General features: G+C 42.1%; 102 protein-coding genes and 2 tRNA genes. 65 read left to right on the top strand and 39 right to left on the bottom strand.

What is annotated here, in order from left to right:
- Positions 1–40: 40 nt before the first annotated feature.
- From MHN79_RS00520 to MHN79_RS00510, 3 genes are all read left to right on the top strand, one after another.
- Entirely contained in the window at positions 41–634 is a 594-nt protein-coding gene (locus tag MHN79_RS00520) for a TfoX/Sxy family DNA transformation protein (protein WP_239171232.1), read from the top strand.
- A gap of 123 nt (positions 635–757) precedes the next feature.
- Positions 758–1,447: a TVP38/TMEM64 family protein gene (locus tag MHN79_RS00515; protein WP_239171231.1), complete on the top strand. Its 690-nt coding sequence runs from the start codon at positions 758–760 to the stop codon at positions 1,445–1,447.
- 2 nt (positions 1,448–1,449) lie between these two features.
- Positions 1,450–1,779 (top strand): DUF2007 domain-containing protein, encoded by a 330-nt coding sequence (locus MHN79_RS00510; protein WP_239171230.1) that lies wholly within the window; start codon positions 1,450–1,452, stop codon positions 1,777–1,779.
- A 40-nt stretch (positions 1,780–1,819) separates the two neighbouring features.
- On the opposite strand, the gene MHN79_RS00505 is transcribed toward MHN79_RS00510, so the two are convergent.
- The 7 genes from MHN79_RS00505 to topA all read right to left on the bottom strand — a co-directional run bounded on the left by MHN79_RS00505 (position 1,820) and on the right by topA (position 11,873).
- Positions 1,820–2,893 carry a hypothetical protein gene (locus MHN79_RS00505; protein ID WP_239171229.1) on the bottom strand — a complete coding sequence of 358 codons (1,074 nt, stop codon included), beginning with the start codon at positions 2,891–2,893 and terminating at the stop codon, positions 1,820–1,822.
- Positions 2,894–3,140: 247 nt separating this feature from the next.
- Positions 3,141–3,794, bottom strand: a complete 654-nt coding sequence (locus tag MHN79_RS00500) for a DUF1826 domain-containing protein (protein ID WP_239171228.1) — start codon at positions 3,792–3,794, stop codon at positions 3,141–3,143.
- Positions 3,795–3,987: 193 nt separating this feature from the next.
- Positions 3,988–4,821: a LysR family transcriptional regulator gene (locus MHN79_RS00495; protein WP_160926659.1), complete on the bottom strand. Its 834-nt coding sequence runs from the start codon at positions 4,819–4,821 to the stop codon at positions 3,988–3,990.
- Positions 4,822–5,312: 491 nt separating this feature from the next.
- Positions 5,313–6,113, bottom strand: a complete 801-nt coding sequence (locus tag MHN79_RS00490) for an alpha/beta hydrolase (RefSeq protein WP_160926657.1) — start codon at positions 6,111–6,113, stop codon at positions 5,313–5,315.
- A gap of 96 nt (positions 6,114–6,209) precedes the next feature.
- Positions 6,210–7,697, bottom strand: coding sequence for a glycogen synthase GlgA (glgA, locus tag MHN79_RS00485; protein ID WP_239171227.1), 1,488 nt, complete (start codon positions 7,695–7,697; stop codon positions 6,210–6,212).
- Positions 7,687–8,904, bottom strand: coding sequence for a glucose-1-phosphate adenylyltransferase (gene glgC, locus MHN79_RS00480; protein WP_239171226.1), 1,218 nt, complete (start codon positions 8,902–8,904; stop codon positions 7,687–7,689). Before glgC ends, glgA begins: the two co-directional genes overlap by 11 nt.
- Positions 8,905–9,245: 341 nt before the next feature.
- Positions 9,246–11,873 carry a type I DNA topoisomerase gene (topA, locus tag MHN79_RS00475; protein WP_239171225.1) on the bottom strand — a complete coding sequence of 876 codons (2,628 nt, stop codon included), beginning with the start codon at positions 11,871–11,873 and terminating at the stop codon, positions 9,246–9,248.
- Positions 11,874–12,223: 350 nt separating this feature from the next.
- Between topA and MHN79_RS00470 the strand changes: the two genes are divergently transcribed.
- Complete coding sequence (locus tag MHN79_RS00470; protein WP_152430070.1) at positions 12,224–12,475, top strand: DUF2498 family protein; 252 nt, start codon at positions 12,224–12,226, stop codon at positions 12,473–12,475.
- Positions 12,476–12,538: 63 nt separating this feature from the next.
- On the opposite strand, the gene aroA is transcribed toward MHN79_RS00470, so the two are convergent.
- Positions 12,539–13,819 (bottom strand): 3-phosphoshikimate 1-carboxyvinyltransferase, encoded by a 1,281-nt coding sequence (aroA, locus tag MHN79_RS00465; protein WP_239171224.1) that lies wholly within the window; start codon positions 13,817–13,819, stop codon positions 12,539–12,541.
- A gap of 139 nt (positions 13,820–13,958) precedes the next feature.
- A complete protein-coding gene (locus MHN79_RS00460; protein ID WP_239171503.1) occupies positions 13,959–14,414 on the bottom strand; it encodes a glycine zipper 2TM domain-containing protein in 456 nt (151 codons plus the stop codon).
- A 17-nt stretch (positions 14,415–14,431) separates the two neighbouring features.
- On the opposite strand from MHN79_RS00460, the gene aat reads away from it, so the two are divergent.
- From aat to infA, 3 genes are all read left to right on the top strand, one after another.
- Positions 14,432–15,154: a leucyl/phenylalanyl-tRNA--protein transferase gene (gene aat, locus MHN79_RS00455; protein ID WP_239171223.1), complete on the top strand. Its 723-nt coding sequence runs from the start codon at positions 14,432–14,434 to the stop codon at positions 15,152–15,154.
- The gene (locus tag MHN79_RS00450) at positions 15,151–15,849 is read left to right on the top strand and encodes an arginyltransferase (protein WP_239171222.1); all 699 of its coding nucleotides are present in this window, start codon (positions 15,151–15,153) and stop codon (positions 15,847–15,849) included. The genes aat and MHN79_RS00450 overlap by 4 nt, the downstream gene beginning before the upstream one ends.
- 78 nt (positions 15,850–15,927) lie before the next feature.
- On the top strand, positions 15,928–16,146 hold the full coding sequence (gene infA / locus MHN79_RS00445; protein ID WP_001040192.1) for a translation initiation factor IF-1: 219 nt from the start codon (positions 15,928–15,930) through the stop codon (positions 16,144–16,146).
- 70 nt (positions 16,147–16,216) lie between these two features.
- Here the strand turns inward: infA and MHN79_RS00440 are convergent, their stop codons facing one another.
- Both MHN79_RS00440 and cysS read right to left on the bottom strand, forming a co-directional pair.
- On the bottom strand, positions 16,217–16,795 hold the full coding sequence (locus MHN79_RS00440) for a thymidine kinase (RefSeq protein WP_152430066.1): 579 nt from the start codon (positions 16,793–16,795) through the stop codon (positions 16,217–16,219).
- A 68-nt stretch (positions 16,796–16,863) separates the two neighbouring features.
- Positions 16,864–18,246 (bottom strand): cysteine--tRNA ligase, encoded by a 1,383-nt coding sequence (gene cysS, locus MHN79_RS00435; RefSeq protein ID WP_239171221.1) that lies wholly within the window; start codon positions 18,244–18,246, stop codon positions 16,864–16,866.
- A 200-nt stretch (positions 18,247–18,446) separates the two neighbouring features.
- On the opposite strand from cysS, the gene MHN79_RS00430 reads away from it, so the two are divergent.
- From MHN79_RS00430 to MHN79_RS00420, 3 genes are all read left to right on the top strand, one after another.
- Positions 18,447–18,941: a peptidylprolyl isomerase gene (locus tag MHN79_RS00430; RefSeq protein ID WP_114787112.1), complete on the top strand. Its 495-nt coding sequence runs from the start codon at positions 18,447–18,449 to the stop codon at positions 18,939–18,941.
- A 61-nt stretch (positions 18,942–19,002) separates the two neighbouring features.
- Entirely contained in the window at positions 19,003–19,737 is a 735-nt protein-coding gene (gene lpxH / locus MHN79_RS00425) for a UDP-2,3-diacylglucosamine diphosphatase (RefSeq protein WP_239171220.1), read from the top strand.
- Between the two features lie 56 nt (positions 19,738–19,793).
- A complete protein-coding gene (locus MHN79_RS00420; RefSeq protein WP_160926639.1) occupies positions 19,794–20,276 on the top strand; it encodes a YchJ family protein in 483 nt (160 codons plus the stop codon).
- A gap of 65 nt (positions 20,277–20,341) precedes the next feature.
- Here the strand turns inward: MHN79_RS00420 and MHN79_RS00415 are convergent, their stop codons facing one another.
- Positions 20,342–20,626, bottom strand: a complete 285-nt coding sequence (locus MHN79_RS00415) for a DUF1315 family protein (RefSeq protein ID WP_114787109.1) — start codon at positions 20,624–20,626, stop codon at positions 20,342–20,344.
- Between the two features lie 107 nt (positions 20,627–20,733).
- Between MHN79_RS00415 and MHN79_RS00410 the strand changes: the two genes are divergently transcribed.
- Positions 20,734–21,555, top strand: coding sequence for a DUF2989 domain-containing protein (locus MHN79_RS00410; RefSeq protein WP_239171219.1), 822 nt, complete (start codon positions 20,734–20,736; stop codon positions 21,553–21,555).
- Positions 21,556–21,579: 24 nt separating this feature from the next.
- Here MHN79_RS00410 and msrB read toward each other — a convergent pair whose 3' ends face one another.
- Complete coding sequence (gene msrB, locus MHN79_RS00405; protein ID WP_239171218.1) at positions 21,580–21,999, bottom strand: peptide-methionine (R)-S-oxide reductase MsrB; 420 nt, start codon at positions 21,997–21,999, stop codon at positions 21,580–21,582.
- 337 nt (positions 22,000–22,336) lie between these two features.
- Between msrB and gap the strand changes: the two genes are divergently transcribed.
- The 9 genes from gap (at position 22,337) to MHN79_RS00360 (ending at position 29,838) form a co-directional block, all read left to right on the top strand.
- Positions 22,337–23,332 carry a type I glyceraldehyde-3-phosphate dehydrogenase gene (gene gap, locus MHN79_RS00400; RefSeq protein WP_239171217.1) on the top strand — a complete coding sequence of 332 codons (996 nt, stop codon included), beginning with the start codon at positions 22,337–22,339 and terminating at the stop codon, positions 23,330–23,332.
- 132 nt (positions 23,333–23,464) lie between these two features.
- Positions 23,465–24,349: a D-hexose-6-phosphate mutarotase gene (locus MHN79_RS00395; protein ID WP_239171216.1), complete on the top strand. Its 885-nt coding sequence runs from the start codon at positions 23,465–23,467 to the stop codon at positions 24,347–24,349.
- 102 nt (positions 24,350–24,451) lie between these two features.
- The gene (rlmA, locus tag MHN79_RS00390) at positions 24,452–25,270 is read left to right on the top strand and encodes a 23S rRNA (guanine(745)-N(1))-methyltransferase (protein ID WP_239171215.1); all 819 of its coding nucleotides are present in this window, start codon (positions 24,452–24,454) and stop codon (positions 25,268–25,270) included.
- A gap of 53 nt (positions 25,271–25,323) precedes the next feature.
- Positions 25,324–26,250 (top strand): ChaN family lipoprotein, encoded by a 927-nt coding sequence (locus MHN79_RS00385; protein ID WP_239171214.1) that lies wholly within the window; start codon positions 25,324–25,326, stop codon positions 26,248–26,250.
- Between the two features lie 212 nt (positions 26,251–26,462).
- On the top strand, positions 26,463–26,819 hold the full coding sequence (locus tag MHN79_RS00380) for a hypothetical protein (protein WP_160926625.1): 357 nt from the start codon (positions 26,463–26,465) through the stop codon (positions 26,817–26,819).
- A 256-nt stretch (positions 26,820–27,075) separates the two neighbouring features.
- On the top strand, positions 27,076–28,653 hold the full coding sequence (locus tag MHN79_RS00375) for an alkaline phosphatase (protein WP_239171213.1): 1,578 nt from the start codon (positions 27,076–27,078) through the stop codon (positions 28,651–28,653).
- Between the two features lie 105 nt (positions 28,654–28,758).
- Positions 28,759–29,061, top strand: a complete 303-nt coding sequence (locus MHN79_RS00370) for a ribbon-helix-helix domain-containing protein (protein WP_152430052.1) — start codon at positions 28,759–28,761, stop codon at positions 29,059–29,061.
- An 85-nt stretch (positions 29,062–29,146) separates the two neighbouring features.
- Entirely contained in the window at positions 29,147–29,542 is a 396-nt protein-coding gene (locus MHN79_RS00365) for a VOC family protein (RefSeq protein ID WP_239171212.1), read from the top strand.
- Between the two features lie 11 nt (positions 29,543–29,553).
- Entirely contained in the window at positions 29,554–29,838 is a 285-nt protein-coding gene (locus MHN79_RS00360) for a putative quinol monooxygenase (RefSeq protein ID WP_239171211.1), read from the top strand.
- 75 nt (positions 29,839–29,913) lie between these two features.
- On the opposite strand, the gene MHN79_RS00355 is transcribed toward MHN79_RS00360, so the two are convergent.
- A complete protein-coding gene (locus MHN79_RS00355; protein ID WP_239171210.1) occupies positions 29,914–30,840 on the bottom strand; it encodes a putative adhesin in 927 nt (308 codons plus the stop codon).
- A gap of 457 nt (positions 30,841–31,297) precedes the next feature.
- Between MHN79_RS00355 and MHN79_RS00350 the strand changes: the two genes are divergently transcribed.
- The 4 genes from MHN79_RS00350 to MHN79_RS00335 all read left to right on the top strand — a co-directional run bounded on the left by MHN79_RS00350 (position 31,298) and on the right by MHN79_RS00335 (position 36,003).
- Positions 31,298–32,338 carry a zinc-dependent alcohol dehydrogenase family protein gene (locus MHN79_RS00350; RefSeq protein ID WP_239171209.1) on the top strand — a complete coding sequence of 347 codons (1,041 nt, stop codon included), beginning with the start codon at positions 31,298–31,300 and terminating at the stop codon, positions 32,336–32,338.
- Positions 32,339–32,419: 81 nt separating this feature from the next.
- On the top strand, positions 32,420–34,084 hold the full coding sequence (locus tag MHN79_RS00345; RefSeq protein ID WP_239171208.1) for a sodium:solute symporter family protein: 1,665 nt from the start codon (positions 32,420–32,422) through the stop codon (positions 34,082–34,084).
- A complete protein-coding gene (locus MHN79_RS00340) occupies positions 34,072–34,203 on the top strand; it encodes a putative transporter small subunit (RefSeq protein WP_237475521.1) in 132 nt (43 codons plus the stop codon). The genes MHN79_RS00345 and MHN79_RS00340 overlap by 13 nt, the downstream gene beginning before the upstream one ends.
- Positions 34,204–34,593: 390 nt before the next feature.
- Positions 34,594–36,003, top strand: coding sequence for a serine protease (locus MHN79_RS00335; protein WP_239171207.1), 1,410 nt, complete (start codon positions 34,594–34,596; stop codon positions 36,001–36,003).
- Positions 36,004–36,065: 62 nt separating this feature from the next.
- Here the strand turns inward: MHN79_RS00335 and MHN79_RS00330 are convergent, their stop codons facing one another.
- Positions 36,066–36,803, bottom strand: a complete 738-nt coding sequence (locus tag MHN79_RS00330) for an endonuclease (RefSeq protein ID WP_239171206.1) — start codon at positions 36,801–36,803, stop codon at positions 36,066–36,068.
- A 402-nt stretch (positions 36,804–37,205) separates the two neighbouring features.
- On the opposite strand from MHN79_RS00330, the gene MHN79_RS00325 reads away from it, so the two are divergent.
- A complete protein-coding gene (locus MHN79_RS00325; protein ID WP_239171205.1) occupies positions 37,206–40,073 on the top strand; it encodes a hypothetical protein in 2,868 nt (955 codons plus the stop codon).
- Between the two features lie 184 nt (positions 40,074–40,257).
- Positions 40,258–40,452: a hypothetical protein gene (locus MHN79_RS00320; RefSeq protein ID WP_239171204.1), complete on the top strand. Its 195-nt coding sequence runs from the start codon at positions 40,258–40,260 to the stop codon at positions 40,450–40,452.
- Between the two features lie 122 nt (positions 40,453–40,574).
- Here the strand turns inward: MHN79_RS00320 and MHN79_RS00315 are convergent, their stop codons facing one another.
- The 7 genes from MHN79_RS00315 to MHN79_RS00285 form a co-directional block, all read right to left on the bottom strand.
- On the bottom strand, positions 40,575–41,348 hold the full coding sequence (locus MHN79_RS00315; protein WP_239171203.1) for a hypothetical protein: 774 nt from the start codon (positions 41,346–41,348) through the stop codon (positions 40,575–40,577).
- A gap of 239 nt (positions 41,349–41,587) precedes the next feature.
- Positions 41,588–42,352 (bottom strand): Fe(3+) dicitrate ABC transporter ATP-binding protein FecE, encoded by a 765-nt coding sequence (fecE, locus tag MHN79_RS00310; RefSeq protein WP_239171202.1) that lies wholly within the window; start codon positions 42,350–42,352, stop codon positions 41,588–41,590.
- A gap of 2 nt (positions 42,353–42,354) precedes the next feature.
- Positions 42,355–43,326, bottom strand: a complete 972-nt coding sequence (locus MHN79_RS00305; protein ID WP_239171201.1) for an iron chelate uptake ABC transporter family permease subunit — start codon at positions 43,324–43,326, stop codon at positions 42,355–42,357.
- Positions 43,326–44,246 carry an iron chelate uptake ABC transporter family permease subunit gene (locus MHN79_RS00300; RefSeq protein WP_239171502.1) on the bottom strand — a complete coding sequence of 307 codons (921 nt, stop codon included), beginning with the start codon at positions 44,244–44,246 and terminating at the stop codon, positions 43,326–43,328. The genes MHN79_RS00305 and MHN79_RS00300 overlap by 1 nt, the downstream gene beginning before the upstream one ends.
- A 125-nt stretch (positions 44,247–44,371) precedes the next feature.
- Positions 44,372–45,277 (bottom strand): Fe(3+) dicitrate ABC transporter substrate-binding protein, encoded by a 906-nt coding sequence (locus tag MHN79_RS00295; RefSeq protein ID WP_239171501.1) that lies wholly within the window; start codon positions 45,275–45,277, stop codon positions 44,372–44,374.
- 157 nt (positions 45,278–45,434) lie between these two features.
- Positions 45,435–47,576 (bottom strand): TonB-dependent siderophore receptor, encoded by a 2,142-nt coding sequence (locus MHN79_RS00290; protein ID WP_239171200.1) that lies wholly within the window; start codon positions 47,574–47,576, stop codon positions 45,435–45,437.
- 105 nt (positions 47,577–47,681) lie between these two features.
- Positions 47,682–49,718: a TonB-dependent siderophore receptor gene (locus MHN79_RS00285; protein ID WP_239171199.1), complete on the bottom strand. Its 2,037-nt coding sequence runs from the start codon at positions 49,716–49,718 to the stop codon at positions 47,682–47,684.
- A gap of 226 nt (positions 49,719–49,944) precedes the next feature.
- Between MHN79_RS00285 and MHN79_RS00280 the strand changes: the two genes are divergently transcribed.
- The 5 genes from MHN79_RS00280 to MHN79_RS00260 are packed head-to-tail and all read left to right on the top strand — an operon-like array spanning position 49,945 to position 57,181.
- Positions 49,945–51,156, top strand: coding sequence for an ATP-grasp domain-containing protein (locus MHN79_RS00280; protein ID WP_239171198.1), 1,212 nt, complete (start codon positions 49,945–49,947; stop codon positions 51,154–51,156).
- Positions 51,153–52,964 (top strand): IucA/IucC family protein, encoded by a 1,812-nt coding sequence (locus MHN79_RS00275; RefSeq protein ID WP_239171197.1) that lies wholly within the window; start codon positions 51,153–51,155, stop codon positions 52,962–52,964. Before MHN79_RS00280 ends, MHN79_RS00275 begins: the two co-directional genes overlap by 4 nt.
- A 6-nt stretch (positions 52,965–52,970) precedes the next feature.
- Positions 52,971–54,167 (top strand): MFS transporter, encoded by a 1,197-nt coding sequence (locus MHN79_RS00270; RefSeq protein ID WP_239171196.1) that lies wholly within the window; start codon positions 52,971–52,973, stop codon positions 54,165–54,167.
- Complete coding sequence (locus MHN79_RS00265) at positions 54,139–55,986, top strand: IucA/IucC family protein (RefSeq protein ID WP_239171195.1); 1,848 nt, start codon at positions 54,139–54,141, stop codon at positions 55,984–55,986. Before MHN79_RS00270 ends, MHN79_RS00265 begins: the two co-directional genes overlap by 29 nt.
- On the top strand, positions 55,979–57,181 hold the full coding sequence (locus tag MHN79_RS00260) for a type III PLP-dependent enzyme (RefSeq protein WP_239171194.1): 1,203 nt from the start codon (positions 55,979–55,981) through the stop codon (positions 57,179–57,181). Before MHN79_RS00265 ends, MHN79_RS00260 begins: the two co-directional genes overlap by 8 nt.
- Positions 57,182–57,436: 255 nt before the next feature.
- Here MHN79_RS00260 and MHN79_RS00255 read toward each other — a convergent pair whose 3' ends face one another.
- From MHN79_RS00255 to MHN79_RS00245, 3 genes are all read right to left on the bottom strand, one after another.
- Positions 57,437–58,177 carry a hypothetical protein gene (locus MHN79_RS00255; RefSeq protein WP_239171193.1) on the bottom strand — a complete coding sequence of 247 codons (741 nt, stop codon included), beginning with the start codon at positions 58,175–58,177 and terminating at the stop codon, positions 57,437–57,439.
- A 494-nt stretch (positions 58,178–58,671) separates the two neighbouring features.
- Complete coding sequence (locus tag MHN79_RS00250) at positions 58,672–59,112, bottom strand: YcgN family cysteine cluster protein (RefSeq protein WP_239171192.1); 441 nt, start codon at positions 59,110–59,112, stop codon at positions 58,672–58,674.
- An 89-nt stretch (positions 59,113–59,201) separates the two neighbouring features.
- Positions 59,202–59,600, bottom strand: a complete 399-nt coding sequence (locus MHN79_RS00245; protein ID WP_239171191.1) for a DUF2850 domain-containing protein — start codon at positions 59,598–59,600, stop codon at positions 59,202–59,204.
- A 257-nt stretch (positions 59,601–59,857) separates the two neighbouring features.
- Here MHN79_RS00245 and MHN79_RS00240 point away from each other — a divergent pair, with 257 nt between their 5' ends.
- On the top strand, positions 59,858–60,106 hold the full coding sequence (locus MHN79_RS00240) for a YkgJ family cysteine cluster protein (protein WP_239171190.1): 249 nt from the start codon (positions 59,858–59,860) through the stop codon (positions 60,104–60,106).
- Positions 60,107–60,141: 35 nt separating this feature from the next.
- Here the strand turns inward: MHN79_RS00240 and MHN79_RS00235 are convergent, their stop codons facing one another.
- The 4 genes from MHN79_RS00235 to MHN79_RS00220 all read right to left on the bottom strand — a co-directional run bounded on the left by MHN79_RS00235 (position 60,142) and on the right by MHN79_RS00220 (position 63,863).
- Positions 60,142–61,341 carry a NupC/NupG family nucleoside CNT transporter gene (locus tag MHN79_RS00235; protein ID WP_239171189.1) on the bottom strand — a complete coding sequence of 400 codons (1,200 nt, stop codon included), beginning with the start codon at positions 61,339–61,341 and terminating at the stop codon, positions 60,142–60,144.
- 215 nt (positions 61,342–61,556) lie between these two features.
- A complete protein-coding gene (locus MHN79_RS00230; RefSeq protein WP_239171188.1) occupies positions 61,557–62,498 on the bottom strand; it encodes a LysR family transcriptional regulator in 942 nt (313 codons plus the stop codon).
- 50 nt (positions 62,499–62,548) lie between these two features.
- Positions 62,549–63,520, bottom strand: coding sequence for a lytic murein transglycosylase (locus tag MHN79_RS00225; protein WP_239171187.1), 972 nt, complete (start codon positions 63,518–63,520; stop codon positions 62,549–62,551).
- A gap of 61 nt (positions 63,521–63,581) precedes the next feature.
- The gene (locus MHN79_RS00220; RefSeq protein ID WP_114787084.1) at positions 63,582–63,863 is read right to left on the bottom strand and encodes a YcgL domain-containing protein; all 282 of its coding nucleotides are present in this window, start codon (positions 63,861–63,863) and stop codon (positions 63,582–63,584) included.
- Positions 63,864–64,022: 159 nt separating this feature from the next.
- Between MHN79_RS00220 and minC the strand changes: the two genes are divergently transcribed.
- The 4 genes from minC to metG all read left to right on the top strand — a co-directional run bounded on the left by minC (position 64,023) and on the right by metG (position 67,667).
- Positions 64,023–64,685, top strand: a complete 663-nt coding sequence (minC, locus tag MHN79_RS00215; protein WP_239171186.1) for a septum site-determining protein MinC — start codon at positions 64,023–64,025, stop codon at positions 64,683–64,685.
- A gap of 18 nt (positions 64,686–64,703) precedes the next feature.
- Positions 64,704–65,516 (top strand): septum site-determining protein MinD, encoded by an 813-nt coding sequence (gene minD / locus MHN79_RS00210; protein ID WP_239171185.1) that lies wholly within the window; start codon positions 64,704–64,706, stop codon positions 65,514–65,516.
- A complete protein-coding gene (gene minE / locus MHN79_RS00205) occupies positions 65,517–65,780 on the top strand; it encodes a cell division topological specificity factor MinE (protein ID WP_152430021.1) in 264 nt (87 codons plus the stop codon).
- A gap of 330 nt (positions 65,781–66,110) precedes the next feature.
- Complete coding sequence (gene metG / locus MHN79_RS00200; protein ID WP_239171184.1) at positions 66,111–67,667, top strand: methionine--tRNA ligase; 1,557 nt, start codon at positions 66,111–66,113, stop codon at positions 67,665–67,667.
- A gap of 97 nt (positions 67,668–67,764) precedes the next feature.
- On the opposite strand, the gene adhE is transcribed toward metG, so the two are convergent.
- Positions 67,765–70,458 (bottom strand): bifunctional acetaldehyde-CoA/alcohol dehydrogenase, encoded by a 2,694-nt coding sequence (gene adhE / locus MHN79_RS00195; RefSeq protein WP_239171183.1) that lies wholly within the window; start codon positions 70,456–70,458, stop codon positions 67,765–67,767.
- A gap of 587 nt (positions 70,459–71,045) precedes the next feature.
- On the opposite strand from adhE, the gene MHN79_RS00190 reads away from it, so the two are divergent.
- Together MHN79_RS00190 and MHN79_RS00185 are read left to right on the top strand one after the other, a co-directional pair.
- A complete protein-coding gene (locus tag MHN79_RS00190; protein ID WP_239171182.1) occupies positions 71,046–71,684 on the top strand; it encodes a YchE family NAAT transporter in 639 nt (212 codons plus the stop codon).
- A gap of 51 nt (positions 71,685–71,735) precedes the next feature.
- A complete protein-coding gene (locus tag MHN79_RS00185) occupies positions 71,736–72,599 on the top strand; it encodes an ion transporter (protein ID WP_239171181.1) in 864 nt (287 codons plus the stop codon).
- Positions 72,600–72,614: 15 nt separating this feature from the next.
- Here the strand turns inward: MHN79_RS00185 and asd are convergent, their stop codons facing one another.
- The gene (asd, locus tag MHN79_RS00180; RefSeq protein ID WP_239171180.1) at positions 72,615–73,745 is read right to left on the bottom strand and encodes an aspartate-semialdehyde dehydrogenase; all 1,131 of its coding nucleotides are present in this window, start codon (positions 73,743–73,745) and stop codon (positions 72,615–72,617) included.
- Between the two features lie 435 nt (positions 73,746–74,180).
- Here asd and nhaC point away from each other — a divergent pair, with 435 nt between their 5' ends.
- Both nhaC and MHN79_RS00170 read left to right on the top strand, forming a co-directional pair.
- Complete coding sequence (nhaC, locus tag MHN79_RS00175) at positions 74,181–75,617, top strand: Na+/H+ antiporter NhaC (RefSeq protein WP_239171179.1); 1,437 nt, start codon at positions 74,181–74,183, stop codon at positions 75,615–75,617.
- 189 nt (positions 75,618–75,806) lie between these two features.
- Entirely contained in the window at positions 75,807–76,412 is a 606-nt protein-coding gene (locus tag MHN79_RS00170; protein ID WP_239171178.1) for a class I SAM-dependent methyltransferase, read from the top strand.
- Between the two features lie 11 nt (positions 76,413–76,423).
- Here the strand turns inward: MHN79_RS00170 and MHN79_RS00165 are convergent, their stop codons facing one another.
- Positions 76,424–77,674: an Hpt domain-containing protein gene (locus MHN79_RS00165; RefSeq protein ID WP_239171177.1), complete on the bottom strand. Its 1,251-nt coding sequence runs from the start codon at positions 77,672–77,674 to the stop codon at positions 76,424–76,426.
- 394 nt (positions 77,675–78,068) lie between these two features.
- On the bottom strand, positions 78,069–79,073 hold the full coding sequence (gene yejK / locus MHN79_RS00160) for a nucleoid-associated protein YejK (RefSeq protein WP_239171176.1): 1,005 nt from the start codon (positions 79,071–79,073) through the stop codon (positions 78,069–78,071).
- An 84-nt stretch (positions 79,074–79,157) separates the two neighbouring features.
- Here yejK and MHN79_RS00155 point away from each other — a divergent pair, with 84 nt between their 5' ends.
- The 4 genes from MHN79_RS00155 to MHN79_RS00140 all read left to right on the top strand — a co-directional run bounded on the left by MHN79_RS00155 (position 79,158) and on the right by MHN79_RS00140 (position 85,623).
- Positions 79,158–79,382, top strand: coding sequence for a YejL family protein (locus tag MHN79_RS00155; RefSeq protein WP_239171175.1), 225 nt, complete (start codon positions 79,158–79,160; stop codon positions 79,380–79,382).
- Between the two features lie 27 nt (positions 79,383–79,409).
- Entirely contained in the window at positions 79,410–81,212 is a 1,803-nt protein-coding gene (locus MHN79_RS00150) for a DUF3413 domain-containing protein (RefSeq protein ID WP_239171174.1), read from the top strand.
- 53 nt (positions 81,213–81,265) lie between these two features.
- Positions 81,266–81,342, top strand: a tRNA-Pro gene (locus MHN79_RS00145).
- A 219-nt stretch (positions 81,343–81,561) separates the two neighbouring features.
- Positions 81,562–85,623: a calcium-binding protein gene (locus tag MHN79_RS00140; protein ID WP_239171173.1), complete on the top strand. Its 4,062-nt coding sequence runs from the start codon at positions 81,562–81,564 to the stop codon at positions 85,621–85,623.
- A 114-nt stretch (positions 85,624–85,737) separates the two neighbouring features.
- On the opposite strand, the gene MHN79_RS00135 is transcribed toward MHN79_RS00140, so the two are convergent.
- A complete protein-coding gene (locus MHN79_RS00135) occupies positions 85,738–87,786 on the bottom strand; it encodes an ATP-binding protein (protein WP_239171172.1) in 2,049 nt (682 codons plus the stop codon).
- Positions 87,787–88,050: 264 nt separating this feature from the next.
- Here MHN79_RS00135 and MHN79_RS00130 point away from each other — a divergent pair, with 264 nt between their 5' ends.
- The 12 genes from MHN79_RS00130 (at position 88,051) to MHN79_RS20960 (ending at position 103,777) form a co-directional block, all read left to right on the top strand.
- Positions 88,051–89,403, top strand: coding sequence for a sigma-54 dependent transcriptional regulator (locus MHN79_RS00130; RefSeq protein WP_239171171.1), 1,353 nt, complete (start codon positions 88,051–88,053; stop codon positions 89,401–89,403).
- A gap of 289 nt (positions 89,404–89,692) precedes the next feature.
- Complete coding sequence (locus MHN79_RS00125; RefSeq protein WP_172971811.1) at positions 89,693–90,700, top strand: TAXI family TRAP transporter solute-binding subunit; 1,008 nt, start codon at positions 89,693–89,695, stop codon at positions 90,698–90,700.
- Positions 90,701–90,732: 32 nt separating this feature from the next.
- Positions 90,733–92,865 carry a TRAP transporter permease gene (locus tag MHN79_RS00120; protein ID WP_239171170.1) on the top strand — a complete coding sequence of 711 codons (2,133 nt, stop codon included), beginning with the start codon at positions 90,733–90,735 and terminating at the stop codon, positions 92,863–92,865.
- A gap of 161 nt (positions 92,866–93,026) precedes the next feature.
- Positions 93,027–93,117, top strand: a tRNA-Ser gene (locus tag MHN79_RS00115).
- A gap of 79 nt (positions 93,118–93,196) precedes the next feature.
- Positions 93,197–94,528: a tyrosine-type recombinase/integrase gene (locus tag MHN79_RS00110; RefSeq protein ID WP_239171169.1), complete on the top strand. Its 1,332-nt coding sequence runs from the start codon at positions 93,197–93,199 to the stop codon at positions 94,526–94,528.
- A complete protein-coding gene (locus tag MHN79_RS00105; protein ID WP_239171168.1) occupies positions 94,521–94,904 on the top strand; it encodes a hypothetical protein in 384 nt (127 codons plus the stop codon). Before MHN79_RS00110 ends, MHN79_RS00105 begins: the two co-directional genes overlap by 8 nt.
- 9 nt (positions 94,905–94,913) lie before the next feature.
- The gene (locus MHN79_RS00100) at positions 94,914–95,105 is read left to right on the top strand and encodes a hypothetical protein (RefSeq protein WP_239171167.1); all 192 of its coding nucleotides are present in this window, start codon (positions 94,914–94,916) and stop codon (positions 95,103–95,105) included.
- Positions 95,106–95,341: 236 nt separating this feature from the next.
- Positions 95,342–95,746 (top strand): DUF6088 family protein, encoded by a 405-nt coding sequence (locus MHN79_RS00095; protein ID WP_000127617.1) that lies wholly within the window; start codon positions 95,342–95,344, stop codon positions 95,744–95,746.
- Positions 95,747–95,748: 2 nt separating this feature from the next.
- Entirely contained in the window at positions 95,749–96,690 is a 942-nt protein-coding gene (locus tag MHN79_RS00090) for a nucleotidyl transferase AbiEii/AbiGii toxin family protein (protein ID WP_239171166.1), read from the top strand.
- Between the two features lie 8 nt (positions 96,691–96,698).
- The gene (locus tag MHN79_RS00085) at positions 96,699–99,281 is read left to right on the top strand and encodes a type I restriction-modification system subunit M (RefSeq protein WP_239171165.1); all 2,583 of its coding nucleotides are present in this window, start codon (positions 96,699–96,701) and stop codon (positions 99,279–99,281) included.
- Between the two features lie 103 nt (positions 99,282–99,384).
- Positions 99,385–100,542, top strand: coding sequence for a restriction endonuclease subunit S (locus tag MHN79_RS00080; protein WP_239171164.1), 1,158 nt, complete (start codon positions 99,385–99,387; stop codon positions 100,540–100,542).
- 118 nt (positions 100,543–100,660) lie between these two features.
- Positions 100,661–103,777, top strand: a complete 3,117-nt coding sequence (locus tag MHN79_RS20960; protein ID WP_239171163.1) for an HsdR family type I site-specific deoxyribonuclease — start codon at positions 100,661–100,663, stop codon at positions 103,775–103,777.
- 135 nt (positions 103,778–103,912) lie between these two features.
- Here MHN79_RS20960 and MHN79_RS00070 read toward each other — a convergent pair whose 3' ends face one another.
- The 3 genes from MHN79_RS00070 to MHN79_RS00060 all read right to left on the bottom strand — a co-directional run bounded on the left by MHN79_RS00070 (position 103,913) and on the right by MHN79_RS00060 (position 106,434).
- A complete protein-coding gene (locus MHN79_RS00070) occupies positions 103,913–104,206 on the bottom strand; it encodes a hypothetical protein (RefSeq protein ID WP_239171162.1) in 294 nt (97 codons plus the stop codon).
- Positions 104,207–104,373: 167 nt separating this feature from the next.
- Positions 104,374–104,994, bottom strand: coding sequence for a hypothetical protein (locus MHN79_RS00065; RefSeq protein ID WP_239171161.1), 621 nt, complete (start codon positions 104,992–104,994; stop codon positions 104,374–104,376).
- 90 nt (positions 104,995–105,084) lie between these two features.
- Positions 105,085–106,434 carry a hypothetical protein gene (locus tag MHN79_RS00060; protein ID WP_239171160.1) on the bottom strand — a complete coding sequence of 450 codons (1,350 nt, stop codon included), beginning with the start codon at positions 106,432–106,434 and terminating at the stop codon, positions 105,085–105,087.
- 104 nt (positions 106,435–106,538) lie between these two features.
- Between MHN79_RS00060 and MHN79_RS00055 the strand changes: the two genes are divergently transcribed.
- The 6 genes from MHN79_RS00055 to MHN79_RS00030 all read left to right on the top strand — a co-directional run bounded on the left by MHN79_RS00055 (position 106,539) and on the right by MHN79_RS00030 (position 111,450).
- Entirely contained in the window at positions 106,539–106,778 is a 240-nt protein-coding gene (locus MHN79_RS00055) for a helix-turn-helix transcriptional regulator (RefSeq protein ID WP_239171159.1), read from the top strand.
- A 310-nt stretch (positions 106,779–107,088) separates the two neighbouring features.
- Positions 107,089–108,189: a site-specific integrase gene (locus MHN79_RS00050; RefSeq protein WP_239171158.1), complete on the top strand. Its 1,101-nt coding sequence runs from the start codon at positions 107,089–107,091 to the stop codon at positions 108,187–108,189.
- Between the two features lie 97 nt (positions 108,190–108,286).
- The gene (locus MHN79_RS00045; protein ID WP_239171157.1) at positions 108,287–109,810 is read left to right on the top strand and encodes a hypothetical protein; all 1,524 of its coding nucleotides are present in this window, start codon (positions 108,287–108,289) and stop codon (positions 109,808–109,810) included.
- 40 nt (positions 109,811–109,850) lie between these two features.
- The gene (locus tag MHN79_RS00040) at positions 109,851–110,207 is read left to right on the top strand and encodes a hypothetical protein (protein ID WP_239171156.1); all 357 of its coding nucleotides are present in this window, start codon (positions 109,851–109,853) and stop codon (positions 110,205–110,207) included.
- Complete coding sequence (locus MHN79_RS00035) at positions 110,207–110,878, top strand: hypothetical protein (RefSeq protein WP_239171155.1); 672 nt, start codon at positions 110,207–110,209, stop codon at positions 110,876–110,878. Before MHN79_RS00040 ends, MHN79_RS00035 begins: the two co-directional genes overlap by 1 nt.
- Positions 110,879–110,922: 44 nt before the next feature.
- Positions 110,923–111,450: a hypothetical protein gene (locus tag MHN79_RS00030; protein WP_239171154.1), complete on the top strand. Its 528-nt coding sequence runs from the start codon at positions 110,923–110,925 to the stop codon at positions 111,448–111,450.
- Between the two features lie 10 nt (positions 111,451–111,460).
- Here the strand turns inward: MHN79_RS00030 and MHN79_RS00025 are convergent, their stop codons facing one another.
- Entirely contained in the window at positions 111,461–111,841 is a 381-nt protein-coding gene (locus MHN79_RS00025) for a transcriptional regulator (protein WP_239171153.1), read from the bottom strand.
- Between the two features lie 407 nt (positions 111,842–112,248).
- Here MHN79_RS00025 and MHN79_RS00020 point away from each other — a divergent pair, with 407 nt between their 5' ends.
- From MHN79_RS00020 to MHN79_RS00010, 3 genes are read left to right on the top strand one after another with little or no spacing between them, the layout of a single operon-like run.
- The gene (locus MHN79_RS00020; RefSeq protein ID WP_239171152.1) at positions 112,249–113,373 is read left to right on the top strand and encodes a hypothetical protein; all 1,125 of its coding nucleotides are present in this window, start codon (positions 112,249–112,251) and stop codon (positions 113,371–113,373) included.
- Between the two features lie 50 nt (positions 113,374–113,423).
- Positions 113,424–113,786, top strand: a complete 363-nt coding sequence (locus tag MHN79_RS00015) for a hypothetical protein (protein WP_239171151.1) — start codon at positions 113,424–113,426, stop codon at positions 113,784–113,786.
- Positions 113,783–114,538, top strand: coding sequence for a hypothetical protein (locus tag MHN79_RS00010; RefSeq protein WP_239171150.1), 756 nt, complete (start codon positions 113,783–113,785; stop codon positions 114,536–114,538). The genes MHN79_RS00015 and MHN79_RS00010 overlap by 4 nt, the downstream gene beginning before the upstream one ends.
- A gap of 324 nt (positions 114,539–114,862) precedes the next feature.
- On the opposite strand, the gene MHN79_RS00005 is transcribed toward MHN79_RS00010, so the two are convergent.
- On the bottom strand, positions 114,863–115,343 hold a 481-nt coding region (locus tag MHN79_RS00005; protein WP_239171149.1), incomplete at its 5' end, for a PoNe immunity protein domain-containing protein.

The following is a 115,343-nucleotide window of genomic DNA, read 5'->3' as shown; positions in this document are numbered from 1 at the left end:
TTGGTGGCGTATAATAAAATATACACCGAGATAAAACAGCATGGATAAACCAATACTTAAAGAATCGATGCGACTTTTTGATCAGCTTGGTCAGATAAAATCGCGCTCAATGTTCGGCGGATTCGGCATCTTCGCAGACGACATAATGTTCGCATTAGTCGTTAACGATAAGCTACACATCCGCGCCGATGACAAACTAGCCAATCAATTTAAAACTGAGGGCTTAACACCATACGTATATAAAAAACGTGGGTTCCCCGTTGTTACAAAATACTTTGCGTTAACTGATGACATTGCAACTTGTGAGGAGCGAGCGCTTTCTTTAGCCTATCGCTCTCTAGAAGTGGCCAAGAAAGAAAAGACGACACAAGCTAAAGCTAGGCCGACTCGACTTAAAGACTTACCTAACCTTCGACTGGCAACAGAACGTATGTTAAAGAAAGCCGGAATCGATAGCGTCGAAAATTTAGAACAAATAGGGTCAGTAAAGGCGTTTAAGGCGATTCAAGCAACGCACCCTGCAGAGGTGTCAATTGAGTTGCTCTGGGCTTTAGAAGGCGCTATAAAAGGCAAACATTGGTCAGTTATTCCTACTACTCGCAGAGCGGAGTTAGAAAGTCTTCTTAATAGCTAATCACAACATGCTTTGAAACTAAGTCAGCCAGCTAGGTTGGCTTTTTTATTTTCTGTTTGAAATTTTACTTCTTTTCAACTGTTCTTATTTTCATATCCCTTTACTCATATTTAGGAAGCCTCTATGAATAAAAAACTCGTGTTAGGAGTTCTGCTCGTCGGACTGATTGTGTTTCTTGGCATTAACTTTGGTCAATATCTCACTTTAGAAAATGCTAAAGCTCAACAAGCCTCGCTATCTGAGTTTATAAATAACAACTTTGCACTAGCCGCTATAAGTTATTTTCTTGCCTATGTCGCCATTACTGCTTTCTCCATTCCAGGCGCTGCCGTTGTGACGCTTCTAGGTGCGGCTTTATTCGGCTTTTGGGCCAGTCTTTTACTTGTCTCATTTGCAAGCACCATAGGTGCGACTCTCGCCTTTCTCAGCAGTCGTTTTTTACTTCGAGATTGGGTGCAAACCAAATTTGGCGACAAATTAAAAGCAATCAATGACGGAGTGGCTAGAGATGGGGCATTCTATTTATTTTCGCTTCGCCTAATACCTGTATTTCCTTTCTTCCTAATAAACCTTCTAATGGGGCTAACACCAATATCTACTGCTCGTTTTTACCTGGTAAGCCAATTGGGAATGCTGCCGGGTACCGCGGTTTATCTCAATGCAGGCACACAATTGGCACAAATAGAAAGCCTATCGGGTATCGTATCTGCTCCGGTATTACTATCATTTGCTCTACTTGGGCTATTCCCAGTAGTCACTAAATGGGTGATGGGAAAATTCAAAGGAGCGACACAAACTCAAAATGAGAGTTAGTTTTGAAAATTTTCTCAACCGCTAATGTAATAGAAGTTCATATAGTCTGTGAACTTCTAAAATCACAGCAAATACATTGCCAAGTCAGAGGAGATGGAATCGTAGGGCTACAAGGAGAACTTCCTTTCGATGATAGTACCTCCCCCTGTGTTTGGCTTTTGAATATCAGTCAACATAAGCAAGCGCTGTCAATCATCGAACAGTATCAACAAAAAACACCATCAGATTTAAAATGGCAGTGCACCCAATGTGGAGAGCTCAATGAACAGCAATTTGGGTTGTGTTGGAAATGTAGCGAGATCAATAGAGACGAATCTGACCTCTATGAATAAAGCGCACTGAAGGCGCTTCATTCGTTTTCGCTTCAATCTTTTAGGACGAACGTATCTTCTCTATTGCGAACTTCGCACTAACTGAACGATGATCACTGCCATATGAGGGTCCAACAATCGAGTTACCCTCAGGTACGATTATACTTCTCTTTAGTGTCTCATCTTTTTGCGTAAGAATAACAACGCCATCAAGGTACCCGGTTTGCATTTCTCCGTTTTTCTGTCTTTTGGAGCCTTGCTTGGCCTCAGCATTTAAGCTTGCTTCCCACTTATATGTATTCTCCTGTGGGGATATCATTGGCAAGGTGATTTCATATTGAGGAGGAACTCCCAGCTCAGATCTAAAACTTTCTTTATCTTGTAATGCTCTAACTATTCGCCCATCAACTTTTCTATTTCGAGTATTAAAATCACCAGCAATAATAATATGATCTATATCAGTATGTTTGTTATTAATTTTGCATAACAAATCATTTATTTCTTTTTTTCTTTCATCTTGATCTTTTGAGTCAAGATGAATATTTACCATGGCAACTTTCATGCTACCAATGCTTTGTATAGTGATAGTTCCACCTTTATTTGGATTATTAAGCACGTCCCTATAAGTTAACTTATCAATAATAATAGGTGCTGCTATCCCTTTTTTAACCAGTGTAATCTGAGCGGTTGATGCAGGATTGGTGAACAAGGAAAACAGCTCTTTAGGTTTGGTGACTGTCAGCATTTTTTGGGCACTATTATAGACAATCACATACTTAGAGCCATTAATAGTCTCTCTCATTACTCCTGATAGATTCTTCATTTCTTCTGTAGATATAAAAACAATATCTGATGTACTAGTAAGAATCGATTCACACATATCGCTACTCATTGTTTGGTTTGCATTATTATGAGTAAAAACTTGGATGGTATGAGCGACCTTAGGCTTATCAAGCACACCATATTCTAAGTTGCTTAAGTGTTCTTCATTTGAGTTTAATTCTTGCGCAGGCAAACAGCAGTTAAATACTTTTTTGATATTAAAAGACGGCTGATGAGAACTTTTTTCTGAGCGATTCACTATACTACTAGCAGAGGGTGAAAAACTTGAGTTGACTTCCATTATCATATCCATAAATAAATCCTATCAGAGGATTATATAGACACAATAAAAATAAAACTGTGTTCATGAACCTTTATTAATTTAATTCAGTTTGAAAAAAAATAATTTTTAAACATGAAAGAATTTAATCATTGTATTTCTTTTTTGACATTAGACCTTTCCAGATTTATGTAAGCTCACATCAAAAAAGTTGAAGTCTGTTGATAGTCTATAGTAAGACATTTGTAAGATAATTTGCTAAAAGATAGTCACTATCTGATTAAACCATATCTAGTGTCAGTAGGAGTCTAGGTTCTTGATTAAGGTTCTGAGGTGAACGATGTACCAACCCGCGACTTTCATTCCCCTCCCAGCCACTTCCCTTCAACAAAGCCACATCTCCAGTAGACAATCTGTTTATTGCCGACTGTTCACTATATAAACCAGATAAGTGATCAGGTTTCCCCAAGCTACCAGCACCCAATTTGCTGCGGTCCAAACCATCGTTTCCATGCCATTCTGTGGCAGTACCGGTATAAGTTGAAACTAAACGGCAAGGGACATGATCAACGTGAAATTTTGGACACATAGGTTTATTTATACTGGTGAGTCTTAGCCCTGCTTCACCCAAATCAAACAAACAACAGAACATATCAACGATTAACGCAATGTCTTTAGCAAGTAGCTCTGCACATTCATAGTTTGATAACTTATGCATTATCCAGTCATCTACATTACTAGGCGTAACTGTTTGAACTAACGCCAAATTAGACTCATGAATCAACATATGCTTGATACCATGAATCAGTTTATTAGGAAGGTCTCGTTCCCATACAGCAATGTTATGCTCATCTCGGTATATTTCACTCAATACACTTGGCGATTCAGCTATAGGCATTGTTAATTCCGTTGGTGTTTTCATAACCTGAAGCATGAGGTCTCCCTATTTATAAGCGAACTTCCCAATTAGATGGGGGTACCTAACATCAAAAAATCTAAGGTAACCACCATCAATACCATCGCTAAATATGATATGTTATATCATAACAAAAAATCAACAACCACATTGAACAAAAGTAACTAACACTAAAAATCGACATTTTGACCTTCAGTGCCAATTACTTAGCTTATTTACATAGATGAAGTGCGCGTGTTGGAACATCAGATGAGGCAATTTTAGTTACTCCATTATCACTGCTCCATACGTACATATTGATTAGTTGAGATAGGGGTGTTTTTACATACCCTTCACTCGTCACAGACCAGTCAGGACATACGACCACAGTGCCGGGTAATTCAAGCTCGCTATTTATAAGGGTTGAAGAACTCGTAGCATGCCAATAAGTAATATTATCCAGTGGGATTTTATGATCCATGAGGACATTTCTGACATATGACTTAGTCAAAGTGCTTGAAAAAACGACCCTTGTTGGAGAACTAGAACAAGTTTTAGAACGCACAATACTATGACTAACCGTGTCCAAGTGATGCGATGTCCCTCGACCTTTAGGTAATCTTTCTGTCGTAAATATAAGGTCATATTCTTCCACTGGAGGACAATGTTCAAGACTGAAGCTGGTAAAGGAAAGCTCTCGATAATCCAAGGCTTTAAACTCTTTCAAAATACATTCGATGACTCTGGGGCAAAATACATCTTCCACCGCAATATCAAGTCGGCGACCTAAGTTAACGCTCTTTAACTGCTCAAATAAGCTTTCATTCATGCTTAGCATCTTTTTGGCATGCTCTAAAAGAATTTTTCCATGTTGAGTCAGCTCAAAACCACCCCGTCTGTCAAAGACTTCAACACCTACTGTACTTTCAATTTTTTTTATTTGCTGAGATACCGCAGGCTGAGTCATAAATAGTGACTCAGCAGCAGCTGTTACACTACGATATTTCGCCACTTTTATCAGTGTTAATAGGTACTTTGAATCAATAAAACACTTAGATTGATGCATAAGGTAAGTCCACCCAACTATAAATGAAGATTAAAAACACTCACTCAAAGCCAGAGCAAGTAGCAAGAAAAGCATGATGAATAAGTACAACCGCTACTTTAGTACATCAGGGTAACTAATAACCTCTAATAAACAATAAGTTAGAATGTATAGGTCATTCAGTAAAAATCATATACACATATATTAATTTAATTACATTTCAAGTATAAATACCTGATATAAAAGGATTTAATTTCAGTTTTATAAGGCCAAATGAATAACATTCACACCTATTGATAAAACAAAAATTAGTATAAATGCAAGAAAATAAATATAAAAAGCTGATTATTAAGAAGAAATGGGTACCATATCAAAGAAAATGAACTAGGTGGTGAGCTTTACGAGGGCAGCACTAGATACTGGCAGATTGATTACATCAGAAGATCATGAGCAATCCTATAAAACGGTGATCTTACCTTTAAATCATTCAATCATAACAATGACTAGGCCTATCATTGATGTGAAAGTTTTTGAATAAACTCTATAGAATATTGGTTAAAAACTTCAGGCCGCTCAATATTGCATACATGGCCACAATTTGGGATCTCAAATAAAGTACTTCTGTCATGGACAGCAACCATCTCTTTGACTGGCGGCAGAAACATGTAATCCAATTCTCCCATCAAGTAGAGAGTCGGAATAGGTAACTCTTTATCTTTAAAGTAACGCATAAGAGGATTCACGTCCGTTGTTAAAATAAACCAACGTTTAAACTCCTTCTGGCAAAGCTTTTTTGCCTCTCGAATAAACAAATGACGAGATTCTTTCTGCGCCTTTTGAGGCATGACAATATAAGCGAATAGACTATACAACCATATGTATGGGACTATGTGTTTAAATAAGTTGCCCAATTTTGCCAGTATCTGAGAACGAGTGTTCAGTCTGGTAACAGCACCGCCTAAAACCATAGACTTAACTCTATCTGCTGACATTTCAGCTAAATTTCTTACTATGATGGTCCCGAGTGACATACCGACAAAATGCGCCGATCCTATTTTTAGATGATCTAAAACTTTAAGTATATCTGCAGTCACTGATTTAAACGTATAACGATTTGAGATGAGATCTTTGATAAGCGGACGAGACTGACCATGTCCACGGAGATCGACCAATAGCAAATTAAAGTGTTGACGATAAGCCTTGATTTGCTTGAACCAGATAGAGGAGCTTCCTCCAGCTCCATGAACGAACACAACCCATTCATCACTTGTGGGATGTAGGTAGGTCTTATGAAAAAGTAGCTCTTGAGTCATAGCTCAGATTAAATCCGATTATAAATTCAATTCCGTGCAATATATCACAAATAAAACCATCCATAACTCCTAAAAAATCAATTAATGTGTCAGATATCAGGCTGTGCACATGGCTAAGCCACACGACTCATACACTATACTTTTATATAAGCTCAAATAATGATCAGCGGCAATACTCCAGCTGAAATTTTGCTTCATTGCATTAAGCTGAACACGGCTAAATTCGTCACGCTGCTGCTCATAGAGCAATAGGGATTCTTGCAGTGTTAGCAACAAGTCACGCGATGTAGGCTGATGAAAAATAAAACCAGTTGCAATCTTAGGATCTGACGCATAATCAAGAACTGTATCTTTAAGCCCACCTACTCCTCGAACAATAGGCAAAGTACCATACGACATGCTATAAATTTGATTTAATCCACAAGGCTCAAACTCTGATGGCATCACAAATACATCCGAGCCAGCTTCTATAAGGTGTGCAAGTTCCTCGCTATAAGCCTCGACGAACTTAAATCGATCACTATGCTTGATTTCAATCTCAATAAGCTTACGCGCTAATTCTGGATCACCAGTGCCAACCACAACAAACTGTACTTTATACTTTAGGAACCGCTCGAGTATGGGTAATAAATACTGAATACCCTTCTGGTTGGTTAAACGGCAAACCATTCCGTACACTGCAATATCTGTACACTCTAAGCCCAATTTGGTTTGTAAAGCACGTTTACATGCTTGTTTGCCTTTCGTCATACTCTCATGATTAGCTTGATAGCTGACCGGTAAGTAAGGATCCGTGACGGGGCTCCAAACAGAGTAATCACAACCATTTAAAATGCCGACTAAATCCTCCTCACGCGATTTAAATTCCTTCGACATTCCATGACTACCCAGTTCAGTCTTAAGCTCTTCTGCATAAGTTGGGCTCACTGCAGTGATTTTGTCAGCTGTCATGACCCCAGCCTTGAGCATTGTGACATGGGTCGAACTCACCGCCGCATCAGGAGCATACCTTGTCTGCATCTCCGGTAAGCAAAGAAGATCGTCATAACTAAAAACACCCTTAAATACAGCGTTGTGTACCGTGATGACACTCTTCATCTCAGAGTAAAACCTAGTTTCCCTATAACGGTATTTTAGAAGGTAGGGTACAAAACCCGTGTGCCAGTCATTGGCATGAACGATATCTGGCCGAAAGCCCAGCTTAGGTAACATATCAAGGCAAGCTGCACTAAAAAATGCAAAACGCTCGCCATTATCACTGTATGCTTGATTGCTTACCGCATACATTTCGGGACGATTAAAATACTTCGGGCAATCAATAGCATAGACATCTAGGTTTGATACATTTAATTTCAAAACCCTGTATTCAGTGCGTGGCCAATGCTCGAGTTGAGAGTCTAATATGACTTGTGCTTGGTCAAGCTGAGATATTTGCTGGTAGGCTGGTAAAGTAATTCGAACGTCCAGATCTAGAGCGACTAGAGCCTCAGGTAAAGCCTTTGCCACATCCGCTAAACCACCACTTTTGATTAAACCTTCTACTTCTGATGCAACATACAGAATCGATAAATTCTTAGTACCCAACTCGCGCTCCTTTCGGGATAACAACAATACCATCGTCGGAGACATGAAATCGTTTCTTGTCTTGTTCTTGGTCTACACCTATTCGGGTATCAGGAGCAATATCCACATTTTTATCTATGATGACACGGCGAAGCACACAGCCTTCACCGACCTTAACATCACCCATCAAAATACTTTCGCTAATATCACAAGCAGAAGCTATATTACTCCGAAACCCTAATACAGATTTCTCTATCCGTGAGCACCTTACATAGCTTCCGTTGCACACTAAACTATCGATGATTTGCACTCGCCTATTGTCAGAGTCACTGAAAGTAGCAGGTGGTAAAGCGGGATAAAAAGTATGCAGTGGCCAACTGCGGTTATAGAGAGAAAAAGGTGCATCTTTCTTCAGCAGATCCATATGAGCCTGCCAGTAGGAATCAATCGTCCCAACATCTCGCCAATAAACCGCTTCTTTCTCGCCAGGAATTCGATTCTGGCTAAAGTCATAGACAAAAACATCTCCACGAGGGAACATTTTAGGAATAATATCCTTGCCAAAATCATGAGAAGAGTTTGGGTTATCAGCATCTTCTATCAACTCAGCGAACAGAGGCTGAGCTTCAAATATATAGTTACCCATTGAAACCAGCGCATGCTCTGGGTCGCCAGGTATAGACTTAGGATAAGTGGGCTTTTCTTCGAAACCAATCATCCGATTGTCTTCGTCTATTTCAATCACCCCGAAGCTTGAAGCTTCAGAGAGTGGGACACGAAGTGCGGAGACTGTCAGTGAAGCGTGTTTTTGTTTATGAAAATCGAGAACCTGTTTAATATCCATTTTATAGATGTGATCAGAACCAAAAATACACACTTGCTCAGGTTCTGCTAACTCCATAAAGCGTAAGTTTTGGTATATTGCATCCGCAGTTCCTTCATACCAGCGTTTCCCTGTTCTCATTTGAGCAGGAATAGGATCAATAAATCGATCGGTTATACCACTAATATTCCAACCTTTTTTTAGATGATGAAACAGCGATTGAGATTTGAACTGCGTTAATACATAAATACGCATTAAATCCGCATTAACAAAATTATTCAGGGCAAAATCAATAAGGCGGTAGCTTCCACCAAATGGTACTGCGGGCTTGCTACGAGGTTCAGTCAATGGGCGAAGACGGGAGCCTTCTCCACCTGCGAGGATCATTCCTAACACACCAGCCATTCTATACTCTCCATGCTCGTATACTTTGGACAAGTACCCATTCCAAAGTTTATCGCTATCTTTCAATTGACAAACTTGTCACCGCACAAACATACGAAATAAGTCAGCACCTATGCCCATATATGTCGATTACATCATGTTCAAGCGTCACGAAGTATGCACTTGGTTTACTATAACTTACCCCATTTCCATAAATTTACAATTCAAAACATGTCATACTCCGAGCATTGGCGCGCAGAGTATGATCAACCTCTAGCCTTAAAGTCTTAGATGCTCACTTTGTAACAATAAAAAAGCAGCCACATAATGTGGCTGCTTTCGCGTGTGAATTTTGTTTAGCGTTACTTCGCTGACTTTTTACGCTTATCTGTGATTTCCCACTTACCGTCGACGAACAAAGCCGTGTATCCGGATGGTTTACCGTCTACCTCTGACCGTACGTAATTCTCCTTCGATTTACGGCTGAACCGAACTACCATAGAACGCCCGTCAGGATCCTTCTCTGGAGCAGTAGTTAAGTAGTGAAACTTAGGAGAGATACGATCTTTAAACCTAACCAACTCCTCCACTAGTGGAGCGCGAGTTTCACGAGATTTAGGGAAAGTACTCGCAGCAAGAAACAGCCCTGATGCACCATCTCTTAGAACAAAGTAAGCATCTGAGTTTTCACATGGAAGCTCTGGAAAATGAACTGGATCTTCTTTCGGTGGTGCTACCTCACCATTTTTAAGGATCTTACGAGTGTTTTTACATGACTCACTTGTGCAATCCATGTACTTACCAAAACGCCCGTTTTTCAGCACCATATCGCTACCACACTTATCGCAGTCAACTACAGGCCCATCGTAACCTTTTACCGTAAACTCACCATGTTCTACGACATAACCTTCACAATTAGGGTTATTACCACAAACATGCAGCTTACGCTTGTCGTCGATTAAGTAAGCATCCATCGCTGTTTCACAGATAGGACAGCGTTTTTTAGCACGCAGCGCAGCTGTCTCAACGTCTTCTTCAAGTACGTTGATTATGCCTTCTTCATCACCTAGGTTTATTGTGGTTTTACAGCGTTCTTTAGGTGGTAATGCATAGCCTGAACAGCCTAAGAATACACCTGTAGAAGCGGTGCGAATGCCCATTTCTCGCGAACATGTTGGACACTCGATATCGGTGTAAACAATATGGTTCGGTCTCATACCGCCATCTTGTTCATCCAGCTCTGCTTTTTCCAACTCCCCCGAAAAGTCACCGAAAAAGTTATCTAGCACTTTCTTCCAATTAGCCTCTCCATCAGCGATTTGGTCAAGCTTTTCTTCCATACGAGAGGTAAACTCGTAGTTCATCAACTCATGGAAGCTATCATCTAAACGATCGGTAACAATCTCACCCATTTTTTCAGCATAAAATCTACGCTGATCTACTTTCACATAGCCACGGTCCTGAATGGTAGAAATGATGGATGCGTATGTTGATGGCCTACCTATTCCTCGCTTCTCAAGCTCTTTAACTAAAGCGGCTTCGGTAAACCTTGCAGGTGGCTTGGTAAAATGTTGCTTGGGATCTAAGCGAACCAAGTCAATTTTATCACCAACTTGTACTGGTGGAAGAATTTGGTCTTCATTTTTTCCAAGCGGACGTTGAACACGAGTCCATCCATCAAACTTTAGAATTCGGCCTTTTGCCTTTAGAGTATATTCGGCTGCTTTAACACTTACTGTCGTAGAGTCATATTTCGCTGGTGTCATTTGACAAGCGACAAACTGATTCCATATTAAAGAGTAAAGCTTGTGTGCATCAGCCTCCATACCAGACAGATCATCGGCCTTAACTGACACATCTGAAGGACGTATTGCCTCATGCGCTTCCTGAGCTCCCTGCTTACTTCCGTAAACATTTGGCTTGACAGGCAAGTATGGTTCACCAAACTCATCTGTAATAAACTGGCGCGCAGCTTCGACTGCCTCAGAGCTTAAATTTGTCGAGTCAGTTCGCATATAAGTAATATAACCAGCTTCATACAGGCGCTGGGCCAGCATCATGGTTTTTTTCACACCATAGCCAAGACGTGTACTCGCAGCTTGTTGCATGGTCGATGTGATGAAAGGAGCAGAAGGCTTGCTCGATGTTGGTCTGTCCTCTCGCTTACAAACCTCATAAGCTGCATTTTCCAATACTGATATAGCTGACTGAGCTTGCGCCTCATTTTCTGGCTTAAAGGCTACACCGCCTTTTTGCGCTACTTGAAGACGAAAATCTGATTTATCTGCCGTTTTAGTATCTGCGTGGATATCCCAGAATTCCTCTGGGATAAAAGCATTAATTTCTCTTTCTCGTTCAACAAGCAGCTTAACAGCAACGGATTGTACTCGCCCAGCAGACAAGCCACGTGCCACTTTTTTCCAAAGTAGCGGCGAGACCATAAAACCAACAACACGGTCCATGAAGCGTCGAGCTTGTTGAGCATTCACGCCATCCATATTCAGTTCACCAGGTGTTTCAAAAGCCTGCTGAATCGCGTTTTTGGTGATTTCGTTAAAGACTACTCGTTTGTATCGCTCTTCATCGCCACCGATGATCTCGCGAAGGTGCCAAGCGATAGCCTCTCCCTCACGGTCCAAATCGGTTGCGAGATAAACACTGTCAGCATCCTTCGCTAATTTTTGTAACTCAGCAACAACTTTCTCTTTACCCGGTAAGATCTGATAGTTAGGCTCCCAGCCGTTAAACGGGTCGATACCCATTTTCTTAATCAGCGCCTTACGATCTTTTTCTTTCTTGATTCGAGCTTTTTCTTCCGCACTCAAACCTTTGGTAGAGATTGCCGCTGCTTTTTGACCAGTACTTTGACCAGCCGTAGGTAGGTCTCGCACATGACCCACGCTGGACTTTACAATAAAGTCCTTACCTAAATACTTATTGATGGTTTTAGCCTTAGCTGGCGACTCCACAATAACGAGTGACTTACCCATATTGACTCAAGTGTCCTTTATATGACCCGGCCTCATAACGCACGGCATACTTAAAATGTTAATTCTTTTTTACTATCGAGTGAGAAATCCAGAAGATCAATATCTTTTTTGAAATCCACGACTAAGTGGTCGACAATTCATCGAATTACAACTCACCTCTTCAAAAGGCCCCACATACTAGCCGCGGCTTGGATACTTCTGCTAATACAAGCGAGAAAATTTTGCCGCCGCTCACAAAATAAGAGCCATTGCATTAGTTGCCTTGGTTGATCTACCTCAAAGGCTAAAAATGCAACTTCATTTACACTCTTCTCTATCTACACATAGCAATAGAGCATGAGTAATAATAGATGAACCAGAGAAAAGTCATTTCAAAATTCGAACTTTTATTGATTGCCAATCATCTGATTCAAGAGCATGATGATTACATTGCTGGCATGAGAGCAGATGAGGTTGAGGAAAAAGATGGAGTCCTCGTTTTTAAGGGCCACTGTTTTCTCGACACAAATGGCTTACCCACACCAAACTCACCATCAGCTTTCAATATACTGAAATATCTTACTCTTCACTTATCTAATGAATTTACATTGAGACAAAGCTAGATTCTTACAACATATTAGCTGCAATATTATGCAGCCCCAAATAATCTTCGGGGCTGATGTGTTTTAAACGCTGAGTGAAGAAAGCTTGTCAAAATAATCCGGAAAAGTTTTTGAGGTACATTTCGGATCGTTAATCGTAACAGGCGTATCACTAAGTGCTACAAGAGAAAAACACATTGCCATTCTGTGATCGTCATAAGTATCGATCTTCGCATGGAGGAGCTGATTTGGAGGCGTCACCACAATATAATCTTCGCCTTCTTCAACTTCTGCTCCGACTTTGCGTAATTCTGTCGCCATAGCTGCCAAACGATCGGTTTCTTTGACTCGCCAGTTATAGACGTTGCGAATTGCTGTCGTTCCTTCAGCAAACAAAGCAGCCGTTGCAATAGTCATGGCAGCATCAGGAATGTGGTTAAAGTCCATGTCAATCGCTTTTAGTTTGCCTACTCGAGAGATGACATAATCATCGCCCCACTCAATATCAGCTCCCATCTTCTCTAGCGCATCGGCAAACTGGATATCACCTTGAATACTGTTGCGACCAATACCCGTGACTTTTATTTCCCCCCCTTTGATTGCTGCTGCAGCCAAAAAGTAAGAAGCCGACGAAGCATCACCCTCGACAAGAAACTCACCAGGAGACACATAAGACTGCCCGTGGCGAATGGTAAATTCCTGATAATTATGATTTTCTACCTGAACACCAAACTGTGACATGATGTGTAAGGTAATGTCGATATAGGGTATAGAAACCAAGTCACCAATGATCCTAATGGTAATATCTTCCTTTGCCATGGGTGCAGACATCAAAAATGCGGTTAAAAATTGGCTTGATATCGAACCATCGATTTCAATCACGCCCCCGTTTAGACCTGTCCCTTTAATCTTTAGCGGCGGATAATCCTCATTCTCTAAATACTCTACCTTTGCACCAGCTTGTCGAAGCGCTTGCACTAAGTGACCTATAGGTCTCTCTTTCATGCGTGGCTCGCCTGTTAAAACATAGTCGCCCGTTCCCAAGCAAAGAGCCGCTGCAAGAGGACGCATCGCCGTCCCTGCATTACCAAGAAACAGCTCTAATACGTCTTTGGAGTCGAATGGCTTGCCTCGACCTTCAACTTCGCACACTGTCTTATCTTGCGAAAGCGTGTAATTCACTCCGAGCTTAGTCAGCGCGTTCAACATGTGACGAATATCATCGCTATCGAGAAGGTTAGTCAAACGAGTTGTCCCTTGCGCTAAAGCAGCAAGCAGTAGTGCGCGATTTGAAACACTTTTAGAGCCTGGCAAGTTCACTTCGCCATGAACTTTACTGATGGGTTGTAACGTAAGGCTTTCCATTTAATTCTAAGATTCCTTGATTATGCAAGCACTGAAAATTATTAGTAACGGCAGCGTAACCAAAATTGACATCTAAAACCAGACCAAAGTCACAATTAGTGTCGATATTTTTGGGTTTAACGAGTTAACTGCAAGCAAATCAATACTCTTTGTCTACCCTAACTCCATTGTCAAAATACAGTATGCGTACTTTGTCACCGCGTTCAAACAGCATGCTATTGTCGACATCTTGAATGACATCAATAAGCTTACCCTTGTCTGTTTTAATCAGTAATTCAACCAACTTGTATTCCACTTTGTATTCTTGGTTTGCCATATTATGTGCAACTCCTGCACCGGCAACAGCTCCAACTGCTGTCGCCACCTGCTTACCTGTTCCACCACCAAATTGGTTACCAACAACACCTCCTACAACTGCGCCCAGTAGAGTCTCCCAACCCGACGATTCTGCTCTTACGACATCCTGCTGAGTCAAATATCGCACAGAGTCTATACTTCCAAATACAACCTCATTGACAGGTCTAGCCTTATTTCTCTCATAAGCTGCATTGGCAAAGAGTGGTAAAATGAATAAAATCAAAAGCCATTTTCTCATCATAATTCTCCTATATTATGGCCATTTATCTAACTGAACTCGATAGTGATAACCTATGGTTCCCCTCCCCACATGAAGCACTCCATGATCCTAATGGACTGCTCGCTTATGGAGGAGACTTAACACCTGATCGTTTACTTCTGGCCTACCAACATGGCATTTTTCCATGGTATAGCGAAGATGACCCAATACTTTGGTGGAGTCCATCGCCACGAGCTGTCTTTGATCCTAAGACATTCAAACCTTCTAAAAGTCTTAAAAAATTTCAAAGAAAGCATGAATATCAAGTCAGCATCAATATGGCAACAGAAACTGTCATTGAGCAATGTGCTTCGACGCGTTCTGCCGATGAAACATGGCTGACTAATGACATGCAGATCGCCTATAAAAAGCTTGCGACTATGGGACACTGCCATTCTGTAGAGGTATGGCAGAATAACAAAATAATCGGTGGATTATACGGTATTTCAATCGGGCAGGTATTTTGTGGAGAGTCTATGTTTAGCCTCAAAACTAACGCCTCAAAAATTGCGCTTTGGTATTTCTGTCAACATTTTACGGCGATGCGAGGAAAGCTGATCGATTGTCAGGTAATGAATAAACACCTCAAGTCTCTTGGAGCAATGGAGTTAGAGCGAGAAGAGTTTATACAAAGCCTGCTATCATTAAAACAGGAAAAACTTGTTGCGAGCAGTTATAAGCCGCAGTGGATTAAGTTGTCTTCAGAGGAGAATCCATGAGTTCTGACCTGCAACAAATTCGTATAGGATTAACCGATAGTCATCAGTGCAGCTATCTTGCCGATAAACAAGAACGTGTAGCCGTCGCTCTCGATCCGACCATGCACACGGCTTCGGGTTATGAAGTGTTGTTGGCCAATGGTTTTCGTCGTAGTGGCGATACCATTTACAAGCCACATTGTGACCAGTGCAAAGCGTGTCAACCCATCAGATTATCTGTACCAGATATCGAGCTTTCAAAGAGTCAAAAACGCTTACTTAACAAAGCTAAGCACCTTTCATGGGAACTGAGAGACGAAATGATACCTGGTTGGTTCGAATTATATTCAAGCTATATTGAAGCGCGTCACAAAGGTGGAACCATGTATCCACCAAAACAAAATGAATTTGTTCACTTTTCCCACTGTAAATGGCTGAATACACAATATTTACATATCTATGATCAAGATAAGTTAATTGCAGTAGCCGTAACAGATATCTTGTCCAATTCCATCAGTGCTTTTTACACCTTTTTTGACCCTCACTACCCATTATCCCTAGGAACACTAGCAGTATTGTTCCAAATAAAAGACTGCCAACAACAGGGAAAACAATGGCTCTATCTTGGCTATCAAATCGACGAATGCCCCGCGATGAATTATAAAGTCCGTTTTCAACGCAATCAAAGGCTAGTAAATCAGCGTTGGCAAGGGTAGAATACGTCCCAAATTTATTGATTTCATTTTAGTTGGCATAATGCTGGCGGAAATTATCCATTTCTAAAAGAGGATTAAATGGCTAAAGAAGACGTTATTGAGATGCAAGGCACTGTCCTTGATACTCTTCCAAACACAATGTTCCGTGTTGAGCTAGAAAACGGTCACGTAGTTACAGCTCACATCTCCGGTAAAATGCGTAAAAACTACATCCGTATCCTTACTGGTGATAAAGTTACTGTTGAGATGACTCCTTACGACCTATCAAAAGGCCGTATCGTCTTCCGTGCTCGTTAATCTCAGATTATCGAATACAACAAAAAACGGAGCCTAGTGCTCCGTTTTTTGTTGTATTCGATACTATAGGCTATTTGCCCAGCGCCTCTTTGTAATGCTGTCGGCAAACCGAGACATATCTATCATTGCCGCCGATAGCAACCTGATCCCCCTGTGCTATCGCATTGCCATTTTCATCAGTTCGAATGACCATATTAGCTTTACGCCCACAGTGGCAAATAGTTTTGAGTTCAATCAACTTATCAGCCCATGACAACAAGTACTTGCTGCCTTCAAACAATTCTCCCAAAAAGTCTGTTCTCAAACCATAACAAAGCACTGGTATATTCAGCTTATCAACCACTTCCGTTAGCTGGTAAACCTGCTGCTTTGATAAAAACTGACATTCATCAACGAGGATACAATGACGCTTCTTAACCTCATCCAGAGCCGCGATTTCTTGATAGAGATTCGTATCAGTTCGAAATAGTTGCGCGTCAGACTGCAAGCCTATACGAGAGCTCACTTTACCAACCCCATACCTGTCATCCAAAGCCGCTGTATATATAAGAGGGGTCATCCCTCGCTCTTGGTAGTTAAATGATGATTGAAGAAGTGTGGTGGATTTACCCGCATTCATTGCCGAGTAGTAGAAATACATCTGAGCCACTGGTTGATTACCCTAAACTTGTGGATAGAAAGAAAAAGGGCTGAATCAACAGCCCTAAAAAATATTCGCTATTTACGACGCCAAGTCGTGCCTGAGGCGCCATCTTCAAGCACAATCCCCATAGCAGTCAACTTGTCACGAGCAAGATCGGCATTCGCCCAATCTTTTGCTGCTCGCGAATCATTACGCAATTTAATAAGCGCCTCGATTTCAGCGGCTTCACTATCATTACCTGCTTGCCCTTTTAAAAAGGCTTCCGGCTCTTGATGTAAGATACCGATAATGTCGGCAAGCTCTCGCATCAATGAACCCAAGGCACTCGCCTGCTCGAGATTGTCATTTTTTATTCGGTTGATATCACGTGCCATATCAAACAATACTGAGTATGCTTCTGGCGTATTGAAATCGTCATTCATGGCGTCAGTGTAACGCTTAACATATTCCTCACCACCAGCAGATGGCACAGTCAAGTCCAAACCACGCAAAGAGGTATACAGACGTTCCAAAGAAGCTCTCGCTTGATTTAGGTTTTCTTCACTGTAATTAAGTTGACTGCGATAGTGTCCTGACATCAAAAAGTAACGCACAGTCTCTGCATCATAATGACCCAGCACATCACGAATCGTGAAGAAGTTGCCAAGTGATTTCGACATCTTTTCTTTGTCGACCATCACCATGCCACTGTGCATCCAAGTGTTAACATATTGAGTGTCATGCGCACAGCATGATTGTGCAATCTCATTTTCGTGATGTGGGAACTGGAGATCAGAGCCTCCACCATGAATATCAAAGTGATTACCAAGAATAGAAGAGTTCATGGCAGAACACTCAATATGCCAACCTGGACGACCTGCGCCCCAAGGCGATTCCCAACTTGGCTCACCTGGCTTTGACATTTTCCAAACCACAAAATCAAGTGGACTACGTTTAGCCGTTTCTACGTCTACCCTAGCACCCGCTTGTAGCTGGTCTAAATCTTGTTTTGACAGCTTCCCGTACTCATCAAATTTCGCGACTTCAAACATAACATCGCCGTTGTCAGCCACATAAGCAAACCCGCGCTGAATAAGCTTTTCAACCAATTCAATAATTTCATCTATGTACTCTGTTGCGCGCGGCTCAACGTCTGGGCGTTTCATATTGAGCGCATCAAAGTCGGCATGCATTTCGCCAATTAAGCGCTCGGTCAACGATTCGCAGCTTTCACCATTTTCATTCGCGCGCTTAATGATCTTGTCATCAATGTCCGTAATGTTGCGGACAAACGTCAGATCATAACCAAGAAAACGCAAGTAGCGAGACACAACGTCAAAAGAGACAAAAGTTCGCCCGTGACCAATATGACAGAGATCATAGATGGTGACCCCACAGACATACATCCCAATTTTGTTGGCATTAATTGGTGTAAATTCCTCTTTTTGTCTCGTGAGTGTGTTGTATATCTTTAGCATGATCTCTATCTAATTATTGTGAATATGAAATAGTACCTCAGTATAACAATATGCATGCTTAGAGATCATCCCTCAAATGTTGAAAAAAGTACGATTAAAGCCACTAATCCTCTAATACCTCCATTATTCACATACAAAATTAGTGAAACTTCATATAGAATTCAGACTTTAAGTCAAAAATGAAAACTAAGGACATCATCATGATCACCCTTCACACTAATTTTGGTGACATTAAAGTTGAACTAAACGAAGATAAAGCACCCGAAACCTGTGCTAACTTTTTGCAATACTGCCGTGATGGTTTTTATGACAACACACTCTTTCACCGTGTTATTGATGGTTTCATGATCCAAGGTGGTGGCATGGAATCTGGCCTACGTGAAAAAGAAACGCGTGCTCCGATTAAAAACGAAGCTAATAATGGCTTAAGCAATAAAGTGGGCACCCTAGCGATGGCTCGTACTATGGAGCCGCATTCAGCAAGTTCTCAATTTTTCATCAATGTAAGCAATAATACCTTCTTAGATTTTCGTAGTGAAAGCATGGATGGTTGGGGCTACTGCGTTTTTGCTGAAGTGACTGAAGGTATGGACATCGTTAACAAGATTAAAGAAGTCAGCACAGGTTCTTATGGTATGCACCAAGACGTGCCGCTTGATGATGTACTAATCACTGGCACGACTATCGAAGAGTAAGCACGATAAGGGAGAGTGTATGACTCTCCCTCTCTGTACCTATTCTGGTTAACGAATAACTATGACCACATTATTTATTTCTGATCTTCACCTGTCTCCATCTCTACCTGACATTACCGATTGTTTTGTTCGCTTTATGCGTGAGGAAGCCATTCACGCCGACGCTTTGTACGTTTTAGGTGACTTGTTTGATTTTTGGATAGGTGATGACGACCGCTCAGAGTTTGCCAATCAAATTCGTGAAGAGTTCAAACGCCTTACATCCGCTGGAGTGGATTGCTATTTCACCCAAGGTAATCGAGATTTTCTTATCGGTAAACGCTTTGCGGCTGATACCGGGGTTTCACTTCTGGGAGATGAGACTGTCATTGATCTCTATGGTACGAAAGCCGTTATATTACATGGAGATACATTGTGCACCCAAGATATACAGTATCTCAAATTTCGCAATATAGTGCATAAGCCTTGGCTACAATGGCTATTCAATCGTATTCCGATGTTTATCAAAACAAAGATTGTCAAAAAAGTACAAACAGACATACGTTCAGACAAGCAGCACAAGCCATTAGAAATTATGGATGTAACCCAATCTGAAGTCGAGTCTGTACTGGACAGGTACCAAGTCGAGCTGATGATTCATGGGCATACTCATAGACCCAATATTCATAAATTCGGCACCATAGAAAACCAAAGAACCCGAATCGTACTTGGTGATTGGTACACTCAAGGCTCGGTGCTTGTCTTTAGCAAAGAGGACTATGCTCTTGAACAAAGACCATTTCATCAAAAACCTTAGACATAAGTCCTTATGTTTTCCTCATTTCGATAATACAAGGCACTACTGGAGCTAACATGGATACTTGTCCTTGCGGCGCAAATAAAGACTATGCGAATTGCTGTGAACCTATTCATAACGATCATGCGAAGGCCAAAACGCCAGAACAGCTGATGCGTTCTCGCTACAGTGCTCATGTGAAACATTTGGTCGATTATGTTGTTGCGACCTATCACCCGAGTTGCGAAGCACACATGCAAAGAGAAGCGATTCAACAATCGGTGGAAAGTGAATGGTGTGAACTGGACGTCGTCAAAGTCGAAGATGGAGCACATGCCCAAGAAGGGTTCGTTACCTTTAAAGCCTACTTTAAAGAGCAAGGCATCAAACACTGCCTTGAAGAGCGTTCACGCTTTATAAAAGAAAATGATCTCTGGTATTACATAGATGGTACTTTCCCGAACAGCCCTTCATTAGATAAATCGGCGAATAGAAAAATAGGCCGAAATGACCCTTGTACCTGTGGTAGCGGTAAAAAATACAAAAAGTGCTGCGGTTAATTATCAATAACAAGACATCTCCTCAGATAGAAGGCGAAGAGCCTTCTATCACATCAGAGCGAATGCTAGGCTTGGTTAGGGTTAACCCTCAAAATGTCATCTTGATCATCAGCAAACTGTTTTTTTAGCTCAGACTTTGATTTGAAACTCACCTCACCACCTTTGGCAACTGTCATATGCTGAGCTTCAGAATTGTGCTTTGACTGATATAACATCACAGCTTGCATACATGAGTCTCGTTGCTGCTGAGAAAGTGGTGTACCCTCAGGCCATTTACCTGTTTCAACAGCATACAAAAGACGCTCATATGCTTCAGGTGTAATCGCATTAACTAACTGCTCTGCGTCCATGGTCTATCCTTAAGTTGTAACTAATATGAGAAAAACATAACCAGCAAGCGATCTGAATCAAGATTACATGCTGAGATAAGTGTAACGGATCACAAGCAATTATAAATATGAAGCCATTAAAATTATTCGTAATAGTTGTTCTAGCTGCTGCTGTCACTGGATGTTTCGAAAATAGAAGAAATACCGATCAGCTGTGTAAGGACAACCCAAAACTTCGCTGCGAGAGAATGAATCAAAATGATGGTCAGTGCAAACTGCCACGTACTAAGCTGATCTGGCATAGATATGACTCATTCCGAAATCCATCAGATGTGATGTTAATCAAAGAGTATGCGTTAACCGCAGAATATAAAAAGTGCATAGAGCTCGCTTCACAGATTCAGACCATAGATCAAGCAGATTTGCGAAGAAAGCGTTTCAATGCTCTGGTCAATGCAGGTGAAGACCTCGAGGCTCTTGTGGAAGAAATTAGAAAATCCTCATCTCCAGATGCTCTGTATTTCTTGTGGAGTCAGACCGGCGATGAAAGTGCACGTAGAAGCTTCTTACAGCTTGAAGGAAAACCTGCCTTAGAGACAGCAGAAATGCAGTACGCCCTTGCAACTTTCTACACCAGTCGCGACCTAGAGAAAACCGTCAAACTGCTCAACAAGTCTCTTGAACTGAGCGATGGTGATAACCTTAATACGGACATCTTCAAATCACTTGCCAGTATCAATTACCAGATAAATCAAAAAGAGCAGGCTTACGTTTGGGCCATGGTTGCCAGTGCGTTTGAAGTCCCGGTTATCGCCTCAACACAGGAAATGAAATTACTCTACGGGTTTAGTGAAGATAAATATGAGCAGCTTGATAACATTGCAGATGATATCAAAAGTGCGCTTGATAGCGGCAAATACAAACGCAGTATGATGCCTAAGTTCAACTGAAAGAATCGAACAAGTAGCGGTGATTTATTCACCGCTTTGTTGTGATTTGTTGAAAATTAACGACACTGAGTTCACACAAAATCGATCACCCGTAGTAGCAGGCCCATCAGGGAAAACATGCCCTAAGTGGCTATCACATACTGCACAACGAATTTCTGTCCTTACCATTCCGTGAGTCAGATCTTCTAAATAGCGAATAGCTTGGTCGTTAATCGGCGCATCGAAACTTGGCCAACCGCACCCTGAGTCATACTTATTATCAGACTGAAACAAAGCACTGTTGCAACAGGTACAGTGGTATACCCCGGTGTCTTTATTATGCAGTAACTTGCCGGAGAACGGCGCTTCAGTGCCTTGCATTCTACATACTCGATACTCTTCATCAGATAACTTGTCACGCCAGTATTCATCAGGTTTGTTAATTTTTTCTTTTGCCTGTTCCAATTTTATTTCTCCCTCGAAAAAGGATTCAACTCGTTGACTTTATCGTTGTAAAAACTTGCGCTAGTGAGTGTTTGTAGCACATACTTTAAATCCGTGAAAGGATGGTTAGACACTCACCATCAATGAACGCATCCAAGCTATCTTATGTCAACTGGTTAAGAAAAAAACCCACAATCCGCTCAAAAGATAGTCAAATAATACTTGTTATGAAAAAAAGCGACGCTTTTTTTTGACTTTAAACAAGTTAAGTCCGATTATCTGTTGCAGATTTTGACTGGATTCTGTAATTTTACTACCAGTTATCTTTAATCAGAAATTAAGTTGTGGAGCAACTATAATGACTATCAAAGTAGGTATTAACGGTTTTGGCCGTATCGGTCGTTTCGTATTTCGTGCAGCACAAGAGCGCAACGACATCGAAGTTGTGGGTATCAACGACCTAATCGATGTAGAATACATGGCGTACATGCTTAAGTACGATTCAACTCACGGCCGTTTCAACGGTACTGTTGAAGTTGAGGGTGGTAACCTAATCGTTAACGGTAAGACGGTACGTGTTACTGCTGAGCGTAACCCAACTGACCTTAAGTGGGACGAAATCGGTGTTGACGTTGTCGCTGAAGCAACTGGTATCTTCCTAACTGATGAAACTGCACGTCAGCACATTACTGCTGGTGCAAAAAAGGTAGTTCTAACTGGTCCTTCAAAAGATGCAACTCCAATGTTCGTAATGGGTGTTAACGACAGCACTTACGCTGGTCAAGACATCGTTTCTAACGCTTCTTGCACAACTAACTGTCTAGCTCCTATCGCTAAAGTTCTTAATGACAAGTTCGGTATCGAATCTGGTCTTATGACTACAGTTCACGCTACTACAGCAACTCAAAAAACGGTAGATGGTCCTTCTGCTAAAGACTGGCGCGGCGGTCGTGGTGCTTCTCAGAACATCATCCCATCTTCAACTGGTGCTGCTAAAGCTGTAGGCGTTGTTCTTCCAGAACTAAACGGCAAACTAACAGGTATGGCTTTCCGTGTACCAACTGCTAACGTTTCTGTAGTTGACCTAACTGTAAACCTGAAAGAAGGTGCATCTTACGAAGCTGTATGTGCAGCAATGAAAGAAGCTTCAGAGGGTGAGCTAAAAGGCGTACTAGGTTACACTGAAGACCAAGTTGTTTCTCAAGACTTCATCGGCGAAGTTCAAACTTCAGTATTCGATGCTAAAGCTGGTATCGCTCTAACTGATAATTTCGTTAAAGTTGTATCTTGGTACGACAACGAAATTGGTTACTCAAACAAAGTTCTAGACCTAATCGCACACATTTCTAAGTAACGCGATTAATTTATAGCTTTATGATAAAGGCGGCCACTGAGTCGCCTTTTTTGCATTTAAAGCAAAGTATGCATAAATAACAAAGAAAACAATAATGTACTCACCATCCGCTCTGGCTGAGGAAACCTAGACATGGATTTAAACACGCTTCCACCTATAACCGTATTATCGAACAACATCACTATCGTTGAAGTAGACCAAGTAAAAATCATCCGGGTAATCCATGACAAAGCGACCGCCGGTATCGCGCTGCATGGCGGACATCTTGTCTCGTATAAACCCACGGGGCAAAAAGATCTCATCTGGATGAGTGAAAGAGCAATTTTTGATGGTAAAACAGCACTCCGTGGGGGTATTCCTGTGTGCTGGCCATGGTTTGGTCGAATTGCTTCCCCTTCTCATGGCTTTGCTCGAACAACCGAATGGTCACTACTACAGCATAGGGAAAACGATCATGGAGTAGTTATCGAGCTTGGCTTGAGTCCTTCAGAGAAAAGTCTGGAGATCTGGCCATTTCAATTTGAGGCTCGACTTATCATCGAAGTTGGAGAAGAACTAAGCCTTACTTTGAGTGTCTCCAATACCGACGTAAAGCCATGGAAGTTTTCAGCGGCTCTTCATAGCTACCTTAATGTGAGCGATATTCACGATACCATAATCACAGGAGCGGGTTCAGAGTATATGGATAACTTACAAAATCAAACTCGCTGTGCAGGTCATGATCCACTGCACTTAACCGATACCATTGATAGGGTATATACTCACCCCAACCAACAAATGTGCCTCAAGGATGCGGGTTACAACAGAGAATTAGTTATTGAAAACCAAGGCCATAATTCAGCTGTACTCTGGAACCCTTGGCAACAAGGTTCAGCCGATTTAAACGACATGGCTGACCATGGTTACCTTACCATGATGTGCATCGAGTCGAGCCTTCACGCATCAAGCCTAGAGCAAGGTAAAGAGCTACAGCCTGGAGAAACCCACCAACTATCAACAAAAATATCCATTAATTAATCTCAAGCCACATACCTCTATGTATGTGGCTACACCATTGCCATGGTTTGAATCCTATCTTCCTGTTAAAATCCACCACACTTACTCCAATGCGAAATTGTTATGTCTTATTCTTGCCCTCTTTGCGAACACAGTCTGACTCTTACCGAACGCTCTTATCGTTGTACCAATAATCACTCATTTGATATTGCCAAAGAAGGCTACGTCAACCTAATGCCGGTTCAACATAAACGCTCAAAAGATCCCGGCGACAACAAAGAGATGATACAGGCACGTCGTCATTTTTTAGAAAGAGGCTATTATCAGCCCATGCAGAGTAAGGTTGCGCAAATCTGCGCGCAGTATTTAAAAAACTCTCAGCACAAGCTACTCGATATAGGTTGTGGAGAGGGCTATTACACCAATGAAGTCTCATGCCAGCTACAGGAACAACACCCGAGCGCCATTACTTATGGCCTTGATATCTCGAAAATTGCTATTCGTTACGCTTCGAAACGTTATCCCAGTTGCCAATTCAGCGTGGCATCGAGTGCACGCCTACCTTTTGAAGACAAATGCCTTGATGCAGTTCTCAGAATCTATGCACCGTGTAGCCCCAGCGAACTCGAGCGTGTTATTCGCTCTGGCGGTATTGTAGTTACCGTAACTCCTGGTGCGCGACACTTATACCAACTGAGAGAAAAGCTGTATGAAACCGTTAATCTGCATGATGAGAGTCCCGAGGAGATCGATGGCTTTGAGCTAGAGCAGCAGGTGGCATTAAATTATGTTATGACGCTAGAAAATGGCGACGCAGATACTCTTTTGCAAATGACACCCTTCGCATGGAAAGCTGACTCAATACTCCGCCAGTCATTGGCGTCTGAGGAGTCATTTGAATGCGAGGCCGATTTTATTATCCGAATTTATCGTAAACACTAATAGCTATTGGTAGTATAGATAAACCGTAATTATCACCTTCTTTCGAAAAGCATATGTATAAATTCATTATCTTAGCTTTGGTCTCCTTGAGTCTAACGGCTTGCTCGACTTCATCGCCAAAGCAAACTGAGACTTTCTACGACTACCAACTTTTCTCCCCCAGTGCTAGCCCTATTTCTTTGCACAAGCTTCCTCAAGATATCCTTGAAGCCGATGTGATTCTGGTGGGAGAGCTACATTCGCATAGCGGTATTCATCATTTTCAAACCGATTTGCTCAACACTCTGTCTGCTAAGGGACGAACAATTGCCTTATCCATGGAGCAGTTCTCTCGTGATTCTCAGCCTGTCATTGAACAATACCTAAATGGCGAAATAGGCGAACAGACTCTAATTAAGGAAGCAAATGCTTGGCCCAACTATGAAAGTGATTACCGTCCGATAGTTGAACTCGCCAAAGCTCGGCAACTCGATATTATTGCTGCTAATGCCCCGAAAAATATTGTTCGTTGTATCGGCAAGCAAGGCATATCATACCTAGACAAGCTCAGCTCAGAGCAGCGCGCTACAGTCGCTACTAATGTCAATACACAGCCGAGTCTGTATAAAGATAAATTTATGGCTTCGATGCACCATGGTGTGAGTGAAAAAGCAGAGCGATACTACGCTGCGCAAATCACTTGGGATGAAACCATGGCAGAGAGCATTACAGACTATTTGCAATTAAACCCACAAGCACAAGTTCTTCATATTGCAGGAAAATTTCATATCGAGAAAGGGCTGGGAATAAAAGCTTCTATATTGGCACGTCAACCCAACTTAAAAGTAGTGGTTATCACGCCCAATGACGAGGTTATCTCAAACAGTCAGGATTATCAGCTTGAAGTACTCCCCTTTCCTTATCGATATATAAAAGAGGAAAATTGGTTAAAGGAGTCCAAGCAGTTAAGTAAGAGAAATGATGACTTAACCTGTTTGTAACCCCAAATGTTTCGAGTGTAGAACTGATTCATAAACATGGTAAACAGTCTACACTCCTCCTATCTTAACTTCTGTTGGCTATTATTTATCTCCTATCAATATTATCGGCACACTTTGTGCTTGGATAGATTTCAAGCAAATACGGTATTTTTTACACAAGTTTTCCTTTGAACGGCCGATACAAACCCTGAGGATGATGTAAGGAGATCGCTATGACACCAGTAGGAATGGAGCCAGCCAAGCTGACCCCAACCCAGCAGGTCAAGCCTCAAGCGAATCAAAGCGAGTTGAGCCAAAGCTCGGCACCGCTTAAGGTAGAGCAGAACAAAGTCACACTTTCAGAAGAAGGAAAAGCACTGCTGGCGGCTTTACAAGAGCTAGACAAAGAATCCAAAGCAGCTGAAAAAGAGAACAAAACTGTTGGAGATAAAGTCGAATCGTTTACACACGGCGCTCTAGGTATCGACAAACCTGATGAAATAGAAAAAGAAGAAGATGGTGCCTACTCAGCGGGGCAATATCTTTCCGCAGCGGCAACGGTTGGTGGAATACTTCTAGCGCTCGTATAATAAAACGAGTGCTGTAATAACAGGCAAGCTCTGATGAGATAATCATTAGGTCAGTGCCCTATGTGGTGCGTGTAGATCTTTGCACTCCAAAAATCGACCACCTACCACCAATACAAGATGCACCACACCGTAACTCTTAGTAAATCAAACGCTTCTCAAATCCAACACAATGAACAAACATAAAATTAAGCCTGTTGATTATAGGTTTAATCAATGTAAAGTGGGCCAATAAAATCACAAAATCAATAGGACCACCATGAAACATTTTACCAAACCTATTTTCACAGCAATGGTCACTTCTGCATTTTCTTGTAACCTAGTTTCTGCAGAAATTAAAAACGTCATCTTAATGATTGGCGACGGTATGGGCCCTCAACAAGTGGGTTTACTTGAAACCTACGCAAACAGAGCGCCAAATTCGATATACAAAGGACAACCAACAGCACTATTCCAACTTGCTCAAAAGGGCGTGATTGGCTCCTCATTAACTCACCCAGAAGATGCTATCGTGGTTGATTCTGCATGTTCTGCAACCATGCTCTCTACAGGCGTCCATACTGGCTCTGAAGTCATTGGCGTCGATGCACAGGGCAACCATGTCCAAACTGTATTAGAAAAGGCAAAAAGTTTAGGCAAAGCAACAGGCCTTGTCTCAGACACTCGCCTAACCCATGCAACACCCGCATCTTTCGCTGCTCATCGAGCTCATCGCTCTCTAGAGAATGAAATTGCCACAGATATGCTGAAGACAGGTGCCGATGTAATGCTATCAGGGGGACTTAGGCACTGGATTCCGCAATCAACGAATGACAAAGGCGAAGTGTACAATCAGCTGAAAGAGCTGACTCAAGGTGGCATCTACCTCAAGTCCAAACGCAAAGACGAACGTAACCTTCTAACTGAAGCTCAACAAAATGGCTACCAGTTAGTATTCAATCGAGAAGCGATGCAAACATCATCGAATGAAAAATTGCTCGGGCTATTTTCGTACTCAGGAATGAACGATGGCATTACATACAGCGCCAATAAAGATGATCCCAAACGTACTCAGCCTAGCTTGAAGGAAATGACTAGCAAAGCTTTAGAAGTACTGTCAAAAGATAAAGATGGTTTCTTTCTAATGGTTGAAGGCGGACAAATAGATTGGGCTGCACACAGCAATGATGCGGGCAATATGCTGCATGAAATGCTTAAATTTGATGAAGCTATTAACACGGTTTATCAATGGGCAAAAGGTCGTAACGACACGCTTGTTATCGTAACAGCCGATCATGAAACGGGCTCCTTTGGTTTCAGTTATTCTTCTAAAAACCTCCCTAAACCACAAAAACGCGAGGGCGAGGCATTCTCAAATAAAGATTATGCCCCAAACTTTAACTTCGGATCATTTGAGCTGCTTGATAAACTGTATCAACAAAAGAAGAGCTACTATGGCATGGTCAGTGAGTTTGAACAACTGGATAAAAGCCAGCAAACCGCCGCCAAGTTTGCCGAGATTGTGAATACCAACACAGAGTTTCCTATCTCTTCTGCTCAAGCAGAAAAGGTTTTAGCCAATAAACCTAACCCATATCGCCTAGCTGGCCACTCGTACCTATCTGCTGAAAACATACCAGCAATCAATGATTTTGATGCCTTTTTTCCGTACAACGACCGTGGAAATGTCTTAGCAAGAGAACAAGCCACCAGTCAAAACATTGTGTGGGGAACAGGAACCCATACTCATACACCAGTAAACGTATTTGCTTGGGGACCTGCTGAGGCGATTATACCTATATCAAAAATCATGCATCACTCTGAGCTTGGTGAATACATCAAGACCCAGGTAAAGTAGTTGAATATAATAAACGCCCAACTGGGCGTTTATTTTTCATGCTGTATTGACTGAAACGAAAAGCTAAGTTAGAAAGCTACCTCGTCCAATCTCAGTTAAAAATTTATGTGTGAACTTTTCTCTCACCAACCTCAAGAAAACTACCAAATTATCGCTAAGTCGATTCGTATCGATGGGCATGCAACAAGTATCAAGCTCGAAGCAAGTTTCTGGCACATTCTTGAAGAAATTGCTCAGCTCCAAGGTATGACATTGCCAAAATTCATCAGTACAATTTATTTAGAGGCACTGGTGTATAACGATCAAGTCAAAAACTTTACTTCCTTACTTAGATGCGCCTGCCTCATTTACCTACGCCAACCAGAAAACGTGATGAGCAACATATATCAGCAGCTCCAAATACCCTAACAAAATAGTTAATGTCGTACTGGAGTACTACCAACACTCACGTAAGCCTGTTTATTCTATTACCTCACGTGAAGAGGAGGAAAAAATGGCTAAGCTTATCCACACCATGATAAGAGTAAGTGACCTAAGTACTTCGGTTGATTTTTACCACAAAGCACTTGCTTTACACATCAAAGAACAATTTGTTTTTGACGACTACACACTAACCTATTTGGCAAACCCTGAAACAGGGTTCGAGCTTGAGCTAACACACAATCATGATGTCCAACTCGCCTATACACATGGCTCTGGTTACGGTCATATAGCCGTGTCGGTCGACAATATCCAACAAGCTCATAGTGAGCTAAAACAATTAGATATCCTGCCGTCTGATATTAAAACGATTCATCACCAAGATAGAGTTTTAGCGACACTATTTTTCATTACCGATCCTGATGGATACAAGATCGAGTTTCTGCAACGTAACGGAAGATACCAATAATAGGTGCCAAAATGATCCACTTAACCGCCACTTTTGAAGCAAAACCAGGCCAAGAAGACACTCTGAAGCAACTGTTGCTTGATATGGTTCAGCCCACACAAAATGAAGTGGGCTGTATTCGCTATACTTTGCTACGCGATAAAGGAAACTCATCAATATTTATGTTTCAAGAGCAATTTATCGATCAAGCCGCATTTGATACTCACTGCAGAGAACCACATTTCTTAAACTTGCTAGACAATTTAGATGGCCTGCTAACAAAAGAACCAAGTATTACTTTCTTTGAGCAGCTATGAATGATAACTCTCTACTCAAGTAGTTCGTTCAAAGTCAAAAACTCAAAAAGAGCGCTTTCAGCGCTCTTTCTACGATTAGTGGTCCGGCAAACCACCCACTTTCATTAGATTCTCGATGACTGAATCACGCCTTTGTTGGAGCTCAATACTGTCCACATTGACACCTCCTCCTTTATTAAAGGCAATCATGTCATCCGTCGGGTGCGCGCGACACGCTGCAAAATGCACAACACCCATATTCGGAACAAGAAGCGATGAAAGTGAACGAATACCGGTGAACATAACACCGCCCAAGAAAGCGGGATTATCAATATGTCCTCCAAGACCCTGATGATCAAGCTCTCCAATATAGTGCTCTTTAATAGTCATCCCAGGGCCTGCAACTTCACGTACAGTGGGCACCTTATGCCTCCCCCAAACTTCTGGACATGCAATCGCTCTAACATCTACATCTCGTAGAAACGCCTGATCATAAGTATAAAAATGGACACTCGTACCTTTGGGAATTTGGATATGCGTATTAAGAGTCGTTTCACCATGGCCTAAAAAGACGATTTGTTTATCTCCGCGCCTTGAGGCTTGTTTCATATTAGTCACTGTCATTTTACTAATAGACGTTGTTTTACCTAACAGCAGTGGTTTGGTCGGCGGTAGAGCTTTCTCATAAACTTTAGAGTTACCAAGGTCGCTATTAAAATATACCCCGTATTCATCGACGAGAGATTTAAGCGCTTTTTTAGTATTCGTATCCTTATCGAATAGTCTAAATGTGTATGAAGAATGGCGATTTACCCAATACTTACAGGCAGTGTCGGCTGGTTTAAGATCTGTCGGAGCTTCTTCATTGATCGCTTCGACCAAAACATCTTTAATTTTCTTCAAATCGGTGAGCTTGACAATATCACTTCGAAGTTTGGGTAAACCAAGGGTTTTCTTTCTGGTGCTTTTAGTACTAAGAATACAACTATCAATCGTCCGTAACACCAGTTGCTTAGTAAACATACTCTACCCCTTATCTAATTTTCGTTGACGCGATAAAGTATAGAGTCAATATTTACAGAATGGGAACTGATATATTATTCTAGTTAACATTATTAAACTGCAACATAATATTTGTTACCAAAAAAAGCATGTAAGAAAGTCAATAAAAAAACATATGATTAAAATTGACCAGCTTCAAGACAAAAACATGAATAGCTAATCCAAATAACACTAAGAAAAACATAAAAAACCATTAAATATAATAATAAAAATAACTGGTATGACCAGTTATTTTTATTATGTGGCAAACGTTTACTTTTATTTTTCCTATGCAATAATCCGAAAAAATACAGCTATATTAAGATATTTTACTAACAAGGGAATTTATAGTTATAAATAACTTTATTGCAGATTTAAATATAATTTAAAAGCAATACTAATAGTTTGGCTAGTTTCATTATCGAAAAGGTGAAGTAAAATGAAAGCTTATGTTATGGACGCTCAAGGCAATCACTCTCTTCAAGAAAGACCTAAACCGACTTTAATTGATGATAGTGACGTTATTGTTAAAATTGAAAAGACGACGATTTGCGGTACTGATCTACATATATTAAGAGGTAATGTTTCAACATTTAAAAGTGACACGATTCTTGGTCACGAAGGAGTAGGGGTCGTACAAGAATGTGGTAGTCGAGTCAGTAAATACAAACCTGGAGACCGGGTGATTATATCTTGTATTACCTCCTGTGGTAGTTGCTCAATGTGCCAGAAATCTCAGTTTGGTCAGTGTATAAATGGCGGCTGGATATTAGGAAATGAAATCGATGGGTGCCAAGCTGAATATGTCAGAATACCCTATGGCGATAACAGTTTGTTTCATGCTCCAGAGGATATAGATTCCGAATCTTTAGTCTTTCTCAGCGATATTTTCCCAACTGGATATGAAGTTGGGGTCTTAGATGGAAAGCTCAAACCTGCAGACTCAGTGGCTATCATAGGCTGCGGTCCTGTCGGTTTAGCCGCTTTAATGACTGCCAAATTTTTCTCGCCTAGTCAGATATATGCTATCGATAATAACCCCCATCGATTAGACGCTGCCAAAGAGCTTGGGGCAACCCATACAATCAATAACTCTGAAAATACCGCCGTTGATCAAGTACTAGATATTACCGACAATGTCGGCGTAGATGTTGTGATTGAAGCGATAGGAATTCCTGCTGGTTGGGATATGTCCCAAAAGCTAGTACGCCCTGGTGGGAATATCGCTGTATTAGGTGTTCATGGAAAATCTGCGACTATCAACCTAGAAGACATGTGGAAACGCAATTTCACAATGACAGCTGGCCTTGTACACACCTACACCACGCCTGCTCTTATTAAGCAAATTCGTGCTGGTCACCTGCATCCAGAAAAACTTTGTACTCATCATTTCCCACTGAGTGAAACAGATAAAGCCTACGATACCTTTATTAATGCAGAAAAACATAATGCATTAAAAGTAATGATTACAAACAGCTAGAAGCATGGTGAGTTCTAGACTTCGCTCTAGAACTCACTTTTCTAACCTGACATTTCTCTTTGAGAGAAGTAAGGAGAATAAATGTATCAAATGTCGACCCAGACAGCGTTGCTGCTATTGCTATGCTTCTACGGCCTAACGTTTTTAATATCACTCACCTTAGCCAGAAAAGAAGAAAACGTTGATGGCTATATGGTATCGAATAATTCAATAGGATTCGGTATGGCGGCAGCGAGTATGACTGCCACTTGGATATGGGCCGCTTCCTTTTACGCCGCAGCCACTTCTGGCTATAAATATGGCTTATCGGGTGCTCTTCATTATGGTTTTTGGGGAGCATTGATGATTTTCTTTATTTACCCATTTGGTAAAAGGTTCAGACAGATTGCGCCTAAAGCTCACACTCTTGCCGAAATCATGCATGCTCGACATGGAAGTTCGAGCCAAATGATCATGGCAGGTTCAAATATCGTAGGAAGCCTTATCAGCCTGACGGTCAATTTCACTGCAGCAGGCGCGCTGTTGGAGATATTATCCCCGCTGAGCTTTGTTCATGGCGTTATCATTGCTGGCCTTGGAGTGCTTAGCTATACCATTTGGTCTGGCTTTAGATCGTCAGTGACAACAGATTTTGGTCAAGTTATCGCTATGATTTTTGCCGCTGTGATCATCATACCTATTATCTTTTTCAAACTTGGTGGTAGCACTTTGTTTGAATCAGGCATGTCATTACTCACTGCTGAGCAATCTAGCTTCTATTCGCAAACTGCCATACTAGAACAAGGGGCACCATATTTTGTTGCTGTATTAGCCTATGCTATCGGTAATCAAACCATAGCCCAGCGGCTGTTTGCAGTGAGAGAGGACTTACTTAAACCGACATTTGTTACCGCAACTCTAGGCTACGGTTCAATTGTGATTGGTTTGGGTATGCTGGGATTTCTTGCTCTACTTGCCGGCATTACTCCTCAAGACGGCAATTATAACAACCTGATCCCACAAATGGCAGCAACTTACCTAACTCCTTTTTTGGTTGGCTTATTTTTCATTATGGTGATTGGATCTCTATCCTCAACAGCGGATTCGGATCTTTCCGCTCTCTCGGCACTTGTGATGACAGATATCTATGGAAAGCACCTTTCTCGGGGGAAAGTCAAACCCAAAACCATGCTATTTATCGGCCGTTTAACTATGGTCAGCGCTACCTTTTTGGCCATGTTATTAGCCTGCTTAAAGTTCGACATACTTACCATGCTTGTCTTTGTTGGCGCGCTATGGGGAGCCATCGTTTTCCCCGTCATCGCCAGCCTGTACTGGGATAGAGTAAATAACTTAGCCTTTACCAGCGCAGCCATCGCCGGCTTTGGAATGTTCGTCATCACTCGTTTTGAAATTGTTGGGCTACAAGGTCTAGCAGCATTGTTTTTCGAATGGGTCGCATCGGCAGGAGGAGGCGTCGTCATTGGTTTGATGGTTTTTGGCTTCTTTGGTTTTAAAGCCGCTTGCATACTTGGTGGCATAGCCTTTATTAGCATCACGCCTTTTGCATTGGACGCACTACGCCACTACCCGGTGTTGTTAAGCTCGATGACCGCTTACGGAGCCAGTACGCTAACCTGCGTGATTTTAAGTTTAAGATCAAAAGAGCACTTTGATTTTACGAGTATAGGTAAGGATGTTGTTTCCTTTAACGACTCTAAAAATCAAACCCAAGAAAACGAAGGAGTCCCCCAATGTCAAGCCTAGCATTAACTCTGTATGTTCTAATCTGGCCTCTCATGGCACTGGGCATCATGGTGCTTTTGTGTGTTAGCCTCTACAAAGACATGTGCAAAGCTAAAAAAGAAGGTAAAGAGATGGTCTAGTTTGAGTCGTCGAGGCTCAGTCTAAGGTGAGCCTCGACACATAACTCGACATATCTCTTTTGACCAAAACTGTCCCTAAGTTATCTAGACCGGTATCACCTCGCACCTTCAACTTAACCTGAGAAAGACTGGATCTGTTCCAATACTCAACAGCAAACCTGTTGAATGGATGCGTGAAAAGATCAAAGGTAAATACAATCTAGTTTCTTATTTGAAGTTATTAAAAATCAGGAGGAAATCAGCACTTATATGCACTTTATATAAATTCACGCACTAGCGTTCAGCAAACCTATTACACAAAAAATAACAAGGGTTCAGCAATGAAAATGCGTCCATCGCATATTCATGGATTTGTGCACCCATAACAACGTCAATAATTTAGGCTTATAAATGAAAAAAACTATACCTGTATTTTATATCGCCACGCTCTGTCTTACTTCCCCCTTTGCTTCGGCGGCCCAAAATACTGAACTACCGGAAAGTGGCGAAAATGCTTTCTATCGCTCTGTTGGTAAACTCAGCGGCAATATGACTTGCACCGTTTCTTTTGTTCAATTTGGAGATAATCTAAACGCTCCAGCAACCTTTCTTTCAAATGGACACTGTAGCCAAAATGCATTTAGTTCATCATCAGGTAATGATATAACGGTTGAAAAATCGGTAAATTACACTGCCAAGTTTAATTACTTTCAAGATTCGATTGATGCTGGAGAAACCATTTCTGTGGGTATTAACAAAGTCTTATACTCAACGATGAAAGGCTTAGATATCTCGGTATTATCATCCGACCAAACCGTCGCTCAGCTCATTGCTCAAGGCTTAACTCCCTATCGTATTTCTCAAGAGTCACTGCCTACAGAGGCTGAGATCACCATTGCGGGTGTGCCTATGGATGTCAACGCATTGCAACTGTCATATTGTGAATCTGGGAATACATTTGATGTGGTTGAAGGCTACTGGCATTGGTATGACTTTAACGAAAATAACTGCCAAGGTATCTCTCCAGGAAGCTCAGGTTCGCCAGTGTTCGATAACAATCAAACCATAGTCGGACTGATTAACACCACCACAAATACTGCCGTAGGAAAAACCTGCTATAACGGCAACCCTTGCGCGGTTGATGATGAAGGTGCACACGTTAAAAAGAACAAAAATTACGTCGTTCCTATTAAAGATCTAAACCAGTGCTTCAATTCAAACGGAACCTTCTCATTAGACAGTTCCGCTTGTCCATTGCCCAAGCCCAGCGACATTAGTATCACCAACTACCCTTATATCTTCAGCGGGGAAAACTCTAGATACCAAGATTGGAAGTTCACCGTTAACAGTGACAGTAAGATTCGCTATAAGAACATCTTATTATCTGATAATAATCAAACTTGCCAAGATCTCTCAGGCTACAGCGCTCCAATAGAAGTGAGTCAAGTCAACTTCAGCGAAACCAAAATTGACATCAGTAAAGAAGGTGTTCATCAATACTGCATCATCGGGGAAAATGATGACGCCAGTGCACCAAGCGTAGTTCAAGTTCAGGTTGATAATACTCCTCCAACAACCAAGCCAGTACTGAACGTGACACCGATTGGTTTTGAGCCTATTTTTATGGTCCCCGAATATTCTGACTACTGGTTAGCCTGGGGCAAACCTGACGAGATTAACTGTGATGATGCTCGTTATATTCAATACAGAAGAAACCCTATCCGTATCCAATCTGTACCACTTAAAGTGTGTGTCTACGGGTTTGATGCAGCGGGTAACCAAAGTCCTAACTTTGACTACCTGATTGAAAGTCCTTTCTAACTATCTTGGTAAGAAATTTAATCACCTAAAAACCACCTCTCTATCAGAGGTGGTTATTCCATTTATACTGGGCATCTCTGCTCAAGTATCGGGTTAGATGAGTGCTGAACAGCACTTATTCGTTTGCCTATTTCACATTCGACTTGAGTCACTGGGTATTGCTTATCCCAAGCCTTCATTAAGCTGCGTTGAGAACGGCTCATTTGGTAAATAGGATAAACCGCTTCCATATAAAGATAAGCTCTCGCTATTCTTCCCCTCGCCTTTTCGGGAGGTTGTACTTTTCGGGTTGTGATTCTCATATCACAACTGCCAAAACTTGATGCATCTTCAGGCAGCATTACAAAGTTATAATTTTGTCTTTGCGCATTAACGCTACCAATTGCAGGATATAAGTTGAACAGGTCAGCCTGCATTAAACGATAATCTTTGCTTACCTTCGATGCACAGCTACGACCTTTAAAAGCTTTACCCTTGCTGTTTATGCAATCAGGATGACCATCTCGCCATGCAGAGAAAGCTCGCCCAAAGTTTTCTGCGGGCACAATATGCTCTGCTTCCCATTTGTTTAATCGCCCACGGTATTTATCTGTCTTAAACCCCTCTGGAAGCGATACATATTTGTTCAAATTAAACGGTGCATCACAGTACAGAGTGCGCTGATATGAATCTCCAACAAAAACTTCCTGCTGCATTAAACGTTTGGCCTTGCTAAAAGACTCATTATTGGTATTACCTAAAGCAAAAACCACATGGGGAAGTAGCGCGAACCACAACAAAAAACATCTCGCGTAAAACATCGGCTTGATAGCTCCAACTAATAAAAATCAAACATATCAATTACAAATTTACCATATGGAAGAGTGAAGAGATATGGTGAGTAAATCTGATTCTAACTAATGCATTCCAACACTAATGTATTGATACGGCTCAAAAATATACAAAAGGCTTTACCTCAGAAAGATCATATTCTTGCTTGAAGAATAACGCCTCACTGTACGTATTTTTATAACAATATAATCGACCCTTATACGGAAATAGTTAAAAGCAAAACATAAGTGATACAAATATCAAAATAACAACGTAATCACTCTAAAAATAATGAAAAAACTAGTGATAGTTTTCATAAAAACTCACTATCGCAACCTATAACCACGGCCGCATATTTACCTAATTATCAATAGATAAGAAAAAGGTTAACTATGCCATTAACAAACAATATATCTGCGATTCCCGACGCAATCTCTCATAGAGAAACGGATGGAGCCTGCTCTTTACCTACTCTACCTCAGTCAATTGCAAAAGTAGAACATACTAACTTGGAGGATAAACCTCATCCAGCTAGGCTTCGTCGCTCATCTTACATGGAAGCACTAAACAGTGACCTTATCTCTATCAAACCAGCGACTACTGAGACTAAACCCGTCACGTTTAGCGAATTGTCTGATGACAAGAAAGCGAGCAAATTTAGCTCACTCATGAGTTTTAAAACCAAGAGCACCAAACTGCCAACAAAAACCGTCGCTTATTGTTGGGTAAATACCAAAGCAGAGAAAGGCAGTGACAACCTTATACCGTGCACAGAGCAAGAGCATGGCCTGCTAAACGTGATAAACAACGCCAAAGCAGTTCCTGAGGTTAATCATGTTATTTATCTTGATCGACGCACAGAGGGGAAAACAACACACAACGCAAACATAGATATCCCTAGTAATGTGAAATTTGTTCGCGTTGATGAATTACTGGCCAAGCGAAACATGTCGAATCCAGAAATGGCGAATAAATTAAAAGCTTTATATGATGCCAGTATAAAGCATGGAAGCCCTGCTTTTGCTAAGAATATGGTCTCTTTACTTTCCTTGAATGCGGGTGATTATTTTCTTGATATTGGTGTAAGCATTAAACCAGAAGGAGAGCTCGCAAAACACCTCAAAGGTAACAGCGATTATAAAAGCGGTATTGTGGGTAATGGAAGTTACCTGATGGGTGGGTATGAGAAAAAAGACCTCGAGTTCATAATAGATTTTATCTACGACACATATACGTGCAAGGGAACAGCTCCATTTCATCCCAAAAAAGCGGTCGAAATATTGGAAAAACTCGACAATTCATTAACGCCAAGTGAAGTAATTAAAGCTGTAACACAGGGAGCTAGACACACCGAACCTCTTACACCAGAAGAATTTGTACAAATAACCCACAAGATGGAAAAGCTATTTGCAAGCAAAGGGGTGACGACCTGTATGTCAGAATACGCTCGTCATACTGATTCTGTATTTGGTCATGTTTTAAATCCTGTGGCGGGACGTAGAACCAAATTCTTCGAAAGTGATAAAGATTTTGTCAATACGCACAAAATGAGTCATGTAAACAAAGTGAGCTCTGAGGACTCAATCTCTGAGAGAGAAACCATCGAACCACAGGTAAAAACCGAAACAGCGAGCGTACAAAAATCTATTCAAACATCTGTATCCGAAATACAGCAAGTGAACGACACCGAAGAAGTCGTATCTCAGCCAGAAGCTGAACCACTACAAGAACCGAAACTTGTTGATGAAACCGCACCCATTGACCTATCAGCTTTACACGAAATTGATGCAAGCCAGCATTTAAAGAGTTTTCAAGATAAACTCAGCACCCTAAAAGATAAATATTCTGATTTAAATGACTTAATTGAAATTGGTTGTAAAATCAATAACGCTCAAGATCCTTCACAAACTAAAGCGCTTACAGATAAGCTTATTTCCCCAAGCTTTATTGATAAGATGACTAAGTTAACTTCAACTCAAACCATGATAAGTCAAGACTATCGGGCAGGAAGTATTGCCAAAGGCATTGGTGCAAAAAACTTCTCTGAGACAGAGAAAATCGGCTTAAAAGGTAATGTTGCGTATATCAAAATACTCAAATCTCTTATCGAAGAAAATAAGCTCGATGGCATGAAGGTCTTTGAGGCATTAACCAAAGAAAGGCCTTATTCGAGCAAGCCACACAAGGAAGATAAGGTGACTGGTTATCTGTTTACCTTGGCAGATAGGATGAAAAATAATAGTGAGCTCGCCTATTCAGTTTCAGAACTATTAAACAGCATTGCTCATAATGATCCTGAAAAGCAAACCGCTATTCGTACTAAACTTCTAGCCTCTGATTCTTATTCCTCGAACAAGATATCGGGAATGTTTGGTCATCCATATCATGACTTCTATGGCCGAATTTTAGAAAAAGGCAAAGAGAAAAACTTATCGACTGCAGCAAAAGTAGCAGGGGCAGTCTTAAAGGACAAAAACCTTGCTCCGAACAAAGAAGAGATATCAAAAATATCCAAAAAGAGAGCAGAGAAATACAATACGGGTTTTGAAAATTCCACAAAGTTTATCAACAGCAGCCAAGGAAAAGATATTCTAGCCTCTCTGTCTAACGGCAACAGAATAGGAGCGGAATTACTCAATCAAATCAGAGAATCATTTACTTCACCGAATATCCAAGCAGGAATATTGGAATCGGTCACTGTACTGGACGAAATTGAAAAGTTAGATCGTATCGCTAGTGAGTGGCGTAGTTTAGAATCTGAAGTAAAAGTCATCGTTGACGATAAATGGCATGAAGAAATGACAAAGGTGCGTAAAAAACTACAACCTGGCATACTTGGTCATATACTAGCGCCTGATCAAGCGAGTGCTTATCAGGAAGCTGCAGACAAACTACCAATGACCCCTCCTACTAGCGTTTTAGACAGTGTAATGAGCGAGCTAAAGTCGAAAACGCCAATAAAAGACTATATCAAGGCTAAGGCATTGGCTAACCATCCATCGTATGATGCGGGTTCAGCTAACATAGCAATGGCTGTTAGTCAGCTTAACAGCCGTCTGTCAAATACGGTAGAAACTAAAGTACACAACAAAGTTGAAGTAGTAGCAGAAAAGGCAGCAAAAGAGGCTGCAAGCAAAGCAGCCGATAAAGCTGCAGAGAAAGCCGCTAAAGAAGCTGCTGAAAAAGCGGCCAGAGATACCGCTGATAAAGCAGCGCAAGAGGCTGCGGACAGAGCTGCTGAAAGGGCTGCTGTAAGCTAAAGAGGCCGCCGAAAAAGCAGCTAAAGAGGCCGCCGAAAAAGCAGCTAAAGAGGCCGCCGAAAAAGCAGCTAAAGAGGCCGCCGAAAAAGCAGCCAAAGAGGCCGCCGAAAAAGCAGCTAAAGATGCCGCGGTAAGAGCAACAAGAGACGCAGCCGAAAAAGCCGCTAGAGAGCTTGCACGTAAGTTGGCAAAAGAGGCTGCAGACAGAGCTGTGGATAGAGAAATCGAGACCCGTCTTGCTATGCTAAGAGCCCCAACACCACCGTCAACTGAGCCAGGCCATAGTGAACGTCAAAGCACTCGACAAGGAACTCGCTTAAGGCAGGCAGAATATTTAGATAACAACGGGAAAGCTCGAACTGCTACCCTTGAAGGCTAAGTGATATTAAGCCTTTGATGTAATCTACACATAAATTGGGATGGCCTTTACATGGAAAGATTCTGAGTTAACCATCCCAAGTTTTTGTCGCTATCTATATAGTTGAATATTATCCAAATCGACTAGGGCGCTTCATTAGCCTCCCAGTGAGTGGGTTGCTCTGCTTTTCCGTCATCACGAAAAGCCACTAGGAAGGGTAACTCGTCAGGTGCAACAACCATTTGTAGCCACACTGAACGCTCTTTTATTAAGTCATCAAGCGCTTCACTTCTTGAAGATGGTGCATCATCGAGTATTGCTTGCCAAACACTTAAGTCTGGCGGGTTCATGATGCTCCACTTACACTGCTTGAGTGGCTGTGTAGAATAGATTTTTAAAATCGTTTTTTTTGCTTTATCGCTAAAATCTGGCTCTTGATAATTCCCCGAGACGTAACTCAACATTCTTTGCCAAGTCGTCATCTCTTGCTTTGCTTTCTCTATCTCTTGAGACCGCTCAGGCTCGGTTGCAAGCGAAGCTCCCCAGTCGGGTAACTTCCCTTTCACCTTAGCCACATAAAAACCAGGACCAATTTGTCCAGTTGGTGGTAAACATTCCCTGCGCACTCCAGTGTTGATGATATTCACTGCTGACTTTTCACTGGTACCATGATAACCAATAAAATACAGATCTTTTTTTGCATCATCTTCAGGTCGTGATTGCCTCTCCGGTGGCTTTTGAGGTTCAGATGCTCTCCTTTCACGGAGCACTCTTTCTCGATTTTCCGCCCAACGCTTTTCATCACTTGCGGTATAGGTCAGTTCTGCTCTTCGTTCTAAACGTTGACGCTCTGCACGTTCTCTCGTGGTTTCTTGTCTCTGTTCGCTGGAATCGCCAGGTGAGGATTGATAACGCATATAAGTATACTGCCACTGCAAATAAAAAACACAGTAACAGTGTTTTTGCCCGCTTAATGCTTTCGCCATCACTAAATGACAGATCACCCAATTAAAAGCACACTATCAATAGTAAAAAGCTCACAACGCTTAAGATCTGAACAGAAACTTAGGATTTATGACAAAAAACATAGTAAAAACAAATATTCATTTGATAGATGAATAGAGAAAAACTATAAAAATTTCAATATACAAGCTTGCTAAATCGCTACACACATAGGCGTATTAGACACAGGATCTCGAAACACATTAGCTTTTAAGTCAAAAACATCATTAAGTAATGTCTGCGTCATCACCTCATCAGGCGAGCCTTCCTCTACAATTTCCCCTTGCTTCAACACCACTAGGTGATCGCAATAGCGGCATGCTTGATTGAGATCGTGCAACACCACAACCACAGTTTTCCCCTTAGCATTCATCTGTTGGATCAACTTCATTAACTCAACCTGATGCGACATATCCAAATAGGTCGTGGGCTCATCAAACATCACAACCTCCGTATCTTGCGCTACCACCATGGCAATCCATGCCCTTTGCCTTTGCCCTCCTGACAAAGAGTCTACTGGTTTATCGGCAAACTCCAGCACGCCAGTATCACACATGGCTTGTTCAACAATATCTTTATCGTCTTGTGCCAGTCTTCCCCAGTGAGAAACATAGGGTGAACGCCCATACTCAACCAGTTTTCTAACCGTAATACCTTCAGGGCTCACCAGAATTTGTGGTAACAGGGACAAGGAGCGAGCGAGAGCCTTATCGCCATAACTAGACAATGTTTTTCCTTCCAGAAGCACTTCACCTGACTTGGCTTTATTAATCCTGACAAGGGTTTTCAACAAGGTCGATTTACCGCACCCATTTGGCCCAACTAAAGCGGTGATCTTCCCCTTGGGGATAGACACAGAAAGATTGGCAATAATGGTTTGTTTTCCATACGCGACAGAAAGGTTCTTGGTTTCAAGCATGGTTACCAACCTCGATAACGATAAAGAAGAAAAATAAAATAAGGGGCGCCAATCACAGAGGTAAGAACCCCTGCAGGTAGTTCAATCGGCGGTTGTAAACCTCTAGCGAGACCATCGGCAAATGTGACTAAAATAGCGCCGAGCAGCGCGGAAGCTGGGATCAACATTTTATGATTATGCCCAAACAACAAGCGAGCCAAATGCGGCGCAAGTAACCCGACAAAGCTGATGGTTCCAGCCACAGAAACACTAATGCTAGCAAGTAAAACCGCAGCCAAAAGCGCAAAAGCCTGAACGCTCTTTGGGTTTGTTCCAAGCGTGGTTGCACTTTCTTCGCCAAGGCCCATGACATCTAAACGCCACGCTAACCAAAAAGCAAACGGTAGCAAGATGGCTAAAGCACCCCAAATAAAAGGCACTTGCTGCCAATTTCTGCCCCAAAGACTGCCGGTAAGCCAAACCATCGCTGTATTAATTTCTAGAGGATTGGTGATAAGTAAAAAGTCGATTCCGCTTGCCAGAAACGCACTGACAGCAATACCAATTAGGGCAAGTTTTGCCGGCGTTGGTTGCGACCGCCAAGCCAATAATGCAATCAGCCCCGCAGCCAAAATGCCACCCAGCATGGCAACCAAAGGTAAGATATTCACCGGCGCATTTGGAAAGAGAACTAAGCAAGTGGTGGCGGCAAGACCTGCTCCAGCACTAATACCCATCAGATCAGGAGAAGCCAAGGGATTGCGTATCACTCCTTGCACTAACACGCCTGAAAGCCCAAGACCAGCGCCAACACTAATTGCAAGAAGAGCCCGCGGCAATCGATACTGGTGAATCACAAAGTCATCCCTCGATAATGCAAACAAGTGTTCAATGACTTGTGACACGCTCAGCGAAGCAGCGCCCACAAACAGACCTGTAGCTGCCACTAACATAAGTAAGCCAAATAAGAAAAATAGCTTTGTCCTATGATGCATCAGGCTCTCCTCATCGCAAGCAAAATGAAACATGGCGTGCCAAGTAAAGCAGTGATCACCCCAACAGGCGTTTCGGTCGGAAAAGCAATGGCTCGTGATATCGCATCTGACCATGTTACAAGAGCGGCGCCAGCAAGTGCTGAAATAGGAATCAATAAATGATAGTTGTGACCAACAATCGGCCTGACCAAATGAGGAACTAACAAGCCAACAAAACCAATCGGGCCAGCAATGGCGACGCTTGAACCAGCCAACAATACAATTGCTGCCCCACTTAACACGCGAGTGAACCAGATATTACTGCCTAAGCCAATCGCAACCTCATCCCCCAACGCCAATAGGTTGAGATTACGAGCAAGACCTAACGCTAATATCAATCCAGCTAATGCTGGCGGCCAAAGCTGCTGCCATTGATTATTGTCTACGGTCGATAAAGATCCGGTCAGCCAATGCAATACGCTATAAGCCATATCATCGCCAAGTATCAATGCAGCTCGTGTAATGCCAACAAGAAGCGCGCTAATTGCAATGCCAGCTAACACCAGGCGCAAAGGGTGAGAGCGAGCAGAGAAAAAACCGCCAAGCAGCATCACAGTCATGCCGCTTAGTAAAGCGCCACAAACGGCATTAATAATAGGGTTTAACCCAGAGATAATGGGCAGACCAATAGACGCAAGCGCCATAAAACACGCGGCGCCTGCGTTTATACCAAGAATTGACGGAGACGCTAAAGGGTTTCGAGTTAAACCTTGCATAAGAAGGCCTGACACAGCGAGGCCAGCACCAATTAATAGCCCAGCATAAGCTCGTGGCGCTCTGAGCGTGGCTAATATCTGGTGCGTCATATTAGCTTTATCATACGCAAACCAATAATCAATCAAATCAGAGGCCGTTAGTGTAAAACTCGACCAGCCCAGCATCGAAGCAAGGTAGCCACAAAAAGCCAAACTCGATACCAAGCCAACCAACAAAATAACTCGCCAAGTAAAACTCAGCCAGTGTTTATGCGTTACTTCAGGCTCGCGGTTTAGCAGCACCCCATTACTCATGAGGGGTCCAAAATCTGCTCAAGGTTTGTTGCCATTTGCTCAGCGGCCAACATGCCTCTATTTAGTGACCAAAGCTCAGGTGAAACTTCAACAACGCGTTTATTTTTTGCCGATGACAGTAGATTAAACAGTGGATTTTTCTGCCAATCATTAATCACATTAGGATGGGAATAAGCCCCCAAAAGTAGCCAATCTGGATTGGTTTTTAGCAAAAGTTCAAAACTGGTTGGCAGGTACGCCTTATTAGTTTGCTCTTTGATAGGACTAGAAATCCCTAATGTTGTCAGCACGCCACCGGCATAAGAGGCTGGGCTATGTAGCCACATACCTTTGTCTGACACCACGGCAAATTGAATAGTTTGCTTGAGAGAAAAATGCCCTTTAAATTCCACCATAGTTTGCTGGTGGCGCTCAATTCTTTGCTCCATGGCAGACAGCTGATTCAGCGCTACGCCAATTTTGCGTGCCGACTCCAAATTCTCTTGATAGGTTTCCCCTCGGCTTTTAAGCAGTAACGTAGGCGCGATTCGCTGCAAATCTTTTAAAACCGTGCGGTGGCGCTCAGCATCGGCAATGATCAAATCCGGCTTTAAAACCGCAATCGCTTCTAAACTTGGTTGAGCTCGCATACCCACGGATTTCCATGGATTGATGAGTTTGCGCACCGCAGGAATCACCCGAGAAGCATCGTTATCATCGGCAACACCGACAGGTGACACGCCCACTGCAGCCAATGCATCGACAAAAGAGAACTCCAACACCACAACACGTTGCGGCGTGATATCAATTTCAAACACGCCTTGCTCATCTTGTATCGTTCTGGGGCTAGCTGAAGTTGTAAAAGAAGATAAAGTAACCAGCAACAAAGCCAAAACAGATCCTAATGGCTTATGTGGCAGCATCCCAGCCAAAGACCGAAATGAATTTAGAAACAATCGATGCGGTAACAAACGTCGAGCGTGGTTGTTCATAGCTAACTTTCCTTTAACGCTAAAACCATCAAAGTCGCCAAGAGTATTGGCGACTATATATTTGTCAACAGTTTCAGAGTTTTAAATGTTAAAACTGGTAATTAAGATCCAAAATATAAGTTCGACCTGGCGCTGGGTAACGCCCTATTGGGCTAGTATCAATGCCTCGGAAATAGTAGTCTTCATCAAATAGGTTGTTGACACCCAGATTCATCCGAAGTTTGCTGCTCTCATCCTTATACAAATCAGAACCTATATTCAAGTTCCACACCATATAGGCAGGGATTTTACCCGCTTTGCCAATTGAATCTTCTTCTACCGTGTTTGCATCATCCGAGTACGCATCACTAAAGTAGTAGCCAGACAAGGTGGTTTCTAGCTTACTAAAGGTATAAGTCGCATCCCAGTTAAGCTGATGTTTGGAGGTATAAGCAAGCTGATTACCTTTGTTTGGACCCTCGTCCTCAAGTGTCGCATCTAAGTAGGTATAACCACCGCCTAAGCTTAAAGCAGGCAGAGATTCCGGAACGTAGCGCCCTGAAAGCTCAATCCCTTGATGAAGGGTTTTGCCAATATTTTCAACTAGCCCAGTGCTATCATTCTTCTTAAACTGGTCTTTAAAATCAATCCGATAAAGGGCGATGTTAAAAGTGGTGGAATCTTGGGTATAGCGAGCACCGAGTTCATAGTTCCAAGCAAGCTCGCTACTCTTTTCTCCCTCGCTATTAATCTTAGCGATTTGCGGTACACGCAAAGACTTTTGCGCATTGGTGTAGGCAACCCATTGCTCGGTAAGATTATAGGCAAGCGTTAAGCCAGGTAGCCACTCAGTGACTTTATTGTCTTTGCTTGTATCCTTACCCAAGTCATCGAAGGTCATCTTCACGCTCTCATAGCGTATACCTGGCGTGACTTTGAATCTATCGTTAAATAGGCCAATTTCATTACTGACGTAACCTGCATACGCGTCAGTGTCTGAATGCCAATCACGAGGTACCGTTGTTGAGCCGTCGGCGATTGAAGTATGGGTCAATTTATAATCAATATCTTCGTTTACGTAACGGGCGCCAAGGATCCAATTTTGCGTTACGCTTGGGCCTGCAACGTAAACGGCCAATTTCGGCTCAACACCATAAACTTCAAACTGACGCGGTGAAGTACGGATATGAGTTGAAGGTTGTGATGGGTCAGCCCAGTCGTCAGCAATTTCACTATAACCCCACTGGAAAAAGCGATCCGAATTGTGACCAAAAGTCAGTATCTCTAACTCAGCGCCGTCTGCAATGGCGAGATCATGCAAATACTTCAGGCTCCAACGTGTCGACTCTCCTTGATATTCATCATATGGACGCTTGGATTGGGTGCGATCATCGTCATAATCGGCTGGCGCTAGAGCGCCTGGCATTTGGGTATCAGCATCATAGCGCTGAACAAAGGCTTGCAACTCTTGAGTATCGCTTAGTAGCCACTGCAACTTGGCTTGGAAGTTGGTGACATCGGTATCTGAGTGCTCTCGAAAGCTTTCACCGGTTAAGAAATTACCTTCCACTTGAAGTGCAAGGGTATCACTTAGCCAACCACCGGTTCGCAGATAGACATCATTTAATGGCGTGTCACCATCTTCAAAAACAGTCAAACGGTTACTGATTTCCGTTTGCCATTGATGCGGAATGGGTTTAGTCACCAAGTTGATCACGCCGCCGACATTATTGGGACCGTATTGCACCGCCGCGCCGCCGCGCACAATGTCTATTCTATCGAGCGTTGCCATAGTGGCTGGGAAAATGGATTGCCCTGTATGGCCATAGGGAGCCAAAGTTAGCGGTACGCCATCCATAAGAAATTGAGCATAGCCACTTCGGCTAGCCTTCAAGCCACGGACCGAGATATTAGGTAGTACACCTGTGCCTGTCTCGTCTTGAACTTTAATTCCTGGGACACTTTGCAGCGCCGAGTCAATCGATAATGCGGACGTTTTCTTAATTTGATCTTGAGTCAAAATGTTGCGAGCACCAGGATATTTTTTTACATCCTCTAGCTCAGAGTGGCCGATCATACTGCCCGTTACAACAAGAGTTTCCACCTCGCTAGTTTGAGTGTCATTGGCAGCAATGGCACTCATAGAAGTCACTGAAGCGATGGCGGTTGCCAGCACACTTAGGCGCAGCGTCTGCTGCGCTTGTTTTGGTGCTGATGTCTGAGGTTTACTATCCAAGTTCTGATTAAACATGGAAATCTCCTTTAAAGGCAAAATAGGACCAAGATCCAGACGTTGATCCCATGGGCTAAATAGCCTCAAGTTGAGGCCAAAAATTCGCTAATATGCAAAGAAAAATTAGAATTGATAGCCGTAGCTGAGCATAAATTCTGCTGGGGCTCCGTAACCCACTTGGTTTAAACCACTGGTACCATTTGTTGCGCCAAGAACATACTTCTCATCAAACACGTTATAAGCATTGGCTTGGATTTTATGACGGCCCGTTGTGTACGCTGCCATCAAGTCAACTGTGGTGTAGTCACCTAATGCCACCGCTTCGTTGTCGCCAGCATAACGATCGCCAACGTATTTCACGCCGCCACCCATACGCCAGTTGTCATTAAGCTGATAGCTACTCCAAAGTGAGAACAGGTGATCGGACACATCGTTGGGCTTTTTGCCGGTTGCTTTGTTTTCGGCATCCAGATAGCTATAGCCGACAGAGACATCCCACTGCTTTGTGATCTGTCCGCGTGCTTCAAGCTCAAAACCTTGGTGGCGTTGGTCGATTTTGCTTGTAACGACACCATCAGTCTCGAATTGTGGTTGCCTTTGATCAATTTGGAACACAGCGGCATTTAGCATCAAGGCATTATTGAGCAGATAGGCTTTTGCACCGACTTCTTTAAGATCGGTCTGATCAAATTCAGCGAGCTCTGATTTAATGTAGATCCCAGCATCGGGTAGTTGCCACGAGCGGGCAAAAGTCGTATACACAGACATATCACTGCTAATGCGATATACCAAGCCACCACGATAACTGACTTTGTTGTCATCAAGATTCTTTTGTGCTGAGCCAACTGCTTGCTGCTCAAGCTTCATCGCGTCGTAGCGCATATTACCGATAACTGACAGGTCGCCAAAAGTGTATACATCCTGAAGATAAATACCTGCCGTGGTGGTGGTATTATCACGTGACGGAGTAAAGCCAGGATCCGGCGTTGGCCCAGATACAGGGTTATAAATATCTTTGTTGGGTACACCTTCATCTTTTGCTGAAACGAAATCGATATTGATCTGGTTGTAATCTGCACCTATCATCATTTGGTTTGAGTGCGTTTCCCATACCAGCTCAGATTGCAGTGTTGCTGTGGTTCGAGGATCATAGCCAAAGTTATTGACAGTCTGAGAAACCTCATTCCCTGTGACCTCGTTCTTCGTTTGGCGTGTTCCTTTTTGTTTCAGCTCAATATGGTTATAAGCGGCGCGGTTTGTCCACGTCCACTCGCTGTTTAGCAGCCATTCATAATTCACTCCAAGGCGCAGGCTATCTGATTCTTGATAATCATTGGTTCCGCCGTAAAAAGTACTCTCAGAGACGTCGACAGGTTTACCATCTTTAGATGGAACGCCGCGATAAGGCACCAATTCTTGATGCGCGTATTCAACATCAAAGTCGATAGTGTGGCCTTCGTTGGGCATGACTCGAATGGTCGGGGCAATAAAGAAATCACTTGAATTAACATGATCGACGTAAGAATCGGCTTGTCGATGCTCTAAGTTAATGCGGCCATTAACCTTGTCCGAAAAAGCCATCGAGCTATCCAGTTGGCCTACAAACTGACTATTACTGCCTACACTACCCTTAACGCTTGTGAAGTTATCACCATTTGCTCGTTTAGTGACCAAGTTGATAATGCCACCCGCAGAGCCGCGTCCATACAGCGCGCCTGCTGGACCTTTGACCACTTCAACCCGTTCGATATTTGCAAGACTACGGTAGGACTGTAAAGTGCCATCATCACGCATGCCGTCGCGATACATATCATGAAGGGCATCAAAGCCACGGATCACAAATTGATCTCGACTGCCTTCTCCCAAGGTATTATTGACCCCTGCGACACCATCCAGTGTATCGACTAAACGTACAGCGCCTCTGTCTTCCATCTCGGTTTGCGTTACCACTGAGACAGCTTGCGGAACATCTAGCCAATCCACATCCGTTTTCGTCCCCGATTGAGGCATATTGTCCGCATATCCTTGGTACTGGTGCCCGATGACTTGTAAGGTTTCGTCTGCCATCTCTTGTTCTTGAGACACGGCGGTTGGTGCCACTGTAGCCAAGGTTCCTCCAATGGCGAAAGCCAACGGGGACAAGGTCAGTTTCATGTTCATTTGTTATTCCGTTTTTTATTTATATAACCACTACGCTGCGAATGAAAACAAATCTCATTTATATTTGCAATATTTATTTTTTTATCTATAGTGGAAAACGAAATGATAGATCAGTCATTAAAACAATAAATTAGAAAGTCCCTCTTTCCACAGAACTTGAAAGAGACCATTTGAAAGCCAGTCGTGAGCAGACGACAACAACGTTTTAAAATTTAGGAAAGCTCCCATGAAACCTACGATTATTATCGTAACTCACGTCGTAAATGACGCCGTGACTCATGGCTTTGTACCGACAGCAAAAGCGATGGGTCTTGAGGTCATCCTGATCACAGATCATAAGTTCAACCATTTAAAATTAAGCGAGAATGACAAACGGTTCAGCCCTGATGAAATCCTTGAATGTGACGTATTTAATCCGCTAGAGCTTATCGAAACCATCACGAACCAAGAGCTACAACCAAATGCTATTTTCAGTAACAGCGATCATTTGCAAACCTCTACTGCAATCTGCGCACAATTTTTTTGCGTACCCGCCAAAGACTGGAAGGTGACGCTAAAAGCAAAGAACAAATATCTAACCCGCCAAGTGCTGAATGAAAAGCTGTTACCAAATATTGCCAGTCAATTGTTATATTCAGGTAGCGCACCTAAGTTAGATTTTCCCTTCCCAGTCGTCGCAAAGCCAAAAGAAGGTGTGGCGAGCATAGATGTTCAGCGCTGTAACTCGCAAAGTGAACTTGAAATCTATTGTGAGCATTTCTGGCAAAAACACCCGACAAACCCAATCCTAGTAGAAGCTTTTCTTGAGGGTACGGTGATCTCAGTCGAGACACTGGGCGACGGAGAAAATATCACGGCTCTTGGTGGGTTTGATGTTGAACTCGCCGAACCGCCATTCTTTATTGAGACAGCTGCAACATGGAATGGCCCTCTTAGTGTTGAGTTTAGAGACGAGTGCGTCAGACAACTAAAGGAGTTTGGTGTAGGTCTGGGGGTTTGTCATAGCGAGTTCATCATTACAGAATCAGGCCCTGTATTGGTTGAAATTAATTATCGAAGTGTTGGCGACGGTAAAGAGTTTTTACTTGATAATCTCACCCAAGGGAATTGGTTCAGCACCATATTAAACCTTCATCTAGGAAAAGAGTTAGACAGTGAATTTCAGATGAATGGCAGTGCAAATGTCCACTACGTGGTAGCAGACCAAAGCGGTATAATTGAAGGCAACTCCACATCTTTTCTTGAGCGCGAAGATGATATTGTCATCCAGCAACAAGTGCTAAAAAAAGTGGGTGAAAACTTTACACAAAGCTTCTCTAATAAAGATTATTTGGCAAGAATTTCCGTCGTTTCACCGTCTGGCGAAAACCTAGAACCGACGCTGCAAAAAACCATTTCTCAATTTGATCTAAAAGCAGCGAGCGAGGTAACTGCATGAACAACAATGCTTCTTACCTAACTCAGCGCCTTATTGATACCTGCCTAAGAGAAGACTTATTTGGCATAGTTTCGCAAAGCAAATTTACCACTCAGCTCCCTGAAGCCGTCAATACCGCAACTCACTGTGTAGACCAGATATGGGCAATTTTCGATAGTTCGGATTTTACTCTCTACTTACCCGTCACAGCCAGCTATTACATGCAGAGCTGGGTATATAGCTCTCCTGCTGGGGAAGATGGCAAGGGATGGATTATCGAAAAAAATGGTCAAATAGAGCATCAATACCACTATCAAGATTGGATTAGTTTGCTCAAAGCCTGTGCTCACGAAAGCTCTCATTCATTACTCGATAATTACTTACAGGAGCTTGAATGCGCGCAGCAACACAAGGCACTGTGTGATGATGCTTTCACGCAGCACTCTGAGTCTTTGATGCAACCAATCTCCCAATTAGATAACTGGGGTCAGAAATTACTGCTCGCCGACCAAATTGCCTCTTACCTTGACCATCCCTATTATCCGACCGCTCGGGCTAAATTCGGCCTAAATGATGAGGATCTTGCGCAATACGCACCAGAGTTTGCCCAAACTTTTGCTTTGCGCTGGCTAGCCATTGACAAGTCTCTCGTCAGCTTAACAAGTTCCCAGCCAGTGTGCTGGCCAACCATGCAGCAAGTCGGCCTGCCAAGCGACTTTGCTTTGAGCCATGAACTATTTCCAGCTCATCCATTAACGCTGCAAAGCCTAGAGTCTTTGCCAGAGGGCATCATAGCTGCACCAAACTCATACCTTGAGGTTACCCCAACTCTATCCGTACGCACCGTGGTGGTGAATGAAGCGCCACATATTCACATTAAGGTGCCGCTTATCATGCGCTCATTGGGGACAAAAAACATTCGCCTTATCAAGCCATCAACGATTTATGATGGGCACTGGTTTGAACGTTTACTCACTCATCTAGAGCAAAGCGATAGTGATCTGCAAGGCTCACTTTTTCATTGCAATGAAAAACATGGGGGGCATGTTGGCGAGGAAAAAAGTTTCGCCTACATAGTACGAGAATACCCACTCAATCATTCAACAGACAAAGCTCTTGTCCCTGTTGCCGCGCTCGCAAGTCCAATGCCGGATGGACGCCTATTCTTAGAGCACCTCGCCGACCAATATTACCAGCAAGATACCCTAGCTTGGTTCAAAGATTATGTTGAGCTGTTATCTAAGGTTCATCTTACTTTGTGGATTCGCTATGGCATCGCACTGGAGTCTAACCAACAAAACGCCATCATTGCTTTTAATGACCAAGGTAAGATGACCTTAGCCATGAAAGACAATGATGCAGCGCGCATTTGGCCAGAGCGATTTCAAGCCTATGAGCACGCTTCTCCGGTTAAGTGCGAGCAGCTGTTAGACCAACGTATCAAGGTAGACAATGAACTGGCGCTTGGTCAGATGTTTACCACGATTACATTGCAGCTCGACATTGCCGCTATTATCGAAGCAATGGCCGCTAAAGGCATTACAAGCTCGGCTTCCCTCTACAAAGTAGTCGCTGATAGCCTCTCCCAACAGCTTGAGCAGCTCAGTAGTCAGGGCCACGACATCAAGCTCGCTAAAGAGATGCTATTTAATTCGCCATACTTGTACGCCAAGTACTTATTAAGCTCTGGCAGCTTGTTATCTAAACAAGCATCAGGCGCTAGCGATATTAACAAGTTTTATGGACTATCCGCGCCTAACTTCTTGCTGCTTACGAGTGAAAAAGCACAACAAGCGTACATAGAGACCGTAGAGAAAAGCGTGAGCTAATCCATCATGACCAAACTCATATATTGCGTGCTGCTTTGCCACTTTATTGCGGCATTTTCAGCACTAGGAATGCCTTTGTTCTTGCCAATGGTATTACCCACACTTGGCGCACACATTGACGCAAACTGGGCAGGCGCCCTATTTATTCTGCCTACCTTTTGCACCGCTTTGGCTGCGCGATTTTGGGGCCAGTTTGCTGATAAATATGGCAGACGCCGGTCTCTATTGCGTGCTCAGCTTGGACTCGCAGCTGGGTTTGCTTTATGTGGCTTGGCAGACAATCTAGCAATGTTTGTGTTTGGTCTTATTATTCAGGGAACCTTTGGCGGCACAATGGCGGCTTCTAATAGCTATTTGTGCAGCCAGATTAAAGATGCAAAAACCCTCGGAGCCTCTCTAAATAAGACTCAGCTCTCTGCTCGCTTGGCGCTGATCATCGCGCCAATTGGACTAGGGTGGAGTTTGTCAGAAACCAGCCCGCTCAGCGCATACCTTTGGCTATCTGTTCTGCCTTTGATTGCCATGGCGATCACTTTGACATTGCCAGCAGATACGATCGCTAGGCCTAATACTCAAGATCAAGAAAAAGGTCGGCAACAAGATAACAAAAGCGCTTCGTTACGCTCTCTGTATTGGGTGTTCGTTGCGCAGTTTTGCTTTGCGTTTGCAATGGTTGTTACCTTCCCCTATTTCTCGCCTTTCGTGCAGCAATTTGGGGTGACAAATCAAGCATGGGTCGGCTTTCTGTACGCTCTTCCACATGGCGTCTATTTAGTTTTTACTGGCAAAGCACAGGCCTTCTCGGAGTGGCTCAATCGTCATCACAAGCTCAGTACTTTGCTACTTGGTTTTGGTTTGCTCTCGCTAGGTACTCTGATGCACCTTATGCCTTACCAAGAGGTGTTGATCATCGCTCGTATCCTATTTGGATTGGGCATGGTCTGTTGTTATCAAGGGTTACACCAAGCGTTAGCAGACCAAATCGACAGGCAACAAAGCGGTAAGATATTCTCACGCTTTGATGCAATGTCTAAATGGGGCGGAGTGGCAGCTGGGTTAAGTGCATCTTTTATCTCGAGTTTGGGTTGGCTTGAGGTTCTTTTCTTACTTTCTAGTCTGGTCAGCGCTTGTACTGCAATAGCGCTGCTCATCCATTCAAAATTTGGACATCGACATGTTAAACACTCAATCATCTCCAACTGAGAACTTAACACAGAATATAGGCCTAATGGGCCATAAAAAAACTCAGCTCAATCATGAGAAAGCCCAGCTCAATACCATTATGAGCGTGGTAAATTGTTATCTGCGTGAATACGCCATACCCAATAAGCATGTTATTTGGGGTTTTAGTTCAGCCTCACTGCCACAGACCTTGAAAAGAAACTATGGTCCAAGCCAGCTCGTGGCGATTAACCTCAATGAAGGCGATCTGCTGGTATTGCCTGTGGAATACATAAGCCAATTAGGCAAGATAAAGCTGTCTGACAGACCTTGGTCTAGAAAATCAGGGGCAGGATGGTCTAAATTGGACGCCACTCAAACTATGACTCTGCTTTTAGAGTACCTAAAACACGCATTAGTGATCCCATTTAATCACGAGCTGATCGAGCAAATGGAAAACAGTTTGGTGATTACTGAACAATTTCTCAACTCGGAGCCTACCCACCAGCACCACAATCAATTTATCGCCTCAGAGCAATCATTGATTTGGGGACACTCTTTCCACCCAACGCCAAAGAGCCGCTCCGGCGTCAGTATCGATGACTTGCTCATTTGCTCACCAGAAGTTGGCGCACAAGTCCCTCTGTATTGGTTTAAAGTAGACAGAAAACTGCTTGACGTATTGCAGTCAGATAAGCGCAAAACACCAAAGACGATGCTAGACAAACTCGCTCCTGCAAAATGTCATGTCGAATCGACAGTGCTTTATCCATGCCACCCATGGGAAAGCTATACCATTTTACAAAACCCCGTCGTCAAACGAGCGATTGACCAAGGTAAAATTACTCCTCTGGGCCTGGGCGGTGAAAAACTCCTGCCAACATCTTCAGTGCGTACGCTTTATCATCCTGACATGGACTGGTTTGCTAAATTTTCTATCAATGTGCGTTTAACTAACTGTGTGCGCAAAAATGCGTGGTATGAACTCGACAGTGCGGTTCAATTGACCTCGATTTTGCGCTCGATAAAAGAGAGTGAGCAACTGCGAAACCCTGTGTTCAAGGTCATGACTGAACCTTACGCAACCACACTAAATCTAGAATCCATCGCTGGGCTAGAACATGACGATGTGATAAAAGCTCGCGAATCATTCGGTATTTTATACCGTGAAAACTTTACTCAAAGTGAAACGGACATTTTGCAGCCAACGTTGGCCGGAGCGCTTTTTGCCTACGACAGAGATGGAAATAGTTGCATCGCCAAAGAGCTAACACAAAAAGCAAAAGAAAACCAAAGCCAGTATGAGGATGTCGCAACGCTGTGGTTCGAACGCTACTTGCACTGCTTAATTCCGGGCGTGTTTAATTATTACTTTAAACACGGTGTGGCATTTGAACCCCACTTACAAAATACACTGATTGGCTTTGACAAAGGCATGCCGTGCTGCGTTTGGATTCGCGACTTAGAAGGCACAAAACTGCTTCCAGAGTTTTGGCCAGCTGACTCCTTAAACCAATTATCTGGACGTGCTCTACAATCGGTTTACTATAGCCGCGAGCAAGGCTGGAGTCGCATTGGTTATTGTACTTTTATCAACAACATCAGTGAGGCCGTTTTCTTTATTTCTGAAGGTAACTCAAAACTTGAGCAAGCGTTGTGGAGTATATTGAGGGACGCCATTATTTGCTGGCAGTCGATCAACGGCAAGCAGCCAGAACTAGAATCACTGCTCGATGGCGGATATTTCCCAAGTAAAAATAATTTTACCACTCGATTGATGCAAAACGCTGACAAAGAGTCGAGCTATACCCAAGTGTTAGCACCATGGACGACTCGAAACAAAGGTGAAAGCCATGATTAATTCGTTGCAACTTCCTTCACACATTGAACAAGAAATAGAGCAACTGGCCAAGCAACAGCAACAACCACTGTGTGCTTATCTCTATGACCTTAGCGCACTTGAAAGTCACATCAAAGGGATGCGTCACGTGCTGCCCAAAAACGTTGAGTTGTTTTATGCGGCCAAAGCGAATCCTTCTGAGCCAATATTACGTACTCTGGCACCTTACGTTGACGGTTTTGAAGCGGCGTCCGGCGGTGAGCTAAACCACCTTCATCAGCAGCGACTTAACAAGCCTCTGATCTTTGGTGGCCCTGGCAAAATGCCGAGCGAATTAGAACAAGCGATCGAACTGGATGTGGATGCAATTCATGTGGAAAGTATCACCGAATTGCAACGTATTGGTGCCTTAACTCAGAAACTGGGCCAAAGCGCGTCTATTTTTCTGCGCATGAATATCGACATTGGTGATATCACACTCAGCAAATTGGCCATGGGAGGTAAACCAACACCATTTGGTCTAGATGAGGCCGAACTAGATAACGCCATCATGTTGTTGCGTGATTATCCATTAATCCAATTAAAAGGCTTTCACTTCCACTTAATGTCGCATCAGTTGGATGTGAGTCGTCACTTAGCCTTGATGGAACGGTATTTTCAAGTTGTAAAAGACTGGAAACAGAAATACACACTCGATGAACTCACCATCAACCTCGGTGGCGGTATGGGTATCAATTACCAAGACCCTCAGCAGCACTTTCCATGGGAAGAGTTCTGCGACAAGTTGGAGTTTTTGATTGCAAAAGAGCAGATGCAAAATTGGCTATTGCGTTTCGAGTGCGGACGTTATATCTCAGCGCCTTGCGGCTACTATGTGATGGAAGTACTGGATATTAAGCAAAACCTTGGTGAAAACTTCGTCATAGCACGTGGCGGTACCCACCATTTTCGCACCCCAGCTGCCCAAAACCATGACCATCCTTTTGTGGTTTTGCATAATCAGCAGCGCCCAGAGATTTCAAACCCAATCGGCCACACGACAGCGACTTTGGTCGGTCAGTTGTGTACACCTAAAGATGTCCTCGCGCGCAATCAAGTCATAGAACGCATCGACATCGGGGATTATGTGGTGTTCACTTTGGCGGGCGCTTACGCTTGGAACATCTCACACCAGAACTTTTTAATGCACGAACCTCCCCTGTTCCATTACTTCTAAATTTGAGTGGATACACACAAAACAGATAGGCAAACACAGGACAAAAAGGCGGTGATAAACTCATGTTTATCACCGCCTGAATAAACCTTGCTATGCCTAGTCTCGATTAAGGTGACACAAGATGTGATCTTACGGTTCCTTAAATTTTTTATTTAAAAAAACAATAAGATATAATGTATCAATTTTGTCACAAAAACGTTCACTCCTCTACTTTTCACTTCTGTTTTTCGTTCTGCTATAGTCACCGTTGTAAGATTATATTCCTTCATTAAAGTGCCCTGATGGATTAAAGCAAACGATTTCAGGAATAGCTGACAATGCTGTAGATTTCCCCACTATTTCATTGTCTTCTGTAATTAACTCTATTAGTTTTTTTGCACGAAGGTACCCTAGTAGAACTTGAACACCATCTTTTACAATGTATCCATAGAAGACACTGAGTAAGAGCAGGTATATATTTTTAAGCTCGTTTCCTGCAATCGAAATAGTAGCTAAGTAGATGAAAATAATAAAAATAAACAAAGAAATTACTGTTGTACCAGTAAGCATGACCAAATCGACACTTCTGAGCAGTTTACCCACACGAGCCAGCTGGCCCCTTTCAACCTTTAACCACCTCACCGTGCTGTAAAAATGTTCCCTAGGAAATGATTTTTTTACTTTAGGGAACACAGTTTCAAACTGAACAGACATCATGTATGGACATTTGAATCCCCATCCCCGGGAAAATTTAATCTGTTCTAGTTTAGCCTCCATACCATAAGAAATTGGCTGACCGAGCTCTTTAACAAGTTTATAAAACTTTAGGTAGCTATAGTCTCTTATAGATATAAGGGATTTATATGTGACGTATAAAGATACTAAAATAGACATTACAACTAACACAAAAACCACAAGCGCTGAGGTCTTTTCTGTGAAACCTAAATGAACCATTAATTCAAACCAACCGATAAAAATTTCTGAATCTGGTAGGTTTAATCCAGTTTGCATTGACATAGTTATACCTTAAATCTTGGGCTTCCGGCCTCGTCACCCATCTTGATTATCGACAGAATCGCTTTAATTTTTCATCATCCAGAGATAAGCAAACCCCGGCAGCACGCCTTCAGGTAGCACTCGCTACACTCCCTCCCTTTCATGCCGTGCTGACAGCCCCACAATCAGCAATGACATGCAAAGAAGATTGAATCAGCTGCTTTACGTAGGCATACCAAGTCTCTTAACAAGAACACCGAAACAATACTATATATGCAACTGGTTTTTTTGCCTAATTCATTTATTCATGACATTTATAATTTAAATAGCCAACTAGAAAAATGATAGGTTGAAAAAAAAGGAATTGACTTGATTGAAACAGTTGTGCAGTAGAGTTAATTCTTTGGGGCCTAATATGGACACTAAAACGTCCACATTATGTCCACAAATTTTTAGAATATAGATAAATATTGATGAATTGACCACAAGCAAAGCCTTGATATTCCTTGCTACACCTATTCACGGTTAGGATGATTCAAAATGTGGTCTTCCCAATTCACTACTTCGATTTCATAAACCACCTTGTTGCGCACGCTTTCTCCGGCGGCGTGCATGGCGGATTTTGAGCCAGTAATCAGTGGGTGCCACTCTGGAAGAGGCTGTTTTTCTGCTAGCAGGCGGTAGGCGCAGGTGTGGGGCAACCAAGTAAAATCATCAATATCATCACGAGTTAGCTTGGTGCACTCTTCACCTGATGAGAAACGGTTGGGATAATCTTTACACGAACACGTTTTACTGTTTAACCAACTGCAGGCTACATTGGTGTAGTAGATTTCTTCTGTGTCTTCATCCATGAGTTTATGTAGGCAACACTTACCACAACCGTCACAAAGTGCTTCCCACTCTTGTTCGGTCATTTGCTCGAGAGATTTATTTTCCCAAAATGGCAGGCTCATAAACATTATTTAGATATTGGACAAAGGGAGGGCTTTATACCGTTATGGCTGATAAAGTGCAAGCCTGAAGTTAAAATGGCAGGTAAAATTCAATTGCGCCCTTGGGTATATTGACCATGATACCCTTGCTTTAGATATTGGGCTTTGTACTGACCATTGATGTGAACCAATGTGCCTTTTAAACGATCGAGGTAATACTCTTGTCTTTTATTACCGTGTTTGAATTCGAGCGTTGCCCCATCGAAAGAAAAATGGGTACTGATAAGATCGCCATTCCAATATACGCCTTCGTTGGCTACTTTGAGTCGGTTTGCAGAATAACTCGCGACATTGGCTTCTCGCCAAGTACCCAGTAATTCTTTGCGTGCTTCCTTACTTTGGTGGTCAACAATGGAATGGACCCCTATACCAATCATTACCACACCGCACAGTCCTAGTACCATGACGGCGATGCCCAAAGGTTTGGTCCAAAAGCTACTACTGCTCATCGTACTGCTGTCCCAAGTTATACTGAATTCGAACACGACAGGCGTTCCCCTAACTCTAAAGTCTAGTGGAACAATCAACTAATTAACAATTTTATTAATAATAGAAAGTAAAATGATTATTGAGGTTTCACCCCGGATAAATGATGCGACTTATCGCCTGACAGAGTTAAATTTAAAAGCGTGTTTTAAACATACCAATATGCTTCGAAGGTTAATTTTTGCTAGACTGCGCCTTCACTTTCATCGAGGATCACTGTATGGATTGCCGATTAGGCTGTGGAGCCTGTTGTATCGCGCCGAGTATTTCTTCTCCTATACCGGGAATGCCGAATGGCAAACCTGCGGGAACTCGTTGTATTCAACTCAATAAAGACAATTTATGTAACTTGTTTGGCCGTCCAGAGCGACCTAAAGTTTGCCATGAATTTAAGCCTTGCCCTGTTGTTTGTGGCACAACCAATCAAGAAGCCATCAACAACATTACCGAGCTTGAAGCCCTTACCTAAAAAAGCCGCTTGTTTCCAAGCAGCTTTTTAATGTCTTATAACCCGAGAACCACACCCGCAACGGCTGCGCTCATTAAGTTAGCTAACACACCTGCTGCAATGGCCTTAAAACCGTATTTTGAAATAAAGCTTCGACGCTCAGGTACTAAACTACCCAATCCACCAATAAGCATGGCCATAGTTGAAATGTTCGCAAAGCCACACAAAGCAAAAATAACAATTGCCTGTGAATGTTCACTCAGTTGGTCTTGTACTTCCATTAACTGGATAAATGCTACAAACTCATTTACCACGACTTTAGTACCGATAAGCGATCCCGCGGTGATAACTTCATTCCATGGAATACCCAAGAGCCAAGCAATCGGCGCAAATAAGTAACCAAGTACAAGCTCAAAACTCAGCTCCATTCCTATAAGGCCGCCAAACCAACCCAAGATGCCATTGAGCATCGCGATGACACTGACAAAGGCAAGTAGAGTTGCGCCTACTGCCACAGCAATTTTAAGCCCTGACATAGCTCCATCAGCCATCGCTTCAACCACATTAGTCGCGCGCGGCAAGTCAACATTTTCAAGCTCCATATCTGGGCTAGTTTGCTGAGTTTCGGGCACCAAGATTTTCGCCATTAGCAATCCTGCTGGCGCAGACATAAATGCCGCTGCGATAAGAAAATTAAGATCAACGCCCAAAGATGCGTACCCAACCAAAGTACCACCAGCAACAGAAGCAAGGCCACCTGTCATCACGGCAAAAAACTGCGAGTCTGACATATGACGCAAGTAGGGTTTCACAACCAAAGGCGCTTCAATCATACCAACAAAAATATTGGCTGTTGCAGACAGTGATTCTGCGCGGCCGATAGACAAAAGCCTTTGCAGCCCACCACCAATAATATTGATCACTTTCGGCATTAGACCAATATGATAAAGCCCTGAAATAAGGGCCGAGAAAAAGATAATGATGCACAACACATTAATGGCAAATGTAAAACCACCTGTTGCAAGGCCACCAAACAGAAAGGCAATCCCTTCCTGTCCGTAGTTAATCAAATTGGATACCGCTTGAGTCACACTGTTAAGTGCTTCTTTACCCGCGGGTACATACAGCACTAATAATGCAAAAGTCACCTGAAGAACAAAGGCCAGCGACACTGTTCTAAGGTTTATATTTTTTCTATCAGTAGACAAAAGCCATGCGATTACAAGGATGGCGATAATTCCTAGGATCGAGTTCATTACAATATCCGACGAAAGAGCACAAAGAATGGCGCCGGATGATATTGAGTAAAATGTAAGATGCAAACTCGAAATGTTAACACTCAGATTTTGCAAAATAGACAGGAACTCAGCACCTATTTTAACCATTTGTTTTATATAAAGATAAACGTTTGCCTTTGGGTTTTATTTTCCATTTGGAAAATATATTTACTCATATGGAAATAATAATACCGCTAAGATCTATGGATATAAGGGAGTAATCTTTCATCCCAATAACAGGGAGAACCTATCTTATGTTTGATAAAATCGATCACGGCGGTGATCTTGGGAGACAAATGACGGCGGCTAGGATAAACCGCGTAAAATGGCATGTTTTGATTAGGTGTCCAATCAGGAAGCAGCTGGATAAGCTTGCCCTGTTTAAACTCATCACCAATAAGATAAGTGGCTAGGTATGCCACTCCCCAACCAGCCACGGCGGCATCTCGAACCGCACTGGCCAAATCAACCGAATAGTTTCCTGATACCTTAACGGTAAGCTGTTCACTCTGTCTGGAAAATAACCAAGAGGTATAATCTCTTTCCCAGCTTCGATAGATAATACAGTTATGTTCAACCAAATCATTAGGGTGTATTGGGCTCGTATGGTTAATCAAATATTCAGGCGAAGCGGCCACGACAAACTGACTGTCAGCCAATCGCTGCGCTACATAACCTTCTGGCAAGGTTTCATTGTTTGTGATCCAGAGATCTAACCCATCTTGGAGCATGTCTATTCGATTATCGAACAGGTGTAACTCAACTTGTAAATTAGGGTGCTGAATACGCAGCTCGTCAATAGTGGGGAGTATATGAAGTGTCGCAAAAGATTGAGACAGGCCAATTCTAATCAAACCCGCAACCTCATCCTTTTGCACCTCGACTTCCTGTTGAGCATCAGTGACCGCTTGCAATACTTTCTGACAATGGAGGAAAAACTGCTCGCCTTCGGCTGTTGGGGTGAAAGTTCTCGTCGTACGTTGAACAAGCTTTACGCCTAACGAATCCTCCAACAAAGCAAGCTGCTTACTGACATGAGAAACAGAAACACCAAGGCTTTTCGCTGCTTGAGTAAAGTTTTTATGCGTCAATAGTGTTGCAAACACTATCATCTGCGCGGCACGATCGGCTAACACGAAGTCCCCAAAATTTAAAAAGGAGCCCTAAAGAGCTCCTGCATTAACATCTAAAGCACAATTCTATCAGCGAGATGACTCACCGCCAAAGCAAAATAATACGATCGATTCCACTTCATCAGTACGTTGTAGTTATTGTAAACCAAGTAAACACGCCCATTTGCATCATCTGGTGCGATCAACCATGCCTTGATATCCTCATCTAATTTAGGTAGTGGCCGTCCGTCATAGCGCGTTACCCCAAGTCGGCTCCATTCCTGTAAATACTTCCCTTTCTCTTCACTGCGCCCTTGAATACTGGTGTCAAAACCTTTGGGCAGCTTAACTTGACGCCCCCAAGTGTGCTCATTTGTCCAGCCAAATTGGCTCAAATAATTAGCCGCAGAAGCGAATACATCCGCTTCATTCTCCCAAATATCTTTCTTACCATCTCCACTACCATCTGCAGCATAAGAAAGGAAAGAACTTGGCATAAACTGGCACTGACCCATGGCGCCTGCCCATGAGCCTTTCATATCTTCCGGCTTAATATGCCCTTCATCTAAAATAGTCAGTGCTGCCATGGTTTCTTTGCGGAAAAACGCCTCTCGGCGACCGTCATAAGCCATGGTCGATAAGGCATCAATCACACTGTAGTTACCAGTAAAGGTGCCAAAGTTACTCTCGATACCCCAAAGCGCGACGATAAAACGAGGCTGAACACCATATTGTTCACCTACCTTATACAGCGATTTTTTGTGTTTTTCATACAGCTCTTTCGCTTGTTTGACTTTCCAATCTGGCACCGCTTTGGGAATGTATTCATCCAAGGTTAAGCGCTTTTCTGGTTGGTTACGGTCCGCAGTCACCGCCCGTGGTTTGTATGTCACATTCGCAAAGGCAGCATTAATCGTCTGCTCCGAGATGCCTTTGCTTCGCGCTTCACTTTTTAACCCTTCGACGTATTGTTCAAAACTCTGATCGCTTGCCCAAACTGAACTTGCAATCGTCGCACCTAGTATGACTGACAATAATTTCTTCACATTGCCCTCCTTGAGCAACATTATGATTCGCCGACAACTTCCCTATTATAGATGAGAGAAATTAGTCTGGTTGCCGGCGCGCCTTTTGTTGTTTGTATTCATCTAGTAGATTCTTTGGCGGCGGTGGCACTTGAAGAAAAAAGCCATCATCTTTAAGAGACTGAGTCACTTTATCGATATCGACTTGAGCCAACTCTCGTCCGTCCAAATTCACCATCATTACCATGGTAGGTTTGCCAAACATTTGCATCAATGTGTCAGGGACTTGTGAAAAATCCCCTTTCTTTGGAAGATATAAATACGCGCCTTCTTTTTTAGAACTTTTGTAAATTGCACAAAGCATGAAAAGCCTTTTTCTATTTGAATGTATATAACGTCAATGTTTCGCTAATTTTGAGAGCAAAACAACCAATTGAGCACAAGAGTTCTTGCTGTGCTTTGTGCGGGAATATAACATGATACCCCTAGTCTCAGGCAACGCCCTAAGAGGTCCTCAAATAAGATGTCGAATTCACCCGATCTGAAAGGAAGTAGCTTTACTCTATCAGTTTTACACCTTTCTGATAACCATGTAGAAAATACGATTCGGTTTCTCAGCGAAAAAGTAGAGCAAGCACCCGCTTTTTTTGCGCAGGCACCTGTTGTCATTAATATTTCAAAAGTGGCAGGCGATATTGATTTTCCACGATTAAAAAATGGCATTGCCCAAGCAGGTATGATTCCAGTCGGCGTGACTGGCTGCCGAGACAAACGTACACAAAACTTCGCATCTGACGCTGAGTTTGCGATTATGTCCGCCAGTAAATCGCCTTCTCAAGCGCCCGCGACTATGGCGCCAACCAAAATCGTCCGTACGCCAGTACGCTCAGGCCAACAAATTTACGCCAAAGACAGTGATTTAGTGGTGTTAAGTCATGTCAGCGAAGGAGCGGAAGTTATTGCAGATGGTTCAATCCATATTCATGGCACATTGCGTGGCCGCGCCATTGCAGGCGCTAGCGGTAATACAGGCGCTGTCATCATCTGCGATAAACTCAATGCTGAATTGATGTCAATAGCTGGCCACTATTGGATCACAGAGCAGTTCGCAGACGAATATTGGCAAAAAAAAGTTATGTTCAGTTTAGAAAACGACTCGCTTAAATTCGAGTCGTTAACAGTTTAAGAAAATAAGGAACAAATAATGGCACGCATTATTGTTGTCACATCAGGTAAAGGTGGTGTAGGCAAAACTACATCAAGCGCTGCAATTGCTTCGGGCCTCGCTCTGAAAGGTAAAAAAACCGCGGTTATCGATTTTGATATCGGTCTTAGAAATCTAGATTTAATTATGGGCTGCGAGCGCCGCGTAGTTTACGATTTTGTTAATGTAATTAATGGTGAAGCCACTCTCAATCAAGCGCTCATCAAGGACAAACGCACCGATAATTTGTTTATCCTACCTGCTTCTCAAACTCGTGATAAAGACGCTTTAACCAAAGACGGAGTTCGCCGTGTATTTGATGAACTCGATGAAATGGGCTTTGACTTTATCATTTGTGATTCTCCTGCGGGTATAGAGCAAGGTGCATTGATGGCTCTCTATTTTGCCGACGAAGCCATTGTTACAACCAACCCTGAAGTCTCTTCTGTGCGAGATTCAGACCGGATTCTGGGTATTCTTGACTCTAAATCTCGCCGCGCTGAAGAAGGGCTAGAGCCTGTAAAACAGCACCTTCTATTGACTCGCTACAATCCTACACGAGTGACACAAGGTGATATGTTGAGTGTCGAAGATGTAGAAGATATTCTGCATATTTCCCTACTTGGAGTGATTCCAGAAAGCCAAGCGGTGCTTAACGCATCAAATAAAGGTGTACCTGTCATATTCGACAATGAGACAGACGCAGGAATGGCCTATGATGATACTGTAGAGCGCTTATTAGGCTCTCAAATCGACTTCCGCTTTTTAACTGAGCAGAAGAAAGGTATCTTCAAGCGACTATTTGGAGGCTAAATGTCATTACTTGAATTTTTCCGACCACAGAAGAAAACTTCTGCCAATTTAGCTAAAGAGCGCTTGCAGATTATTGTTGCGGAACGCCGTAGTCAGGGCGATCCTGCGCCATCCTACCTGCCGCAACTCAAAGAAGACATCCTAAAAGTCATTGCAAAGTACGTTGCCGTTGACCCATCCATGGTAGACTTATCTTTTGAGCATAAAGACGATGATATTTCCGTCCTAGAGCTCAACGTCAAGCTTCCAGAAGACGAAAAATAGCCATCGGGAAATAGTTTAATCAACGAACTAGCCCCATACTCGTATACAGTTTGGGGCTAAACAGCCAAACCATCTATTGCCCACAGTGAACAAGTCTGTTAGCTTAAAACAATGAACACAAAAACTACTCCAGCCACCCACACTGCTTTAACCACAAGCATGATGATGAACATGCCTTCACAGCGAATGCTGCGAGGGATGGTCTGCGTGTTCTAAATTTATCAATCACTGCATCACCATTCCCTAATACACGGTTGGGAAGGTGGTAAAACCAAGTGATATCTGGCCTCTCTTTTCGACCTTAGCATTGAAAAACAAGGAGATCGGCCAATGAATACCAACCATAGTTTTAAGCTAAATTTATCTAAACCTTCAAAGACAGAGTTTATTACGACACCGATATTTTACGCCAACGGAGAGCCACACTTAGGGCATGCCTACACTGGTATTATCGCTGATATTTTTTGTCGATATGAGCGCCTTTCACAGACGAATATCGGCTGCCAACTCATCACAGGCACTGACGAACATGGCCAAAAAATTGCCGCGGCGGCTCAATCAAATAATCTCCCAGCACAAGACTTCGTCGATAACCTTTCACAAAGTTTTCAAGTGTTATGGCCAAAGCTTGCTATTAAACCGGATGCTTTTATCCGCACCACAGATACCGAGCACAAATTAAACATCCAGCGTATTTGGCAGCAGCTTGAGCAGCAAGGAGATATCTATCTTGGGCATTATTCTGGACACTACTGCATTGCATGCGAACAGTTTTATCCTGAAAAGGATCTTCTCGATGGCGCATCTTGTCCAGTTCATAAGCGCGAAGTAATTTTCAGTCAGGAGGAAACCTACCTATTTCGCTTAGAGAAATATCGCGAGGCACTAATTGAATACTACCAATCAAACGATAACTGCATTGAACCCGGTCATTATCAACAAAGCTTAATCGAACAACTCAAATCCTCACCACTCGACGACCTATCTGTATCTCGAATTAATAATAAGTGGGGAATCCAAGTACCGAGTAATCAAGACCATACCGTATACGTTTGGATTGATGCGTTATTTAGTTACCTTAGCGCAATACAGAATTGTGATGGCAACGCGCATACTCTTACCAATACACAACATGTAATAGGCAAAGATATCTTCCTGTTTCATGCGGTATACTGGCCTGCATTTTTACTGGCTTTGGATATAAAGCTCCCGCAAAAACTAATAGTCCACGGTTGGTGGACCATTGGCGGCGAAAAAATTTCTAAATCCAATCCTGACACCACGGTGAACCCCAGCCTCTTTTCTGAGAAACTGACTTGCGATGGGCTACGTTACGCACTTGCACGTCACAAGCCGCTGCATAGAGACGGTAATTTAGTCCTTGATGAGTTTGCCCAAACCATTAATGCCGATCTGCTCAATAACCTTGCTAATCTCGTCAAACGTAACCACACACTGATCACTAAAAACTTTGCTGGTGAAATCAAACTCGCTGAAATTTCTCAGCTTGATAAAGAAAGCCTTACTTGTATTAGCAAGGTCATTCCAGTGCTCGAGAGCATTATTAACGCTTATCAAACTCGTGATCTTCACCGCGTGGCTAAAGAGATAAATTGGGTACTGACCGAGTTAAACGGCTTCTTTCACCAAAGAGCACCATGGCTGGTTAACAAAACGCAACCTGAAGTCAAAGCGAAACAAACCTGCCTAGTGGTGAGTAATCTTGTGCGCGAGCTTATTTGGCTGCTCTCGCCCATCACACCAGAGCTTTGTCAGACCATCATCGAAGAGAAAGGTACCCCCTCATCATCTCTCTTTGAGCATCAAGCTTTGATCTTAAAAGATGCAGTGGCCCTTTGTGCTAAAAGTCACTGGCAAAAGATATAGACGATAAAAAGCCCCAGATTTTCATCTGGGGCTTGGTTTTTCCCGATAGTTAGGTTAGTTCGTGCTAGCGAAAACCTACCTCACAACTTATACCTACTTATGCGTTAGTTTTGCTTTTTTTCGCTTTAGGCGCTGCCTTTTGATCGGCCTTTTTCTTAATTACCGTTGTACCTTCGAAGGTTTCACCTTCAACAAAAGCTTTACCATAGTAAGAATCTAGCAATACCGCTTTAAGCTCACTGATCAATGGGTAACGAGGGTTCGCACCAGTACATTGGTCATCAAATGCTTCAACCGCAAGCTCATCAAGTTTAGCCACGAAATCTGCTTCAGCCACACCTGCTGCCTGAATAGACATTGGGATATCTAGATTCACTTTAAGCTCATCCAGCCAAGCCAGTAAACGCTCGATCTTCTGAGCCGTGCGGTCGCCCTCTTGGCTCAAACCTAGGTGATCGGCTACCTCTGCATAACGGCGACGTGCTTGTGGTCGGTCGTATTGAGAGAAAGCGGTCTGCTTGGTTGGGTTATCGTTCGCGTTGTAACGTACCACGTTAGAAATCAGTAGTGCGTTAGCCAAACCATGTGGCAAGTGGAACTCAGCTCCAATTTTGTGTGCCATTGAGTGACAAACCCCTAAGAAAGCATTCGCAAAAGCAATACCTGCGATAGTTGCTGCGTTATGCACTTTCTCACGAGCAATTGGATCATTAGCACCATTTGCATAGCTTGATGGCAGATATTCTTTGAGCATCTTAAGTGCTTGCAGTGCTTGCCCATCGGAATATTCGTTGGCCAGAACAGATACATAAGCTTCTAACGCGTGAGTCACCGCATCATAACCACCAAACGCAGTCAGCGATTTAGGCATGTTCATCACTAAGTTAGCGTCTACGATTGCCATGTTTGGCGTAATTTCATAATCCGCTAGTGGGTACTTAGCGCCTGTTTTATCGTCAGTTACTACCGCAAACGGTGTGACTTCTGAACCTGTACCAGATGTTGTGGTGATACAAACAAGCTCGGCTTTTTGACCCATTTTAGGGAACTTGTAGATACGCTTACGAATGTCCATAAAGCGCATGGCAAGCTCTTCAAAATGCGTATCTGGGTGTTCATACATTACCCACATGATCTTCGCCGCATCCATTGGCGAGCCGCCACCAAGTGCGATAATGGTATCAGGCTGGAAGCTCTTCATGGCTTCAGCGCCTTTCTCAACCACAGACAGTGTTGGGTCCGCTTCTACATCGAAGAAAGTTTGCACTTCCATTCCTTGCGCTTTCAATAAGCTGACAACATCATCTGCGTAGCCATTGTTAAATAGGAAACGGTCTGTGACTAGGAAAGCACGTTTTTTACCTTCTAAATCACCCAATGCAATAGGAAGGCTACCGCGACGGAAGTAGATAGACTTAGGTAGTTTATGCCACAACATGTTTTCAGCTCGCTTAGCTACAGTTTTCTTGTTAATTAGGTGCTTAGGACCGACATTCTCAGAAATAGAGTTACCACCCCAAGAACCACAACCTAGCGTTAAAGAAGGCGCAACATTGAAGTTGTATAAGTCACCAATACCACCGTGAGTCGTCGGGATGTTGATCAGAATACGCGCCGTTTTCAGTTTGTCGCCAAAATAGCGGATACGATCTGCATTAGTATCTTGGTTGGTGTATAGACCAGATGTATGACCAATACCGCCAATCTCAACCATAGTCACAGCCTGAGCAACCGCATCTTCGAAGTTATCTGCATGGAATAGACCTAACGTTGGCGAGAGCTTTTCGTGAGCGAAAGCATCGTCATAAGACACCTTACCTAAGCCTTCGCCGACAAGTACTTTAGTATCTGCTGGAACAGAAACACCAGCCATTTCAGCAATCGCAGGAGCAGGCTGACCAACAATCTTGGCATTCAACGCACCTTCAATCAGAAGAACGCTGCGCACTTTCTCTGCTTCGGCTTTGGTTAATACATACGCTTTGTGAGAGGCAAAGCGCGCTTTCACTTCGTCGTATACTTCATCAACCACAATCGCGGCTTGCTCTGATGCACAAACAACACCGTTATCAAATGTTTTAGACATTAATATAGATGCAACCGCGCGTTTAATATCAGCGGTTTCATCAATAACCACTGGCACATTACCCGCACCCACACCAATCGCAGGCTTACCAGAAGAGTAGGCCGCTTTCACCATACCTGGGCCACCTGTTGCAAGAATGAGCGCAATGTCATCATGCTTCATCAAACCGTTCGACAGTTCCACTGATGGCTGGTCAATCCAACCAATAATGTCTTTTGGAGCACCAGCAGCTACTGCCGCATCTAAAACGAGTTTAGCGGCGTCATTGGTTGAGTTTTTCGCACGTGGGTGAGGAGAAAATATAATGCCGTTGCGAGTTTTAAGGGAAATGAGTGATTTGAATATAGCAGTCGAGGTTGGGTTAGTGGTTGGCACAATACCGCAGATAATACCCACAGGCTCAGCAATAGTCATAGTCCCAAGGTTGTCATCTTGCTCAAGAATGCCACAGGTTTTTTCATCTTTGTATTTGTTGTAGATAAACTCAGAAGCAAAATGGTTTTTGATAACCTTGTCTTCAACGATGCCCATTCCCGACTCTTCCACCGCTTGTTGCGCCAGCGGGATACGTGCTTGGTTTGCTGCTAGAGAAGCTGCACGAAAGATCTTGTCGACTTGTTCCTGAGAGTATGTTGCGAACTCTTGCTGCGCTTTCTTAACGCGTGCAACCATTGCATCGAGTTCGGCCATATTAGTGACAGGCATAGGGAATCTCCTAAAATTAACAAATTATAAAAACTTTTTATTAACAACACTTAACACGCATAACCTGCTTAACATCGCTTTTCTTTGTTAGTAAATAGCTTTCACGAGTGATTATATTATTTCAGATGGTGAAAAAAATTGACCCAGATCAGTTCAGAAATAGTCTTTGATGACTTACTTAGCAACAAGATAAAAAATATCGATTAACCATACACTTGTAGATAATCAGATCATGAGAGAAAGTACATAAATCATTCAGTGCATAATTAATTTATGCTGATTTCTAGCCAAGGGGTTGTAAAAAAATTTCAATTCCAAAAGTACCAGTTACATGTAGCTCACCATTGTCGTGCAACAGACGGAGACTTCAGAGACAAATAAAAATGCGGCAATGATGGAAGCTGTGACAAGAAATGTACAAAATGTTAAAACCTGTATGAAGGCAAATCTGCGCTAAAAATACCAAGAAAGTACCTAGGTCGATATTTTTGCCAATAATTAGCTTTTTTCACTCGTGGACAAATGAAATTTCAACTATATTCCGCATGTTACAGATAGTTAACTTCTCTTATGCTTAGGCGCAGACAATGCAGACATTCGAATTCGCGATTTTTTTACAATTCTTTTTAGGCCTAGTCGCCGCAGTGAACCCTGTTGGCATCATGCCGGTTTTTGTCTCTCTTACGGGTCATATGACGGCAGAGGAAAAAAACAAAACCGCCACCACAGCAAACTTTGCCGTGGCCATCATTTTGATCATATCGTTATTAGCAGGTCAGATACTGCTCGATATGTTCAGCATTTCTCTTGACTCATTTCGCGTTGCTGGGGGCCTCTTGTTACTCAGCATCGCATTTTCAATGATGAGTGGTAAGTTGGGTGAGGATAAACAAAACAAACAAGAAAAGTCGGAGTACGTTAGCCGCGAGCAAATCGGAGTTGTCCCTCTAGCCATGCCTCTTATGGCTGGACCTGGTGCCATAAGCTCCACCATAGTATATGGCGCTCGCTACCCCACTGCGATTGATACGGTAGGTATCAGTATTACCGTCGGTTTATTTTGTTTTTGCTCATGGTTATTGTTTCGCTCTGCGCCACTGATCGTTCGATTTTTAGGACAAACTGGTATCAACGTTATCACCCGTATTATGGGCCTGATCCTTGGTGCTTTAGGTATTGAGTTTATTGCTAACGGACTGCGAAACCTTTTTCCTGGGTTGGCTTGATGAAACTGATAAAGGTATGATTGGTGCTATTGATTAAAAGGTAGCTCTCTCATGCCGCGTCACGCATTAAAACACTATTTATATATCATCATTTTCGGCACTCACACCAAAGCTGGACGTGCCTTTGATATTGCTCTGATTGTCGCCATATTTTCCTCTCTTGCTGTGCTTGTCCTAGAGTCTGTGCCAAGCATTGCCTCACCATGGAAAATGGAGCTGCGATATTTAGAGTACGCATTCACCGCCTTATTTAGTATCGAATATCTCCTCAGGCTATATTGCTCACCCAAGCCTAGTGCTTATGCGAAAAGTTTTTATGGCGTGGCTGATTTACTGGCTATTTTGCCCACTTATCTTGCCTTTTTCTTCCCCGGGGCATCATTTATGGGTGTGATTCGCTTGCTGCGGGTAATGCGAATCTTCAGGGTGTTAAAACTGGTACGCTACCTACAAGATTCGAATATCTTGCTGCGCTCTCTTTTAATGGCGCGCAGAAAAATCCTGATCTTTTTCAGCACAGTCGGAATACTCGTTACCATTTTTGGCTCATTAATATTTGTTATTGAAGGGCCAGCCAATGGGTTCACCAGTATCCCCAAAAGTATTTACTGGGCGATCGTCACTATCACTACGGTTGGCTATGGAGATATCGTCCCTCAAACACATTTGGGTAAAGCGCTGGCCTCGCTCACCATGTTATTGGGCTACTCAATTCTTGCCGTTCCAACCGGTATTATCACAGCAGAATTAAACAAAGAGATGAATGCCCATAAAACTTTGGTTAAGTGCCCTAATTGCAGTCGCGCGGGACACGACTCAGATGCAATCCATTGCAAGCATTGCGGCGGTGAACTTGCCGAGCCAGACAAGCGAATAGTTAACCAATACAAAAGGGCTGATAGATATCAGCCCTGATAAGGTTTTTAGTACTTAGGCTTTCTCTGCCAAAATAATTCTTAGTGTGCGACGCAAAGGCTCTGCTGCACCCCAAAGCAATTGATCGCCCACGGTAAAGGCGTTAAGGAAATCATCTCCCATCGCCATTTTACGTAATCGACCCACAGGGATAGACAAAGTACCCGTCACTTTTGCAGGTGTCAGTTCTTGGGCAGTGATATCACGTTCATTTGGAATCACTTTTACCCAATCGTTATGGGTCGCAATCATTTCCTCGATCTCGTCCATAGGAACATTTTGCTTCAGTTTGATAGTGAGCGCCTGTGAGTGGCAGCGCATCGCCCCAATACGAACACAAGTACCATCAATAGGCACTGGAGAATCTTGGAAGCCGAGAATTTTGTTCGCTTCAACGCCAGCTTTCCACTCTTCTTTGCTTTGACCATTGTCACGCTTAACATCAATCCAAGGGATAAGAGAGCCAGCCAGTGGCGCACCAAATTTATCGATCGGGAAAGACTCACAGCGCATGGTGTCAGCCACGCGTTTATCAATGTCGAGAATGGAGCTTGATGGGTTGGCAAGCTCTGAGCTGACTGAATCATTGATAACACCCATTTGAGAAATAAGCTCACGCATATTCTGAGCACCTGCGCCAGAAGCCGCTTGATAGGTCATCGCGCTGGTCCACTCCACCAAGCCTTTCTCAAACAGACCACCTAAGCCCATTAGCATCAAACTCACAGTACAGTTACCACCAACAAAGGTATTAGTACCTTGATGAATACCTTGTTGAATCTGGGTGTAGTTAACTGGGTCTAATGTGATGATTGAATCTGACGCCATACGCAAGGTTGAAGCGGCATCAATCCAGTACCCTTTCCAACCCGCTTTTCTGAGCTCAGGATACACTTTCTCTGTATAACTCCCACCTTGACACGTCACAACAGCATCAAGCTGCTTTAGGCTGTCAATATCATAGGCATCTTGCAGTAAACCTGAGTCTGAACCGAGCTGACGATCCGAAAACACAGGAGCGGGAATACCAACTTGAGATGTGCTGTAAAATACCGGCTCAATATGGTCAAAATCGTTCTCTTCAACCATGCGTTGCATGAGTACTGAACCAACCATGCCGCGCCAACCGACTAAACCTACTCTCATTTCTCAACTCTCCGTGTGCAATATTAATTTAGGAAACGATTCAATACTTCAACTTTCTAAGCAAAATCTCAAGAGAAATTTGATTTATTTGTGCCTATTTTTCTGACTTTATAAGCTGTGGCGATAATAAAGAACATTCTTCGAACTCAAACCCAAAAGCGAAAGCAATTATAACCCTGCCAAAAAGAAACAAAAATAAAACCAATTTTAAACAAAAAAATCACATTTAATAATAAAAACAATAAGGATTTACAATATATTTAACCAAATTAAAATACCTTGGTAGATTTAAATCACATCGGAGTAGTATTTATTCGAAATATTATTCTAGCTAATGTAAAGTGCTCGCCTACTAAAAATGAGTAAGTACTCTCAATGCGTTCCTAAATAAATTAATAGGAACCTATGAGATATAACACATATAAGAGGATCTGCATGACGCAACTCACTCCACGCTTACCCAGTCTAATGCAAGTGATCATTGCATTAGGTCTATTCTTGCTGATGGCTTTTTCATTCACAGCCCAACTCGATTTGCCAATTCAGCTGGCACTGTACATAGGTTGGTTCGTGATCATGGTGCTTGGCGTAAGGCTCGGTCACCAGTACAAAGATCTTGAAAAAGCAGCACTCAATGGTATTTCCAATGGTCTTGGCGCTGTCTTAATCCTTCTCGCAGTAGGAGCTTTGGTAGGCACTTGGATTTCAGGTGGTATTGTCCCCACCATTATCTACTATGGCCTTAAAGCAATTCACCCTTCCATCTTCCTGCTAGCAACTATGGTTATCTGTTCGCTAACTGCATTAGCGACTGGTACATCTTGGGGCGCAGCAGGAACCGCTGGTATTGCTATGATGGGTATAGGTCAAGGTTTAGGTGTACCTGCGCCTATTACCGCAGGTGCTGTTCTATCAGGCTGCTATTTTGGCGATAAAATGTCACCATTGTCAGATTCGGTTATCCTAGCGTCCTCCATGTCGAACGTTGAAGTGATGGAACATATTAAAGGCATGCTGCCTATCGCGCTTATCAGCTACATCATTACTGGAATCATGTTTACTGTATTTGGCTTCCACTACGCCGGTAATGTAGACATGACGCAAGTTCAGTCTGTTATTGAGGCAATGGACAATCAATTTTACATTACTCCTTATTCGTTCGTCCCTGTTGCCATAGTGCTTGGCTTACTGGCCATGCGTATGCCTTCTTTTCCAGTGATCAGCTTTGGATCTCTACTTGGAATAGTTTGGGCTGTCATGATTCAGGATGTAGACTTCTTGCAAGCCTTTAATACCGCGTGGGCCCCTTTCCACATTGAATCTGGTGTCGGTTTCATTGATTCCATCTTAAACCGAGGCGGCATGTCTTCTATGCTTGGTTCTGTGGCTGTGATTGTCTTTGGTCTCGGCTTTGGTGGCTTACTGGATAAAGTTGGTGTGCTAGAAACCATTGCTAAGCTATTTGAGCGCAGAGTACAAAGCGCAGGTTCACTAGCAACCAGCACCATAGGAACGGCCTTCCTTGGTAACGTATTTGGCTCAGCAATGTATGTTTCTTTGATCCTAACACCGAAAATTTGTGCTAAAAATTATGACCGCCTAGGATTCAAACGTAAGAATCTATCCAGAAACGCCGAATTTGGTGGCACCCTGACCTCTGGTATGGTGCCTTGGAGTGACAACGGTATCTACATGGCGAGTATCCTTGGTGTCGCGACCCTATCTTATGCTCCATTCATGTGGCTAAGCTTTGTGTGTATTTTGGTTACCATAGTGACCTCTTACATGGGCTGGTTTATTGATAAATGTGATCCGACAGCGACGGCTAACCACACCGATGACAGCGGCGAATTAGTTAAACAAAGCGCTTAACACCTCTAAACCAGATAAGTGCTATCAGGCATTTATCTGGTTCTTTAACTCCCCTCCCCCCTTTTTTATCCACTCAGCTTATTAAATAATTTCAACCATCTACCCACATGATATAGGCTTATAGAGTGCGTCTTTCTCGTACTATATTTGTGCATAACGACTATGTTCTGACACTCAAATAAGGCCATCATGCATATTCTCGACCGATTAAACGTGTATTTATTTCATCGTAATAAAAGCCTAAATGGGCGCAGCTTAAATTATAAAATGCAGGGCTGGTCGAGCGAGAAGGAACAGATAATACGATTTAAAACCATCGCCAACAGCGCCGATTTCTCAAATAAGCGAGTGTTGGATTTAGGATGTGGATTAGGTGAGCTGTATGACTACCTCAGCCAAGATAAACACTTAGCTTTTTACCTGGGCATTGACCAACATTGGCCATTTCTAAAACGAGCAAAAAAACGTATTGGATCTGCTCAGTGCCGTTTTAGGCTCGCTGATATTAGCCGCACACCATTGCCCGAGCTTGATATTATTATCGCCAGTGGTTCACTTAACTATCAGTCGCGTCAAACTGATTACTTAGAGCGTATGATTGCCCGTATGTACGCAGCGGCCAAAGAAGTCGTCATCTTCAACTTGCTCAATAAGGATGTTTTTCTCAAACCAACCTTGCTCAAAGCATATGACAAAAACGACGTACTCTCCTTTTGCCACACACTCACGCCCAAGGTAAGGGTGATTGATGACTATTCGACAGGTGATTTCACTATTGTATTGGAGAAAAGCTAGACTCGCTCTCGCTAAGCGCCATTTTGTTGCTGATTGAGAAACTCTTGCGCTTCATCGATGGCTTTATCTAATCGAATTTTAAGCTCACCAAGAAGTTCAGTAACTGAACCGGAGCCGTCTTTGAGAGCTTGCTCGACATTACCTGCTGCCTCTCGTAGCTTCTTGGCACCAAGGTTACCACCCACCCCTTTGAGACTGTGCGCTTTGCGTAATGCCTCTTCTGGTGAGTCATGCAATAGCTCGGCAATTTTTTCTGTATCACCAGTGTGATCATCAACAAATACTTGCAACAACATACACACCGACTCATGATCATCGCCAAGTGATTCCAACATGGCTTTTAAATCAATTTCGGGCTCATTATTTCCCTTTTCATCATTGCCCATAGCCAATGCCTCGTTCTGGTTTATAATTTCCGCTTTTGGGGTTTCGATCCGTTGATCGTCTGTGTGTGCAGGCTCTTGCTTTGCGCCAACGGGGTGATTTGGTATTGACTGAACTGAAGACACACGATAGCTGACACTAAACAAGGCGAGTAAACACAGTCCACTGAACACTAAACCACCGATAACCAACTGATTTTGCTGATCATGAAACTCACGTTCTACCAAGGCGATCTGAGAGTAAATTGAATTATTCATGATTTTTTCAATCACATAATTGCCTTGGGCGTAAGTACCTAGCAATGACGATGTTTTTGAGAGCAGATGCTGTAAATGTTTTTTCTGTAGTGCCGGTAACTTTTCTGATTGCACAAAAAGTTGGTCAAGCTCCCTAAACACCTTCGGGTTTGATTCACTAGAACTAAACAGCGCAGCCAATACATTCGTGCCTACTTTCGCGTAATAATTCGATAGTTTGGAATCTTTTTGGTACTTGGCGCGAAGTGTTTGGATCTGGTCAACCAGTGCAATCAGCTCAAGTTCATTATTCAAAAACGTCTTCATCTGCTCTATAAATTGGTCGGTAGTGTAAAGCAGCAGCCCCATATCAAGGGTTAACCAATTTTGCTCGTAAGTCGCCGCCATCTGCAAGCGCAAAGCGTGAATCAATTGCAGTTTAAGGGCTTGCTCTCCAGTCTGGCTTGCTCGGTAAGAAGGTTCTTGGAACATAGAATACTTGAGATCATCAATACTATTGCTTAGCTCACTGACCTGATTCATTGTTGTCACACTTGAGCGATAAGCGAACATTAACGTTGAAATACCTAAAACCCAGATCGCCACAACCAACCAAGCTAACTTGAGCGCCTTACCTTCCATACCCTGATCTTCTTCGAATAAATTGCATAATTACAAGCATATACGCAATGAGCAAGAATAGTAGGCCAAAGTCGTGATTTCTTCGACCTAGTCCGATTTTCATCATAGAGTTCGAGGTATTTAATCACAAATAAAAAAGGCCACATCTCACTGTGGCCCCGATTAACTCTTGAAGAAAGTTAGGCAACCGCCCTTTGAGGGGCACTCACTAACAAGTTTTCAGCTGTGTTTATATTGCTGAGGGAGGAATTTGCTATCTCATTGTCAGAAGCGTCAAACCCGCTCATGGCCTGCACAAGCAAATTAGGCTCTACCGCTGGCGGCACGGTCCCACCTGACAGCACCACTTCCTCGATATTATAACAGCTATCCGCAGCTGACAAAGGGTAACTGCTTACCCTTGATTTCGAGTCAATTGGTCGCGTAAGTTCGGCGGCGTCCCTTTAATGGTCAAAGTGTCGGTTTCTGGATCGTAAAATATACGTTCACCGAGCAGCATACTGTCAAAGCTCATATTGAGCCCACCGCCTGCCCCAACATATTTTGTTAGCTTTCTAACCGCCGTTCGATCGCCCGGGAAGCTGTCTTCTAACTCATACCCTCTCTCTTGGGTAAAATCTAAAAAGCTGGTGCCTTCATGGGTCGGGGGCAATTCTCCAGACAGTTCTCGAACTTGAACTTCATCACCTGTTTTGATCTGTTCATTGCAATAATCAGCCACTTGTTTTTTGTAACTGATCACTTCTTCTTTTTCTAGCTTTGAGTCAGTGCAAAAGTCATCAACTGCTTGCATCAAAACTTGATTTTGCTGTTTAGTATCTAGCCCGACTTCTGCTTGTAAAAAATCTAAGAAAAAGTCAGCCACTTTACGGCCGACACGCCCCTTTATATAAGCCAAGTAACGGTTAGACTCTTTATCCGTCTCGTAACTGGTCAAATCAATACGTGCCGCTATATCCATTTTGCTAAGATCCAAATAATCTGTCGCGCTAATATCAAGGCCTTCAGTCACTTTTAGGCTCTGGTTAGATGGCACAATAGCAACAAACAAATAATCGGTTGCCAGAGACTGATATTCTGCAATCACTAAGATGCCTTCATCTGCAAAGGGGTACTTACTCAATTCATTTTTGAGACGATTTGCACTAAGTTGCGAAAAATCATAGAAGTTCTTTCCACCTTTGCGAAGTTCATGCAACCAGATTTGAAATTCACTGTCAGATTTAAAACTACCAAAGCCTTTGCCTGCTTTGGAATTGAAAACTCTGTGAAGCTCAGCCACTAAATTTTCAGTGGACGTGTCGTTTTCTAGACATTCCGTTCTAAAGTTAACAATAAGCTCGTCAGAGTCATTTTTTCGTAACTGATGCAAAATTACATTTGAAAGATGAAGGCTCATGATAAATTTTATCGTCGTGTAGGTTTCAGTTGCGGGGCATTGTAGGTTATCATAAGTCGCTTTACTATCACCATTAGAGTCTTTATGCCGATCACATCTAAATACAGCGATGACAAAGTAGAAACTATCTTATCAGAGGTGGCTGCTGTTCTTGACAAACACGGGGCTGGGCCTGAGCTATCTTTAATGATTGCAGGTAATATCGCTACCAATGTCTTAAATCAAAACGTTAATACTTCACAAAGAAAAGCACTTGCTGAAAAATTTGCTCAGGCATTGTTGTCTTCTATTGAAGAAAGCACTCACTAGAATAACAAACGGACAATAGAACATTACATGGTAGATAACGGAAACACATACGGTGAACGCGTTTCGCGTCTGGTTGGTTGGGGGCATTGGTTTGCCTTTTTCAATATCATTGCAGCCATGCTCATTGGCACCCGTTATATCACTGAATCTCCTTGGCCGGAAACCTTGCTCGGTCAATTTTACCTCGCAATATCCTGGGTAGGTCACTTTGGCTTTCTTGTGTTTGCGCTTTATCTGTTGGTTCTATTCCCTCTCACCTTTTTGATCCCCTCTCGAAAATTGTTTCGATTAGTCGCTGTATGTTTTGCCACCTTTGGGCTGACAGTATTGCTTGTGGATACGCAAGCCTACCAAAAGATAAATCTCCACCTAACCCCTGTGGTTTGGGAAGTGTTACTCAACGAAGAAGGCAGTTCGATAAATATTGATTTGCAGCATCTATTCGTGGTGTTGCCACTAATTTTCCTTCTGCAACTGGCGCTATCTGAATGGGTGTGGAGAAAACAGCGCAGACTATCCCACAAGCATATTGGCCGCCCTATCGCGGTGCTGTTTTTCGTTAGCTTTATCACTAGCCACCTCATCTATGTCTGGGCGGACGCGTATTTCTATAATCCGATCACCATCCAGAAAGCAAACTTCCCTCTTTCCTATCCAATGACGGCTAAATCCTTTATGGAACGTCATGGTTTGCTTGACCGCGATGAATATTTACAGCGCTTAAAAGAAAATCAAGCTCATGCTGAGCTAGTACGTTACCCGCTAGAAAAACTTGAGTTTAGCCGCAGAGCAAACTCTCTGAACATTTTGATTGTGAGCGTCAATAATTTACGCAGCGATGTGATGACATCAGAATGGATGCCCAATGCGGCAAATTTTGCCGAGCAAAATCTGTCTTTCACCAATCATTACAGCTCAAGTAATGATACCTTCGGTGTGTTTGGTCTCTTTTATGGACTGCCAAGTAGCTATGTTAGCAGCATCAAAATGCAAGGTTCTCGACCTATTCTTTTAGATACTTTGCTAGATAAAGACTACAGTTTCGGGCTATTTAGCGGAGATAACTTTGATGACGCTCTGTATGGCGAAACTATTTTCCGTGGCCTAAATTTCACAGGCATCGCATTTAATGATGCAAGCTCTCCCGATACGCAGGCCATCAATGCATGGGCAAATTGGGTTGAGCAGCGCAAGAAGGCCCCTTGGTTTAGCTTTATCGAGCTGACTACGGTTGACAACTTCAGCGCTTATGATGATAAAGGTAACCATTCTACGTTCGATAAACTACAAAACGGATATCACGCTTCTGTCACTCACGCTGACGAAGAGCTCGGCGTTTTATTTGATAAAATCGAGCAACTCGGTATCAGCGAATCGACCGTGGTAATTTTAACCTCTAATCACGGTACTGAGTTTAACGAGACAAAAACCAACAGCTGGGGTTCGAATAGTAATTACAGCCGCTACCAACTCCAAGTGCCTATGGTTATTCACTGGCCAGGTAAAGTACCAGCGATTTATGATCACAGAACAAGTCACCTCGATTTGTCTGTGACCCTATTACAGGATTTACTGGGCGTATCCTCCAATCCTTCTGATTTTAGCAGTGGACAAAGTTTATTCGATGAAAGCCCTAGAAAATGGATTCTTGCTGGCGGCACTCGAGAGCTAGCCCTAATAACCAACAAAGATACAACGGTAATCGACAAGTTCGGTAACTACAAGCTGTACGATGGAAACTACCAACGTTTGCAAGATAAAAACCCTACTTTACCGGTACTAATGCAGGGTTTAACCGAATTACAGCGTTTTTATGCAAAAAGTAACTAAATCCTTATCTTAGTGTTTGACCTAAAGAAAAAAAATAGGTACATTACTCACATCGGACTGTAGCGCAGCTTGGTAGCGCACCGTCATGGGGTGTCGGGGGTCGGAGGTTCAAATCCTCTCAGTCCGACCATACACCTTAAGCCCGTAACTCAATGAGTTACGGGCTCTTTCCTTTCTGAAATATATACTAACCACTGAGTATAACGAAAACATAAGTACAACTCTTTGTTTTCTTGTAATAAAAATCATTCAACCACATCTTTGATGTTGATATTTTCATCCTATCGACAATTGTTCAAAATCACTAACCTGAGCTTCATTCAAAACTCTAGATGGAATTAGTTAAAGGATGAATAGCTCACAATCGTATAATCAACTTTCACCGGCTCAGCTCTCTAAAGACTACGCCAAAAATTTAGCTTCATTGTTTGGAGGATCAGCAGAGCAACTAGCCAACCATGATCCTTTAGATACTCTGGGGCCAGCTCTTTTAAGCCAAGGGGTTAGCGAAGAACTTATTGAGGACTTGCGCCAAATCAGTGAAAAGCCTGAAATACAGAGTATCCTCGGAAATATCAATGCTTCGCTTAGTGGATCGCAAACTCAGCAACCCCTTCACGACGAAGATAGCAATTGGGATATCTTCGTCGACAGCAATTTTCCTGGGATAAATTCTATCGAAGACTTTAGTGACCTTAATTCAGGTCCTGGTACTGGATTGCTTGGTTCGTTTTCTGATGCAGTAACAGATTACTTACCCAACAGCATATGGAAAAAGGGAGTTAACGAGCTCCAAGAAATTGTAAAAGAACTGGATAAACTCGAAGCGGGTAAAAGTGCTCCATCGTCGAGAAAGGGACTAACATCCATATACAACTTCGACAAAGTAGAACGTGCCTATAGAAACCGTGAAGCGTTTCGAAGAAGTACTAATACCTTGTCCAAAGCTGGCTCTGTCGCTCGGGGGGCGGGAGGCGCATATGGTGCGATCACTGGTGGGCTCGATATTGCAGCAGGATTAAAAAAAATTGAACAAGCGAGGCTGGACCTTAAAAATGGTGATATATCACAAGATGAATACGAACGTGCGATTCGACAAGCTGATACTCGGACGGCAGTTGGCGCAACAAGACTCGCTCGCGATACCGTCAATCTAGCTGAGGTTTTTGTTGAACAACTAAGTAAACTTCCCAAATATGCAACCAAATCTGGTGTAAAAACAGCAGCGCGGTGGGTTCCAGTTGTCGGTTCCGCCGCAGCGATAGCCTATGGGGTCGCTTCTGTGACAAACAATGCTATGGCTGCCGAAGAAGCTTTTTCCAATGGAAATATCGGCAGAGGGGCTATGTATGTCGTAGGTGCGGTAATAGATGGAGTATGTGTAGTTCTGGATTCAATCAGCTTAGTCGCCGACTTTTTCCCACCTGTAGGTACCGTAGTATCTTTAATCCTAGATGCCGTCAGTACTGGGTTATCACTTCTGAATGATCTTATACTCGCCTTTACTGAGTTTGTCGATACGCGAGAAGAGTCTGTCAAATTAACAGAAGAATTTGATAAATACATTAGCTCCGAACCCTTTACTCAACATGTAGATAAGCTATTTGAACACGCAGCGATGAATGGGTTTGATACTGCTGTATATGCTACAAATGCCGAGGCCGCTGGTATTACACACGGTGATTCTACTGACCGAACAGCGATGAAAAAAGTGATGCGTAAAGAAGGGCTGCAAACCGCTAATCGTGTGAATAGACGTATCAAAATTGCATTGTATGATGAGGTGAGGGGCAACCACTCTTGGAGAGAGGTAAAACATGATAACACCGACCAGCTCGTTCAACTGATTATTTCCGATGGTGTAGGAAAAAATAACATTTATACAGGTCACGGTGATGATGTTTTAATTGGCAACTCTAGCTCTTCAGATAACCTGTTTACCTTGGGCGGTAATGATGTTGTTCAATTGACGGACGGCGATCGCCTCGAGTCAGGCCCTGGGGATGACACTGTGCTGGCTGGCCCTGGGGATGATTTTATAAATATTAATACCGGCTCAGGCAATGACTATATCTCTATTCCAAGTGGTATGTTCACCACAAACATATCAGAGAGTTATATTAATGGCCGCTCAGGAAACGATACTCTAGAAATACCTTATCGTCCACTCCATGGAGGGTCACCAAAACCACTCAATATCGTAGTCTGCAATGCCGGCGGAATTAGATGGTATGATTCGGAAAATTGGACACGAGATAGCTCTCGTCAATCACCCTATGTAAGAGACGTGGAAACTCTAATTGTCGATGCCGGCACTTGGCCATCGATCAATATACATGTATCTCCTTTGATGGAAGGCCGCTTCGCAATGCCTCTAACAATCAAAGTGAAAAATACTGGAAATCCACAAGCAGACGGCAACCCCAGACACACAAAATTAAGCGCAAACCTATGCAGGCCAACAACCTTAATACTTGATGATTTTGACAACGGTAGATACCAAAGTGGGGATATTACAGTCAACGGCTCCGATTCAACTTTAATTTTGCACTCAAATGAAAACTCATCTATCGAAAATGTATGCTTGGGTCCAAGGGGGTGCAGCCAAGCCAGCGGTCACAGTGGACACTTCGAGATTATCACTGGCAGCATAGATACGGTCGCCATCTCAGGTAACAGAACTGCAAGCTATAATTTTTCTTCTCTTAATTCAATTAGATCAATCTTGGTATCGAGCCCTAATATTACTGTCGAAGGCAGTAATGCAAGCAGCAACATATTCAGCTTGAAAAAACTAAATAATACAAGGATCCACGGCAGATACGGAGAAAATACGCTTGATTTAGCAGGCTGTAAAGGTGACCTTGAAATAAACCATGAAAAAGCTTCATTGAGTAATTATTTCTCGATTAAAAAAGGCTCCGAAACCGCACATGCCACCGATTTTAGAGCCTTTCGTTTAAATTACGATAGATCTCGATTCACAGGGCCTACTCAAGGCCATCACTCGATACTATGTGCAGGTAGGCAACATAATATCGCGCTTAATTCATCAAAAAATACTGTAAACGCTTCATTTGGTAAACATATATTTCGAGACAGCTTAGGACTGAATAGGTATATATTCGACTTTGAAACAAGACAGCCATCAACGCACAATCTGAATTTTTATTACATGGATAGTTCTTTGCGTAGAAAGGGAAGAAATCGCCATCAAACGTTAATGCCCAAGAATGTCTCTCCCTGTTTAGACGGTCGTTATGGGCATTATGATAAGAAAGAAAATAGCTTTAAGGTACCGCTCTCTATACCTGACAACTTCAACATAACTAATATCAAGGTGATACAAGACGGCAAGACAATATGTACGCCAAGTTTTGATGCTGATAAAGGACAGCTATCAATCCCGTGGGCATCAAATTCTGGAGTTAGGCCTCAACTTAATGCTGATGCAAAAAGAAAGGAGTACGGTTATTATGGCGAAAACCTCAACCCTTTACGACAATCATATAATGGGCTCAGCTGCGCAGATGAATGGCTAATACCTTATCAGGTTGAATATAGCGACAACTCACCCTACTCATATCGGGCCCAAAATATTGAATCGATGAAAAACACTCTTGTTTTTAAAGGAGTAGAAAATCTTTCGGACCTTGATGTACGAGAAGGTAAAAATGGCTTAATCATCTCAAATAATACAGCGCATAAATCTTTCTTAGACACTCGTTGGGGCCTTTTAAAAGACAAGTATACCAATCTGACACTCGATGACTTGGCTGAAAATTTTGCCCGCCGATTTTCCACTATTGAGTTACCAGATGCATCCGGAACTAACATTTATTATCAGGATGTTGTTAGTAATTTTATTCTTTATAAATTAAAAAGAAATTATAGAAACATAAAAGACAACCAAGTCTATATCAAGACAATTGAGGAAGGATCAGCTTGCTATAATGGAAGAATTATTGAGTACTTAGATGATGGTAGTGAAGGAAGATATAATTCTATTCGTTCAGTACCTCATCATATAATATGTAAAAATATGAACCACGGACATAGTTTTAGTATCACTTTAAATAATGACAGCCATAATATAATTTATGTTCAAGGTGAAACCTATCTTTATTTTGATGTTTCTGGGCAAGTCGATTATGGCTCAGAAAATAATATTAATGTGATTGTTTTAGAAGATGTGAATCTAGCTGATCTATACATGGATTCCAACCAGCAACGCTTATTGGCTTGGCCAAAAAAAGAAACAAGGAAGCAAGGAATAAATGCCATTCGCTTCCATAAGGGAAAATACCCTCACTACATTTTGACTTTGGACAGCGCAACTGGCGAGCTATCAAGGATAAGATGTGACAACAATGGGCCTCAAGGTGTCCCTGAGCGCCCCATGTTTAAATAACCACAATTAGGGCTCAAGACTTAACTTAAACACAAAATCACTCGGTTAACTATGTGTTTTTCTGGAGCCCTTCATTCTTATCCAAACGAAAATAAGCCACTATCTGGATGAAGGCTAGATGGGTAACTTTTTAAGAATTAGTGCAAACACCATCCCGCTTGGATAATTGCGGCGAGCCATTAACTTACCTTGCATATCACGAGTATTATTGGCTGATATGGCAAGACCTAAGCCAAGTCCTTCCCCTATCTTTTTCGTGGTGTAAAAAGGCTCGAAAATAGATTCCAGCTTCTCGTCATCAACACCTATACCATTATCACTGATTTTAAATTCAACCTGCTCTATTCGGTCGATAACTTGGATAGAAATACTAGGTTTTTTTATGTCTGCAACCGCATCTATAGCATTAGACAATAGATTCCCCAATACCTGACGCAATCGAGCTTCTTCTCCTAAAACATTATTCACTCCAGCCTCAATATCAATATTAAATTCAATATGCTCCAGCTTTGGTTGAAAAGTCGTTAAGACCTCATGCAAAGCATCGCAAAAGTTCACTGGAGAAGGGGCTTCTAAGCGCTGAAAGGCAAATGATTTGAGCTGGCGAGTCATGGAAATCATGCGCTCAATCAGGGTGACAGCTAACGCTGTATTGTCTTTAACTTGGTCGAACGCACCTTTTTCAATCAGCAGCTTATTGGTTGAGAACAAGGTTTTCATCCCGGTTAGAGGCTGATTGAATTCATGCACAATCGCACTGGACATTCTACCCAGCGCCGCCATTTTACTCGACTCGACGAGTTCTTGATGAGCGCTCTCAAGCTCCAAAGTTCGCTCTTCGACCTTGTACTGCAATAATTGATTAGTTTGTTTTAAGGCAAGTTCTGCCCGTTTACGCTTACTGATGTCAATAACCGTACATAAATACAATCGCTCATCACTCCATGAAAGGGCATTGACCGACAAAATAACCGGAAACAGACTACCATCACTCCGCTGGCCTAAGGTCTCTACTTGGTTAAGGTCAATCAAATAAGACAGAGTGTTTAAATTCTTTAGTAAACTCAGTATGGTCGTATCCGAGCTGCCATTTTCAAACAGTTGCCAGACATGTATATTTCGGATCATGGATTCAGACAAACTAAAATAGCGCTTTGCCATAGGATTCATCACCTTAATCTGGCCTTGGCTATCTACCAATATCAAACCAACATGGGTCTTATTGATCATCTGACTTAACCTGTGCTCAGAGGCTCTGATCCAATCTTGCATTTTTTGGTAGGCCGCAATTTTTTGTTTGCGTTGACGCGAGACAACTACCAGCAAAAAAATCATTAGACCAATAAAAACTAAGCTCCAACTTGTCCAAAGTACCGTTTGATTTAGAGAAGCCAAAGGCGTTAGATAAACGAGGCGCCAATCTAAGTCATCCAAGAGGACACTCTGCACTAAATACCGCTCAGCCTTTATCTGCCAAATTTCTATCCGCGTTCCATCGTACAAGGTCTGATATTCATTAAACGATCCATGAGTAAAGTAGCCTTCGAACCAAGAGGAAGAAAAAAGCGTATCACTGGAGAGAAAAAGAGAGCTTGAAGCTTGGTGGGCCAAAATAGCCTCTCCTTTTGAAAACCACTGCTCAATCAACATATTCAAATCCGCTTGAACCACAATCACACCTATGATCTCACTGCCATCATAAAGTGGCGCGGCAACCAAATAATCACTGCTGCCTGCGACATGAGATACCGCCCCACTATTAAGCAATACTTTTTCTGTTATTTGCTTGGCGACATGACTTCCCAATCTCTGATTATCAACACTTGAGAGCTTGATTTGACCCTTGGTATTAAGGAGATACCAGCCTTTCGTGTTTGCGGCTTTATCAAGCGTTATTAACTGTGCTTGCAGCTCTTGGTATAGCGCTTCTTCGCCTTTTAAATACCTTACGCTTGTATCATCTTTAGTGACTAAAAATGGTAGATAGTCAAAACGCTGCAAGGTTCGGCGAACACTTTTTATGTAGCCAAGAAAACGGTCTTCCGCGTTTCTCTGTGTGGTTTCTATTTTCCATTGATAGATAATTTTTTGACTTAGCGTCTGCATCAACCCCATTAACACGCCGACTAGGATCACTGCAACCAAAAGCCTCCGACCGTACATAAAGCCCATTCCTTTTTATCAGTCCATGAAGCCATCATGCTAGGGTAATCTATTTCAGAGCCAGCATTGGTGTATCAGTCTCTTATAGTGTGTTTATTATCAAATAATTTTATCTGTGTTCCATTTGCGCTTTACTCGACCAATGACTCTCATGTTTTTCTTGGCAATGTTGTTCCTTAAAGAGATTACCTAAAATGCGATATATGCCCTTTTCGTTATCGATAGATTTGCTTAACGTGAAGAAAAAAGTCAGTAGTGGACAATATGGACGTCGTCACCGAACAAAAAATCGCCTTAATTGAAGACGATCCTGTCGTTCGTCACACCACGCAGCAGTGGTTGGACTTAGCAGGATTTGATGTACAGAGTTTTGAAACCGCAGAGACGGCCTTAGGTAGCATTAAGGACAACTCGTTCTGCGCCATCGTCAGTGATGTGCGCTTGCCGGGACAAAGCGGCTTAGATTTGATGCAACAGGTTAAAGCCGTTAACCCATCGATTCCTATTGTATTAATTACTGGTCATGGAGATGTGGATATGGCGGTGAAAGCGCTGCAAAAGGGGGCGTTTGATTTTATCGAAAAACCTTTTGAACCAGAGCGTTTATCCGACACTATTTCACAAGCTATCACTCACTATCAAAGTTCACAGCACTGGCAAGGCCGACAAAGCTACCTGAAAAACCTACAAGGTATGGAGAAAATTCTTATCGGCCAAAGTGCGGTAATGAAAGAGCTTCGTGAACAAATTCACAAGGTAGCCAGCATAGATACCCATGTCATCATATACGGCGATACAGGATGCGGAAAAGAAGTGGTTGCTCAATGTCTTCATCAGTATAGCCTTCGCAATAAACATGCTTTCGTCCCCGTCAACTGTGGGGCTATCCCTGAAACTCTGTTTGAAAGTGAGCTATTTGGCCATGAAATAGGCGCCTTTACTGGCGCATCGAAAAAAAGAGTTGGTAAAATGGAGTTCGCTGATAAAGGCACTTTATTTTTCGATGAAATAGAAAGTATGCCAGCCGCAATGCAAGTAAAAGTGCTGCGAGTTATTCAGGAAAATACGCTAGAACGCGTGGGAAGTAATCAGTCACACCACGTGAATTTACGCATTATTTCAGCGGCCAAAAGCCCTCTGCTTAATCACCCCGAATTTCGCCAAGACTTATTTTATCGACTTAATGTCGCTCAGCTTTATTTGCCACCACTCAAAGAGCGAGAGGAAGATGCCCTACTACTTTTTGATCACTTTACAGAGCAAGCAAATTCCAATACTCGGCGGGCAAGTCGAGCAGACCAAGATGCCCTTTTGAGCTACCACTGGCCGGGAAATGTTCGTGAGCTGCGCAATGTCGCGATACGCTTCGCGCTCGATGACTCAATGACCGTTGGTGAGATTTTATCCAGCCAGCCTACAACACCAAACCCAACCAAGCAGAAAGGGGTGTCACTTGCAATTCAAATGCAGAGCTTTGAGAAAAAGGTGCTGCATGAGTCTCTTAATCGCCATAATGGGCGCATCAATGATGTTATGCAAGAGCTGGATTTACCCAGACGAACACTCAATCAAAAAATGCTCAAATACGCATTAAATCGAAGTGATTATATTGACTAAATAAGATCATCTTATTATCGAGATACTATCGGCATAAAATGGCTTATTCATTGATCTTAAATGTTAGATAAATAAATTGAATAACGACTAAAGTCCTATTTAGTCAGCGCATCGGCTATCCGAACTGATAAGCCATTTTTTGCTCATAGAAAATTAACAAACAAGCAATAAATGGCTGATTTTAGTAACCGATGAAATAAAAGTTATTTAAATACAAAAAGTTAAGATTTGGCATTGTGTTTGCTCTACCCTGATTTCGATAATTATAATCATACGGAGCATGACCATAATGTTGAAACACATACTCAAAACCACAGCAATTATCCTAGGAGTCTTTGGTCTTAGTCAGCCAACTCTTGCCAATGACCGCAGTTATATTCTTGCTACCGCATCCACAGGAGGCACTTACTATCCTGTTGGTGTTGCCCTAGCGACCTTAAGTAAAGTCAAACTTGCCCCAAAGCAACACTTCTCTCTAGCAGCGATTAGCTCAGCAGGCTCTGGTGAAAACATCAAATTGCTCAATGATAATCAAGCTCAATTTGCAATTCTTCAGGGACTTTATGGCGCTTGGGCATGGCAAGGCAAAGGACCTTATGAAAACGCGGGAAGCCAAACTCAGCTGCGCTCGGTTTCCATGTTATGGCAAAACGTTGAACATTTTATCGTTCGGTCCGATCTTGCCCCAACAGGCACAATGGCAGATCTGGAAAAGTTAAAAGATAAAAAGTTCTCGATTGGCAAAAAAAGCTCAGGTACGGAAAACTCCGGCCGACAAATCATGCAAAGCCTAGCGATTGACCCTGAAAAATTTAAGCTTGCCTATATGGGCTATGGTGGCAGTGCCAGCGCGCTACAAAACGGCACAATTGATGGAATGAACACGCCGGCAGGCGTGCCTGTTGGCGCGGTAACTCAAGCCTTTGCTGCGCTGGGTAACGACATCCAAATTTTATCCTTTACCGATGAGCAAATCCAACAAGCCAATAAGCAATACAATATTTGGTCAAAATACGACATTCCTGCCAACACTTATCCGGGTGTCAATAAGGTCATCACAACCATTGCACAGCCTAACTTTTTAGCTGTGCGCGAAGATGTTTCCGAAGAAGATGTTTATCAGTTAACCAAAGCGATTTATGAAAACCTCCCTTTCTTACAAGGCATCCATAAAGCGACGAAAGTAATGGCACTGGAAAGAGGCGCCTCTGGTTTGCCTGTTCCTTTGCACCCTGGCGCGGCTCGTTACTACCGTGAAATGGGTATAGAGCTATCACCTGAACTTATTGTTCGTTAAGCCCTATTTGGTTATTCCCAAGCGAGGCGAATATGGACTCTAATAATTCGATGCAGCAAGAGCTGCAAAAGTTTGAACTTTCCACCCGTAGCCACTTACCCATGGTGGGTAAGTGCATCACCTTATTTTGTGTGGCGCTATCCTTAGCCCACATTTGGTTTAACCTTACGGCAAGCTTGCCTGAGCTATGGACTTCAGCCATTCACTTTGGTGGCTTTGCGATAATATGTACTCTGCTCTACCCCGCCCACCCTTCTCTCAAGCAGAGTAAGATTGCGCTTGGGATTGATGTGCTTCTTATTGCGGCCATAGTGAGCTGTGTACTTTATCTTCCTTTTGGCGAAGACAAGCTGTATGAAAGAGGGATGCACTTTGTCACCAGCGACTGGGTATTTTCACTACTGGCAATCTCGATTATCACTGAGCTGATACGCCGAACTATGGGATGGTTTATTCCCGTTTTGATCATCCTATGCTTGAGCTATGTGGTTTGGTGGGGAGACTGGGCGACAGGTTTATTCCACTTCCCGGGTCTTAGCGCTGAAACTCTGCTTTACCGTAGCTTCTATTCATCAGAAGGTATGTTTGGCCCGATTTCGCGCATCAGTTGGTCATTTGTGTTTATGTTCATCTTATTTGGCGCATTTTTGGTTCGCTCTGGGGTTGGTGATTACATCATTGCCGTGGCTAAAGCTGCCGCTGGAAAAATCATAGGCGGCCCAGGTTTTGTTGCCGTATTGGGCTCAAGCTTAATGGGTTCAGTGTCTGGCTCAAGTGTCGCCAACACAGTATCCACTGGGGTTATTACCATTCCTTTGATGAAAAAAGCAGGCTTTCCCGCTCGGTTTGCTGCTGGCGTAGAAGCCGCCGCCTCCACAGGAGGCCAGCTTATGCCTCCGGTCATGGGCGCTGGCGCGTTTATTATTGCTTCTTACACGCAAGTACCCTACGGAGACATCATTCTTGTATCACTTCTACCAGCGGTGATTTATTTTTGTTCCGTCGCTTTTTTTGTTCGCATTGAAGCAAAACGCAGCGGCGTGCAAAAAACATCGACAGAAAACGAGCCACTTATGCTGGTTCTCTTGTCTGGCTGGCACAACCTCATCCCACTTGTGGTACTGGTCGTCTTGCTTATTCAAGGCTTCACGCCAACCTACGCCGCAGGGCTCGCGATAGTATCCGTGATTGTTTCTTCTTGGTTGTCCAAACACCACAAAATGGGACCAAAAGCCATATTCGAGGCGCTGGCACAAGGTGCGAAAAATATGGCGACGACGGCTGTGTTGCTAACCGGTATTGGCTTAGTGGTTAACGTAATAAGTACAACGGGTATAGGTAATACGTTTTCGCTTATGATCCAGCAATGGGCCAGCGGTGATTTACTCGTGATGATTACTTTAATCGCTCTCGCATCACTGATTTTAGGCATGGGACTGCCTGTCACTGCCTCTTATATCGTGCTCGGCACACTGTCAGCCCCTGCGCTTTACCAACTCCTCGCGGAGAAGCAGCTTTTAGAGCTGATGGTCTCAGGACAGTTGCCGCAGCAAGCCAGCGCCATCTTTATGCTAAGCGCTCCCAATAAAGTAGATTTACTCAACGCACCTATGTCACTTGAAATGGCGCAAAGCTTAATGGCGCAGGTTCCAGCTGACTTTATGCAAACCTTGTATGAGCAGAGCCTTGGCATCGAAACCATTACGCTGGCACTACTTTCTGCTCACCTGATCATTTTCTGGCTGTCACAAGACAGTAATGTCACGCCACCTGTGTGTTTAACCGCTTTTGCCGCTGCAACCATTGCTCGCACTCCCCCAATGCGAACAGGCTTTACAGCTTGGAAAATAGCCAAAGGTTTGTATCTAGTGCCGCTTCTTATTGCTTATACCAACATAGTGAGCTGGGACCCTGTGTCTGTCATACAAGCTGGCGTATTTGCCATACTGGGTACCTATGCTTTTGTTGGCGCGCTCGAAGGCTATTTAGAAGGTGAGATAAGAGGGCTGCATAGAGTAATCTTACTCACCCTCGGACTGATACTCGTTTGGCCACAAGTATCACTAGTAATAAAAATCATGAGTGCAGCGGTATTGTTTGGCTTAGTGATATACAGTCATCAAAAGCACAAAACGCCATCCATGACGCCAAGCACCTCCTCTTAAACGCGAAGAGTGCAGCATTTGGGCTGCACTCTTCACCTCTAATTTGGGCTAATTAAGTAATTTATAAGCGATTGAATGTACATTCTGCTCATAATTAAAGCATTCAATGAAATTAGGGGTTTACAACAAGTTCTAACCCCTATATTATGCGCCTCAACAACGGAGAGATGGCTGAGTGGTTGAAAGCACCGGTCTTGAAAACCGGCATACGTTAATAGCGTATCTAGGGTTCAAATCCCTATCTCTCCGCCACATTCAAGCCCTTGATTTTTCAAGGGCTTTTCTCGTTTTAAGACGATCAAATGTCACCTAATACAAATAGGTGATACATATGTATTTGATTAAATTGAGCAATAACGTGTTTTATACACGTATTTCCACTCCTGTTGCATTACAGATTTCTCTTGGCTATCCGAGAGAGATTCGACTCTCACTTCTGACTAAGCAACGTAGGCTTGCTTCTAAGCGTAATTCTCAGCTTTCTGGTGTAATCCACACTTTATACGAGCAAGCGCTCACAGAAAGGATTCCTTATGTCAGCTTTAAAATGGAACTCGATGCTCAAGTAGCAAAGGTTCGCCAGCAGTTTAGCTCTAACCTTTCCAATGCGGATAACCCACAATCAAAATGTACAGTAGTTAGCATTAATAATGAGCCAAGGATAAAGGTTCAACTTGCTCCTGCTCCTACTCCTGAAGTTAGCGTAACCCCTAGTCTGGCTGATGAGCAAGTACTCATCACTGAGTTAGACAACTTTATTCATAGTAAACGTTTGGAAAAAGTTACACCATTAACTCTGACGCAGTTGAATCAGCGTTGCACAAATTTCTTAGATTACCTAACCAAGCAAAACGTTAGTTTATCTGCTAAAGCTGCCAACACTTACAGAGACCACTTAATTGAAACGGGATTAAGTGCAAAGACAGTAAAAGAATACATTGCAGCAAATAAGCAGTTCTTTGACTATTGCGAACGAATTGAACTCATCGAAAGAAATATTTTCAAAGCGGTAAAAGCACCGAAAAGTCGTGGAACAAAAGCGTCACAGCAACGTGAGCGGTGGCATTTAAAAGAGCTTAAGAGGCTCTTCGCGAGCCCCGAGTTCCGTAAAAAAGACACTCAGTTTCAATGGACAACCAAACTACAGCTCTATCAAGGATGTAGGCCTTCTGAAGTTTGCCAGTTGACGACTAATGACATTCAAACAATTGATGGTGTCCCATGCATCTCGATTTCTGATTCCGAAGCGGATCAGAGGCTAAAAACGACCAATGCTTTCCGCATTGTCCCCTTGCACAATCAATTGAGAAAAGAAGGGTTTCTTGAGTATGTGCAAGAGCGCCGAGAGCAAAAGCAGAAACAGTTGTTTAACTATAAACCACATGGCGAGAATAGAGATTGGTCATTTCGATACCGCACTAACTTAGGAAAATTACAAACAGCCATTGGAATGAAACCCAATGCACGGCCAACTGCCTACTCGTTCCGACACACTTTTATCGATGAATTAAAGATTGCTGATATACCTGAGCATGTCGTTGCGGAGATCGTTGGTCATGCCCACCCCAACATCACGTATGGTCGCTATGGAAAACAAGCTCAAATTCAACAACTACATGATGCTGTTAACAAATTCCCATGTCTGGAGGTAGACGATGCGTAAACTAGCGAATTTTGAGCTTCAAGCCGTGACAGAAGCGTTGGAACATGCAGATTTCACTCAAGAATATGATTTTACGCATCTAGTCAGTTGTGGAATAAACATCGAACATATCCGCCGAGTTTATCGACTTAAGTTGTCTTTGAGGCGTAACCCAACCCGAACAATTTTCGATGAGTTAGACAGTGTCTATTCAATTTATTCCACTATAGAGTCATTTAGCCAGCTAAAACTAATATTGGGTTATGAATTGCAAGAAGATGAAGAAGAACGTGAGGGTAAGCTTCTGTTTCTAATGCACTTTACAGAGCAGCATGGAATGCAACTTCAAACGAATGGAATCCAAGTACCATTCTCAGTTTTCGTCAATTTGATGTAGAGAGTTGTTATGGATGATAATCAACTAATAGACAATGCTCTGACTTTAGATACCTTTGCCATGGTTAGAATTGTGAACGATGGGGATGCTTGGGTTCAATATGGTGACAATATTAAAATCGTTACCAGAGCGAAAGCAGCAAATATCACGACGGAAGTACTTAAAGTCATTGCAAAAGAGCTGAATAGACAAGAGTGGTAACATCGAGACATGGCGGCTTCTGCCGCCTATTTAAAAAATAATACAGAATCTAGCCGTTCAGAACCTAAATAAGGTGGCATAAACCATTTGGAGTAAGGTGACAATTCGAAATATTGCAATAAATAATTAAAATACAAATAGTTAAAAGTCATCTCCTTTATCTTTATGCCGTATTTATTCCTATTGGCAACATGGTAGGTTATACTGAAGCCAATATGTAAACGAAGGAGGTTCAAATGACAGCCGTTGAATGTATTTATCAAAAGATAAAACGCTCTAGACGTTACGTCTTTGAACGTAAAGACTTTGATGATGTAGCAAGCTACGACCAGGTTGGACGAGCGCTAAGACAACTAGTTAAACAAGGTGATTTGATTAAGATTGGCTACGGTCTGTATACCAAAGCCAAACTCAACAGCCTAACGGGTAAACCTATGCCTACACACCCTGGCGGTACTGATGCTCTTATGCGTGAAATTTTGAAGATGAAAGGCGTCGATTTTGAAATGGATAGCCTCTCTTGGCAAAGCCTTTCAGGTCAGAGTACTCAAATCCCTTCATCCGTCCAGTACTCATGGAACCCAAAGCAATTTAATCGCAAATTAGTCGTAGGTAACAGAGTACTTAACTCACAAAATTGACGATGAAAAAACTAAAACAACAATTCTTAGAGGTTTCCGATGCTTTAGCACTCGGAAACCCAGCGATCATTGAAAAAGATTATTGGGTCGTCGCTTTACTTGCGGAGCTTGAAGCACTCTCAGTTGAAACACACAAACTGGTTTTCTCAGGTGGTACGGCACTTGCCAAATCTGATGTCAAAATACTCCGAATGTCAGAAGATGTAGATATTAAACTCATTCCTTCACAGGAGTTTGTAGCCTTAAGCCGTGGTAAAAAAAAGGCTTTACGGAAAGTATTGATTGAGCAAATCGAAGCGAGAATCGCACAATCAGGTCACTTTGCTATCGAAGATAAATTAGTACGTGACGAATATCGTTATGTGGAATATGAGCTTAAATATCCTCAACAATTTAGCCAAGCTCCTTGCTTGCGTCCAATTATCAAGCTTGAGTTAATGGAAACGATTTCTCTTCATGCGATAGAAGAACGCTCCATACAATCGTTGGTTTCAGAACTTTACCAGCAATCAAGAGAAGTCAACGCGTTTGCTTGCGTTTCTATTCAGGCAACTTTGGTGGAAAAAGTTCTTTCTATGCTCCGCCGTACCATGTTGGTCAAGCGTGACTCGGAGCGAAACGACGATGCCACTTTGGTTCGTCACATTTACGATGTTCACTGTATCGATATCGCGGAAAAAACTACTAGCGAAACACTCGCACCACTTTTTCACACGGTTTTACAAGAAGACATCCAACGTTTTGGCAACCAACATGCCGAGTTTGTCGCAGATCCTGTCAATGAATTGAATCTCGGGTTACAAGAATTAGAGAGTAATCCCCTCTTTCGACAACGTTTTGATGACTTTGTAAAACCAATGGTATTTAACCCACAACCGCACGATTTTGATACGTGCTTTGCTTCATTTAAACGAATTGCGAAGTCACTGATAACAACCATTTAGAGTAAAAAATGAATAAACAACAGCTTGCCGCCAAAATTTGGGAATCGGCGAACCAGATGCGTTCTAAAATTGAAGCCAACGATTACAAAGATTACATTTTGGGCTTCATCTTCTACAAGTTCTTGTCTGATAAACAAGTTCAGTTCTTACTCCAAAATGACTTCGATAACGAATTGATTTCAAAGGTAAGTGAAGCGGATACCGACACAGTTAAGTTTGTCCAAGATGAACTAGGTTACTTCATTGCATATGACAACCTGTTTTCAACGTGGGTCAATGGCGGTAAAGACTTTGACATTGCGTATGTTCGTGATGCTTTGTCTGCTTTTAGTCGATTGATTAACCCTGATCACAAAGATTTGTTTGATGGCATTTTTACCACTCTCGAAACAGGCTTAAGCAAACTGGGGGAAAGTGCCGCAGCGCAAACCAAAGCGGCAATGAGCTTAATCCATCTTATCAATGACATCCCGATGAAAGGTAAGCAAGATTATGATGTGCTTGGCTTTATCTACGAGTATCTAATCAGCCATTTTGCAGCAAATGCGGGAAAAAAAGCAGGTGAGTTTTATACGCCTCATGAGGTTTCCGTCCTGATGTCTGAGATCATGGCAGAACACCTGAAAAATCGTAAAGATATTCAAATATATGACCCAACAAGTGGTTCTGGTTCATTATTGATTAACATTGGTCAATCAGTAGAAAAACGCCTTGATGCGCAAAACAACATTCGCTATTACGCTCAAGAGCTAAAGCAAAACACTTACAACTTAACTCGCATGAACCTGTTCATGCGCGGAATTTTGCCAAACAACATAATCACTCGTAATGCCGATACTTTGGAAGATGATTGGCCGATTGATAACGAGAAAACCCATGAACCGATGCGTGTGGATGCAGTGGTTTCAAACCCGCCTTACTCGCAAAAATGGGATCCTGAATTTAAAAACAAAGACCCCCGTTATGCACCGTTTGGCTTAGCACCAAAAACTAAAGCTGACTACGCGTTCTTACTGCATGATCTTTATCACCTCAAGCCAGATGGTATCATGACCATTGTTTTGCCACATGGAGTCCTATTTCGTGGCGGTGATGAAGGTAAGATCCGCGAGAACTTGATTGAGAAAAACCATATTGATGCCGTTATAGGTTTACCTTCGAATATCTTTTTTGGTACAGGTATTCCAACGGTTATTTTGGTGCTAAAGCGGATTCGAACAAGTGATGATGTGTTGATTATTGATGCATCAAAAGGCTTCATCAAAGACGGTAAAAATAACAAGCTACGTGCTTGTGACATCAGACGTATTGTCGATACCGTTAACGATCGACAGCCTCAAGAAAAGTATGCAGCATTGGTCAGCCGCGCTACTATTCGTGCAAATGGCTATAACCTTAATATCCCTCGTTATGTTGATTCTTCTGAAGAAAATGAAAGCTGGGATATCTATGCCTCAATGTTTGGGGGGATTCCTAACAATGAGTTGGAAAGCTTGGCTCACTATTGGCAAGCGATGCCTAACCTTAAAGAGAGTTTATTCTCGCCAACGTCTAGTGAGTACTCGGCTTTAAAAGTCACCGACGTCAAAGCAGCCATTGATCACCACGGCGATGTTAAACAATTCAAAGCGCAGTATCATCAAGCATTTGGAGGTTTTGAAGCTTATCTTAAACAAAGCTTGATTACGGAGTTGCTACAGGTTAAGCGTACTCAGCAACAAGATATCTTAAGTACCGAGATATTTACACGCTTAAAAGGTATCCCATTAATTGACAAATACGACGCTTACCAATTGTTAGATGACCAATGGCAGCTTCTCAATGCTGACCTTGAAATGATCCAAACAGAAGGTATAGAAACCTGTAAAGTCGTTGAACCTCATATGGTGACTAAAAAACAAAAAGGTAAAGACGTTCAAGTACAGGATGGATGGCTTGGTCGCATTTTCCCATTTGAGCTGGTAGAGAAGACTTACCCCACCGAGGAAGCTGCCAAAATCCAAGCAATTAATGAACGTCTGCAAAGTATCGATGCTGAGATTCAAGAACTGTTTGACTCATTAAGTGAAGAAGAAAAAGAAGCTGAGTGTGTCAATGAAGATAAAACGGGCTTTATCAATGCCCTTCTCAACAAAGAAGTAAAACAGATTAAAGATGATAAGAAAAAAGGCGAGACTTTTGCTAAAGATAGCTTCGAAACCAAGCTCTTGACAGTGGCTAAACTTCAGGCAGAAGAAAAAGCGCTGAAAAAGCACCTCAAAGAGCAAAGTGAAGCGCTTCTAGAGGCAACTCGTACTAAAATTCTTAACCTAACTCCAAACGAGATTGATCATTTGCTGTTGCTTAAATGGGTAAAACCGATAGTGGAATTATTAAACCAACTACCTGATCTGATGTTGCAGCAACTCACGAACAAGCTACAAGCACTAGCTGGGAAATATGCTCAAACTTACAGCGATATTGTTCGTGAAGCTAAAGTGGTCGAACAGCGTTTGATTACTATGATGGGCGAACTTCAAGGTAATGAGTTTGATGTGAAAGGCTTAGAAAAACTACAACAGTTTCTAAAAGGTGACACGTATGGTGAGTGAAGTGAAATTACTACAACCTCGCTTGCGTTTTGTTGACTTTCATGATGATTGGACTCAGCAACGAATTGGCTCCATCCTTACGGATATATCTCGACCAGTTCAGTTGCTAGACAATGAGTTATATCAGTTAGTTACAGTAAAGCGCCGCAATGAAGGCGTTGTACCTAGGTCTGTTGTCAAAGGTAAAAATATTTTAGTAAAAAACCATGTTGCTATTAAGGCTGGCGACTTTCTAATTTCAAAGCGTCAAGTTGTTCACGGTGCGAACGGTATTGTTCCAGAATCTTTGGATAATGCCGTTGTATCAAACGAATATCTTGTAGTAACAGACAATCAAAAAATAACTGCTAAATTTTGGAGCACGATTTCCAAAAGGCCAGAAATCAAAAAACTGTATTTCATTAGCTCATACGGTGTAGATATTGAAAAACTAGTTTTTGATATCACTGACTGGAAAGAAAGATATATCCTAATTCCAGAGCTAAATGAACAACAGAAAATCACCGATTTTTTCCAAAATCTAGACCAGCAAATAGAGCGACACCAAGATAAACACCGTAAGTTACAGCAGTTAAAAAAGGCAATGTTAGACAAAATGTTCCCTAGAGCTGGAAAAAAAGCGCCCGAATTACGTTTTGCTGGATTTGATAGTGATTGGGAAACAAAAGACTTTCAAGAAATATTTATCTATATTCGGAATAACAGCCTATCAAGAGCAGAGCTAAACGATGATGCTGGATTAGGAATGAATGTACATTATGGCGATGTATTAGTTAAGTTTGGCGAGATCCTCGACTTTACATTAGAAAAAGTGCCATTCATTACTAATGGTGGTGCTGTTGAAAAAATGATGCCAAATCGTTTACAAGATGGTGATATCGTTTTTGCTGATGCCGCAGAGGATTTAACGGTAGGAAAATGCTGTGAGATTAATAAGTTAGGTAGTCAACCACTATTCGCTGGCCTACATACTATTGCTGTAAGACCTAAAAAGGCATTTGCACCCAAATACCTTGGATACTTTTTAAACTCGAACCTTTATCATGATCAACTGTTAACCCTGATACAGGGTACAAAAGTTTCTTCAATATCAAAATCATCGATAAAAGAAACGCAGGTTTACCACCCTAAAGATGCTGCGGAACAAGCAAAAATAGGTGAATACTTCCATAACCTTGAGCGATTGATTGTTATCCAACAACAAAAAATCAATAAGTTGAAAAATATTAAACAGGCCTACCTTGTAAAAATGTTTGTTTAACAAGATCTTAAGCTGCAAATGATCTAAATGATCACAGCCATCGCGCTGTGATCTCTTTATGATTTTATTTTCCTGTTTTAGCCCTGCTTATAAGCCACCGTATACGTAAGGAAACCTTGTGACCTACACCAGTGAAGCCCAATTTGAACAAGATGTCATTACCGAACTTTGCAAAAAAGGATGGGAAGATCATGTACTTAAGAATCTTACTGAAGATGACCTGCTACAAAACTGGGCTAATATCCTCTTTCAAAATAACAACACGATTGACCGTCTCAACAATGCACCTTTGACCAAAAGTGAGATGCAACAGATTGTTGAACAAATCATTCAGTTAAAAACGCCGCTCAAGCTCAATGGCTTTATCAATGGTAAAACGGTTTCAATCAAACGTGATAACCCCGCAGATGAACTGCATTACGGCAAAGAAATCAGCTTACATATTTATGATCGCCAAGAAATAGCCGCAGGAAAAAGCCGATACCAAATTGTTCAACAACCTCGCTTTACCCGTAAAAGTGCTGTGCAGCACGACCGAAGAGGTGACTTGGTACTGTTAATTAATGGTATGCCTGTTATCCATTTGGAGTTAAAACGTTCTGGCGTACCTGTGATTGAGGCTTGTAATCAGGTAGAGAAGTATACACAAGAAGGCCACTTTAGCAGTGGTATCATGGCGTTAGTGCTAGTGTTCGTCGTCATGAACCCAGAAAAATCACTCTATTTTGCCAACCCAGGTATCGATGGCACGTTTAACCATGATCACTATTTTCAGTGGGCAAACAGTAACAATGAGCCTGTTAACCGCTGGCATGATGTCATTGCTGATTTATTGTCTATCCCTATGGCTCACCAGTTGATAGGCTTCTATACCGTTGCTGATAACGCTGATGGTATTCTCAAAGTGATGCGTAGCTATCAATATTACGCCGCGAATGCCATTTCGAAAAAGGTCGGTAGCCTTGACTGGTCAATAAAGAACAAAGGCGGTTACATCTGGCATACCACAGGGTCAGGAAAAACAATGACCAGTTTTAAATCGGCGCAGCTTATCGCCAATTCAGGTGATGCTGATAAAGTTGTGTTCCTGGTGGATCGCATTGAATTAGGCACACAGTCATTGGAAGAATATCGAAGCTTCGCAGAAGCCACTGACGATATTCAAAGCACTGAGAATACTTATGTCTTGATCGATAAACTCAAGAGCACCAAGCCTAGCAACTGCTTAATTGTTACGTCGATTCAAAAGATGAGCAACATTCATGATGAAGGTCAGTTGAAGACTGCTGACATCGATTTAATCAATCGGAAACGTATTGTGTTTATTGTTGATGAAGCCCATCGTTCCACTTTCGGCGATATGCTCACCACGATCAAAGCCACCTTTCCTAATGCCGTCTTCTTTGGTTTTACTGGGACTCCGATTCAAGAAGAAAACCAGAAAAAAGACAGTACAACCAGTACGATTTTTGGTGATGAACTCCACCGCTATAGTATTGCTGACGGCATCCGTGATGGTAACGTTTTAGGATTTGACCCCTATAAAATCATGACGTACCAAGATAGTCACTTACGCCAAGCGATTGCATTAGAGAAAGCCAAAGCACTAGACGTGAATGAAGTTTTTGCAGATCCAGCCAAAACTAAAATTTACGATAAGTATATGGATAGTGCACGAGTGCCAATGGCAACTTGTGAAATTAATGGGAAAACCGTCAGAGGGATTGAGGATTTACTTCCATCAACTCAATATGCTCGCATCGAGCATAAGCAAAAAGTTATTGATGATATTCTAGCCAACTGGCCTCGCTTTAGTCGTTCAGGTAAGTTTCACGCAATATTTGCTACTCATAGCATTTCTGACGCATTAGAGTACTACCGTTTATTCAAGCAGCAAGCACCGCAGCTCAAAATTACCGCGCTGTTTGACCCTAACCTAGACAATAAAGGTGGAGCTGTAGTTAAAGAAGCGGCATTAGTTGATATCATAACGGATTATAATCAAGCATTTAACACGACTTATACGCTACCAACTCACGCACACTTCAAAAAAGACATTGCTGCTCGCCTTGCTCATAAGAAGCCATATCAATATATCGAGCACCATCGTGATCAACAGTTAAATCTTTTAATAGTGGTGGATCAAATGTTGACAGGGTACGACTCTAAATGGGTGAACACCTTATATCTCGATAAAACTCTTGAGTATGCGAACATCATTCAAGCTTTCTCGCGTACCAACCGTTTGTTTGGCTTAGATAAGCCTTTTGGCAATATTCGCTACTATCGCAAGCCACACACCATGGAACAGAACATTAATAAAGCTATTAAGCTTTATTCTGGCGACCGTCCGTATGGTTTATTTGTTGATCGGCTAGAAGATAACTTACACAGGTTAAATGACGTATTTTCTGAAATCGAGGCTCTATTTAACAATGAACAAATAAGCAACTTCAACCAGTTGCCAGCAGACGATGCCGCATGTGGCAAATTTGCTAGTTTATTCAATGAGTTCAATAAATATTTAGAAGCTGCGAAAGTACAAGGTTTCAACTGGCAAGAAGATAGCTATCCGTTTGATGACACGGGTAAAGTAGTTGATGTCGATTTCGATGAATCTCAGTTCCAAGCTTTGCTTCAACGATATAAGGAGCTATCTTCTTCAAATGGAAACAATAGTAATTCTCCTGCGGTTCCATACGCTATATCTGGCTACTTGACTGAGCAAAATACGGGGCGAATAGATCATAACTATATGAATGCGCAGTTCACCAAGTTTTTAAAAGAGCTTGATCAACCGAACGTGACACCAGAACAAATGCAGAGAACATTAGATGAATTACATAAGTCATTTTCAACGTTAAATCAGGCAGAACAAAAGCAAGCGCATAAGCTACTGATCGACATTCAGTTGGGGAATATTATTATCGATGCGGGTAAAACCTTCAGAGATTACATCACTAGCGCTCAAGCTGAAGAAGAAGAGCAAGCTTTGCAAGAGATGATTGACGCATTAGGCTTAGATAGAACCCTACTTAAAAAGCTTATGACAGGGCAAATTACAGCCGCTAATTTGAACGATTACGGACGTTTTGACGCACTAAAAGCAACTGTCGATAAATCAAAAGCAAAAAATTACTTAGAAGATAAACTAGGCCACAGTTTATCGCTTCCAAAAGTCAATATTGAACTTAACAAGTTATTAAGAGAGTTCATCTTGCAGAATAGTCTTTAACGATCATCTATCGTCATTATTTGTTGATTATATTAATATAGCCCTAGTTTAAATCTGGGGTTTTATTTTTTCTTATAGTTTCCCCATAAACCAGAGACTTAAATAATGAATTAACTATGGTGGTGAAACGTTAAATCATAAAATATTGAATACTTCTGGTTTCTTTGACTTATAGCGGTTGCAACCATATAAACCTGGAACACGGTTATCTTTCTTAACCTTCTCGCTTCCTGAGTAATTATTCGCCACATGGTATACAGGCTTATCTTTATGTTCAGAATGCATCTGATTCGCTCTATGCAGTGCTTCTTCATCAGAAATATTGCTGTACTTAAGTTTAAACTTTTCAGTTTTTTCTTTTAGGATTTCTTTTTCAATAACATAACTGGATTTACGGCTATTTTTAAATTTAATCACTACATTTTTCATATTACATTTCCTTTAAATAAGCTTAGCCATACTGGCTTGAATATATATTTACCAAGTAATAATTGATTTGTAAATACATTGTTTAAATTTTATTTAATGAGAGACTTTAAATAATTAAAACTCAAAAGAAGGCACGCTATTAATAGCAATGCCTTTTAATTAAATTATTAAATAATTGTCTTTAGGTTACTTGCAACTTCTTTCTTAAACGAGTAATAATCAAAATCTAAAATAGTTTGAATTAATGCAATAAATAGAAATACCAAGCCCGACACAAAAAAGACACCCATAGCATAGAAGAATCCGCCGACCAGCCATTCGGCGATGTTTAGATCATGCTTCCAGACCTCAGAGTGATAGAGGGCGGCACTACCCACTAAACCAACGCTAGTAAGCAAAGTAATATTTTCTCTGTTTGGTTTAAACACTTTACGGAACTCTGTTCTACTGAAGTATGGAATGTATTCACCTGCCGTATGGTTCGCGATACCAACCAAGCAAGTTGACTTCTTCCCTTCCAAATACAGTAAGCTTATTTTTTGACCTGTCAGAATATCTACATCACTATTGAGTACGTACTTTCTTTCCTGTCCGTTATCAAATCTAAGCCAAAATACCGTTTTCTTTTTAGTTCTACTGGTTATGTACGATCTACCCGTTACGGTTGTATCAGAATAGGTATGTGTTGTGGATTCAAGATTAGACGAGATGACTTCGCCTGTACGGACAAAGTATTTCGCTTCTCCATTGCCTGATTTTACTTTCGAATGATTGATGGCTAGTTCCATTTAAAATCTCGCTTTATCATTATCTTACTGCTGTTTACTACACTAGTTGATAGATATCACCCCAAGACAGTTTGAGGAGATGGCATTAAATTATTTTGACAAAGCGACCCACTTCAGATATAGGCTAGTAGCAAGATCTTCATTTTCTGTAAAGAAGAGAGGAATCCGACGGCCATCATACGCAATACGTAAACCATCGTGCTTTAGAGTACTAAACGACCAAGTAAATTGTTTACCTGCCTCCTCTGGTGCATCCATAATCAGTTGAGCATTAGCGACTTCCCAGTTAACCGCTGCATGTTCAGTCCAACTTCCTTGAGCATTTCTTTCCGAAACAGTAACTGTACCATCGTGGTTAAAGGCAAATTTAGATAAACTAGGCTGTGCCGATAATGTTCCCGAATCATCCCAGAAGTGATAAAGCGTTTTACCTGTGAAATTAGCGGTAACAATACTGGTATCTTGAGGATAACTGTCTTCATTGATACCAAGCGTACTATTTGCCATTAAAGTCATGTCATTCTGTGGGGTAACAGAAAGGTAGAAGTCATCAGCGACAAAGAGAATTTCTTCATGCCCATCATCGGTTTGGTATCCACTGTAGGTGTATTTAATTGGCATACTTCCAGCAAAAGTACCATGATCATCTAGCCACGATACGTTATCAGACGTAAACGTCACCTGTAATACACCTTCATCTGTAAAGTAGACGGAATTGGTTGGAATCGCGTCATAAGTTCTTCCCACGAGTAATGCTTGAGCGGTTTTAGGTGCAACAGCCACATTCCCGTCTTTGATTATAATCCCGTCAAGATCTGTCCCCTTGTTCACCTCTGAGTCAACGTGACTTTGAATATTAGCTAACTCCGTCTTGATAGTGCTGACATTAGAAGCAGATTGAGTAATATTATCTTTCAACTTTAGGGCTAAAGAGCGAGCCACGAGATGGGCCTTTTTCGCTTCATCGGCATCATTACCACTTTTCGCCTTTACATAGTCGCCAGATATCAAAGCTGAATTGATATTAAGCTCGGTAGCAACTTCATCAATGGTTCTATTTTCAATCACAGCAAGTGTGGTATAGGGATTGAGTACCATAGCGCCTGCTGGTGCCGCTAATTCAAAGCTTGCTGTAATAGTGCCTCCTTTATCTGTATCAAACGTTTGACCTGCTATAGCACGGGCGATGAGCATATAATTTTTATCGCTTTCAGCTAAACTAATGTAGCCTTCAGCATTCGTTGCCCCCTCCAGTTTCTCATCTTCATCGGCTACCTTATTGCCATTGCGGTCAACATACACTTCCGCATTAACCAAGTAACCATCGATAATTTGAGCCTTTAGTGCTGAAGTATCACTACCGCTATTTCCGTCACTTCCTCCACATCCTGTAATGATCGCCGCTAGACTCACTGCTAGTAAGGTCTTTTTATTATTCATTGGCACTATTCCTCTTATAAATGCAATGTGCACCCATATGGGTGCACATGGATATAGTACTATCTGAGATAGTTCAATGCACCCATATAGGTGCATTAACTACTATGAACTCGATCACAAAATCAAAGAACATCACAGGTGAAAATATAAAAAAAGCCCGTTTAGACAAAGGGTTGTCTCAACAGGATGTAGAGCGTATTGCGACATTACGCGGAATCGATATGACTCGTAGTAAATTAGCAAAAATTGAGACTGGCATGATACGTGTGACGGATGAAATCTTACACAATCTGGCTATGGTTCTTGATGTCAGCGTCAATGTTTTTTTTGATGACCTTTGCTAATAAAATCACCTTTTAACTTCTCTGAACTATCAATCCCCCCAATTAGCTACCTTAGCAATATTGGTTAAATTTTATTCAAACGGTTCATTTTTACGAAAAAAATTTCTCTTCCGAAAATCCAGAAACTCCATTTCCTTATCCGCTTGATAAATTATCTTAAATTTAACATCTCTTGTTTTTTATTATATATAAACAAGGTCAGAGTACATAATTTACTGTTATTTTTCAGTAGCTTGTGTATTTGACAAGTTTTTATCTTGGTCGTAATTTCCATTTCGAATCAATCAAAAATCGAAAAAGAGAAATAATTATGACAGTAAAAACAATGAGCAGCACTCAAAGCTTCAGTCACTATCTAGACATTTTTATTGCGGACGGTGAGTATCGCAAAGTTAAATCTACAAAAAATGGGGAACAACCTCGGATCAACAGATTACGTAAAATTTTTGGTGAAGAAGACTTACGTTCAATCAAGCATAGTACTCTTAGAATGACTATTGCAGGATGGCATTCACACTTAAAAAATAAAACAATTAATGAGCACTTAACTATTTTACGATTTGTCTTCTCAACAGGTTTAGCAGATCAGAGTATTGATCATAATCCGATGGAAAACATAAAGAACCTACTTGTAGAAAAAACAGAACCCGATCCCTTTACTAAGACAGAAATCGCTCGCCTATCGAATTGTAACGATGTGTGCCCGCAGGTAAAAAATGCAACAGCATTGGATATCCTAACAGGTCTTCGTATTAGCGAACTTATCGCCTTGTGCTGGAACGATGTCGATTTGAAAAGCAAAAAGCTTTATGTTCGTCGTGCTTGTGTACTTGATGTTTATAAGTGCCCGAAAACAACAGATTCGATGCGCAATATCGATCTAAACCCGCTTGCTATTTCTATTTTGAAATCCCAGAGAAAACTCACGGGAAAACGTCGAAGTAAAACCGTGAATGTTTTGCAACGCGATAATAAAACATTAAAACAAGAATCTCTTAACTTCATCTTCGTGAATACTAAAACGAATCAACCGTTCACAGATGCTAAAGAGTTCACTGAGCGTTTTTTCAAAAACTATCTCATTGCTGCGGGTGTGAGACATCGCGGAGTTGGCCAGCTACGTCACACATTTGCATCTCAATGCCTAACAGCTGGCATCAACAAGGAGTGGTTAGCACACCAGATGGGGCATACTGACACCAAAATGATTGATCGTCACTACGGAAAGTGGATCCGTGAAGACTCTTTTGATTGTTCATTACAAGCTGCTCGGCATTTACAAGACTCTTTTGGGTTACTCATACCAGACAGCGACATAAAGCTGCCTTGTGCAACTAAGCTTGCATTGGATGCATCGCAAAAATCTCAAGCACCTCAACAACAAGAAAACGTTATGGAGAGTGCGCGATGAGCACTCTTAATAACACGTATTGTAAAAGTGCAATACAAATACAACGACCAGTTGGCTTTCTATTACAGTTGTTTACTCGACCTTGCGGAGGTCGGGTATGAAGACAATTCATTATTATCATAGCAGAGTAAACTATACATCAAGACAAGATGACCGAAGAGCTTGTGAGGCATCATTAAGGCATTCGCTTCGTATCACTCATCGCATAACTGAAGATGGAAATTTCGAACCATTTGAAACAAAAACTTCAATACAATGGTTACCTGAGTTATTGCCTTTCAACAAAATATATGTAAACGGGAACATCACCCGTTTAGACCAGTGGAGGCATGAAGAAAAGTGGAGCTTACTATATCAAGTGGCACCCGCTCCAAAACTTCATATGCATAAGAAGTTACAAAGTCAACGCACCAGCCATAAACACAAAATCAAGAAGGCTATTGCGTCCTTGTTAAAAGCTGGGAATGATAAAGCTGCTGAGTTTCTAAATGACATTTTAAATACAGAAGGTCGCTGTTCATACAGAAAAATTTCGCGATTTAAGCTGCTTCCGATGACATATAAAGCGCAGCGTATCAAGATGCTGGAAAAGTACCTAGACGCACACAATCAGCTGGTTTCCTTTCCAAATGCCAATAACCTGTATGTACAAGAAGGAATTTTTAAAATTCCAGCAAAATGGGGGGTGAGCAATAAATTAATCACCACGGAAGAGTATATTCACTTTACTGAGTTTTTCTTGAAGCATCACTTTCCAGAGTATCCGATTTTTTTTGTTGTTGCCCACGACGATGAAAGATTAGTAGATGAGAATACGGGAGCACATACACATTACTTTCTTTCAGCGCAAAACTCAGTGACTGGCGAGTTTGATCTACTGAAAGCACAGATTGCTGTGGTGAACAGCTATATCCAAGACCGACATCCAAAAATCGAATTGCTTCCTAAAGGCGGAAAACTAAACAGAACTCAAAACAAGCAGTTTGGCGAATACTTCCAACGACTAGTTTTTGATTTTGCTAACAAGCATTTATTTCATTGTAAAGGCCTTCACGCAGAGCTGGCTCCTGAAAGTGAGCGCCGCTCTCAGCAGAGGAAGCAAATGAACAGAGAGTCGAAACTCCCAAAAGAAGAGAGAACGTATAACTTTCAGAACCGCTTAGTTGAAGCTCAACAAGCCAAACTGGCTGAGCTTGAGCAGCAGACACAAATACAAAAACAGTTATTAGACGAAACCGTCATGCTGCAAAGCATCGTACACGGTGAATTGATAATGCAGGAAGATCAAAAAGAGCAAAATGACCAAGAGTTAACGATTCAACATCAAACAATAACTGAACTTCGAACTGAGAGACGCAAACTTGAACGAGTTTTAGACTCGTTGAAGGATGGAATTATTGAATCTCTTAGCCGATTCTGTCAGAAGGTATTCCTCGGGTTAAAAGCCCAGCAATCAGGGCAACAAAAGATGGTGGAATCCTTTTTAGATACGACAATGAAAGAAATGCTCATGCTCCCGCCACACATGCAAACAAGAGCCAAAATACTGTTGAAATCCGTCGATTTGGAACCAAACAAAATGCCTGATCGTGAAACACAGCAACTCGATAAGTTAAGTTAGTAAGTTAGTTACTTAACAAACCTTGATAATAAGAATAATAATGGTGATGATAATAGCTAGGCCTAAATCTTATACAAATCAATATTTTATTCAAATAGTGCAAAAGATTTTAAGTCAAGGAGATGAAGTATCCACATGGCGTATCAAAGAACAGTTGGGGCGCGGAAAATTATCAACTATCAAGAGAGATTTGGAACGACTAATCGACTCTGGTGAAATTGATACGACGCGTAAAGAGCAAAATACTGCTGCTACAGAAAATCCTGTAATCGCTTCTTATGAATTACCCATTGAGGTTCAAAATCTACTAGCCCAGTCTGAGCAAGAAATTTGCATGATAATTCAGCGCATTACCACATCCTTAAATTGCCAAGTTCATCAACATTATGAAACTTGATGAATTATCGTATTCACGAATTCGATACAAAAACTGACTTAGCAATCAAAGCTCAAGCTATGGCAGAAAATACGTGTGCTGAAATGGAAGTTCGACTATTAAAGCAAATCGAACTGAATGAATCACTCGAAGAAAAAATTGAACACATAGACGAATTGCTTATGGAGTCTAGGCATCAGCAATCTGATCTAATCAAGACGAACAATCAGCTTACAAACTCTCTCAAACATACAACGGATAAGCTAGACAGTCATCAAGAGACTATCAATGATCTAAAGGTTAGCTTAGCAAAAATTGAGAAAGGTTTTGCTGCCCAAGCGGTACAGCTTGACTACTCACGTAATGAGGCAAAGAGCTATGAGTTGAGACTATCCGAACAGATAAAATGCCATGAACAAACTGTTCAAAAGATGAACGAAGTATTGGCTGAACTCAAATCAACACAATCAGCACTAGAGAAATCGGATGTATTTCTTCAAAAGCTGCAATCTGAACATCAAGAGCTTTCCGTTAGTAATAAAGTGCTGGAAGCCAACCTTCGTCAGTCACAAGAAGTGATAGCTAACCTGAATTCCAATAACCAGATACTTGAGCAGCAACTTTCACTGTGTATAGAGGAAAGAGACTCTTTCAATGAGTTAGTTAATGAAACAGCATTAAGTGAACAATAAAATATGCTATTTTTACCTTAAATGTACATTTGATGAATGCTTAAATGGAAGTTAAGACTGCATTACAAAGGTTGCATACGTTTGATATGGCGGGAATTTATGTGTATACCAAGAGCAATCTACGGCGAGTGTTTTTTGATGACAGTGCTGAAGCTTTTAAGCAGAGCTTATCGCGTTTGATCAAATTTGGAGTGCTAGAGCGAGCATGCAGAGGGGTTTATGTTTTTGCGTTAAGTCGTCATAAAGGCGGCTATACCATTGAATATGTTGCGAAAAGCCTTAGACGTGGTGAATATAACTACATCTCACTTGAATCTGCTCTTTCAGAGTATGGTGTCATTTCTCAAATCCCAATTGATCGTTTGACAGTGATGACAACGGGAAGAAACGGGACTTTTAAAACGCCATATGGTGTTATCGAGTTTACACATACTGAACGTAGTGACATTGACATCCTGAACAATACGATTCTTTACGATAGACCATTAAGAATCGCAAGGGAATCAGCGGCGATTCGAGACTTAAACCGCGTCGGTAGAAATACTCATATGCTATGCAATGAGTTGGACTGAATGATATTATCTATCGAATACCCCGCAGTCCATTCTCTAGTTCTTGCCCGAAGACAGTCTCAAAATCGGAGAATAGAGCAATTGGTCGCGAAGCTGTTCCTTGCTTTTCGATGCGCACAAAGCCTTTTGATGAAAGCGTTTTGATTGTATTTTCTAGCTCACAGATATCAATTTTACTTATATTAGCTAGTTCCGTAAGGCTATGTGGTTTCTCCTTTGCTATCAGAAGCATCAGTTCAACATTATCTCTGCTGAGAACCTTTGAAGCTTCATCCAGTGTTGTAAACCAGAACTTTGGGATATCTTTAGCACATTGAGTCGTACCAGCAGCTACGTTAATTATATGATTACGAACAATGTTTTCTGACACAATTCCGATGCGAGCTTTCATTCCCTTCCCCTTGATAAAAAATACACTAAGAGTAAGAAATATAGAGCGTTTTTTGGAGCGATACAATATTGCATCTAGATACACCAAATAGAACTATCTTCTGCAACGAGTGTAAATTTCTAGGCGACTTCCCCAGTTATCAATTCACCTCCGATTACGCTACTTCTCTTATCAACGAGTTATGCAAAGCTAAAAGTTAGTTCAGAGTCTCTACTTAAACGTAGCCGTAAGGGAAAAGAGGCTTAGCCCAATATAATTGACGCGCCTGATCAATTTTCAGTTTAAATAGAGATTACTGCTGACATTGTTTAGTGTACATTGATTGCATATAAACGTTCATCAGCCAAACAATGTCAAAGTCGTTGATGATATGACTCGTGAAACTATAGTAATAATGTGAATAAAACATGTCGTCAAAAATGCACCTACTTGCGCACTCAGTTGCCACCCGAATACCAAGCCGTATGCTCCGTCTAATACTCAAAGAATCGAGAATAAACACAAAACGAAGCATAGATGACACTAAAGATGCCATCAATGAACTCGCAAGCTCTTGTGAACTGAAGGATAAGGAAAAAATTGAAAGCTTGTTCCGTGCGTACGAGCAGTTCATCCTTTTTGGTGACAAAACTGTATCGATAAAAACTCTCAAAGAAAAAATCATCAATAAAATCGAAGCTAGAGCAAAAGACATATTGGTGGATCTGCCTTTTACCGAGATCAATTACCCTTTTATTGATGATAATTCTGACGATAGGTTAGAACATACCCCAAAACTGATAAGAACTGATTTAGTCAGCGATGGCCTCTTACTGACCTATGCGTCTATCAAAGTTCTAGAAGAAACTATTGAACTAGACGAAACATACTTTCAGCAACTGAATGCAGGGTTTACTCTTCCAGATGAGCTTTATGACATCAAAGCAAAACGCCATATCAAAAGACGTTATTATGATTCGGTGTACATTAGTTTTTCAGATCAAACAATTGAGTTCCGCTTGGACACTGCCTCTTTGTCGTCGAAACAAGCTATTGAAGAGTCCTTTGCCTATCTAGAGAAATCTTTCCGAGATACAATTGAAAAAGTAATTCCTTCTGAAAACCTTGAGTTTGAAAACGAAAATTTATTTTTAGCAGTACCTGGGGGATATGAAAACTCAAAGCTAAGAGTATGTGAACTTGGTTTTATCGTTGGTTCCGTTATCCATCATGAAAAAATGCGAACAGGAACAAAAGATCTGAGAAATGAGCTGTTCCATAAAGGCGGGAAAAGTAGTTTGGCTCAGTCTCAAACAGCATTACAACCATTCCGAATTGCACTCCGAAAGAGAAGAACTTTGACAACAGTAGAGGGCAGCTATGAGACTGAAGCATACCTACCAGGTACAGCAAAACTGATACAGACTGGTGGAATGCCAGTTTTAGATTACGTGATTTTATCAAACTGCAAAACAGAGATGGATTATACTGATCATATAATTAACATTAAGAACGACATCTCTACATATCGTACAAGGCTTTTAGCAGCATGAATCTAAATGATCTAATTATACGCATTCACAATGATTGGGAGGACACTGATGTGCTCCCAGTCATAGAGCGTGTATTGAGATCTCTCAGCATTCAAAAGGAGTATCTTCAAGATACTCCTATCAACTTACGTGAATTATGTGAATATAGTGGGTTAAGTAGCACTGAAAACGAACTTGTTTATAAAGCTACAAACTACTTGGTACATCCCTCTATACACGTACTTAATCTCAGGTATGAGTTATATGATAATGGCTTGTTCGAGATTACAGCAGATGAGATATATGAAGCCCAGAAAGACGGCGCTTTGTATCATCCAGTCACAGGTAGGGAAATCCCTAACTTTGAAAATGAAGTAACACTTTCTTTTGTTCTTTCTCATGAATTTATCAATGCAGAGGGAGCTATCAGTTGAACAATCAAGCTTCTTCATTACCTTATGGGTCTTTAACTCTAGCTCAAGTTGAAAGTGGTTTTTTTAAAGATACTCTTCCTAATTGTACGGCTGGATTACACTCAGATCTTGCAAGGCAAGACTATAACCATAATTTAGTAAGAGTTTACAATGATTTAGAGAAAGTAATCCAACGGCTAGAAATGCATCCGATCCATAGAGAGCATGATACTGAGGACAGAATCACCATTGAATTAGTTAATCTTTTACATTTCTTGAATCACGCAGCGACTCATGACACGTCTTTTTCTGGTAACTGTGATATATGCATTGAAGAATCTCAGCAAAACTTCCGTTTTTTGGCTGAAGCCAAGATTGACTATAGTACGACGCACATTATGGAAGGGTTTCGACAGTTATCAGATCGATATGGGACACGTGCGTTCAAAGATGGCGCACTACTGATTTACTGTAAAGAAAACAACAGTAGTGAGGTGCTTAGTAAATGGAAGCAATACTTGTCGCGTAAAGAAAATAAAAGCCCAGAGTTTAGCGTCAACTTTACTACTAATGTAGGCGATAATTACTTTGAAACGACACATAATAGTAAAGCCACTGGGCAAATATTCACAGTGAGACACATTGCCATAGCGCTTAAAGATGTTGCTTCAGATAAGAGCGCACGTCGAAAGAAAAAATGCAATCATACATGCATAAATTGCTGCCCATCATACCACCCAGATCCAGATAGTTTACTGGATTACCACATATAATATCTTTTATTGAGTAAAGATTAATCTTTGTAAGGTTAAGACTCAACTTAGTTCCAAGACGATTTACCTGTGAGAGAATAATAAAGTATCATACCAAGTATTAAAGTATCATACTCAAAAGGATGTTCTGCTTTAATCCATCTGGGAATTCTCCGTCAATTCACTCTCTAGGTACTGATATCAATAAATACTTCCGTATCTTCAATACTGGAAAACGCAAGGTACTTGAACGTGAGCTAAGTACTCAGTATTTCGATGCTGTTGGTTCCAATTAAAAATGCCCAGCAAATGCTGGGCATAAAATATAAGGCTTGGCGCGTGTAATTAAGATGTTTGCGATACCCAGAAATAAGCGGTTTCATTGTCATCTTGTATCGGCCCAGGCATTGTCTCCCCTTCCTTGAGAGAAATCACATTGGAAGTCAGGTTAGATTGCCATAACCCCGTGACTGGGCAAGGTGTTTCGGGAAAAGCAATGTTAATGGGCGGTAGTTTATCTTTCGATAGACTTTTATCAAAGCCCTGTTTGCGTGCCTCTTCTACCCAATCTTTAGGGTAATAAGGTAAGTGGTTATAACTGCTATCATCCAAGTTAAACAACAAAGTCACCATGGCGGCTTCCAGCGACCAGTAACCAAAGAAATTAGCGACAGGTCTTTTGTGTCTACCGTACCAATAGCAATCTTTCATGCCTTTATACCAACCTCGAAGATACGCTTTTATGCTTTCTTCACGCTCTTTTTTGCTTGGTTCGAGCGGCCCTGTTTTTATCGCATTGTACAAATGCTGATAGCTTTTAGGGAAG

The sequence above is a fragment of the Vibrio sp. Of14-4 genome (assembly GCF_022347625.1).
Classification (GTDB): Bacteria; Pseudomonadota; Gammaproteobacteria; order Enterobacterales; family Vibrionaceae; genus Vibrio; species Vibrio pristinus.
Note: the sequence above shows the minus strand (reverse complement) of the source record. Positions and strands in the feature narration are given on the sequence as shown.

What these genes read in the sequence shown, in the direction of transcription:
- MHN79_RS00520 (WP_239171232.1), top strand. Translation starts at nt 41, where the DNA reads ATGGATAAACCAATACTTAAAGAATCGATGCGACTTTTTGATCAGCTT.
- MHN79_RS00515 (WP_239171231.1), top strand. Translation starts at nt 758, where the DNA reads ATGAATAAAAAACTCGTGTTAGGAGTTCTGCTCGTCGGACTGATTGTG.
- MHN79_RS00505 (WP_239171229.1), bottom strand. Translation starts at nt 2,893, where the DNA reads ATGGATATGATAATGGAAGTCAACTCAAGTTTTTCACCCTCTGCTAGT.
- MHN79_RS00500 (WP_239171228.1), bottom strand. Translation starts at nt 3,794, where the DNA reads ATGCTTCAGGTTATGAAAACACCAACGGAATTAACAATGCCTATAGCT.
- MHN79_RS00495 (WP_160926659.1), bottom strand. Translation starts at nt 4,821, where the DNA reads ATGCATCAATCTAAGTGTTTTATTGATTCAAAGTACCTATTAACACTG.
- MHN79_RS00490 (WP_160926657.1), bottom strand. Translation starts at nt 6,113, where the DNA reads ATGACTCAAGAGCTACTTTTTCATAAGACCTACCTACATCCCACAAGT.
- glgC (WP_239171226.1), bottom strand. Translation starts at nt 8,904, where the DNA reads ATGGCTGGTGTGTTAGGAATGATCCTCGCAGGTGGAGAAGGCTCCCGT.
- topA (WP_239171225.1), bottom strand. Translation starts at nt 11,873, where the DNA reads ATGGGTAAGTCACTCGTTATTGTGGAGTCGCCAGCTAAGGCTAAAACC.
- MHN79_RS00470 (WP_152430070.1), top strand. Translation starts at nt 12,224, where the DNA reads ATGAACCAGAGAAAAGTCATTTCAAAATTCGAACTTTTATTGATTGCC.
- aroA (WP_239171224.1), bottom strand. Translation starts at nt 13,819, where the DNA reads ATGGAAAGCCTTACGTTACAACCCATCAGTAAAGTTCATGGCGAAGTG.
- MHN79_RS00460 (WP_239171503.1), bottom strand. Translation starts at nt 14,414, where the DNA reads ATGAGAAAATGGCTTTTGATTTTATTCATTTTACCACTCTTTGCCAAT.
- aat (WP_239171223.1), top strand. Translation starts at nt 14,432, where the DNA reads ATGGCCATTTATCTAACTGAACTCGATAGTGATAACCTATGGTTCCCC.
- MHN79_RS00450 (WP_239171222.1), top strand. Translation starts at nt 15,151, where the DNA reads ATGAGTTCTGACCTGCAACAAATTCGTATAGGATTAACCGATAGTCAT.
- infA (WP_001040192.1), top strand. Translation starts at nt 15,928, where the DNA reads ATGGCTAAAGAAGACGTTATTGAGATGCAAGGCACTGTCCTTGATACT.
- cysS (WP_239171221.1), bottom strand. Translation starts at nt 18,246, where the DNA reads ATGCTAAAGATATACAACACACTCACGAGACAAAAAGAGGAATTTACA.
- MHN79_RS00430 (WP_114787112.1), top strand. Translation starts at nt 18,447, where the DNA reads ATGATCACCCTTCACACTAATTTTGGTGACATTAAAGTTGAACTAAAC.
- lpxH (WP_239171220.1), top strand. Translation starts at nt 19,003, where the DNA reads ATGACCACATTATTTATTTCTGATCTTCACCTGTCTCCATCTCTACCT.
- MHN79_RS00420 (WP_160926639.1), top strand. Translation starts at nt 19,794, where the DNA reads ATGGATACTTGTCCTTGCGGCGCAAATAAAGACTATGCGAATTGCTGT.
- MHN79_RS00415 (WP_114787109.1), bottom strand. Translation starts at nt 20,626, where the DNA reads ATGGACGCAGAGCAGTTAGTTAATGCGATTACACCTGAAGCATATGAG.
- MHN79_RS00410 (WP_239171219.1), top strand. Translation starts at nt 20,734, where the DNA reads ATGAAGCCATTAAAATTATTCGTAATAGTTGTTCTAGCTGCTGCTGTC.
- gap (WP_239171217.1), top strand. Translation starts at nt 22,337, where the DNA reads ATGACTATCAAAGTAGGTATTAACGGTTTTGGCCGTATCGGTCGTTTC.
- MHN79_RS00395 (WP_239171216.1), top strand. Translation starts at nt 23,465, where the DNA reads ATGGATTTAAACACGCTTCCACCTATAACCGTATTATCGAACAACATC.
- rlmA (WP_239171215.1), top strand. Translation starts at nt 24,452, where the DNA reads ATGTCTTATTCTTGCCCTCTTTGCGAACACAGTCTGACTCTTACCGAA.
- MHN79_RS00385 (WP_239171214.1), top strand. Translation starts at nt 25,324, where the DNA reads ATGTATAAATTCATTATCTTAGCTTTGGTCTCCTTGAGTCTAACGGCT.
- MHN79_RS00380 (WP_160926625.1), top strand. Translation starts at nt 26,463, where the DNA reads ATGACACCAGTAGGAATGGAGCCAGCCAAGCTGACCCCAACCCAGCAG.
- MHN79_RS00375 (WP_239171213.1), top strand. Translation starts at nt 27,076, where the DNA reads ATGAAACATTTTACCAAACCTATTTTCACAGCAATGGTCACTTCTGCA.
- MHN79_RS00370 (WP_152430052.1), top strand. Translation starts at nt 28,759, where the DNA reads ATGTGTGAACTTTTCTCTCACCAACCTCAAGAAAACTACCAAATTATC.
- MHN79_RS00365 (WP_239171212.1), top strand. Translation starts at nt 29,147, where the DNA reads ATGGCTAAGCTTATCCACACCATGATAAGAGTAAGTGACCTAAGTACT.
- MHN79_RS00360 (WP_239171211.1), top strand. Translation starts at nt 29,554, where the DNA reads ATGATCCACTTAACCGCCACTTTTGAAGCAAAACCAGGCCAAGAAGAC.
- MHN79_RS00355 (WP_239171210.1), bottom strand. Translation starts at nt 30,840, where the DNA reads ATGTTTACTAAGCAACTGGTGTTACGGACGATTGATAGTTGTATTCTT.
- MHN79_RS00350 (WP_239171209.1), top strand. Translation starts at nt 31,298, where the DNA reads ATGAAAGCTTATGTTATGGACGCTCAAGGCAATCACTCTCTTCAAGAA.
- MHN79_RS00345 (WP_239171208.1), top strand. Translation starts at nt 32,420, where the DNA reads ATGTATCAAATGTCGACCCAGACAGCGTTGCTGCTATTGCTATGCTTC.
- MHN79_RS00340 (WP_237475521.1), top strand. Translation starts at nt 34,072, where the DNA reads ATGTCAAGCCTAGCATTAACTCTGTATGTTCTAATCTGGCCTCTCATG.
- MHN79_RS00335 (WP_239171207.1), top strand. Translation starts at nt 34,594, where the DNA reads ATGAAAAAAACTATACCTGTATTTTATATCGCCACGCTCTGTCTTACT.
- MHN79_RS00330 (WP_239171206.1), bottom strand. Translation starts at nt 36,803, where the DNA reads ATGTTTTACGCGAGATGTTTTTTGTTGTGGTTCGCGCTACTTCCCCAT.
- MHN79_RS00325 (WP_239171205.1), top strand. Translation starts at nt 37,206, where the DNA reads ATGCCATTAACAAACAATATATCTGCGATTCCCGACGCAATCTCTCAT.
- MHN79_RS00315 (WP_239171203.1), bottom strand. Translation starts at nt 41,348, where the DNA reads ATGCGTTATCAATCCTCACCTGGCGATTCCAGCGAACAGAGACAAGAA.
- fecE (WP_239171202.1), bottom strand. Translation starts at nt 42,352, where the DNA reads ATGCTTGAAACCAAGAACCTTTCTGTCGCGTATGGAAAACAAACCATT.
- MHN79_RS00305 (WP_239171201.1), bottom strand. Translation starts at nt 43,326, where the DNA reads ATGCATCATAGGACAAAGCTATTTTTCTTATTTGGCTTACTTATGTTA.
- MHN79_RS00300 (WP_239171502.1), bottom strand. Translation starts at nt 44,246, where the DNA reads ATGCTGGGCTGGTCGAGTTTTACACTAACGGCCTCTGATTTGATTGAT.
- MHN79_RS00295 (WP_239171501.1), bottom strand. Translation starts at nt 45,277, where the DNA reads ATGCTGCCACATAAGCCATTAGGATCTGTTTTGGCTTTGTTGCTGGTT.
- MHN79_RS00290 (WP_239171200.1), bottom strand. Translation starts at nt 47,576, where the DNA reads ATGTTTAATCAGAACTTGGATAGTAAACCTCAGACATCAGCACCAAAA.
- MHN79_RS00285 (WP_239171199.1), bottom strand. Translation starts at nt 49,718, where the DNA reads ATGAACATGAAACTGACCTTGTCCCCGTTGGCTTTCGCCATTGGAGGA.
- MHN79_RS00280 (WP_239171198.1), top strand. Translation starts at nt 49,945, where the DNA reads ATGAAACCTACGATTATTATCGTAACTCACGTCGTAAATGACGCCGTG.
- MHN79_RS00275 (WP_239171197.1), top strand. Translation starts at nt 51,153, where the DNA reads ATGAACAACAATGCTTCTTACCTAACTCAGCGCCTTATTGATACCTGC.
- MHN79_RS00270 (WP_239171196.1), top strand. Translation starts at nt 52,971, where the DNA reads ATGACCAAACTCATATATTGCGTGCTGCTTTGCCACTTTATTGCGGCA.
- MHN79_RS00265 (WP_239171195.1), top strand. Translation starts at nt 54,139, where the DNA reads ATGTTAAACACTCAATCATCTCCAACTGAGAACTTAACACAGAATATA.
- MHN79_RS00260 (WP_239171194.1), top strand. Translation starts at nt 55,979, where the DNA reads ATGATTAATTCGTTGCAACTTCCTTCACACATTGAACAAGAAATAGAG.
- MHN79_RS00255 (WP_239171193.1), bottom strand. Translation starts at nt 58,177, where the DNA reads ATGTCAATGCAAACTGGATTAAACCTACCAGATTCAGAAATTTTTATC.
- MHN79_RS00250 (WP_239171192.1), bottom strand. Translation starts at nt 59,112, where the DNA reads ATGAGCCTGCCATTTTGGGAAAATAAATCTCTCGAGCAAATGACCGAA.
- MHN79_RS00245 (WP_239171191.1), bottom strand. Translation starts at nt 59,600, where the DNA reads ATGAGCAGTAGTAGCTTTTGGACCAAACCTTTGGGCATCGCCGTCATG.
- MHN79_RS00240 (WP_239171190.1), top strand. Translation starts at nt 59,858, where the DNA reads ATGGATTGCCGATTAGGCTGTGGAGCCTGTTGTATCGCGCCGAGTATT.
- MHN79_RS00235 (WP_239171189.1), bottom strand. Translation starts at nt 61,341, where the DNA reads ATGAACTCGATCCTAGGAATTATCGCCATCCTTGTAATCGCATGGCTT.
- MHN79_RS00220 (WP_114787084.1), bottom strand. Translation starts at nt 63,863, where the DNA reads ATGCTTTGTGCAATTTACAAAAGTTCTAAAAAAGAAGGCGCGTATTTA.
- minC (WP_239171186.1), top strand. Translation starts at nt 64,023, where the DNA reads ATGTCGAATTCACCCGATCTGAAAGGAAGTAGCTTTACTCTATCAGTT.
- minD (WP_239171185.1), top strand. Translation starts at nt 64,704, where the DNA reads ATGGCACGCATTATTGTTGTCACATCAGGTAAAGGTGGTGTAGGCAAA.
- minE (WP_152430021.1), top strand. Translation starts at nt 65,517, where the DNA reads ATGTCATTACTTGAATTTTTCCGACCACAGAAGAAAACTTCTGCCAAT.
- metG (WP_239171184.1), top strand. Translation starts at nt 66,111, where the DNA reads ATGAATACCAACCATAGTTTTAAGCTAAATTTATCTAAACCTTCAAAG.
- adhE (WP_239171183.1), bottom strand. Translation starts at nt 70,458, where the DNA reads ATGCCTGTCACTAATATGGCCGAACTCGATGCAATGGTTGCACGCGTT.
- MHN79_RS00190 (WP_239171182.1), top strand. Translation starts at nt 71,046, where the DNA reads ATGCAGACATTCGAATTCGCGATTTTTTTACAATTCTTTTTAGGCCTA.
- MHN79_RS00185 (WP_239171181.1), top strand. Translation starts at nt 71,736, where the DNA reads ATGCCGCGTCACGCATTAAAACACTATTTATATATCATCATTTTCGGC.
- asd (WP_239171180.1), bottom strand. Translation starts at nt 73,745, where the DNA reads ATGAGAGTAGGTTTAGTCGGTTGGCGCGGCATGGTTGGTTCAGTACTC.
- nhaC (WP_239171179.1), top strand. Translation starts at nt 74,181, where the DNA reads ATGACGCAACTCACTCCACGCTTACCCAGTCTAATGCAAGTGATCATT.
- MHN79_RS00170 (WP_239171178.1), top strand. Translation starts at nt 75,807, where the DNA reads ATGCATATTCTCGACCGATTAAACGTGTATTTATTTCATCGTAATAAA.
- MHN79_RS00165 (WP_239171177.1), bottom strand. Translation starts at nt 77,674, where the DNA reads ATGGAAGGTAAGGCGCTCAAGTTAGCTTGGTTGGTTGTGGCGATCTGG.
- yejK (WP_239171176.1), bottom strand. Translation starts at nt 79,073, where the DNA reads ATGAGCCTTCATCTTTCAAATGTAATTTTGCATCAGTTACGAAAAAAT.
- MHN79_RS00155 (WP_239171175.1), top strand. Translation starts at nt 79,158, where the DNA reads ATGCCGATCACATCTAAATACAGCGATGACAAAGTAGAAACTATCTTA.
- MHN79_RS00150 (WP_239171174.1), top strand. Translation starts at nt 79,410, where the DNA reads ATGGTAGATAACGGAAACACATACGGTGAACGCGTTTCGCGTCTGGTT.
- MHN79_RS00140 (WP_239171173.1), top strand. Translation starts at nt 81,562, where the DNA reads ATGAATAGCTCACAATCGTATAATCAACTTTCACCGGCTCAGCTCTCT.
- MHN79_RS00135 (WP_239171172.1), bottom strand. Translation starts at nt 87,786, where the DNA reads ATGTACGGTCGGAGGCTTTTGGTTGCAGTGATCCTAGTCGGCGTGTTA.
- MHN79_RS00130 (WP_239171171.1), top strand. Translation starts at nt 88,051, where the DNA reads ATGGACGTCGTCACCGAACAAAAAATCGCCTTAATTGAAGACGATCCT.
- MHN79_RS00125 (WP_172971811.1), top strand. Translation starts at nt 89,693, where the DNA reads ATGTTGAAACACATACTCAAAACCACAGCAATTATCCTAGGAGTCTTT.
- MHN79_RS00120 (WP_239171170.1), top strand. Translation starts at nt 90,733, where the DNA reads ATGGACTCTAATAATTCGATGCAGCAAGAGCTGCAAAAGTTTGAACTT.
- MHN79_RS00110 (WP_239171169.1), top strand. Translation starts at nt 93,197, where the DNA reads ATGTATTTGATTAAATTGAGCAATAACGTGTTTTATACACGTATTTCC.
- MHN79_RS00105 (WP_239171168.1), top strand. Translation starts at nt 94,521, where the DNA reads ATGCGTAAACTAGCGAATTTTGAGCTTCAAGCCGTGACAGAAGCGTTG.
- MHN79_RS00100 (WP_239171167.1), top strand. Translation starts at nt 94,914, where the DNA reads ATGGATGATAATCAACTAATAGACAATGCTCTGACTTTAGATACCTTT.
- MHN79_RS00095 (WP_000127617.1), top strand. Translation starts at nt 95,342, where the DNA reads ATGACAGCCGTTGAATGTATTTATCAAAAGATAAAACGCTCTAGACGT.
- MHN79_RS00090 (WP_239171166.1), top strand. Translation starts at nt 95,749, where the DNA reads ATGAAAAAACTAAAACAACAATTCTTAGAGGTTTCCGATGCTTTAGCA.
- MHN79_RS00085 (WP_239171165.1), top strand. Translation starts at nt 96,699, where the DNA reads ATGAATAAACAACAGCTTGCCGCCAAAATTTGGGAATCGGCGAACCAG.
- MHN79_RS00070 (WP_239171162.1), bottom strand. Translation starts at nt 104,206, where the DNA reads ATGAAAAATGTAGTGATTAAATTTAAAAATAGCCGTAAATCCAGTTAT.
- MHN79_RS00065 (WP_239171161.1), bottom strand. Translation starts at nt 104,994, where the DNA reads ATGGAACTAGCCATCAATCATTCGAAAGTAAAATCAGGCAATGGAGAA.
- MHN79_RS00060 (WP_239171160.1), bottom strand. Translation starts at nt 106,434, where the DNA reads ATGAATAATAAAAAGACCTTACTAGCAGTGAGTCTAGCGGCGATCATT.
- MHN79_RS00055 (WP_239171159.1), top strand. Translation starts at nt 106,539, where the DNA reads ATGAACTCGATCACAAAATCAAAGAACATCACAGGTGAAAATATAAAA.
- MHN79_RS00050 (WP_239171158.1), top strand. Translation starts at nt 107,089, where the DNA reads ATGACAGTAAAAACAATGAGCAGCACTCAAAGCTTCAGTCACTATCTA.
- MHN79_RS00045 (WP_239171157.1), top strand. Translation starts at nt 108,287, where the DNA reads ATGAAGACAATTCATTATTATCATAGCAGAGTAAACTATACATCAAGA.
- MHN79_RS00040 (WP_239171156.1), top strand. Translation starts at nt 109,851, where the DNA reads ATGGTGATGATAATAGCTAGGCCTAAATCTTATACAAATCAATATTTT.
- MHN79_RS00035 (WP_239171155.1), top strand. Translation starts at nt 110,207, where the DNA reads ATGAATTATCGTATTCACGAATTCGATACAAAAACTGACTTAGCAATC.
- MHN79_RS00030 (WP_239171154.1), top strand. Translation starts at nt 110,923, where the DNA reads ATGGAAGTTAAGACTGCATTACAAAGGTTGCATACGTTTGATATGGCG.
- MHN79_RS00025 (WP_239171153.1), bottom strand. Translation starts at nt 111,841, where the DNA reads ATGAAAGCTCGCATCGGAATTGTGTCAGAAAACATTGTTCGTAATCAT.
- MHN79_RS00020 (WP_239171152.1), top strand. Translation starts at nt 112,249, where the DNA reads ATGTCGTCAAAAATGCACCTACTTGCGCACTCAGTTGCCACCCGAATA.